The following is a 112786-nucleotide window of genomic DNA, read 5'->3' as shown; positions in this document are numbered from 1 at the left end:
TCGGAACCGCGGATGACGACGACCTTGCCGCCGGGGCTGCCTTCGTGGCCGTCCTCCTTGGAGAAGACGTTGCCGAGGGCGATCTCGTCGTAGCCGTCGCCGTCGATGTCGCCGAGGGCGATGGAAGTGCCGCCGTTCAGCGGGCGCGGCACGGACGTCTCCAGGCCGGAGGTGGTGCCGAGGTAGGCGACGCCCTTGGTCCAGTCGCCTGAGCCGTCGGAGTTGAGGGCAGTGCGGTAGGTGAGGACGAGGTCGGCCTTCTTGTCGCCGTTGGTGTCGCCTGCCGCCATGGCGTCGATGCCGTACTTCGCCTTGTCGGGCAGGCCGATCTTCTGGGTGGATCCGGTGGTGCCGGAGGTGGTGAAGCGGCCCCGGACGACGTACGCGTGCGAGGAGCTCGTGCCGACGGCCAGGTCGGCTTTGCCGTCCCCGTTGAAGTCGCCCGCCGCCAGCCCTCGGCCCCACTCGTCGTGCGACGAGGCCGCCGGGTCCTTGACCGTGGTCCCGTTCTTGAGGCCGCCCGACGAGCCCCACAACGCGGTGACGGAACCGCCGTCGTCGTCCGTGCCGACGTCCTCGCCGGGGGCGCCGACGGCGAGGTCGGTGTAGCCGTCGCCGTTGAGGTCGGCCACGGTGAGCGCCCTGCCGAAGTAGTCCTCGGTCTCCGCGGTGCCGGGCACGCCCGTGGTGTTCTGGCTGACCACGGTGCGCTTGGCGGGGTTCAGTCCGGTGGAGCTGCCGTAGACCACGGCCACGTAGCCGGCCATGCCCTTGCCGTCGACCGTCGCGTACGGGGCGGCGAACGCGACGTCGCCGTAGCCGTCGCCGTTGAAGTCCGCCTTGTACTGGCGGACGGAACCCACGGCCGTCGCCGTCGCGGCCGAGAAGGTGAGCAGACCGCCCGTCAGCGCGGCAGCGGTGGCCGTCGCGAGGGCGAGTCGCAGGTGGTGCGGGTGGCGCTTGTGCATGCGGGGTTCTCCTGGGCATGCGGGGATGCCCGGCGGGCATCCGCAGTCGGTGGGGTACGACCGTCCCCTGCGCCGGTGTTCGTCAACCAAGGCAGGGGCGTTCGGTGATCAGAAGACCTTCGCCGACAGGCAGCGGTTGTACGTGAGTTCGGTAAATCTTTGAGGTCTCTGTGGCGAGAGAGGCATTTTGGGGCCCTACCGCACCAGGAACTCGGAACTGGAGAACGTGACCGACGGCTCCGCCGCGACCAGCCCCTTCTCGGCCCCCGGATAGACGGCGACCGTGTCCCTGGTCTCGCCCCGGTACGTCTGCACCGCCAGGTCCGCCCGCCCGTCCCCGTCGAAGTCGCCCACCGTCAGCACGCGTGTGGTGCCCCGGGCCGGTGGCTCGACGGTCACCATGCCCTTCGCCGACAGTCCCGTCGCACGCCCCTGGAACACCCGCAACTCCGAGCCGCTGGAGACGAGTTCGCTCAGCCCGTCCCCGTCGAAGTCGGCGGCGTCGAGCATCGATCCGGGGGAGCCGAGGCTGCCGCGCGCGGCGCCGGGGAGGTCGTAGCGCAGTGACGTTCCGCCCATGGAGCCCACCGCGGCGTCCAGCGCCTTGCCCTTGCCGAAGCGGCCGAACGCCACGTCGATGCCGGCCGGCAGGACGACTCCCGTGCGGGCGGGGCCGTCCGGTCCGCCGAGGACCACGGCCGACGTGCCCGTGCCCTGCGCCGTACGGACGAGCAGGTCGTCGTATCCGTCGCGGTTCACGTCGGCGGCCGGACCCGTGGGGACCTCGCCCGGCGACGGGATCGGCGCACCGGCCTTGCGCGGGGCGCCCTTGCGGCTGAACGGGCCGCGCAGATAGCTGAGTCGGCCCGCCGAGGCGTGCACCACCAGGTCCTCGGCGCCGTCGCCGTCGAAGTCGCCGCACACGGGCTGGTCGGCCCAGTCGTTGCCGAAACGTGCCTGCGCGGGGACGTCGAGCTTGACCGCCCTGCCGGTGAGGCCCTTCGGGGAGCCGAAGAGGATCTGGAGGGGGACCGGCGGCTGCCCCTGTCCGTCGTACGGCGGGTCGGTCGACACGACCAGATCCGTGAAGCCGTCCTTGTCGAGGTCGCAGCTCGCCTCCGCGTCGAAGACGGCGGGGAGTCGGCCCTTGGTGGGGGCGGCCTGTTTCTTCGGGCTGAGCAACTGCCGGGCGCCGGGCGTGAGTCCGCGCGCGCCGCCGTAGACGATGCCGATGCCCGCGTCGTCCGCGTGGCTCTGTTCCTTGACGAGGTCGCCCAGGACCAGGTCGCGGTGCCCGTCACCGTTGAAGTCGTCGGCGACCTTGCCCCCCTTGCCCTGGGGGATGGGGAGTTGGGCCGGGGCGTCCGCGACATGTGCCGGGGTGCGCTTGGCCGCCCCTGCGTTCGTGCCGGGGCCGCAGGCAGCGAGAAGGCCGCCCCCGAGGGCGCATACCGCCAGGGCTGCCGCCACCCGCGTACCCGCTCTTCGCCCGCTCACCGCGCACCTCACCCGCCCCGAAGACAACAACGCGGGTCATCATGCACGTATTTCGACCGGCGGGTTAAGGGGTGCGGCGTGCGGGATGGGTCACGCGGGGGTCTGGACCCTGGCCTGCGCCCAGCCCTACTCGGAAGGCTCGGACGGCCGCTCGGCGACGAATGAGCCAAGGCCCGGCTCGGTGTAGATGAGCCCTTCAGCCCGCAGGCCCTTGTGCACCTTCTGTGCGGTCACGGCGGCGATGCCGAACTCCGCGGTGATCTCCACGACGGACGGGATGCGCGTGCGCGGCGGGTACGTGCCGTCCTCGATTCGGCGGCGGATCACCTCGGCCACCTGGCGCCAGCGGGGGATGTCGGCAACAAATTCCATCACCGCACCACCATGCGCAGGCGACAGCATTCTGTGCGATTCACAGTTTGCCGCTCATACGGCACTAGACCGCAGTAGGGTGCGCCCTTGGCCGATGCCACGGAGTCGATCCAGCTCGGCATGGGCGCGGAACTCCTCGCGCATGCCCACAGCATGCTCCCGGACAGCCCACCGGGCGAACTCCGCTTCCTCGCCGAGCGCCTGACAGAGGCCCTCCTGGTCGCACTTCGCGTCGCCGAGAGCCGCGGCCGAAGGCTGGACCACTTGAAATGACCGGGAACGGCGACGCCCCCCGCCGGTGGGGCAGGGGGCGTCGGTCGTACCGATCGGGCCGGTTACTTCACCGGCTCCGGCTCCGGCGCGCTCTCCGTCTCCGCCTCGCCGGCCGGGTCGACCGGCGTCTTGACGGAGTCGAGGAGCAGCTGGGCGACGTCGACGACCTGGACGGACTCCTTGGCCTTGCCGTCGTTCTTCTTGCCGTTGACCGAGTCGGTCAGCATGACCAGGCAGAACGGGCAGGCGGTGGAGACGATGTCCGGGTCGAGGCTGAGGGCCTCGTCCACCCGCTCGTTGTTGATGCGCTTGCCGATGCGCTCCTCCATCCACATCCGCGCACCACCGGCGCCACAGCAGAAGCCGCGCTCCTTGTGGCGGTGCATCTCCTGCTGACGCAGGCCCGGGACGGCGGACATGATCTCGCGCGGGGGCGTGTAGATCTTGTTGTGGCGGCCCAGGTAGCACGGGTCGTGGTAGGTGATCAGACCCTCGACCGGGGTGACCGGGAGCAGCTTGCCCTCGTCGATGAGGTGCTGGAGCAACTGGGTGTGGTGGATGACCTCGTAGTCGCCGCCGAGCTGCGGGTACTCGTTGCCGATGGTGTTGAGGCAGTGCGGGCAGGTGGCGACGATCTTCTTCGCCGACTTTGGCTTCTTGGTCGACTCGTCCTCGTCATCCTCACCGAACGCCATGTTCAGGGCCGCCACGTTCTCCATGGCCAGTTCCTGGAACAGGGGCTCGTTGCCGAGACGGCGCGGGGAGTCACCGGTGCACTTCTCGTCGCCGCCCATGATCGCGAACTTGACGCCCGCGATGTTCAGCAGCTCGGCGAAGGCCTTGGTGGTCTTCTTGGCCCGGTCCTCCAGGGCGCCGGCGCAGCCGACCCAGTACAGGTACTCGACCTCGGTGAGGTCCTCGATGTCCTTGCCGACGACCGGCACCTCGAAGTCGAGCTCCTTGAGCCACTCGAGGCGCTGCTTCTTGGCCAGGCCCCAGGGGTTGCCCTTCTTCTCCAGGTTCTTGAGCATCGTGCCCGCCTCGGACGGGAACGCGGACTCGATCATCACCTGGTAGCGGCGCATGTCGACGATGTGGTCGATGTGCTCGATGTCCACCGGGCACTGCTCGACGCAGGCGCCGCAGGTGGTGCAGGACCACAGGACGTCCGGGTCGATGACGCCGCCCGTGGCGAAGCCGCTGTCGGACACAGCCTCGGCGGTGCCGATCAGCGGGCGCTCGGCCTCGGCGAGGGCCGCGGCGGGCACGTCCTTCAGCTGCTCCTCGGACGCCTTCTCCTCGCCCTCCATGGTCTTGCCGCCGCCGGCCAGCAGGTAGGGGGCCTTGGCGTGCGCGTGGTCGCGCAGCGACATGATCAGCAGCTTCGGGGAGAGCGGCTTGCCGGTGTTCCAGGCCGGGCACTGCGACTGGCAGCGGCCGCACTCGGTGCAGGTGGAGAAGTCCAGCAGGCCCTTCCAGGAGAACTGCTCGACCTGGGAGACACCGAAGACGTCGTCCTCGCCCGGGTCGGTGAAGTCGATCGGCTTGCCGCCCGAGGTCATCGGCTGCAGGCCGCCCAGCGCCGTGCCGCCGGTCGCCTCACGCTTGAACCAGATGTTCGGGAAGGCCAGGAAGCGGTGCCAGGCCACACCCATGTTGGTGTTCAGCGAGACCACGATCATCCAGATGAACGACACGCTGATCTTGATCATCGCGACCAGGTAGACCAGGTTCTGGAGCGTGCTCACGCCCAGCCCCTTGAAGGCCACCACCAGCGGGTACGAGGCGAAGTACCCGGCCTCGTAGCCCTCGACGTGGTGCAGCGCGCCCTCGAGGCCGCGCAGCGTGTAGATCGCCAGACCGATGGTGAGGATGACGTACTCGACGAAGTAGGCCTGACCCGCCTTGGAACCCGCGAAGCGGGACTTGCGGCCCGGCCGCGAGGGCAGGCTCAGCAGCCGGATCACCATGAGGACGGCGATGCCCAGCACGGTCATCGCGCCGATGAACTCGGTGTACATCTCGAACGGGAGCCAGTCGCCGATGACCGGGAGCACCCAGTCGGCCCGGAAGAGCTGGCCGAACGCCTGGGCCAGGGTCGGCGGCAGCGTCAGGAAGCCGACGGCGACGAACCAGTGGGCGACGCCCACGATGCCCCAGCGGTTCATCCGCGTGTGACCGAGGAACTCGCGCACCAGGGTCACGCTGCGCTGGTAGGGGTTGTCGGTTCGGCTGCCGGCGGGCACCGGCTGACCCAGTTTGAAGTACCGGACGAACTGGCCGATGGCGCGTGCGAGCAGCGCAACGCCGACCACGGTCAGGACCAGCGACACGATGATCGCGGCGAGTTGCATTTGGGGGCTCCTCGGGCCTGCGAGGTGTTGCTCCGAGTGTGCACTCGAAGTGATTACTAAGCGGTAACTTATGCAGTCCGTCTGAGACTACCCACTTCTAGCGCCGCACTGTAGCCAGGAGTGCGGTGATCTGCGTCGCTGAGGGTTGCCTGAACAGGGCGGTGTCACCCTTCCTCGCTTCCGGGCCCGGTGTCGCGGGTGCGAGGCGCCTGCGCCCCTTCCTGTTTCAGGGGGCGATGGCACGGGCCGGTTCGCCCGTTCGCGGGAACACGTGACGCTCCGTCGTGTTAATCACACGATACTGTGACAGCCTGGCATAAATTTCTCGTCGTGTTGTACGGGATCGCCGCCGCCACCGCCGCCCTGCTCCTGACCGCCGCGCTCGCCGCGCTGCTGCGGACGATCGCCCTGCGCCTCGGGGTGGTCGACCGACGGCGTGCCCGGCCGGTCGCCCTGCTCGGCGGGGTGGCCGTCATGGCCGGCACCGCGCTGGTCGCCGCGGTCGGGGACTGGACGGACGTCGCCCCGCTGGGCCCGGAGGCCGTCCGGCTGCTGGTCGCCGCGCTGGGGCTCGCCGCGCTGGGACTGGCCGCCGACCTGTGGACCGTGCCGCTCGCCGTGCGGGTCTGCGCCGTGACCGCCGCCGCCGCGCTGACCGTGCCCTATGACGTCCTCGGGCTGCCCGCCGGCCTGCTGGCCGTCGCCTGGATCGTGTTCGTCACGCACGCCTTCGGCTCGCTCGACCACGTCGACGGTCTGATGGGGACCGTCGGCGTCGTCACCGCGTTCGCGCTCGCCGGGTGCGCGGCCGCCGAGGTCATGGACGGGCTCGCGGCGCTGCTCAGCGTGCTGGCCGCCGCCCTCACCGGGTTCCTGATGCACGGCTGGCACCCGGCGCGGATCGTGCCGGGTCGGTGCGGCTCGCTGTTCGCCGGGTTCGTGCTGGCCTCCGCGGCCGTGCTGGTGCATGCCGAGCGGGAGGCGGGCCCCGGGATCGCTGCCGGGTTCGCGCTCACGGCGCTGGCGACCGCCGACGCCGTCCTCGTCCTCGTCTCGCGGCGACGGGCCGGACGTCCGCTGCTGCGCCCCGGCCCCGACCACCTCGGCCATCGGCTGCGCCGGCTGGGGCTGACCCCGCAGGGGTGCCTGGTCGTCCTCGGCGCCGCGGCCTTCACGGCGGCGCTGGTGGGCCTGCTGATCGACCTGGGGTGGGCGGGCGCGGACGCCGCGTGGTGGGTGGCCGGGGCCGCCGCGGCCGTCGTCGCCGGGTTCGGCCTGCGGCCCGTGCGTGATCCGCGCGGCGCGCGGGAGAGGCGCGCGGCGCGCGCCGCGCGGGAGAGGTGCGGCTCGCGCGGCGCGCGGGAGACACGTATGGCACGGCAGACCCGCCGGATGCGGCCGGCCCGCCCGGACCGTGTTCCCCCGCGACCCTCGGTCCCCTCTCCCGGCGGCCCCGCGAGCGCCGGACGGGACGAGAATCCGTACGCCCGTGTCTGACGGAGACCATGCGGCCGGCCCGCTACCGTACGGAGAAACAGCAGTTCAGGGCTCTCCTGCGTGTAGGGAAGAGATAAGAGTTGAGTGTCCTCGACTCAGCTCTGTTGACCCAGGCGCGAGGGTCATGCACACTTGAGTCCGTTCCACTCAAGTCATTGCTGGAGGAATCGAAATGGCACGTGCGGTCGGCATCGACCTGGGCACGACTAACTCCGTCGTCAGCGTTCTGGAGGGCGGCGAGCCCACCGTCATCACCAACGCCGAGGGTGCCAGGACCACGCCGTCCGTCGTCGCCTTCGCGAAGAACGGTGAGGTGCTGGTCGGCGAGGTCGCCAAGCGCCAGGCGGTCACGAACGTGGACCGGACCATCCGCTCCGTGAAGCGTCACATGGGCACGGACTGGAAGATCAACCTGGACGGGAAGGACTTCAACCCCCAGCAGATCTCCGCCTTCATCCTGCAGAAGCTGAAGCGCGACGCGGAGGCCTACCTGGGCGAGAAGGTCACCGACGCGGTCATCACCGTCCCGGCGTACTTCAACGACTCCGAGCGTCAGGCCACCAAGGAGGCCGGCGAGATCGCGGGCCTGAACGTCCTGCGCATCGTCAACGAGCCCACGGCCGCCGCCCTGGCGTACGGCCTGGACAAGGACGACCAGACCATTCTCGTCTTCGACCTCGGTGGCGGCACCTTCGACGTGTCCCTCCTGGAGATCGGTGACGGCGTCGTCGAGGTGAAGGCCACCAACGGTGACAACCACCTCGGTGGTGACGACTGGGACCAGCGTGTCGTCGACTACCTGGTCAAGCAGTTCCAGTCCGGTCACGGCGTGGACCTGTCCAAGGACAAGATGGCCCTCCAGCGCCTCCGCGAGGCGGCCGAGAAGGCCAAGATCGAGCTGTCCTCGTCCACCGAGACCTCGATCAACCTGCCCTACATCACGGCGTCCGCCGAGGGCCCGCTGCACCTGGACGAGAAGCTCACGCGCGCCCAGTTCCAGCAGCTGACGGCCGACCTGCTGGAGCGCTGCAAGACGCCGTTCCACAACGTCATCAAGGACGCCGGCATCCAGCTGTCCGAGATCGACCACGTCGTTCTCGTCGGCGGCTCCACCCGTATGCCCGCCGTCGCCGAGCTCGTCAAGGAGCTGACCGGCGGCAACGAGGCCAACAAGGGTGTGAACCCGGACGAGGTCGTCGCGATCGGCGCCGCCCTCCAGGCCGGTGTCCTCAAGGGTGAGGTCAAGGACGTCCTGCTCCTCGACGTGACCCCGCTGTCCCTCGGTATCGAGACCAAGGGCGGCATCATGACCAAGCTCATCGAGCGCAACACCACGATCCCGACGAAGCGCTCCGAGATCTTCACGACGGCCGAGGACAACCAGCCGTCCGTGCAGATCCAGGTCTACCAGGGCGAGCGCGAGATCGCGGCGTACAACAAGAAGCTCGGGATGTTCGAGCTGACCGGCCTGCCGCCGGCGCCGCGTGGCGTCCCGCAGATCGAGGTCGCCTTCGACATCGACGCCAACGGCATCATGCACGTGACCGCGAAGGACCTCGGCACGGGCAAGGAGCAGAAGATGACCGTCACCGGCGGCTCCTCGCTGCCGAAGGACGAGGTCGACCGCATGCGCCAGGAGGCCGAGAAGTACGCGGAGGAGGACCACGCCCGCCGCGAGGCCGCCGAGACCCGCAACCAGGGCGAGCAGCTCGTCTACCAGACGGAGAAGTTCCTCAAGGACAACGAGGACAAGGTCCCCGGTGACGTCAAGACCGAGGTCGAGGCGTCCGTCGAGGAGCTGAAGGCCGCGCTCAAGGGCGAGGACACCGCCGAGATCCGCACGGCCACCGAGAAGGTCGCCGCCGTCTCGCAGAAGCTGGGCCAGGCCATGTACGCCGATGCCCAGGCCGCGCAGGCCGCCGGCGGAGCCGAGGGCGCCCCGGGTGCCGAGCAGGCCAAGGCCGACGACGACGTCGTCGACGCCGAGATCGTCGACGAGGACCGTAAGGACGGTGCCGCGTGACGGAGGAGACCCCGGGTTTCGACGAGAAGCCTGACGTCCCCTCCGGCGCCACCCCTGACGACGCCGAGCCGACGGCCGCCCCCGAAGAGGGGGCGGCCCCGGCCGGGGACGCGGCAACAGCCGACCGGACGGCGGGCCTGACGGCCCAGCTGGACCAGGTGCGCACGGCGCTCGGCGAGCGCACGGCGGACCTCCAGCGGCTGCAGGCCGAGTACCAGAACTACCGCCGCCGGGTCGAGCGCGACCGGATCGCGGTCAAGGAGATCGCCATCGCGAACCTCCTGACCGAGCTCCTGCCCGTGCTCGACGACATCGGCCGCGCGCGGGAACACGGCGAACTGGTCGGCGGCTTCAAGTCGGTGGCCGAGTCGCTGGAGACCGTCGCGGCGAAGATGGGGCTCCAGCAGTTCGGCAAGGAGGGCGAGCCCTTCGACCCGACGATCCACGAGGCCCTGATGCACTCGTACGCGCCGGACGTCACGGAGACGACGTGCGTGGCGATTCTGCAGCCTGGGTATCGCATCGGCGAACGCACCATCCGCCCCGCGCGGGTGGCCGTCGCCGAACCCCAGCCGGGGGCCCAGACGGTCAAGGCGGAATCGTCGGAATCCGCGGAGACCGCCGACGACAAGGAGAACGGTGGCCCGGACGAGGGCTGACGTTGAACGCATGAGGAAGGAGGGACGTCGAGGATGAGCACCAAGGACTTCATCGAGAAGGACTTCTACAAGGTCCTCGGCGTCCCCAAGGACGCCACCGAGGCCGAGATCAAGAAGGCGTACCGGAAGCTCGCCCGCGAGTTCCACCCGGACGCCAACAAGGGCAACGCCAAGGCCGAGGAGCGCTTCAAGGAGATCTCCGAGGCCAACGACGTGCTCGGCGACCCCAAGAAGCGCAAGGAGTACGACGAGGCACGCGCCCTCTTCGGCAACGGCGGCTTCCGGCCGGGTCCCGGCGCCGGTGGCGGCTCCTTCAACTTCGACCTGGGCGACCTCTTCGGAGGCGGCGCCCAGGGCGGAGGCGCAGGGGGCTTCGGCGGCGGCATCGGCGACGTCTTCGGGGGCCTGTTCAACCGCGGTGGCACCACCACCGGCACCCGTACGCAGCCCCGGCGCGGCCAGGACATCGACACCGAGGTCACGCTGAGCTTCACGGAAGCCGTGGACGGCGCGACCGTACCGCTGCGCATGACCTCGCAGTCGCCCTGCAAGGCGTGCTCGGGCACCGGCGACAAGAACGGCACGCCGCGCGTGTGCCCGACCTGTGTCGGCACCGGCCAGGTCGCGCGGGGTTCGGGCGGCGGGTTCTCGCTCACCGACCCCTGCCCGGACTGCAAGGGCCGCGGCCTGATCGCGGAGCACGCCTGCCTGGTCTGCAACGGATCGGGGCGCGCCAAGTCCTCCCGGACCATGCAGGTCCGTATCCCGGCCGGAGTCAGTGACAGCCAGCGGATCCGGCTGCGCGGCAAGGGCGCTCCCGGCGAACGGGGTGGCCCGGCGGGTGACCTGTACGTCACCGTCCACGTCGACGCCCACCCGGTTTTCGGCCGCAAGGACGACAACCTCACCGTCACCGTCCCCGTCACCTTCGCGGAGGCGGCGCTCGGCGGAGAGGTCCGCGTCCCGACACTGGGCGGACCGCCGGTCACCCTCAAGCTGCCCCCGGGCACGCTCAACGGCCGCACCATGCGCGCCCGCGGCAAGGGTGCGGTCCGCAAGGACGGCACCCGGGGCGACCTCCTGGTGACCGTCGAGGTGTCGGTCCCCACCGACCTCTCGGGCAAGGCGCGTGACGCCCTGGAGGCGTATCGCGAGGCGACCGCGGACGAGGACCCGCGGGCGGAGCTGTTCCAGGCCGCGAAGGGAGCATGAAAGAGATGGACGGTCGTCGACGCAACCCGTACGAAATGACCGAGGAGACTCCGGTCTACGTCATCTCGGTGGCGGCCCAGCTCTCCGGACTGCACCCGCAGACGCTTCGCCAGTACGACCGCCTGGGCCTGGTCTCGCCCGACCGCACCGCGGGGCGGGGCCGGCGCTACTCGGCACGCGACATCGAACTGCTGCGCACCGTCCAGCAGTTGTCGCAGGACGAGGGCATCAACCTGGCCGGCATCAAGCGCATCATCGAACTGGAGAACCAGGTCGCCGCGCTCCAGTCCCGTGTCGCCGAGCTCCAGTCGGCCCTGGACGGCGCGGCCGTGGCGATGCAGCAGCGTGAGGCGGCCGTCCACGCCTCCTACCGCCGTGACCTGGTCCCCTATCAGGAGGTCCAGCAGACGAGCGCACTGGTGGTGTGGCGCCCGAAGCGCCAGCCCGAGTAGGACAAGCACCGCGAAGGGGCCCGGAGGTCGAACCTCCGGGCCCCTTCGCGTCGTTCCCTCCGGAGCGCGGCGGCGGTGCGGTGCCCGGTCGTCCGTCTTCTTCCGTGTGCCCGCGAATGCCGTCTTCGCAGATGAATGCCACTTGTAGGCTGGATACGGCAATTGAACGCGAAGGCGGCGTTTGCGTCCGCAGAAGTGAACGGGCCGACCGGTGTGGCGGGAGCAGGGGCGAAGAGGCCGCAGACGCCGTCCCTCTGGCCGGTTCCACGTGTTCCTGCGGGCGGTTGCGGACCGTCGCGGACGGGTGGATTTCCGGCCGATCAGCGCCCCTGACCACGGAAGTTGGCCGTGCGGACGTGGACGTCAGAAGGTGAAGCCGAGGGGATCGGTGGAAGAGAGGGCGTACCCTCTTCCCATCGTGTTCACTTGGGGAACACAGAACGCCGTTGCCATCTCGTTAAGTGGTTACTCCTTGACGCTGAGGTGATCGCCGCGTTGGCTTTCAGCCACCTGGGTCGCAATGCTGCAACCTCGCCCGGAAGGCACCTGATGTGAACACTCGTAACACCCGTCTGCGTCGTACCGTCATATCCCTGGCCTCGTCCGCCATGGCCGTCTCAGTCGCCGGCTGCGGCGTCGTGGACGGAATCGGCGGCGACGGAACCAAGGCCAGCCCTTCGAAGGGCGACGACATCACGGTGGGCCTGCTCCTCCCCGAGAAGGAGAACAGCCGTTACGAGAGGTTCGACTACCCGATCATCAAGGAGACGGTGGAGAAGCTCACCAGCCACAAGGGCACGGTCACCTACGCCAACGCCCAGCAGGACGCGGCCAAGCAGAACGACCAGCTCCAGCAGATGGTCGACGACAAGGTCGACGTGATCCTCGTGGACGCGGTGGACTCCAAGGCCATCGCCGCCGGTGTGAAGAAGGCCAAGGACGCGGGCATCCCCGTCATCGCCTACGACCGGCTGGCGCAGGGCCCCATCGACGCGTACATCTCCTTCGACAACGAACTCGTCGGCGAGGTCCAGGGCAAGGCCCTGCTCCAGGCGGTCCAGGACGAGAGCGGCAGCGCAACCTCGAAGAAGATCATCATGATGAACGGGTCCCCCACCGACCCGAACGCCGCGCAGTTCAAGGCGGGCGCCCTGTCCGAGCTCAAGGACAAGGTTGTCATCGCCAAGACGTACGACACCACCGACTGGGACCCGGTCAACGCCAAGGCGAACATGGAGAGGGCCATCTCGGCGGTCGGCCTCGACAACATCGCGGGTGTCTACTCGGCCAACGACGGCCTCGCGGGCGCTGTCATCGACGTCCTGAAGACCGCCGGCGTCAGCAAGGTCCCCCCGGTCACCGGCCAGGACGCAGAGCTCAACGCGGTGCAGCGCATCGTCAAGGGCGACCAGTACATGAGCGTCTACAAGTCGTACCCGCAGGAGGCCAGCGCCGCCGCGGAGATGGCCGTGGCGAAGGTCCAGGGCCGGTCGATCGAGTTCGACGCGCTCACCCGCGACAAGGTCGACAGCCCCACGAACAAGGGCATCCCGGCCCAGCTCGTGCCCGTCGTCGACCTCACCAGGGAGAACATCGACGACACGGTGATCCAGGACGGCATCTACACCGTCAAGCAGATCTGCACGGCCGCGTACAAGGCGGCGTGCAACTCCGCCGGCCTCAAGTAGGGCGACGGCTGAACCGATCCGGGCCCGTGGGTGTCTCACAGGGGGACCGCACGCCGTGGTGCCGTCGTGGACCCGGCGCCGTGCGGTCGTCCCGCCGTCGTCCCGCTGGAGGCACCCCGTGGCCATGATCGGCCTGTTCTGGATCACCGAGGAGAGCGTGTACCTCGGCGCCGAGCCCGAGGGGCACGCACGCGGTGTGCGGCTCACGGCCGAGGGGATCCAGGCCGTGGGCACGGACCAGCAGGCCTTCTGGCCGTGGCCGCAGGTGCGCGGTGTCGCCGTGCACTACGCCCCGGTGCGGTCCAGCACGCGCTGGCTGGTGAACAGCGTGGCCGACACGGTCATCGACCTGGCGACGGGCGGCGTCGACACCCCGCCCGCCTTCGAGGTCCACGTCCGCACGGACACGGAGACGGCCGAGCTGACCGTGTACGGCTCGGCCGTCGGCGGCTACGTCCAGTCCGAGTACGAGCTCTCCGTCGACCTGCTGGAGCGGCTCGTGGACGGCACGGTGGACGTGGACCGGCTGCTGGAGTGGGGACGCACGGACGGCGCCGGAGCGACGCCCTGGCGCCCCGCCCGCGAGGCCCTGCTCAGGAGCTGGGCCTCCGGGTGACCGCGGCCCGCCGGGCGTCCCGGCCACCGGCACCGGGCGTGCGGCCGAAGGCCCGGCGGAAGCCCTCGATGAAGGCGCCCGCCGAGGACCGGTCGCAGCGGTGCGCCACGGTGGTGACCGGGACGCCGTCGGCCGGCAGCCGCAGGGCGTGACACGGCCGCGACCGCGTGCGCCACTGCGGGAAGGTCATGCCCAGCTCCGAGCGGAAGAGGCGGCTGAGCGTGCGTTCGCCGGCCCCGGTCGCGGCGCCGAGTCCGGCCAGGGTGCGCGGCTCCGCGGGGTTGTCGTGGACGAGAGCACGAGACGGGGGTCGGCCGGGGCGGGCAGCCGCAGCGGCTCCTGGGGCGAGGCCCTCAACCGGTCGCGCAGGGCGGCGGGAAGACGGCCCCGCTCGGCGCTCGTGTCGTCCGGCGTCCGGGGGTCGTCCTCGTCGCGGGGCCACTGCTCCATCTCTTCGTCGCCCTCGCCTCGGCCGGCCTGTACGTGCCGGCGCCGGGTGCGCCGGTGAACCCCGTGATCCGTGCGCGCAGCGGGAACTCCCATGCAAAGAGCGCGAATTCAGCCATGTGCGGACCGCCGCCGAAGTCCCCGTGCGTCCTGTGTGGCCGCGGGCTCCACCACCGACAGCTTGTTGCAAGGGCCGGTGGCTGAGGTGGGGATGTTCCGTCATCAAGGCGGGCGAAAAGGCGCGTGCGGAGGGTACAGCCGTGTTGCGATGCCGGTCCGCTCCGCGCATAGTTGCGCTGCGGAAGGCGCGAAGACGGCCTGCCGCAGAAGGGGCTGGAGCCAGGGGTGGGAGATGGCCGGGCACGGGACGGACATGCATCCGCACGGCGCTGACCGACTGTGCGAGGCCGGCGACCGGGTGTACTCCCGTGCTGTGCGGCGCGGACGTGTGCCCCGCGAGGACGCGCAGGCGGTGCCCTGCCTCCTGGAGCTCGCGCTGCTGCACCCCGACCCCGACGACATGGGCTGGCTGGTGCCGACCTCGCCGCAGGAGGTCATGACCCGGCTGCTGCGCGGGGTGTACGAGGAAGTCAGCGCGAGCCAGGCGCGCGTCGGCGACGCGGTGTCCGCCTTCGAGTGGTACGCGGGGCTCGGCGGACGCGTCCGGGACCCGGCCGAGGGCGTGGCGATCCGCGTCCTCGACGGCCTGCCGCGCATCCGGGCCGCCATGGACAAGGCGACCGAGGAGTGCACGAGCGAGGTCCTGACGGTGCAGCCGGGCGGCATCCGGCGCGAGGACGAGCTGTCGGAGGGCCTGCACCGGGCGCTGGAGATGCGCCGCCGGGGCGTGCGGATGCGCGACCTGTACACGCATGTCGCCCGGCACGGCCAGGGCCTGCTCAACTACATGGAGCTGATGGGTGATTCGGCGGAGGCCCGCACGCTCGACGAGGTCGTCGAGCGGCTGATCCTCTTCGACCGCAGGGTCGCCTTCATCCCGGCGAACCCGGACCGCACGATCGCGCTGGAGCTGCGTCATCCGGCGCTGGTGGACTACCTGGTGACCGTGTTCGAGCGGCTGTGGCGGCTGGCGATCCCGCTGGCCTCGCCGCTGCCCTCGACGGGCATCGAGGGCATCACCCACCGGGAACGCTCGATCGCGGCCCTGCTGGCGGAGGGCCACCAGGACGCGGTGGTCGCCGAGCGGCTGGGCATCAGCGTGCGGACCTGCCGGGCGCACATCGCCCGGCTCTCGGAGACCCTGGGCGCGGCCAGCCGCACCCAGCTCGGCGTTCGCATCGCCCAGGCGGGCCTGGACGGCCCGCCGCGCTCTGCGGAGCTCCAGACGGTCACCGCCCCTGGTCTTTCTGCTCCAGAATCCCCGACTGCCCGATGAGGTAGCCGAGTTGGGCCCGGCTCTCGCTGCCCAGGAAGGCCGCGAGCTTGGCGATGTGGACGCGGGCGGTGCGGACGTTCAGGCCGAGGCGGTCGGCGACGACGGCATCGGTGTGCCCTTCGACGAGCAGGCTCGCGATGGCACGTTGGCGGGGCGTGACGCCGTCCACGGAGGGCTGCGGGGCGGCTTTGGGGTACATGGGGGCGGCCAGGCGCCAGAAGCGGTCGAAGGTGGTGACGAAGTGCTGGACGAGGGCTGGATGCCGCACTTCCAGACCGAGCGTGTTGTCCTTGCTGGCCGGGATGAAGGCCACGGTCCGGTCGATGACGATCAGCAGATGGATGACCTCGTCGAGCGTGCGGGCCTCCACGTCCCCGGTCAGCCATTCGTACCGGGCAAGGACGGTGGGCGCGTGGCGCAGCGTGTGCTGGTAGAGCGTGCGGATGCGGCCGCCGCGGTCCAGGAGCGCCTGGTCGCGCCGTATCGCCCGGTCGTGGATCTGCGGGGGTGGGCCGACGTGCGAGACGTACGGCTGCACGGTGAGGAGTTCGGTGGCCTCGGACATGGCCTGCGTGATGGCCAGGTTGATCTGTTCCTTGCCGCTGAGGAGGCTGATCGGCGGCGTCTCGGACGCGGTACGGACCCCCTCGATGCGCATGAGCGGCTCGAACACCTCGGCCAGCCGCTCCTCGCGCCGCCGTTCGTCCGCGATGCGGTCCCCCACCACGCGTAGCTGCCGATGCAGGGCGACGGCGGGGGAGACCGGTTCCATCCAGCGTGGGTCCCCGACGTGCGGGTGCAGGAGGCCGAGGTCGACGAGGCAGGGCACGGCACGGGCGTCCGCCCCGGGCACGCGTCCTTCGCGCAGGGCCCGCGCGTACAGGGCCGTACCTGCCTCGCACAGGTCCTCCAGGCCGTGTGGCCGGTGCCCCGTCGTCGGTTCCTCCGCCGGCATTCAGTGATCCTGGTCCAGGATCCCCGACTGCGCTATCAGGAAGCCGAGTTGGGCGCGACTGCCACTGCCGAGGGCGGTGGCCAGCTTGGCTATGTGGGCGCGGCAGGTGCGGACGTTCATGCCCAGGCGGCGCGCGATGGCCTCGTCGACGTGGCCCTCCACCAGGAGTTTGGCGATGGAGTGCTGGATCTCCGTGATGCCGTCGGGGGCGGTTTCGTAGGGGGCGCCGGCGTTCAGCGGGACGGCGCGATCCCACATGAACTCGAAGACCTTGACCAGATAGCGGACGAGTCCCGGGTGGCGCAGTTCCAGGGCGACCTGTCGGTCGTCCCGGGTGGGGATGAAGGCCACGGTCTCGTCGCAGATGATCAGCCGCTCGACGAGCTCGTCGATAGTGCGGTACTCCACCTTGCCGTTGGAGAACTGATCGACGTAGGCCTGTGTCTCGGGGCTGTAGCGGGCCGTGTGCTGGTAGAGGGTCCGGATGCTGACTCCGCGGTCGGTCAAAGGCCTGTCGCGTTCCAGCCCTTGGACGAGTGTGTGCTCCAGGCGGCGGCCACTGGGCTGGACCGTGAGCATCTCGTTCTGACACTGTGCCGTGGCCAGATCGAGTGCCGCGTTGATCCGGTCGAAGCCTTCCAGCACGGTGATGGAGTGCGTGGTCGCCGTGGCCTGGGCGCTGAGCGTCATGAACGGCTCGAATGCATCGGCAAGTTCGATCGACAAGCGCCGGGCTTCGGTGATCTCGTGCTCTATGGGGTTGAGGCGTTGGGCCAGGGCGATGGACGGTGGTACGGGACGCAACCAGTTGGCGTCGTCGGGATCGGGGTGCAGCAGTGCGAACTCCATCAGGCAGGGAGCGGATTCCACGTCTGCGCGGGCGATCCGTCCCGTGCGCAGAGCATTCGCGTAGAGACGGCTTCCGTCCTCGCACAGCTGGGTCACCGCATGGGGATGTATCCCTCTAGTCCCATTTGTTGCCAAATCTCCACCCCCCAGGGTCCTGAACGTGCAGGAACATGATGCATCGATTGTGTGGCCATGACGTGCCCGAATGAGCCATCGTCGTAGACGACGGGGGAAGAGGAGACCTTCAAGTGAGGACGAAGCCGACTATGCGTAAGAGAATGCTTCGCTCGATGCTTGTCGCCGCCTTCTCCGCCGTCGTGGCCTTCGGAGCACTGAGTGGCCTTGCCGGTACGAAGGGTGACAGTAGGGCGGACAGTACCTGGGGCCCGTCGGTGGCATCCGCCGCCCGCGCGGGTGACAGCACCTGGGGTGTGGGTTCTCCCACCAGCGCAGATGACAGCACATGGGGCTGACTGATGACGACTCCTCCCGACGACCGCTCGTTCCGCCGCGAAATGGCCACGGCCTACCGCTCCGGCTGGCACTTCATCGACCTGGCCACCGCCATCCCCCACAGCGGTGACTCGCTGATGGTGACCGTGTTCGGAGAGCCCGTGGTGGTCACGCGGGACGAGGACGAGGACGTACGGGCGTACCGCTGTCTGCGACGACCTCGGGGGGCGCCGCAGCCGGTGCGGTGCGCCATCCGATACGGAATGATCTTTGTGAACCTCGACCAGCGTGACCACCGGCTGGCCGAACCGGATGAGCCGGACGTACAGACGATTGCAGCCACCCCCCGCAGTGCCTGACGCGATTCCCCCGTCGTAGTAGATCGCTCAGGTACTTCCCCCCGCAGCGGCGTCACCGTGACCTGAACACGGTGACGCCGCTGCAGTTTCACCCGAAATCTCCTGGTGTCGACGGATACCGACAGAGGCCGGAATCAGCCGCGCCCCATCGCCGAGGTGAGCGCGATCTCGATGACCACCCGTGACGGGTTGGGTGACGGGGTGCGCCCGTAGCGCTCCGCGTACCGGCGCTCCGCCTCCGCGATGCGCGCCGGCTCCACCGACACCGTGGCCCGGCCCTCCAGCGTGGCCCAGCGGCGGCCGTCCACCTGGCAGACCGCGACGCGCGCCCCGTCCGCCCCCGCCGCGAGCACGTGCCGCACCTTGGCGCTGGACTTGTTGGCGATCACCCGAGCGAGACCGGCGCCGGGGTCGTATGTCACTCCGACGGGCACCACGTGCGGTCCGCCGTCGGGCCGGAGCGTGGTGAGCGTGCACAGGTGCCGTTCGCGCCAGAAGCTGAGGTAGGCGGCGTCGGGCTGCCGCGGGTCCACCGGATACGAAGCCATGAGACCCGAATCTACTTCCTCGGCGGGGCCCGCTCCGCTTCCGCGGTCGCCCTTGAGTGGAATAGACTCAACTTTGTGTACGCTGGACGGGTCAGGTAGACGGTCGGTAAGACCAGGAGGAGAAAGCGAACGTGGACGCCGAGCTGACCAACAGGAGCCGGGACGCGATCAACGCGGCAACCAGCCGTGCCGTGTCCGAGGGGCACCCGGACCTCACCCCCGCCCACCTGCTGCTCGCTCTGCTGGAGGGGCAGGACAACGAGAACATCATCGATCTGCTGGTCGCCGTCGACGCGGACCAGCCCTCCGTCCGCTCCGGCACCGAACGCGTCCTCGCGGGCCTGCCCAGCGTGACCGGGTCCACCGTCGCTCCGCCGCAGCCCAACCGTGAGCTGCTCGCCGTCATCGCCGACGCCGCCGCGCGCGCGAAGGAGCTCGGAGACGAGTTCCTCTCCACCGAGCACCTGCTGATCGGCATCGCCGCGAAGGGTGGCCAGACCGGCGACGTACTCTCCCGGCAGGGCGCCAGTGCCAAGAAGCTCCTTGAGGCGTTCCAGAAGACCAGGGGAGGGCGCCGGGTGACGACTCCGGATCCCGAGGGCCAGTACAAGGCGCTCGAAAAGTTCGGTACCGACTTCACCGCCGCGGCGCGCGAAGGGAAGCTCGACCCGGTCATCGGCCGGGACCAGGAGATCCGCCGCGTCGTGCAGGTGCTGTCCCGCCGCACCAAGAACAACCCGGTCCTCATCGGTGAGCCCGGCGTCGGCAAGACCGCCGTCGTCGAGGGGCTCGCCCAGCGGATCGTCAAGGGCGACGTCCCCGAGTCGCTCAAGAACAAGCGGCTCGTCGCGCTCGACCTCGGCGCCATGGTTGCGGGCGCGAAGTACCGCGGCGAGTTCGAGGAGCGGCTGAAGACGGTCCTCGCCGAGATCAAGGACTCCGACGGGCAGATCATCACCTTCATCGACGAGCTGCACACCGTCGTCGGCGCGGGTGCCGGCGGAGACTCCGCCATGGACGCCGGCAACATGCTCAAGCCGATGCTCGCGCGCGGTGAGCTGCGCATGGTCGGCGCGACCACCCTCGACGAGTACCGCGAGCGGATCGAGAAGGACCCCGCGCTGGAGCGCAGGTTCCAGCAGGTACTGGTCGCCGAGCCGACCGTCGAGGACACCATCGCGATCCTGCGCGGCCTGAAGGGCCGGTACGAGGCCCATCACAAGGTCCAGATCGCCGACAGCGCGCTGGTCGCCGCCGCGACCCTCTCCGACCGGTACATCACCTCCCGCTTCCTGCCCGACAAGGCCATCGACCTCGTCGACGAGTCCGCCTCCCGGCTCCGCATGGAGATCGACTCGTCCCCCGTCGAGATCGACGAACTCCAGCGCGCCGTGGACCGGCTCCGCATGGAGGAGCTGGCGATCGGCAAGGAGACCGACGCCGCCAGCAAGGAGCGCCTGGAGAAGCTGCGCCGCGACCTCGCCGACAAGGAGGAGGAGCTGCGCGGTCTGACCGCACGCTGGGAGAAGGAGAAGCAGTCCCTCAACCGCGTCGGTGAGCTGAAGGAGAGGCTGGACGACCTGCGCGGCCGGGCCGAGCGCGCCCAGCGCGACGGCGACTTCGACACCGCGTCCAAGCTGCTCTACGGCGAGATCCCGGCCCTGGAGCGGGACCTGGAGGAGGCGTCCGAGGCCGAGGAGGAGGCCGCCAAGGACACCATGGTCAAGGAGGAGGTCGGCCCCGACGACATCGCCGACGTCGTGGGTTCCTGGACCGGCATCCCCGCCGGACGGCTCCTGGAGGGCGAGACGCAGAAGCTGCTGCGCATGGAGGAGGAGCTGGGCCGGCGGCTCATCGGCCAGACGGAGGCCGTGCGGGCCGTGTCGGACGCCGTGCGCCGCACCCGCGCGGGCATCGCCGACCCGGACCGCCCGACCGGTTCCTTCCTCTTCCTCGGCCCGACGGGCGTCGGCAAGACCGAACTGGCCAAGGCCCTGGCCGACTTCCTCTTCGACGACGAGCGGGCCATGGTCCGCATCGACATGAGCGAGTACGGCGAGAAGCACAGTGTCGCCAGGCTCGTCGGCGCCCCGCCCGGCTACGTGGGGTACGAGGAGGGCGGCCAGCTCACCGAGGCCGTGCGCCGGCGCCCGTACAGCGTCGTGCTGCTCGACGAGGTCGAGAAGGCGCACCCGGAGGTCTTCGACGTCCTCCTCCAGGTGCTGGACGACGGACGGCTGACGGACGGCCAGGGACGCACGGTCGACTTCCGCAACACCATCCTGATCCTCACCTCGAACCTGGGCAGCCAGTTCCTCGTGGAGCCGACGACCTCCGAAGAGGTGAAGAAGCAGCAGGTGCTGGAGACCGTGCGGGTCTCCTTCAAGCCGGAGTTCCTGAACCGGCTCGACGACCTGGTGGTGTTCTCCGCCCTCGACGAGGAGGAGCTCAAGCGCATCGCCGGGCTCCAGATCGACCGGCTCGCCAAGCGGATGGCCGACCGCCGGCTCGGCCTGGAGGTCACCGAGGCGGCGCTGGCCTGGCTGGCCGCCGAGGGCAACGACCCGGCGTACGGCGCGCGCCCGCTGCGCCGCCTCGTCCAGACCGCCATCGGGGACCGGCTCGCCCGGGAGATCCTCGCGGGCGAGGTCAAGGACGGGGACACGGTCCGCGTGGACCAGTTCGGCGACGGTCTGATCGTGGGACCGGCGACCGGCAAGACTCTGTGACCCTTCCGGGGGCCCACGACCAGTGGGCCCTCGTACGGGGGCGGTGTCCCCGCCCTCGTACGCGATGCCCGGGCGTCCCTGCCGCGCCCCGGTCCCCACGTTCATGACCGGAACATGCCGGCCTGGGGCGGGGCCGTGTCCGGATCTTGTCAGCCACCGGCGGAAGGACCGGCCAGGGGTTGCCACTCCCCGCCCCGGATGGGAGAGGATGACAGCATCCGTACGAAGGGAAATACACGGTGAGCATCGACCCGTCCTCGATTCCGAACTTCGGGGGCCAGCCCGAGCCGCAGCCCCAAGGGCCGGCGGGCCCCGTGGTCCCGGATCAGGACCTCGTGAAGCAGCTCCTGGACCAGATGGAGCTGAAGTATGTCGTCGACGAAGAGGGTGACCTCGCGGCGCCGTGGGAGCAGTTCCGTACGTACTTCATGTTCCGCGGCGAGGGTGACCAGCAGGTCTTCTCGGTGCGGACGTTCTACGACCGGCCGCACCAGATCGACGAGAAGCCCGCGCTGCTGGAGTCCATCGACGACTGGAACCGCCGCACGCTGTGGCCCAAGGTCTACAGCCACACCCACGACGACGGCACCGTCCGCCTGATCGGCGAGGCGCAGATGCTGATCGGCACCGGCGTCAGCCTGGAGCACTTCGTGTCCTCCACGGTCAGCTGGGTGCGGGCCGCCATCGAGTTCGACAAGTGGCTCGTCGAGCAGCTCGGCCTGGAGCAGGAGATCAACGAGGCGGACAAGCCCGAGGACGGCGAGGAGTAGTCCTCCGCCCCCTCCTTCGGCCCGTCCGCTCCGTCCGGCCCCTCCGGTCCGGGCCCGGGGCACGCTCCCCGCGCCCGGCCCCGCCGGGGCACACCTGACGTCGGCCCTACAGCGGTGTGTGCGCGATCACCACCAGATACGCGCCGTACGCGAAAGAGAGCCCGGCCAGGGCGCCGACCACCACGGTCGCGTGCCAGGGCCGGGCTCTCGCCGTGCGCACCAGCGCCCGGGCCAGCGGCAGCAGCAGCGGGAAGGCCGGGAGCAGGAAGCGCGGTTTCGACTCGAAGAAGCCGGAGCCGCCGAGGGCGATCAGCAGCAGGACGCCGCTGTACACGATCAGCGGCAGCGGTGCGCGGTCGGCGATCAGCAGCGCGTACAGCATCGTGGCCGCGGCCACGATGGCCAGCGTCACGGGGAACACGAGGCGGTCGCCGTCCAGCAGCAGGTGCTTGACGAAGCGGAGCGATCCCTCGCCGAAGTCGAAGCGCGAGCCCCACAGCCGCTGCACCTCGAAGTAGCCGCGCAGCGGATCGCCCCGGCGGCGCCCCACCCACAGCACGTAACCCACCCAGCCCAGCGGCGCGAGCGCCGCGCCTGTCCACAGCCTGTGGGGAACTTTCCGCGCGCGCAGCCGCCAGACCTCGTACGCCGCCGCCGCGAGGACGGACGCGGCCACCGCGAAGCCGTTCGGCCGGGACAGCCCCGCGAGCGCCGCCAGCACGCCCGCCCACACCCAGTGCCCGCCGAGCACCGCGTACAGCGACCAGGCGGCGAAGGCCGTCAGCACGGGCTCCGTGTACGCCATCGACAGCACCACCGAGTGCGGGAGCAGACCCCAGAGCAGGACGACGGCGGTGCCGACCGCGCGGCCGTACAGCCTGGCCCCGATCGCATACATCCCGCAGGCGGCGGCCCCGGCGGCGAGCCAGGACACCAGCAGGCCCGCCGTGGCCGCGTTGAGCGGGGTCACGGCGGTGACGCCGCGCACCAGCGCCGGGTACAGCGGGAAGAACGCCAGGTCGCTGTGGACGACGGTGGGACGGAAGTAGAGCGTGCGGCCGTACCCGTGCGCCGCGATCCCCAGGTACCAGATCGAGTCCCAGGACCGTGCGAGCAGGACGATCGGGTGCCTGCCGGTGGCCCAGGCTGTCGCGGCGAGCGCGAGGATGCCGGTGAGGCGCGCGGCGGCGAACAGCCCCAGCGCCGTCATCGCGGCGGCCGGCAGGCTGGGCGCGAGGCGGGACGGTCGGGCACGGTCCCCGGGCTCCGTCAGAGCCGGGCGAGCGAGGGTACTCGGGTGGGTCACACCGGAACTGTGCGTAACTTACGGGGTATTTGCGAGCTTTGCTCGGCTGTGCGGGTAGCGTTCGTGGGGCCCCGGCGCGCCGCCCGCACGGATGGCGCCCACGGTGCTAGAGCGGTTCCGGGCCCGCTGCGGCGCCCCTTTCCGCCGCCCCTTTCCGCCCCCTCGCGCGCGGCGGGCCGAGTGGGCGGCGCAGGGCTCACCACGCGGCCTTGAGCCGCCTCGCCGCCTCCTCCAGCACCTGCGTCCGCTTGCAGAACGCGAACCGCACGAAGGGCGCTCCCGCCTCCCGGTGGTCGTAGAAGACCGCGTTCGGGATCGCGACGACACCGGCGCGCTCCGGCAGCGCCCGGCAGAACGCGAAGCCGTCCGACTCGCCGAGGGGCCGGATGTCGGTCGTGATGAAGTACGTGCCCTGCGGGCGGAAGACCTCGAAGCCCGCCGCCGCGAGCCCCGCCGCCAGCACGTCCCGCTTGGCCAGCATGTCCGCGCGGAACGCGTCGAAGTACGCGTCCGGCAGCGCCAGCGCCTCGGCCACGGCGTACTGGAAGGGTCCCGACGCCACATAGGTCAGGAACTGCTTCGCCGACCGCACCGCGCTGACCAGGGCGGGCGGCGCCGTCACCCAGCCCACCTTCCAGCCGGTGAACGAGAACGTCTTCCCGCTCGAACCGATCGTGACCGTGCGCTCGCGCATGCCCGGGAAGGACGCCAGCGGTACGTGCTCGGCGCCGTCGAAGACGAGGTGTTCGTACACCTCGTCCGTCACCACCAGCAGATCCCGCTCCACGGCGAGCTTCGCGATCTCGGCGAGCTCCTCGCGGGTGAGCACCGTGCCGGTGGGGTTGTGCGGCGTGTTGACCAGCAGCAGGCGCGTCCGGTCGGTGACGGCGTCGCGCAGCTCGTCGAGATCGAGACGGAAACTGCCCTCGTGCGGGCGCAGCGTCACCGGCACCCGGGTCCCGCCCGCCATGGCGATGCACGCGGCGTACGAGTCGTAGTACGGCTCGAACGCGATCACCTCGTCGCCGGGCTCCAGGAGGGCGAGCAGCGCGGCGGCGATCGCCTCCGTGGCCCCGGCCGTCACCAGGACCTCCGTGTCGGGGTCGTACGACAGCGCGTAGCGGCGCTCCTGGTGCGCGGACACGGCCGCGCGCAGCTCGGGCACGCCGGGCCCCGGCGGGTACTGGTTGCCCCGCCCGTTCCGCAGCGCCCGCACGGCCGCCTCCCGGATCTCCTGCGGACCGTCCGTGTCGGGGAAGCCCTGACCGAGGTTGATCGAACCGGTACTCACCGCGAGCGCCGACATCTCGGCGAAGATCGTCGTCCCGAACTCGGCGAGCCGGCGGTTGAGGAAGGGGCGTTCGCTGGAGGTCATGCCGGTCATCCTGCGCCCAAGCTCTGGAGTTCCTCAACTCTGCTTTGGCCCGCCGAGCGCGGGGGCATCCCCCTCTCACGCACGACCGGCACCTGGAACGACGCGAAGCGACAAGAGAAGCGAACAGGACAACAGATCCGGGAAGCACGGCCCACGGGGGGCCTCTTCGGGGGAACGAAAGGAGGGCGACGCCATGGTCATCGGCATCATCCTGGCGGTCGTCTGCATCGTGGTCGTCGTGGCCTTCATGGCCACCGACCGCAGCCAGAACAAGGTGGGGCAGGTCAACCTCTCGAAGAGGGGCCGCCGTTCACGCCGCGGCTCCTCGGGCAGCGGCAGCAGCAGCTGGTGGGCCGGCGGGGCGGGCGGTGTCTCGTCCTGCGGCAGTGGTTCGTCCGGCGGGCACCACGGAGGTCACTCGTGCGGTGGCCACTCGTCGTGCGGCGGGGGCTCGTCCTGCGGAGGCGGGTCCTCGTGCGGCGGCGGGGGCGGATGCGGGGGAGGCAGCTGACACGGGGCAGCTGAGCTCCCTTCGGGGGAAGCGCATCCGCAGCACGCGAACGTGCCCGTCGGCCGGCAGCGCCGACGGGCACGTCCGCGTCGGGGGAGGGGCGGGTGTCCGTGCCTGCCGGGCAGCACCGCCGGCGGGCACGCCGGTGTCGTGAGAGATGCGCCATCGTGCGGGAGGGCACGGGCCGGGCGCGGTGGCACGCCGGGGGTACGCGCGCACGGCATATGCGACGGCGTGCCGAGAGGAGCGGATCCGGTGCCCGGGTCGCGTACCGGGGGGCGGCTTCCGGCAGACGCGGGCGCGCGCCGGGCGCGCGCCGTGGTTGAACAGTTGAGCTGTGGAGCCCTCGGGGGGATGGAAACCCCACGAAGTTGGGTAAAAACGCTGTGGTGGCGCCACAGTTCATGATTCCCTCTAAAACACCAACGCAGCCCTGGGCCTACAGACCCAGGACGCCCGTGGGACCGGTCCTTCTCCCCTTCAGGTCCGTCCTTCGGGCGTCCTCCTGACCGGGCTGGCCGGGCCGTTCCCCCGGTGCCGACCGGGTGCGCCGGAACCCCACCTCTCTTTGCGTGCTAGCGGAGCCGACCCATGCTCACGACCCTGAACACCTCGTACACCGACACGCGCGCGGCCGACCTCGCCTGGGCCCTCGGCCGCGAACCGCTGCCGGCCCTGGCCACGCTCGACCTCGAACTGGAAGGGGTGGAGCTTCAGTTGAGACTCCTCGGCGCGTCCCACCAGGTGCTCCTGGAGGAGGAGCGGGGCCGCTGTTCCGAGACCGTCGCCTGCATCCCGGGCAGCAGCACGCCCCTCCCGCTCGGCGTGGTGAAGCGGATCAACGACTGGGAGTACGAGTTCGCGGCCCGCGTCGAGGTGCTGTCGCCCGGCTCCTTCGCCGGCCGCGCCCAGGAGTTGCTGGCCCTCGTCTCCGACCACCCCCACGGCCTCGCGGGCGTCTTCCCCGGCAGCCCGCACGCCTTCACCGCCATGCTCGCCCAGCGCCACGAGGGGCAGATCCACTGGCGCACCTGGCACGCGTATCCGCAGGACGGCCAGTTGGTGGCGACCCGCACCAGGGTCGGGGCCCGGGTGGCGGCGGCGTTGTGACCGCGCCGGGCGGGAGCGGCGAGGGGCGGGAGCTGCGCCGGGCGGACAGGGTGCCACAAAGCGCCGCGGTTCCACACGTGTGGGTGACGAGGCGTAGCAGCGACGTGACGTAGCGTTCCCAGCGTGATCGATCCGCACGCGCCAGCTCCCCCCGGCACGCCGCCGTCCTGGGGCGTCCAGGGCCAGGCGCGGCTGCCGGTCCGCCCGGGCATCGGGAGGTTCCTCGTCCTCGCCGGTGTCTTCGTCTGTGCGGCGTGCGGACTCGTGTACGAGCTCGAACTCGTGGCCCTCGCCTCGTACTTGATCGGCGACTCGGTCACCCAGGCCTCCGTCGTGCTGTCCGTCATGGTCTTCGCGATGGGGATCGGCTCGCTCGCCGCGAAGCGCCTGCGCCCGCGCGCCGCGGCGGGCTTCGGCGCCGTCGAGGCGGCCCTCGCGCTGGTCGGCGGGTGCAGCGCGATGGCCCTGTACGCGGTGTTCGCGTGGACCGGCGGCTGGGGCGGTCTGTGGGCCGACGGATGCCGCTGTCTGCTGGTGGCCTTCTCCCTGACCATCGGGCTGCTCATCGGCGCCGAAGTCCCCCTCCTCATGGAGCTGATACAGCGCATCCGCCGCCAGGACCCGGGCGGAGCGGTGGCGGACCTGTTCGCGGCGGACTACGTGGGCGCCCTCGTCGGCGGCCTCGCCTTCCCCTTCCTGCTGCTCCCGATGTTCGGCCAGCTCACCGGCGCCCTGCTCACCGGCATGGTGAACGCCGTCGCGGGTGGCGCCCTCGTCCTCGGCCTGTTCCGCCGGGACCTGACCCGCCGCGCCCGCTGGACCCTGCTCGTCGTCAACGTCACCGTCCTCGGACTCCTCGCCTCGGCCGCCGCGCTGGTCGACGACTTCGAACGGGCCGCGCGGCACGCGGTGTACGGGGCGGACGTGCGCGTCGCGCTCCGCACCGGCGTCCAGGAGGTCGTCCTCACCGGCGGCACCCACGGCCGCCCCCTCCACCTCTTCCTCGACGGCCGCCTGCGGTTCAGCGGCAGCGACGAGAAGCGCTACCACGAAGCACTCGTGCACCCCGCGATGAACGGCCCGCACGCGCGCGTGCTCATCCTCGGCGGCGGCGACGGCCTCGCCGCGCGCGAAGTGCTGCGCCACCCCGGGGTGCGCAGCGTCGACGTCGTCGAACTCGACTCCCAGGTGGTGCGGTTGGCGCGCTCTGACCCCGCCCTGTCCGCCCTCAACCGGCACGCCTACGACGACCCGCGCGTGCACGTCGCCACCGCCGACGCCTTCTGCTGGCTGCGCTCGGCCTCCTCCACGTACGACGTGGTGATCTCCGACCTCCCCGACCCGGGCATCACCGCGAGCACCAAGCTGTACTCCCAGGAGTTCTACGGACTCGCCCGCCGCGTCCTGGCCCCCGACGGCCGCCTCGTGGTGCACGCGGGACCCGTCTCCGCCCGCCCCCGGGCCTTCTGGACCGTGGACGCGACGATGCGGGCGGCCGGCCTGCGCACCACCCCCTACCGCGTGAGCGGCCGCGACTCCGGCTTCGCGGCGGGCCCCGACCGCGCGCGGGGCGGCGAGTCCGGTGCACCCGGCGACTGGGGCTTCGTCCTGGCCGGCCGGACGGCCGTGCCCCTGCGGCTGCCGTCGGACGGCCCGCGGCCGCGCACCCTCACCCAGGCGGGTCTGGCGGCCGACGCCCGCGCGGTCCGGCGTACCTGGGTGGGCCGCGACCTGCCGCCGTCGGAGCTGGTGCGTCCGCGGTACGCCGACTGAGGAGCAGGCGGGGGAATCCGGTGATACCCGGGTGCGTTCCGCGCCGTGCTGGGTAGGCTCGGCAGACATGGAGCATGAGGTGTTCGTTCCGGTTCCGCCCGAGCGGCTGAGGGAGGCGCTGACCGACCCCGCCCGGGTGGCCCGCGCGGTTCCCGGTCTCCAGCAGGACGCGGGGACGCCGCCCGTCTCCGGCCGTCTGAAGGTCCGCGTCGGCGGCCACACCATCACCTATCGCGGCAGACTCGCCGTCACCCCGCAGGACAACGGCTCCTACGCCGTCGAGGGCGACGGGAGCGAGGTCCGCGGCGGCGGCTCCGTGAAACTCGCCCTCACCGCACGCCTCCTTCCCGCCGACGGCGGTACGACGCTCGCCTTCGGCGGCACGGCCACCGGCGACGGCCGCGTGGCGGAGCTGCCCGCGGACGCGGTTTCCTCGGCCGGCACCCGGCTGCTGAGCCGCTTCGCGGAGGGTCTGGCCGCGGGCCTGGCCCCGACGGCAGCCGCGGAACCGGAGCCGGAGCAGTCCACCGGGCCCGCCGCCGGGCCGGAGGCGGTCACGGACGCGCCGCCGGCCGCCGCGAACGGGCCGGTCGGCGGGCCCGAGCCCGGCTCCGCGACCGCGCCGGACGCCACGCCCGAGCCCACGCCCGAGCCCGAATCCGGACACGCGTCTGACGCCGCCGCCTCCGGCTCCACACCCGACTCCGCTCCCGATTCCCCCACCGCCTCCGGTTCGGTCTTCGAGGCGGAGGTGCCGCCCCCGTCCCTCGACCCGCTGGCCGACGACGACCTCATGGAAGGGGAGTTCGCGGGGGAGGAGTTCGGCGTGGAGGACGACGGCGAGGACGCGCTGGACGGCGAGGACGCCATGGCCGAGGCGGCACACGCCCGCCGGACGATGATCGGCCGCAGCGCCGAGGAGGTGGACCACGCTCCCCCGCGCGGCCGGTACGCGCCGGTCCCGCCCCCGGAGGCCACCGCCGCCCGCGCCACCCTCCGCTGGGCCGCCCCGGCGGCCGCCCTCGCCCTTGCCTCGGCCATCGCCCTGACCCGGGCCCTGCGCAAGCGCCGCTGACCACGAGGTGCCCGCACCCCAGTAGGGTCAACTCCGTGAGTAACGAAGACATCACGCTGACCGCGGGCGACGCGGAGGTGACCGTGGCGCCGGCCAACGGCGGACGGATCGGAAGTCTGCGGATCGGCGGCGTCGAACTGCTGAGGCAGGGCGCGAAGTTCGGGTGCTTCCCGATGGTCCCGTGGTGCGGACGCATCCGCGACGGCCGCTTTCTCGACGGCGCCACCGTACGGCAGATGCCGCTGAACTCCCCGCCGCACGCCATCCACGGCACGGCCCGCGACGGCGCCTGGCACACCGCCCGCGCCGGCAAGGACGAGGCCGTGATCACCTACGACCTCGTGGAGCCCTGGCCGCACCCCGCGCGCGTCACGCACGCCGTCACGCTGGCCGAGGACTCCCTCACGCTCACGATGTCCGTGGAGACCTACGGCTCCTCGTTCCCCGCCCAGATCGGCTGGCATCCCTGGTTCAACCGCAGCCTCGACGGCGGCGACGCCGTCCGCGTCGACTTCGCCCCCGCCTGGCAGGAGGAACGCGGCGACGACCACCTGCCCACCGGCCGGCGGACCGAGCCGAAGCCCGGCCCCTGGGACGACTGCTTCGGAATGCCGGACGGTGTCGACGTGACGCTCACCTGGCCGGGGCAGATCGAGCTGAAGGTCGCCAGCCGCGAGGAGTGGGTCGTCGTCTACGACGAGCAGGAGGCCGCCGTCTGCGTGGAGCCGCAGACCGGGCCGCCCAACGGCCTGAACACCCTCCCCCGCCTGGTCACCCCCATCGACCCCCTGGAGGCGACCACCACCTGGCGCTGGCGGCGCCTCTAAGCTGGCGGACATGAGCGACGTCAACGCAGTAATGCCGCCGGGCACACGCGGCGAGCTGCTGCAGCAGATCAAGGACAAGGCCGTGGTGCACGGCAAGGTGACCCTCTCCTCGGGTCTTGAGGCCGACTACTACGTGGATCTGCGCCGGATCACGCTGGACGGCGAGGCCGCCCCGCTGGTCGGGCAGGTGCTCCTCGACCTCACCGCCGACCTCGACTTCGACGCCGTGGGCGGGCTGACCATGGGGGCCGACCCGGTGGCCGCGGCCATGCTGCACGCCGCCGCCGCGCGCGGGCGCAGGCTCGACGCCTTCGTCGTGCGCAAGGCCGCCAAGGCGCACGGGCTGCAGCGCCGGGTCGAGGGGCCCGAGATCAAGGGGCGGCGCGTGCTCGTCGTCGAGGACACGTCGACCACCGGCGGTTCCCCGCTGACCGCGGTCGAGGCGGTCCGTGAGGCCGGCGCGGAGGTCGTCGGCGTCGCCACGATCGTCGACCGGGCGACCGGCGCGGCCGAGAAGATCGAGGCCGGCGCCGGGGTGCCGTACCTCTTCGCCTTCTCGAAGGACGAGCTGGGCCTCGACTGAGGCCCGGCACCGGCATACGCTCGCGGTCCCGCGCGACGGCCGGACGGACCCCGCCGGCGGCGGGGTCCCGCGGCTCGGTCCCGTATCCCGGACAGGGTGTCTCAAGCATCCGGCCAAGTCTGGAAAGATGGGGACGACGATGACGTCGCCCCCCTAGGTCAGGGCCGTAAGCACCAGTCCCTACGTACCGCATCAAGCGTACGCAGACCCGCACATACAAGGAGCGGACAGATGCCCATCGCAACCCCCGAGGTCTACAACGAGATGCTCGACCGGGCGAAGGCAGGCAAGTTCGCCTACCCGGCCATCAACGTGACCTCGTCCCAGACCCTGCACGCTGCGCTGCGCGGCTTCGCGGAGGCCGAGAGCGACGGCATCATCCAGATCTCCACCGGTGGTGCCGAGTTCCTGGGCGGCCAGTACAACAAGGACATGGTGACCGGCGCGGTCGCCCTCGCCGAGTACGCGCACATCGTGGCCGCCAAGTACGACATCACGGTCGCGCTGCACACGGACCACTGCCCCAAGGACAAGCTGGACGCCTACGTACGTCCGCTGCTCGACATCTCCGCCGAGCGTGTCGCCAAGGGCGCCAACCCGCTGTTCCAGTCGCACATGTGGGACGGCTCCGCCGAGACCCTCGCCGACAACCTGGCCATCGCCCAGGAGCTGCTCGCGAAGGCCGCCGCCGCGAAGATCATCCTCGAGGTCGAGATCACCCCGACCGGCGGCGAGGAGGACGGCGTCAGCCACGAGATCAACGACGAGCTGTACACCACCGTCGAGGACGCCCTGCGCACCGCCGAGGCCCTCGGCCTGGGCGAGAAGGGCCGCTACCTGCTCGCCGCGTCCTTCGGCAACGTGCACGGCGTGTACAAGCCCGGCAACGTCGTGCTGCGTCCCGAGCTCCTCAAGGACCTCCAGGAGGGCGTCGCCGCCAAGCACGGCAAGGCCGACCCGTTCGACTTCGTCTTCCACGGCGGCTCCGGCTCCACGGCCGAGGAGATCGCCACCGCGCTGGAGAACGGCGTCGTGAAGATGAACCTCGACACCGACACCCAGTACGCCTTCACGCGTCCCGTCGCGGACCACATGTTCAAGAACTACGACGGCGTCCTGAAGGTCGACGGCGAGGTCGGCTCCAAGAAGACCTACGACCCGCGCACCTGGGGCAAGCTCGCCGAGGCCGGCATGGCCAAGCGCGTCGGCGAGGCCTGCGTGGCGCTGCGTTCCGCGGGCACCAAGCTGAAGTAGCGGGCGTGCGGAAGCCCCACGGCGGCCGGACCTCGGCCGCCCGGGTCCTTTCGCGGCAGTATCGCGCGGCCGGGCCCGGCACCTCCCACGGTGCCGGGCCCTTCCGTATCCTCCGAGGTATGGCTGCGCCTTCGCAGAAGAGTGCACAGGAGACGCCGGGAGCGGGACCGGACGTACGGATCTCCTCCACCACGGGCAAGTGGATCCTGCTCACCACCGTCCTCGGCTCCGGCATGGCGTTGCTGGACTCGACGGTCGTGAACGTGGCGCTGCCGCGGATCGGCCGCGACCTGGACGCCGGACTCACGACCCTCCAGTGGACCGTGAACGCGTACCTGCTGACGCTGGCGGGTCTGATCCTGCTGGGCGGGTCGCTCGGCGACCGCTTCGGGCGGCGCCGGATCTTCGTGCTGGGCGTGGTGTGGTTCGCGACCGCGTCCCTGCTGTGCGGGCTGGCGCCGACCGACACCGTGCTGATCGCCGCGCGCGCCCTGCAAGGGGTCGGGGGAGCGCTGCTGACCCCAGGTTCCCTGGCGCTCATCCAGGCGTCCTTCCATCCCGACGACCGGGCCCGCGCCGTCGGGTTGTGGTCGGGCTTCGGCGGCGTCGGTGCCGCCGTGGGCCCGTTCCTGGGCGGCTGGCTGGTGGACGGTCCCGGCTGGCGCTGGGTCTTCCTGCTGAACGTCCCGGTGGCGCTGCTGTGCGCCCCGATCGCGCTGCGGCACGTCCCGGAGTCGTCCGACGAGCGCGCCCACCAAGGCTTCGACGTGCTCGGGGCGGCTCTCGGCGCTCTTTCGCTGGCACTGGTGACGTACGCCCTGATCGAGGCTCGCAGCGGGTCCGTGCTGGTCGCCGTGACGGCGGTCGCGGGCGTCGCGGCGGGCGTGGCCTTCGTGTTCGTGGAACGGCGGCGGCCCGACCCGATGATGCCGCCGGACATCTTCGCGTCGCGCCAGTTCACGGCGGTCAACCTGGTGACCCTGTGCGTGTACGCGGCCTTCGGCGGCTTCTTCTTCCTCACCGCGCTCCAGCTCCAGGTGGTGGCGGGATACTCGCCGCTCCAGGCCGGTACGGCGCTGCTGCCGACGACGGTCCTGATGCTGCTGTTCTCCGCCCGTTCGGGTGAACTGGCCCAGCACATCGGGCCGCGCATCCCGCTCACGGTGGGGCCACTGCTGTGCGCGGCGGGGATGCTGCTGATGCTGCGGGTGGGCCCCGACGCGTCGTACGCGACGGACGTGCTGCCCGCGCTGCTCGTGATGGGGGCGGGCATGGTCACCCTGGTCGCGCCGCTGACCGCCACCGTCCTCGGCTCCGTCGACACCGAGCGGGCGGGCCTGGCCAGCGGGATCAACAACGCGGCGGCCCGCGCGGCGGGGCTGATCGCCGTGGCCGCGCTGCCGCTGCTCGCCGGGATGGGCCCGGAGGCCTACCGCGAGGCGGACGCCTTCGACGCCGCGTTCCGGCGTGCGATGCCGTTGTGCGCGGCCGTCCTGGTGGTCGGGGCGGTGCTGGCCTTTGCGACCGTACGGCGTCCGGTGCCCGGCTGCCGGCGGCCCGAGTGCCTCACGCACGGCTGTGTCACGGCGCCCCCGCTGGAGCCCCGGCGGGCGGCCCCGGCCCCTCCCGCCCCGGGGACGCCTAGGAAGTCCGGCGCTGGTCCAGCTTCGTGACCGTGCCGGCCTCGTCGATCGTGTAGGCGAAGTACATCCGGCTCGCGCTCGCCGCCGCGTCGGCCTTGTCCAGGAAGGTACGGACGTCCATCGGCTTGTTGACGTCGGTGTCGTAGAACGGCTGGTTCACGGAGATCTTCGCCGTCCCGGAGAGCCGTATCTCGTGCTTCGGGCCGATCGCGTGCCAGACGGGCATGTCGGTGCTCGGGCAGGACCAGGTGCCTTCCTGGACCTTCAGACGGGCGCGTTCGCCCTCGGCCCGTACGCCGGGCAGCAGCATGAGGTCGATGCCCTTCCAGCCCTTGCAGGCGGGGTCCTTCGCGGTGGCGGACGCCGTCGGGGAGGGGGCGTCGGACGCGCCGGCGGAGGGGGAGGCCTCGGTGCCGGCCGAGGCGGTGGACGACGGGGACGCCGCTCCCTGCGCCTCGTCCTCCGGCTGGCAGGCGGTGGTGGCCAGCAGGACCGCGGCGGCGAGAGCGCCCAGGGCGCCGGTCCCGCGCAGCCGGGCAGCGGTCGTCGTACGCATGTGATCCCCCGTCGTCGTCACACGTCCCCGTGCGCGCGTTGTCGTGCGCACGATCAGTTCGTGCGTGATCGCAGTGTGCCCGTGGAACCCGTCGTTCCACGAGGGCCGCGGGCAACCGTTACCGATCACGGACAATGCGGCAGACCCGGCTGCCACCGCGGCCTGGACGTCCTGCGCCGCGACGGAAGGGCCGCGGCCCGGTGCCCTGGGAGAAGGGGCTACATGTGATCGTGCGTGTCGTGCCGCCGTCGCCTCCCGGTAACGGCGGCACGGTCGTCTTCGTCGTGGTGACTACCGCTTCAGCTCGGCGTACGCCTCGGCGCTGCTGTCCTTGAGGAACTGCCAGCAACGCTCCGTCTCGTCCTTCTCGTCGATCTCGCCGGCGGCGCGGGCGAGGGCGGCGAGGCAGCGCAGGAACCCGCGATTGGCCCGGTGGTCCCAGGGGATGGGCCCGTGGCCCTTCCAGCCGGCCCGACGCAGTGCGTCCAGACCGCGGTGATAGCCGGTGCGCGCGTACGCGTACGACTCGACCACTCGCCCGGCCTCGAAGGCGTCGTCGGCGAGCATGGCCCATGCGAGCGAGAACGTGGGGTACTTCGCCGCGACCTCGGCCGGAGGCTGGGACTCCTCGCCCAGGAGGCGGTACGCCTCTTCGTTCTCCGGGAGGTACGTCGGCTCCGGGCCGCCGAGCAGGTTCTTGTGAGTCGTCATGGACGCAGTCTGCCACTTGCGCCCTGGAGTTCGGGAAGCCGACGACGGGGAACGGATAGGGCGTGTGGGGGGCTGAGAACAGCGGTTGATGTGATCAATCCCGGTGTGCGAGCATCCGGCGCATGGCAGCACGTCGGGGGGCCTCCGGGGCCGTACAGGTGGGCATCTGCACCCGGATCGGCAAGGACGACGAGGCTGGGGGTCTCGGTGTCGCGCGGCAGGAGCAGGACTGTCGCCTGCACTGCGCCGCCAGAGGCTGGGAGGTTGCCAGCGTCTACGAGGACAGCGACCTGTCCGCGTACAAGCGCGGGGCCGTACGCCCGGAGTTCCGGCAGATGCTGGAGGACCTCAGGGCCGGGCGGATCGACGGAGTCGTCGTCTGGGACATCGACCGTTTCACGCGCCGGCCGCGCGAACTCGAGGCGTGGATCGACGAGTACGAGGAGGGCGAGCGTCGCGGGCGCCGCCTCGTCTTCGACTCCGTGTCGGCGTCGGACATCGACCTGTGGACGGAGAACGGGCGCCTCGTCGCGCGCATCAAGGTCGCCATCGCCGACAGGACCTCGGCGGACACGTCACGGCGTACGAAGCGCAAGCACCTGGAGCTGGCCGCGCAGGGGAAGCTGCCCGGCGGCCGGGCGCCGTACGGCTGGAACCGCGAGGACCGCAGGACGCTGGTTCCGGACGAGGCGGAGAACCTCCGCAAGGCGGTCAAGGACTTCCTCGGCGGGGTCCGCTGGGCGACGATCGCAAGGGAGTGGCGGGGCAAGGGAGTCAGGTCGCACAGCGGAGGCTTCTTCGACGACTCCAAGATCAAGCGGATGCTGATGAATCCGAGGATCTGCGGCTACCGCATGCACCAGGGGGAGTTGTTCCTGGACGAGCATGGCGAGCCCGTGGCTGGCGACTGGGAGCCGGTCATCACCCCGGACGAGTGGTACCTCCTCATGGAGAAGATCCGGCGGGAGTCGCAGGGGCGGACGGTACGGGACCACGCCACCAAGTACCTGCTCTCCGGCATCGCCCGGTGCGGACGGTGCGGCACCAGGATGCGGGCCTTCCCGTCGTATCGGAAGTCGAAGACGTCCTCGCAGTTCCGGTACGCGTGTCCCGGAAAGAACGACGGAGGATGCGGGGGAGTGGCCAGGGCGGGCGAACCAGTCGACCGCCTCATCAGGAACGCCGTGTTCCTCAGCTCGGACAAGGCACCGGCGAACGTGCAGGCGCGTGCACCGGAATGGACCGGGGCGGAGCAACTCGCCTCTCTGGAAAGGGATATGGCCGAGTTCGAGCAGGCGTGGCGGGACAGGCGCATGTCGGCCGCGCGCTACATCGCGCTCACCGAGGACCTGGAGAAGCAGATCGCGGAGCTGCACCGGGAGCGTGCCCTGCACCGGGCCGAGGCCGTGACCTTGGTGGCGGGCCCTGTCGACATACGGGAGCGGTGGGAGAAGCTGACGATCGAGCAGCAGCGCGCGGCGGTTCTCAAGGTATTCCGCGCGGTCGTCATCAAGCCCGCGTCCAACGGGCCGGTCTTCGACCCGGCGGACATCGAGCCAGTGCTCAGGTGACAGACGAAAGCCGGGCCGTGGGGACAGGGGTCCGGCTTCGAGAAGGGTCGGCCGCACCCACTCAGGGTGACTGACGCCGTGGCGATCACGTGGCTGTTCCGGGGCGACGCCGCGCGCCGGCCCTGCGGAGGTGGCTGGCGGCCACCGGTCGTTGTGTTCTTCGCGATGGATGTGACCTTCATTGCGGAATGGGGGCCTCGGGAGCGCGCGCGGTTTGTCCATCCGCTGACGACGGTGGCGGCGCATCTCCCGTAGAGGCAGGTCACAGAGCTGCGGGCGGAAGTGCACGACAGGAAAACCGCCCCCGCGGAGAGCAATATCTGTTCCCGTGGAATGAGAAATAGGTGCGGAGCGCGCGAGTATTTCTCGGCCGCCCGGCGGAGCGTAATTATCGACCACGCAAGGACGATCGCACCGTGCTACTGTCGATCTCAGTTGCGGGTGTGGTTGCCAGACGGTTTTTCCGACGGCTGATCATCACGGCGACACGGAATGCGCACAGGGCGTATTTCTGACACCGCCCTCCGAAGGAGAAACAAAATGGCTACTGGCACCGTGAAGTGGTTCAACGCGGAAAAGGGCTTCGGCTTCATCGAGCAGGACGGCGGCGGCGCCGACGTCTTCGCCCACTACTCGAACATCGCCACCCAGGGCTTCCGCGAGCTGCTGGAAGGCCAGAAGGTGTCGTTCGACATCGCGCAGGGCCAGAAGGGCCCGACGGCCGAGAACATCGTTCCCGCCTGACGCACCGGCGCTGACGCATACTTCGCAGCTGGGGCCCGCACCTTGGGGTGCGGGCCCCAGCTGGCTTCATTCCCAGGGTGATACGGCCCTGTTTTTCGGCCCGTTCTCGCGATTCTCTGCGCCGCTCATTCTGCTGCGGAAATTCCTTGTTACGTGCCCGCATCGAGGAAGGTTCCGCATGAACCGCACGCGCACCAATCGCACATACGACCGCTTCCAAGGAAGCGCCGCCGGGGGCCGCTCCGGCGCTCCGCGCCGCTCCAACGGTCACGGAAACCGACATCCGGCGCGGGGCGAGTTCGCCCTGCCGAAGACGGACACGCCCGCGTTGCCCGCCGTCGAGTCGTTCGCCGATCTCTCCATGCCGGCCCCGTTGCTGGCCACGCTCGGCCATGAAGGCGTGACCGTCCCGTTCCCGATCCAGGCGGCGACCCTGCCGAACTCCCTGGCCGGCCGTGACGTACTCGGTCGCGGCCGCACCGGCTCGGGCAAGACTCTCGCCTTCGGCCTCGCGGCACTGGCCCGTACGGCGGGCCGGCGCGCCGAGCCGCGCCGGCCACTGGCCCTGATCCTCGTCCCCACCCGTGAGCTGGCCCAGCAGGTCACCGACGCGCTCGCTCCCTATGCCCGCTCGGTGAGCCTGCGGCTCGCCACCGTCGTCGGTGGAATGTCCATCGGCAGGCAGGCCGGTGCGCTGCGTGCCGGCGCGGAGGTGGTCGTCGCGACGCCCGGTCGGCTCAAGGACCTCATCGACCGGGGCGACTGCCGGCTCGTCGACGTCGGCATCACGGTGCTCGACGAGGCCGACCAGATGACCGACATGGGCTTCATGCCCCAGGTCACCGCCCTGCTCGACCAGGTGCGCCCCGAGGGCCAGCGGATGTTGTTCTCGGCCACATTGGACCGCAACGTCGACCTGCTGGTACGCCGTTACCTGACCGACCCGGTGGTTCACTCCGTCGACCCGTCGGCCGGTGCCGTCACCACGATGGAGCACCACGTGCTCCACGTGCACGAGTCGGACAAGCACCGCACGACCACCGAGATCGCGGCCCGGGACGGCCGGGTCATCATGTTCCTGGACACCAAGCACGCCGTGGACCGGCTGACCAAGCACCTGCTGAACAGTGGTGTCCGCGCCGCGGCCCTGCACGGTGGCCGCTCCCAGCCGCAGCGCACCCGGACGCTGGCGCAGTTCAAGGACGGTCACGTCACCGTCCTGGTGGCCACCAACGTCGCGGCCCGCGGCATCCACGTCGACAGCCTCGACCTGGTCGTCAACGTGGATCCGCCCAGCGACCACAAGGACTATCTGCACCGTGGCGGCCGTACGGCCCGCGCCGGGGAGTCCGGCAGCGTGGTCACCTTGGTGACCCCCGGCCAGCGCCGCGGCATGAACCGGTTGATGGCCTCGGCCGGCATCACCCCGCACGTCACCCCGGTCCGCTCGGGCGAGGCGGAGCTGAGCCGCATCACAGGCGCCCAGGCGCCCTCCGGGTCCCCTGTGGTCATCACCGCGCCTGTCGTGGAACGCACCCGCCGCGCGCCTTCGCCGTCCCGGGACCGTCGAGGCCGCACCGGCCAGGGCCGACCCGTCGGCGCGAGGGTGCGCCGCAGCGCACAGCGGCGGCCCGGGAACGACTCGGCCGCTTAGGCCGGCGCAGTCCCCGGAGCTCTCTTGGCATCCCGGGGCCCTAAGGGCCACCAAGCCGACCATCCCTCACCGAAGGAGACACTCTTGACGCCAGCGCGGACGACGTACCGTATGCCGGACCCCGCTCCCGTGACCGCGGTCGAGGACATCGAACGGCACGGGCCTCGGATCTGTGACGACATGACCGTCGAGGTGGCTCTGGCCGTCATGGCGGGTGCCCGGGTCGAGTACCTGACCGTGTGCGACGGCGACGACCAGAGCACCGGTTTGATCACCCTGGTCCGGCTCGCCGTTCTCCGCGACAGCTCCGCGTACACGGACCGGATCCGGCTGCGGGACATCCTCGACGGACCACTGCCCTCGCCCGGCGTCCGCTCCGGCGGCGTGGGTGAGTACGGCCGGGTTCCGGGCGTACCCGCCCTCGCGTGCTGATCCGTCTCACCCGGGGCGGCCCGTTCTCCCTCCACCCGCGACTTCTCCCCTGTGAGGCATCATGCGCTGTGTCATCGCCCGGTACCCGTTCGACCTGACCAGGACCGGGGTGCTGGCCTCGATGAAGGGCGTCAGGCCCGAGCTCGTCACGGGTGTGTCCGTGACCATCGGCCGCCGCCGCTACCCCGTCAAGCAGGTGGGCCAGGTCATCACCCGCCAGGACCCGCGTGACTTCACCGCCGGTGAGGTCACGCGGGCGCTGACGCGCCTCGGCTTCACCTGCCACGACCGCCCCGAGGCCGCGCCCGTGGGTGTGGGTGGACCCACTCTCCTCCAAACCGCGTCCGCACTGCTCGGCGGCGCCGACCCTGTGGCCGTGTGAGGACGGGCGGAGAGACCGCCCTCATGATCCCCGGTGGGGGCCCTGTCGACTCGCGTCGGCAGGGCCCCCACCGCTGTGCCGCCGTCCGCTCGGAAACCGCCGGCGGCGGGCAACGGGGCGGAGACAGCGCCTCACCGGTCGAAGCGGATGAGATCTCCTACGGTCCATGCGCTGACGTCCTTGATCGCGACCCGGTACATGCCGCCCGTCTCCGGGATCCCGAGGCTGCCCTGCAGGATCCGGGCGAGATGGAAGTGCAGATGCGTGGGCGCCTCCCCGCCACCGGGCCGGTTCCCTCGCGGACCGCGGGCGAAGACGTCCGAGAACGGGCCGAGACGGTCCGAGTCCTTCAGGACCTCCGCCACCCGCTCCCTCCACACGGCCTCGGGAGCCAGCCGGCCGGTGATGACGGCACCGCCGACGACCACGGTCAGCGACATCTGATTGCTTCGCTCGGACTCCACAGCGGCGGAGATGGCGACGAGCAGCTCATCAGGGTTCGACATGACAGCAGAGTTTATTCGGCCCACCCGCCCCGGCACCGCCCGAGGGGCATGAAGCGGTCGCGCGGACGACGGGAAGCGACTCCCGACGGACCGGTGAGGGCCGGCCACGGCAGGGCTCTTCCTCCGCCGGAAGGATGAAATCTACTTTTGCCAGAGTAGACATTGCTCCCTGGCATGGATACGATTTATCTCGTAGACATGGTCGACGAGATCCGCCAGACACGAACTGGCGGGTGGCTGAACACGAAGTACGCAGGTCAGTGCGGCTCTCGAGCCTCGAAGCCACAGCGTTCCCAGAACGGTGACGGAGCTGAGAGCCGCACTGGGCGGCTCGTACGTGGAGGAGCTGCCGCAGCAGTACCAGTTCGTCCAGTGGTCGGTACACGAGAGGAACGGAGGAGTAGACGCCATCAGGATCGCCCGGCCCGAGAAGCGCTCGGCCCGGGTACCGCAAGACCCCGGATTGGATGGTGGTCCCCGGTCACGCAACTGCGATCCCCCGCTCCGCCCTGCCGGGGCCGGATAGCGGAAACAGAAGGTCGGCGCAGCAGTAGGGCCGACAGATGGTGTTGAATTTCCTTCGGGGCCCTGGTGCCGTACGGCACCAGGGCCCCTCGACGCGTTGCACAGCGAGGTGACATGACATCGGACAACCCACTGAATGATCGTCTGGACGACGACGACTACCCCGCATACAGCATGGGCCGGGCAGCCGAGATGCTCGGCACCACTCCGGCCTTCCTCCGAGCCATCGGTGAGGCTCGCCTGATCACTCCGCTCCGCTCGGAGGGGGGCCATCGCCGGTACTCCCGCTACCAACTGCGGATCGCGGCCCGCGCCCGCGAACTCGTCGACAAGGGGACTCCGATCGAGGCCGCGTGCCGCATCGTCATCCTCGAGGACCAGCTCGAGGAAGCGCAGCGCATCAACGCCGAGCACCGCCGTGCCGCCAGTGAGTCGGCGGGCAGTTCCGGCTCCGGCTGATCACCCGCGCGGCCGTGTCCGGAACGCCGGAGTACCGAGCGAGCGCGACAGCCGTTCGCGTGGCAGGGGCGCAGTCCGCCGGAAGGGCTGTGTACGTGCCAGGGCTCCCCGGGCCGGTCGGCAAAGACCGCGGCGGCCGAGCGCGGAGCCCGTCCCACAAGCACTTCGGCCGGCGTCCTCGGGCGGCGTGCCCACAGGAGCGGACAACCAGGGACACCGGCGGTCCCGGCGAGCCGAGCAACGGCGCAGGCGCACCCCGTCGTCATCGTCGGAGCACGAGCCGAACCGCGGCTTCCTGCGCGCCCTGCACGGTCTCGCCCGCACCGCCCAGGCGATCGGCGGGCAGCAGGAGTACGAGCGCTGCAGCCGGTTTCCTGGAGGACTCCTCGCCGACGGCGGCCCAGACTCCGGGCCGGCCCCGGAACCCGGCCCGCGGCCGGGCGGGTGCAGGTCCGACCGGCGTGACCAGGCGGACCTTGCGGTTTCGGGGCACGATTGTGGAGGATGCCCGGTGGGGACCGGGGCCCCCGTGTCGGTAACGGCAGGGGCGGACCGCTACCCGGAGCACATTGCAGGAGACAGCGATGTCCCATCAGGCCCAGCCCGTCGAGGCCACGGAGCCCGAGACCCCGCATCTCGACTTCCAGGGAACGACTCCGTACGAGGACTACGTCCAGGCGGACGTCCTGACCCATCTCCAGCACACCCTCTCCGACGACCCCGGAGAGATGGTCTTCCTGGTGACGACCCAGGTCATGGAGCTGTGGTTCACCGTCATCGTCCACGAGTGGGAGACCGCGGCGAACGCGCTGCGCGAGGACCGGGTGCCGGTCGCGGTCGCCGCGCTGAAGCGGTCCGTACGGGAGCTGGAGGCGCTGAACGCGTCCTGGCGCCCGCTCTCCCAGCTCACCCCCGCCCAGTTCAACGCGTACCGCTCCGCCCTCGGCGAGGGTTCCGGCTTCCAGTCCGCGATGTACCGCCGGATGGAGTTCCTGCTCGGCGAGAAGTCCGCGTCCATGCTGGTCCCGCACCGGGGTGCGCCGCGCGTCCACGCCGAGCTGGAGAAGGCCCTGCACGAGCCGAGCCTGTACGACGAGGTCCTGCGGCTGCTCGCCCGGCGCGGGCACGCCGTCCCGGCATCCGTGCTGCAGCGTGACGTCTCCCTCCGCTACGAGCCGTCCCGCGACGTCGAGGCCGTGTGGACGGCCCTGTACGCGGGCCCCGAGGACGACGAACTCGCCCGCCTCGGCGAGGCGCTGACCGACGTCGCCGAACTGGTCTGGCGCTGGCGCAACGACCATCTCGTCGCCACCCGCCGCGCGATGGGCGCGAAGGCCGGCACGGGCGGCTCCGCCGGCGTGGCCTGGCTGGAGAAGCGTGCCCAGAAGAACGTGTTCCCCGAGCTGTGGACGGCGAGGTCCCATGTCTGAGCCGCGCGGCAACGCCGTGCAGTGCGAGCCGAGCGCACGAGCCGCCCAGCTGGACGCGGCCGACGAACTCGCCGCACTGCGCAAGAGGTTCGTGCTCGACGACGCGGTCTACCTCGACGGGAACTCGCTCGGCGCGCTGCCGGCCGACGTCCCCGCCCGCATCGACGACGTCGTCCGCCGTCAGTGGGGCGAACTCCGCATCCGCTCCTGGGAGGAGAGCGGCTGGTGGACGGCGCCGGAACGCATCGGCGACCGCATCGCACCGCTCGTCGGGGCGGCCCCGGGCCAGATCGTGGTCGGGGACTCCACGAGCGTCAACGTCTTCAAGGCCCTGGTCGGAGCCGTCCGGCTGGCGGGCGACGGCCGCGACGAGATCGTCGTCGACGCGACCACCTTTCCCACCGACGGCTACATCGCCGCGTCGGCCGCCCGCCTGACGGGCTGCGAGCTGCGCCCCGTGGAACCGGCCGAGGTGCCCGGCGCGCTGGGCCCGCGCACGGCGGCCGTCCTCCTCAACCACGTCGACTACCGCACCGGCCGGCTGCACGACCTGCCCTCGCTCACCGCCGCGATCCACGACGCGGGGGCGCTCGCGGTCTGGGACCTGTGCCACAGTGCGGGCGCCCTGCCCGTCGGCCTGGACGCCCACGGGGTGGACCTGGCCGTCGGCTGCACGTACAAGTACCTGAACGGCGGGCCCGGTTCGCCGGCCTACCTGTACGTCGCCGCCGCCCATCAGGACCGCTTCGACTCGCCGCTGCCGGGCTGGAACTCCCACGCCGAACCCTTCGGCATGAGCCCGACGTACGCCCCCGCTCCGGGCGCGCTGCGCGGCCGGGTCGGCACCCCCGACATCCTGTCGATGCTCGCCCTGGAGGCCGCGCTCGACGTGTGGGACGGCGTCTCCGTAGACTCCGTCCGCGCCAAGTCGCTGGCCCTCACGGACTTCTTCCTCGACTGCGTCTCGGAGTACGTCCCCGAGGGCCGGGTCGAGTCCCTCACCCCGCCCGCCCACGCCGACCGCGGCAGCCAGGTCGCCCTGCGCTGCGCCGACGCCGGCACCGTGATGAGGTCCCTTGTCGAGCAGGGCGTGATCGGCGACTTCCGCCACCCCGACGTCCTCCGCTTCGGCTTCACCCCCCTGTACGTGGGCTTCGCCGACGTGGAGAGGGCGGCACGGGTACTGGGGCGGACGCTGGGGGCGTAGGCCGTCCGGGCCGGGGCACGTTTCAGCCCGTCGCCACAAGCGCCGGGCTCGTGCCTTGACGCCGTCCAGGCCGTTTTCCCTGGCCCGGGGTGCCGGGCTCGTGCCGTGAGGCCAGGGGGGCGGATTCCAGCCCGTCCGGCGTTTGAGGACGAGGCCGTCCAGGCCGACCGGCGGTCTGGGGGCGAAGCCCCCGGGGGTACGGGTCGGGCAGGGTCGGACGGGGCGAAAACCCCGCTCCGGCCCCCGCCCGACGACCCCGCCCCACCCCGACGGAAACCCACCCCGCGAAGGCCGCCCCCGGCGAGCCGCACAGGCCCCCGGACACCGGAGGAGTCCGGGCGTGGCCATCCTCGTCACCGTCCCTTTTGATGTCGTGCGCAGGGCCAATGAGATGGCCCGGCCCGCCCGCGCAACCCTCACCGAGCGTGACAACCGCGTGTCGACGCACGTCACCGGCCTGATACCGTCCCCGCCAACGGCCGAATACTCCCCTGGTCCGCCAAATCCGTTTCACCCTTGAGAGGTTGGAGCATGCAGGACGACGCCGGCGCAGAGCGCGAGTCAGCCGCCCAGCGCGACGCAGCGGAAGAGGCGTCAGCCTTCTCGCACCCGCCCGTGGACCCCGACATCACCGTCGCGTACGGCGACCACCCCGACCAGGTGATCGATTTCTACACTCCGCGCGAGCCCGACCCGTCGGTCCCCGCCCCCCTCGTGGTCGTCCTGCACGGCGGTGCCTGGCGAGCCCCGTACGACCGTCGCCACATCACTCCGTTCGCGGACTTCCTGGCCCGCCACGGCTTCGCCGTGGCGAACGTCGAGTACCGGCGGGGCGCCGCGTTCCCGGCGCAGGGCGGTCCCGCGGACGCGGGCCCCGACGGACCGGGTCCGGCGCAAGGCCCGGTGGCGGGCCGCTGGCCGGACACCTTCGACGACGTGGCGGCCGCACTCGACGCCCTGCCCGCCCTGGCCCGCGAGGCGCTCCCGCAGGCCGACCTGCGGCGCACGGTGGTCACGGGCCACTCGGCGGGCGGCCACCTGGCGCTGTGGGCCGCCGCCCGCCACGTCCTGCCGGCCGACGCGCCCTGGCGCACCGACGGGGCGGCCCCGCTGCGCGGTGTCGTCGCACTCGCGCCGATCGCGGACTTCCAGGTGGCGGAGAAGCTCGACGTCTGCGGCGGAGCCGCCCGTCAACTCCTCGGTGGAGAAGCCAAGTTCGCCGAACGACTCCCGTACGCCGACCCGGTGCGGCTGATGCCCACCGGCATCGCCACCACCCTCGTCCAGGGGCGTACCGACGTCGTCGTGCCGCAGGCGGTCGCCGAGTCGTACGCCGACGCGGCGGCCAGGGCGGGCGAGGTGGTGGGCCTGACGCTCCTGGAGGACGTCGGGCACTTCCCCCTGATCGACCCGGCCGCGGACGCCTGCGCGGTGGTGGTGGAGGAGATCGCCCAACTGGCCTGGTGACCATGCCGCGGACGGGCCGTCCCGGCGGCCCGCACGCAACAACGGGCACCATCCACCGATATGTGACGCAGCCTCATGCGGGCTTGGCGCCGCCCCGGTCATACCCGTAATACCTGAGAGCTACCTCCCAGGTGAGCTCCCCAGCGGGACGCCGACGACACGTCACGATCCGTAACTTCCCCTTCGAGGACGCCCGATGCGCGGGCACCCCGAAGGGAGGGACACCATGGGAGTCCGGGCCGGGCGGAGCAAGGCGGGACGATCACCGGACACGCGCCCTCAGCCTGCCCGACCGGGAGACCCGCGCTCACCGCTTGCCGTCCCCCCGGACGCGAAGCCGCCCTCTGGCATCCCTCCGGACGCGAAGCCGCCCTATGGCATCCCGCCCGACGCGAAGCTGCCGATCACAGGCCCGCCGGGCGTGAAGTCGCTGCTCGCCGTCCAGTCGGCTGCGAAGCTCCCGCTCGCCGTCCCGCCGGGCGCGCAGCCACCGCTCGCCCTCCCGTCGGCTGCGAAGCCATCGATCGCCGCACGGCCGGACGCGAAGCCACCGCTCGTCGCGCCACGGGCCGTGAGACCACCGATCCCGGCGCCGTCGGCCGCAAAACCACCCCGCACGCACCGACTCCGGCGACGCCTGCGCCGCAGCCTCCTCGCCGCACTGGTCATGGGCGCCGTCGTCGTCCCCGTGTCCGCCGCCTCCCGCCCGCAGATCCCCGCCCCGGAGCCCGCGGACGTAGCGCCTCTGACGCCGGCGACGCTGGACAGGGCGTACGAGGCGAACCGCGCCAACGCGGCGGAGGCGGCCCGCATGGCCGCGGGCCACGGCGATCGCAGCCGCGCCGCCGCGGACCGCGTCATGGCCGCACCCTCCCGCCACTTGCTCTCCTTCGACGGACGGGGATCCGGGCAGGCCGCCGAGGTCTTCGGCGACCTGGCCCGCGCCGACCGGGTGGCGGTCCTGGTCCCGGGCTCCGACACCACCCTGGAGACGTACGACCGCTTCCGTGCCGGGGCGCGCGCCCTGCACCGTGACGTCGGCCCGCGCACGGCCGTCGTGGCCTGGCTGGGTTACGAGACCCCGGGCACGGTGAGCACGACGGTGCTGACGACGGCCAGGGCCGGGGAGGCGGCCCCTCGCCTGCGCGGCTTCGTCCGCGAACTGCGGGGCATCGTCGGTGAGTCGGCGCAGGTGTCCCTGCTGTGCCACTCGTACGGCACGGTGGTCTGCGGCAGCGCGGCCAGGGGCCTGGACGTGGACGATCTGGTTTTCCTCGGCAGCCCGGGCACCGGCGTCGACTCGGCGGCCCGGCTGCGCACGTCCGCACGCGTATGGGCGGCCCGGGGCGCGGGCGACTGGGTCGCGCACGTCCCGCACACCCGGGCCCATTTCTTCGGCACGACCGTCGGCTTCGGCAGAGACCCGATGAACCCCGCCTTCGGCGCCCATGTCTTCGCCGCGGGCCGCGGCGGGCACAGCGACTACTTCAAACCGGGCTCGGTGTCCCTGGACAACCTGGCCCGCATCGTCCTCGGTGACACCTCGGAGGTGACCCGTGCGTGAGTCGACCCTGCGTGAGCCCCACGGCCGGAAGGGCACACGACCGGACGACCCCGGCGACCGCGGCACGGGGACGGAACCGCGTGGAGCTTCGCAAAGCCAGGAGACGACAGGCGCACCGGGGACGTCGGGGACACCGGGCGCGCGGGGCGGGGTCCGCCGGACACGCCGGGCGGCGGACGCCCTGCGGGGCGGCGTCCGCCGCATCGACGAGGCGACCCCGAGGGATCGGGACCGCGCCGTCGACGCCCTGCGCGCCCTGGCGATCCTCGGCGTCGTGCTCGGCCACTGGCTGGTGACGGCCCTCGTCGCGGACGGCGGGGCCCTGCACGCGGCGAGCCCGTTGCAGCACATGCCGTGGCTGGCCCCGATCTCCTGGGTCTTCCAGACACTCGCCGTGTTCTTCCTGGTGGGCGGGCATGTGGCGACGAAGAGTCATGCGTCGGCGCGGGCGCGGGGCATGGCGTACGGGCGGTGGCTGCGGGCCCGGCTGGGACGTCTGTTCAGGCCGGTGGCCGCGGTGCTGAGTCTCTGGGCTGTGGCCACGGCGTGCCTGCTCGCCGCGGGCACGGGCTACGGCACCGTCCACACCCTGGTGAAACTGGCTCTGTCGCCCCTGTGGTTTCTCGTGGTCTTCGCCGGACTGACGGCGGCGACACCCTTGTTGACGAGGATCAACCCGCTGTGGCCGCTGGCCGTCGTTCTCCACGTGGACCTCATTCGCTTCGGCCTGGGCGGCCCCTCGTGGCTCGGCTGGGTGAACGTGGCAGCGGGCTGGCTGGTGCCGTACACCTTGGGCGCGGCCTGGACGCGCGGTGAACTGGACCGGCGGCGGGCGGGCCTGCTGCTGTTCGCCGGTGGCGCCGCGGCGACGGTGGCGCTCGTGGTGTGGGCGGGTTATCCGGCGTCGATGGTCGGTGTGCCGGGGGCCGCGGTCTCGAACCTGAACCCGCCGACGCTCGCGGTGGTCACCTTCGGGCTGGCCCAGTGCGGCCTCGCGCTGCTGCTGCGTGAGCCGCTGCGCCGGGCGATGCGACGCCCCGCGGCCTGGGCGGTGACAGCCTTCGTCAACCTCTCCGCGATGACGATATTCCTCTGGCACCAGACGTCCATGATGGCGGTCACTGCTCTGGGGCTGCGGGCTGGGCGGCTGGCCGGCCTGCACACCGTGCCCGACGGGCCGGGCTGGGTCGCGGTCCGGCTGGCCTGGCTGCCCGTGTTCCTTCTCGCGCTGACCGTCTGCTGGTCCGCCTTCCGCATCCACGAGCAGGGGCCGCGCCGCCGGACCGGCCGACCGTCCCGGATCGTACGGGCCCACGGCATCGGTCAGGGGGGAGCGAAGGGGACGCCTCATGCCTAGGCTTGATCAGGTGACGAGCGAGGAGCACCGGGCCGTGGACGAGGACCCCCCTGCGCCCGCCCCACCCCGCCTTGCGGACCCGGCGAAGCCGTCCGGCACCGACACCGGTCCTCCGGGCGGGCGCACCCGGTCACGCGGCCTGCTCGGCACGGGAGTTGTGCTGCGTTCGGTCCTGGCCGACCTCGCCTCGCCGGCGGCTGCCCCGCTGCCCCCGCTGTCGAGACCGAGGCGGCTGCGCCTGCTGCCGCATGTCGTGGTGTGCTGGCTCGCCTTCGGGCTCGCGTTCGCGGCGTCGGCGGAGCTGAACGAAAGCTATGGACTGGGTCTCGCGCTGGGCGCGGTGACCGGTGCCGCGCAGGGTGCGGCGATGGCCCTCGCCCTGTGGCGGCCCGTACCGGCTCTGTGGCTGTCGCTGGGCGCCACCGCGCTGGCCGCCACGGCCGCCACGGCCGCCGGGGCGCACATGGTGACGAGTCTCCCGGGCCCGCGGCCGGACTGGCCGTGGAGCGCACCGGCGATCATCACGCACGCCTTCGTGCTCTTCCTCCTCGCCCTGCGGATGTCCGCGCGCGTCGCGGTCGGCGCGCTGTCCGTGACCGTTCTGGTGACCTACTTCCTGCAAGGGCTGGTCGGCGGCACGGTCTACCGGTCGACGGGGGTACTGGCGGTCGTCGTCTTCGCCGCGGTCGTCCTCCTCGGCACCGCGTTGCGGGGGCGCCGCGAGGCGCGTACCCAACTGGTCGAGCAGGCCTCGCTGACCGCGGAGGAACGGGCCCGGCGCACCCTCCTGGAGGAGCGCAACCGCATCGCACGCGAACTGCACGACGTGGTCGCCCACCACATGTCCGTGATCTCCATCCAGGCCCAGGTCGCCCCCCATCTCGTCGAGAACCCCACCGACGAGCTGAAGGAGAACCTGGAGGGCATCCGGCAGAACGCGCTGGAGGCCCTGACCGAACTGCGCCGTGTCCTAGGTGTGCTGCGTTCGGAGAATCCCGAGGACCCGTACGGCCTCGGCGCGGGCACGGGTGCGGCGCCCGACTCCCCGCAGCCGACGCTGGACCGTCTCGACGCCCTCGTGGAGAACACGCGCGCCGCGGGACTGGTCGTGACGACGGAGATCACCGGCGAGCAGCTTCCCCTCGCGCCGGGCGTGGAGCTGTCGGCGTACCGGATCGTCCAGGAGGCGCTGAGCAACGCCCTGCGGCACGCGCCCGGTTCCGCGGTCCATGTCGAGCTGTGGCACTTCCCGCGCGGCCTCCAGGTGCGTGTCGTCAACTCGCGTCCCGCACAACCCGCACCACCGTCCCCCGGTGCCGGGCACGGCCTGCTCGGCATGCGGGAGCGGGCCGCGATGCTCGGTGGCACCCTCGTGACCTCGGAGACGGCGTGCGGCGGCTTCGCGGTGGCGGCGTTCCTGCCGCGCAACGGCGTCGCCGCACCCCTCGACGACCCCAGCGTCCCTACGGGAGAAGAGACTTCATGACGACCGCGAGCGGCACCATTCGCGTACTGGTCGCCGACGACCAGCAGATGGTCCGGCAGGGCTTCACCGTGCTGCTCGACACCCAGCCGGACATCGAGGTGGTGGGCCAGGCGGTCGACGGCCTCGACGCGATCGCCAAGGTCGCCGAACTCGCCCCCGACGTCGTCCTGATGGACATCCGCATGCCCGAGCTGGGCGGCATCGACGCGACCCGCCGCATCACCGACGGCACGCCCCGGATCAAGGTGCTGGTGCTCACCACCTTCGACCTCGACGAGTACGTGTACGACGCCCTGCGGGCCGGCGCCTCCGGGTTCCTGCTCAAGGACGCCTCCGCCGACCAGCTGGCCGAGGCGGTACGCGTGGTAGCGGCGGGCGACGCGCTGCTCGCTCCGGGCATCACCCGCCGGCTCATCGCGGAGTTCTCCCGCCTGCACGCCGCACCGCGGTCCCCGCTCAATCAGCGCGTGGGCGAGCTGACCCAGCGCGAGACCGAGGTACTGGCCCACATCGCCCAGGGCCTGTCGAACGCGGAGATCGCCGACCGCCTGGTCGTAGCCGAACAGACCGTGAAGACCCACGTAGGCCGCATCCTCGTCAAACTGGGCCTGCGCGACCGCACCCAGGCAGCGGTCTTCGCCTACGAATCGGGCCTGGTCCGCCCCTCGGGCTACTGACCGCCCCGACCCCCCACCGACTACCCGTAGTACCTGAGACGGACTCACAAGGACCCTCCTCACAGGGGACGACCACGCACCCCCCGCCGTCCTACCGTTTTCGACGTGACCGAGACGACCCAGACGCAGATGACGCCGCCGGGCAGGGCCAAGCCCCGCAGCCCGGAGTTCAGGCTGGCCGCGGACGCCCTGCGCGGGCTGCGCCAGGACCTGTTCCACGACGCCTTCGCCTACCGCCCGCTCCCGCGCATGCGAGTGGACGGTCCCGTCACCCGCCGCCTGCCCCAGGGGATACGGCAGTACGCGGTCTGGACACCGCACGCGGCAGTGGCGGCGATCGGCCTGGTGGCGATGGCCGCGGCCACCGCCGAAGGCGACGGCCGCGGTGGAATCGGACTCCCGATCTGCGTCCTCCTCGCCCTGCTCCCGGTCCTGGCCACACTGATCCGCCCCGTGGGCGCCTTCTGGTTCTCCCTCGCGGCAACCCCCGTGGTCGCGGTGTTCAGCGACAGCTGGAGCGACTGGCCGTGGCTGCCGGGCGCCTTCGTCACCCACGTCTCGGTGCTGACGGTCGTGGCCCTGCGCTCACGTCCTCGCACCGCCGCGTGGATGTGGCTGCTCACCGCCGCGTACGGACTGACCGCGGAGACCCTTTTCGGCGCGGGCCACTTCAGCGACAACACCATGCCGCTGCTGTTCGTCTCGGCCCTGGCCCTTCTGGTCGTCACGGTCCTGCACATACGACGCACGGCGGAGCGGGAGGTGACCGCCCAGCAGTCCGAGACGGCACAGGAGCGTTCCAAGCGTGCGCTGCTGGAAGAGCGCACGACGATCGCCCGGGAGCTGCACGACGTCGTGGCCCACCACATGTCGGTGGTCGCCATCCAGGCGGAGGCCGCCCCGTACCGCGTGGAGAACGCCCCGCCGGAGCTGGAGCAGGCCTTCCGCACCATCCGGGAGAACGCGGTGGCGGCGCTCACCGAGCTGCGCCGCGTCCTTGGCGTGGTCCGCGCCGAGGACTACGAGGCTCCGGACGCCCCGCAGCCCACGCTCGCCGACCTGGACGCCCTCCTGGCGAATGTGCGGGAGGCGGGTCTGACGGTGGACAAGGTGGTCACGGGCGCGGTGCGCGAGCTCCCGCAGGGCGTCGAGCTGTCGGCGTACCGAATAGTCCAGGAGGCCCTGAGCAACGCGCTGCGGCACGCACCGGGCGCGGTCGCCCGAGTGGAGATCGGCTACGTCATCGGCGGGCTGGGACTGCGTATAGTCAACGGCCCCGCACCGGCCACGAGTCTGGAGAAGTCCACGCACGGCGCGGGGCACGGCATCACCGGCATGCGCGAGCGGGTCACGATGCTGGACGGTGAGATGACGACGGGCGGCACGGACGACGGGGGCTATGAGGTCACGGTGTTCCTGCCGGTGCCGGCCGCGGAGGAGGAGACCGGATGACGGACGGCCCCATCCGGGTCCTGATAGCGGACGACCAGGTGATGGTCCGCGAGGGCTTCTCCGTCCTGCTGGGCGCGATGCCGGACATCGAGGTGGTCGGCGAGGCGGTCAACGGCAGGGAGGCGGTGGAGCGGGTCCGCGACCTGGCGCCGGACGTGGTGCTGATGGACGTCCGCATGCCGGAGATGAACGGTCTGGAGGCGACACGAGAGATCGTCGCCGCGGACAGTTCCGCGAAGGTGCTGGTCCTGACGACGTTCGACCTCGACGAGTACGTCTACCAGGCGCTGCGCGCGGGGGCCTCCGGCTTTCTGCTGAAGGATGCCTCGGCACGCCAGCTCGCCGACGGTGTGAGGGTGGTGGCGTCGGGGGAGGCGTTGCTGGCTCCTTCCGTCACGAGGCGGCTGATCACCGAGTTCTCCAGGCTCGCGGACGCGCCCCGGTTCCCGGCCACGGCGCACGCCGCGTACGGGGATCTGACCGAGCGGGAGACGGAGGTGCTGGTCCTCATCGCCCAGGGCCTGTCGAACTCCGAGATCGCGGAGCGGCTCGTGGTCGCCGAGTCCACGATCAAGACCCATGTGAGCCGCATCCTGGTGAAGCTCGGGCTGCGCGACCGCACCCAGGCGGCGGTGTTCGCGTACGAGGCCAGGCTGGTCACCCCCAGGTGACCCGCCCGCGGAACTGCCCCGCCCCCGCCGAGCCGCGCTGCCGCCCACAAACCTGAGCGCCCCCGAAGCAGTCCTGCCCACCCCGAAGCTTCCGTGCCCCCCCGCCGTGCGGCCCTGCCCACCTCCGAAGCCGTCATGTCTCCCAAGGCCCTCCCCGACCAAGACCCCCCTGTTCAGAGCGCTCGTGCCGGGCTAGCGTCCGTTCATGGCAGCTTTGGAGATTCCGCAGTCCTTCGACCCGTGGGACCAGGCGTTCGTGGCGGACCCGTACCCGGCGTACGAGGAGTTGCGGGCGCGCGGCCGGGTGCACTACTACGAGCCCACCGACCAGTGGCTGGTGCCGCACCACGCGGACGTGTCGGCGTTGCTGCGGGACCGCCGGCTGGGCCGGACGTATCAGCACCGGTTCACGCACGAGGACTTCGGGCGGACGGCGCCGCCTCCGGAGCACGAGCCGTTCCACGTGCTGAACGACCACGGGATGCTGGACCTGGAGCCCCCGGACCACACACGTATCCGGCGGCTGGTGTCGAAGGCGTTCACGCCGCGCACCGTGGAGCGGCTGAAGCCGTATGTGGAGCAGCTGGCGGGTGAGCTGGTCGAGCGGCTGGTGGCGGCGGGCGGCGGCGATCTGCTGTCCGATGTCGCCGAGCCCCTGCCGGTGGCGGTGATCGCGGAGATGCTGGGCATCCCGGAGTCGGACCGGGCGCCGCTGCGGCCCTGGTCGGCGGACATCTGCGGGATGTACGAGCTGAACCCGTCCGAGGAGACGGCGGCGAAGGCGGTGCGCGCGTCGGTCGAGTTCACCGAGTATCTGACGGAGCTGATCGAGGCGCGGCGCAAGGAGCCGGGGGACGATCTGATCTCGGGTCTCATCGCGGCCCATGACGAGGGCGACCGGCTCACCGAGCAGGAGATGATCTCGACCTGCGTGCTGCTGCTGAACGCGGGGCACGAGGCGACGGTCAACGCCACGGTGAACGGCTGGTGGGCACTGTTCCGCAACCCGGGCCAGCTGGCGGCGCTGCGCGCGGACCACGCGTTGATCCCCCGGGCGGTGGAGGAGCTGATGCGTTACGACACTCCGCTTCAGCTCTTCGAGCGCTGGGTGCTCGACGAGATCGAGATCGACGGTACGACGATCCCCCGCGGGGCGGAGATCGCGATGCTCTTCGGCTCGGCGAACCACGACCCGGCGGTCTTCGCGGCACCGGGCGATCTGGACCTGACCCGTGCGGACAACCCGCACATCTCGTTCAGCGCCGGTATCCACTACTGCATCGGTGCGCCGCTGGCCCGTATCGAACTGGCGGCGTCGATGGGTGCGTTGCTGGCGAAGGCCCCGACGCTGGACCTCGCCGAGGAGCCGTCGCGTAAGCCGAATTTCGTGATCAGGGGGCTGGAGTCCTTGAGGGTGCGGGTCTGACCCCACCGCCCGCCGTCGCCCCGCACGCCTGCCCGGACACTCACCCGTGCGGGCGCTCAAGGGCCCGGGCACCCAGCGCCGACTCAGGTGCTCAGGTCGCGGCGGCGGAGACCGGCGAGGCCGGTCGCTGTGGCCGCGGCGGCGATCCCGGTGAGGACGAGCAGCGGTGTCCAGGCCATGTCGCCGCCGGGCAGCTTGGGGAGATGTCCGAAGGGGGAGAGGTCCATGACGCTCTGCGGGACGTTCAGGGCGGGGCCGATCCAGCCGAGCAGGAGCGCGAGCCCGGCGGCACCCCAGGCCCCGGGGGCCAGTAGGGGCGAGAGGCCGTACAGCAGGGCTGCGAGTCCGCCGAGGGTCCAGATCGCGGGGAGTTGGACGAGGCAGGCGCCGACGATGGGGCCGAGTTCGGCACCGTAGCCGAGGGCGAGTCCGAGGCCGCCCAGCGACATGATGAGGACGCTGCCGCCGAAGGCGATGGTGAGGTGACCGAGGGCCCAGCGCAGGCGGCCGACCGCGTTCGCCAGCACCGGTTCGGCGCGCTGCGAGGTCTCTTCGCCGTGCAGCCGCAGTACGGAGGAGACGATGTAGAGGGCGGCGACCATGCCCAGCATGTTGACCATCGTGGCGAGGAAGGCGTCCGTGATCCCGCTCTGTCCGCCCATCCGCTCGATGATCTCGCGGGTCTTGTCGTTGTCGCCGACGAGGTCGGAGGCCCCCTTGGTGATCCCGCCGAAGGCCGCTCCGGCGGCGAGGAATCCCAGACTCCAGCCGAGCAGGGCGCCGCGCTGCAGGCGCAGGGCGAGTGCTCCGGCCGTGCCAAGGCGTCCCGTGGCGGGGCCGGGCCGGGTGGGCAGGAAGCTCATGCCGATGTCGCGGCGGCCGGCGAGTTCGTAGGCGACGGCGCCCTGTGCGAGGGCCGCGGCGGCGAACAGCAGGAGCACCCACCAGCGTTCGTCGGCGAAGGAGCGCAGTTCCTCCAGCCAGCCGACGGGTGAGATCCAGGTGAGTACGGACGAGCCGTCGACGGTGGCGGAATCCCCGGCGGCCTTGAGGACGAAGGCGGCGCCGAGCAGTCCTCCGGTGAGCCCTTTCGCGAGCCGTGCGCTCTCGGTCAGCTGGGCGACGATCGCCGCCACGGTGGCGAAGACCATGCCGACACCGGCGACGGCGAGCCCGAGCGCCAGTGCTCCGGGAGCGCCCTGTCCGGCGAGGCCGCCGGCGATCAGCAGGGCGAGGGCGCCGTTGGCGACGAGAGCCGCGAGCAGCGCGGCGGTGAGCGGGGCGCGCCGTCCGACCATGGCGGACGAGATGAGTTCCTGGCGTCCGGTCTCCTCCTCGTCGCGGGTGTGCCGGACGACGATGAGCAGGCTCATGATCGCGGCGAGCACTCCGGCGTAGCCGCCGATGCGCCAGGCGGTGAGTCCGCCGAGGGTGTCGCTGAACACCGGTCCGTAGGTGGCGCGCAGGGAGCTGTTGGTGAGCATCTGCCGTGCCACGTCGGCGCGTTCGGCGGGGGTGCGGTAGATGGACTCGAGGGAGTTCGGCATGGAGACGACGAGCAGGCCGATCACGCCGATCCACAGCGGCATCGTCAGGCGGTCGCGGCGCAGCGCGAATCTCAGCAGGGTTGCGGTGCCCGCGAGTTGACGGGACCCGCCGGGACGGGTGGCGAAGCGCGCGGTGGCGGTGGTCATCGGGTGACCGCCTTCGCGGACGTCGACGTGGTTGTGGGGGCGGTCTCGGCCGCGTCGTCCTGGTAGTGCCTCAGGAAGAGTTCTTCCAGGGTGGGGGGTGTCGAGGTCAGCGACCGTACGCCCGAGGCGGTCAGGGACCGCAGTACGGCGTCGAGCTTGTCGGTGTCGACCTGGAGTCTGACGCGCAGGCCCTGGACGTCGATGTCGTGGACGCCGGGCAGGTGCGCGAGCCCGTCGGGCGGCCCGGCGAGTTCGGCGGTGACGCTGGTCCGGGTGAGGTGGCGCAGGTCGGCCAGGGAGCCGGTCTCGACGGTGACGCCCTTGCGGATGATGCTCACCCGGTCGCAGAGCTCCTCGACCTCGCTGAGGATGTGGGAGGACAGCAGGACGGTACGGCCGCGGGCGCGTTCCTCCTCGACGCAGCCCTGGAAGACCTCTTCCATCAGCGGGTCGAGGCCGGAGGTGGGCTCGTCGAGGATCAGCAGGTCGACGTCCGAGGCGAAGGCGGCGACGAGGGCGACCTTCTGGCGGTTTCCCTTGGAGTAGGTGCGCCCCTTCTTGGTCGGGTCGAGCTCGAAGCGCTCGATCAGGTCGGCGCGCCGGGCCGGGTCCAGGCCGCCGCGCAGCCGCCCGTACAGGTCGATGACCTCGCCGCCGGACAGATTGCGCCACAGCGTCACGTCACCGGGGACGTAGGCGACGTGCCGGTGGAGTTCCACCGCGTCGGCCCACGGGTCGCGGCCCAGCAGCTGTGCTGCGCCCGAGTCGGCGCGGAGCAGGCCGAGCAGGACGCGGATGGTGGTGGACTTCCCGGAGCCGTTCGGGCCGAGGAAGCCGTGCACCTCGCCGGCCTCGACTTCCAGGTCGAGGCCGGCCAGGGCGTGGGTGCTGCCGAACGACTTGTGCAGTCCGGAGACGGTGATTGCCTTCGTCATGTTTCAGAACGTACGCTTCTTTCAGAAATTTGTGAAGTTAAGGAAGTGTAGAAATGCCCGATACACTGAGTGATGGTGCGCGGCCGGCGGGGACGAGCAGGGGAGATGATCCGGGATGACCGAACCCATGGAGGGTCGGCGGGACGCGGGGGCGGTCTCCGGATTCGTCGAGAGCTTCGCGGCGCAGCTCGTCGAGGCCGGCATGCAGCGGATGCCGGCCCGTGTCTTCGCGGCCCTGCTCTCCTCCGACACCGGCGCTCTGACCTCCGCCGAACTCGGCGAACAGCTGCGGATCAGCCCGGCCGCGGTCTCCGGTGCCGTCCGCTATCTCGCCCAGCAGCACATGGTCTCGCGTGAGCGCGAGCCCGGCTCACGGCGCGAGCGCTACCGCGTGCACAGCGACCAGTGGTACGAGGCGATCACCAACCGGGAGGCGGTTCTCAAGCGCTGGCAGTACGCCCTGCGTGACGGCGTCGACCGGCTCGGCGCCGAGACACCGGCGGGCCGGCGGATCGCCGAGACCCTGGCGTTCTTCGACTTCATCGACGGCGAGATCTCCCAGATGATGGACCGCTGGCGCGTCCACCGGGAAGAACACTTCGGCAACGGCTGAGGTCCCACGAGCCCACCCGCGCGAAAGGGCCCGCCGACACCCGCCTCACCCGCAGGAGGCCGTGCCCCGGACACCTCCGCACCGCCCTCTCACGGAAGGGGCCGCGCCGGGGCGCCAAATGCCCGTTGCGGACGGCGCCACGCACCCACCGAGGTCCTACCGGCACCGCTCCGCACGACGGCTGCAACGGGCGGATCGCCGGCACGGGTCCGACCCACCACCGGACCGACGGCGACCCACCGGCAGGACGCGAACGGGCCGGACCCACCCACCGGACCGACGGCGACCCACCGGCAGACGCCCCGGCCTCTACGGGAACCCCAGCGGCAGGGTCAGCCCCCATGCCTCCTCCCGGACGGTCCACGTCCGCGTCCGCACGGGCCCGGACACCACCGCGTCCGCCCGGTAGCGGAAGTCCGCCCCCGACACGGTGACCCGCCGCCCGAACGCGCGCAGCGGGACGACGGCGGTCCCGTCCGTGGTGGGCAGCACCTCCACCTCCGCACCGCCGGGCCCCCCGGGCGTCACCGACACCGCCTCCACCGGCTGGTCCAGATCGACGACCGTCACCCCGTCGACCTCGACCCGGAGCCGGGTCGGCCCCGGTCCGGGCATCGCAGCCGTGCGGGCGGGCCTCGAGGCGAGCGTGCGGACCAGTGACTGGCAGGTGCGCAGCCAGGCGTGGGAGGCCGCCTCCGGGGCGACGCCCGGCGCCGTGGGAACCGGGGCGGGCGCGGACGGGATGCGGAGCGTGCCGAGGACGACGCCGTCGCTGTCGTCCACGAGCAGGTCGAGCCGCCGTTCGGACCCGTCCAGCACGGCCCGCGCCGCGGCCACCGCCCCGGTGGGCACGCCGAGGGACCGCGCGAGCGACAGCACACCGCCGATGGGCACCATCGACAGCGCGCACACCCCCAGCTCCCGCCGCCGGTGCAAAAGGGACACCGCGCGCATCAGGGCACGGTCGTCACCGACCACCACGGGTCGCCGCGTGCCCCTGCGAGCCAGTGCGCGGGCGAATTCCTCGGGCCCGTCCGGCAGGCACACCTTCGTCGCCGCACCCGCGCTGAGCACGTCTTTCGCGATCCGTACAGACTCGCCGTCCGTCCGACGGGCGACCGGGTCGATGACCACCAAGAGCTGGTCGGAAGCCGCCACCTCGGTCATGCCTCGCTTCCTCGGGTAGCATCTTTGTGCAAGAGCCCCTTGCGCTATTGCGCCAGGGGCTTCGTCTATTCCGGGGCATCCGGTCCGACGGTCGCGGCCAAAGGAGGTCGCCGGCGTACGCAGCCGTACCGAAAAACAGCAGCGTACGTCCCCGACCTTGGACATGCCCCGCCCGGAAGGGGTGTACGCCTGTGCCCGCACTTGTGCTGCTCGGTGCTCAGTGGGGTGACGAAGGCAAGGGAAAGGCCACCGACCTGCTCGGTGGATCTGTGGACTATGTGGTGCGCTACCAGGGCGGCAACAACGCCGGCCATACGGTGGTCGTGGGTGATCAGAAGTACGCCCTGCACCTCCTCCCTTCCGGGATCCTCACGCCGGAGTGCACGCCGGTGATCGGAAACGGAGTCGTCGTCGACCCGTCGGTCCTGTTCTCCGAGCTGAACGGACTGAACGAGCGCGGCGTCGACACGTCCAAGCTTCTGATCAGCGGAAACGCCCACATCATCACGCCGTACAACGTCACCGTGGACAAGGTGACGGAGCGCTTCCTCGGGAAGCGGAAGATCGGTACGACGGGGCGCGGCATCGGGCCGACGTACGCGGACAAGATCAACCGTGTCGGTATCCGCATCCAGGACCTGTACGACGAGTCGATCCTGACGCAGAAGGTCGAAGCGGCTCTCGAGGTCAAGAACCAGCTGCTCACCAAGCTGTACAACCGTCGCGCCATCGAGGCGGGCCAGGTCGTCGAGGAGCTGCTGGGCTACGCGGACCGGCTGAAGCCGTACGTCGCGGACACCGTCCTGATCCTCAACGAGGCTCTGGAGCAGGACAAGGTCGTGCTCTTCGAGGGCGGCCAGGGCACGCTGCTGGACATCGACCACGGCACGTATCCGTTCGTGACGTCGTCCAACCCGACCGCGGGCGGCGCCTGCACGGGCACGGGCGTGGGTCCGACCAAGATCAGCCGGGTCATCGGCATCCTCAAGGCGTACACCACCCGCGTCGGCTCGGGCCCGTTCCCGACCGAGCTGTTCGACGAGGACGGCGAGGCGCTTCGCCGCATCGGTGGCGAGCGTGGTGTGACGACCGGCCGTGACCGGCGCTGCGGCTGGTTCGACGCGGTCATCGCCCGCTACGCGACGCGCGTGAACGGCCTGACCGACTTCTTCCTCACCAAGCTGGACGTGCTGACCGGCTGGGAGGAGATCCCGGTCTGCGTGGCGTACGAGATCGACGGCAAGCGCGTCGAGGAACTGCCGTACTCCCAGACGGACTTCCACCACGCGAAGCCGGTCTACGAGACCCTTCCGGGCTGGTCCGAGGACATCACGAAGGCCAAGACGTTCGCGGATCTGCCGAAGAACGCGCAGGCGTACGTGAAGGCGCTCGAGGAGATGTCCGGTGCGCCGATCTCCGCGATCGGTGTCGGTCCGGGCCGTGACGAGACCATCGAGATCAACTCGTTCATCGGGTAAGGCCCCTGGGCCCTTCACGGGTCCGTACGGCGTTCGCACGCGCCCCCGGTCGGCTTCGGCCCGCCGGGGGCGCGTCGCGTTTCCGCCGAAAGACAGGGTCACCCGCCCCTGTCCCCCCGCTGCCGTCACCTCCCCGCCGCCGGCCGCACCCTGGCGTCCCCTTCCCTCAGCGACCGCACCCCGCCACCACCGCCCCCGGCGCGGCGTAATTGCGCCGACCTGCCCCAACTCCCGTACTTTTGCTTGCCTTTGGTGATCAAACTGTGGCTATGGTGATCGCCACGTGCCCGGTGCCCGCCCACCCGGCGGCCGGGCGCACGGTGACCGACGACCGGGGGGAACGGTGTCGTCCGGGGGGTCGCATCGGCATGCCGTGATGTCGGCGGTCGCGGACGCCTGCCCGGCCGCGCTCCTGTCCGCCACGTCGAACGCCGTCCGACCCCGAGACGGAACAGGAGCCCCCGTGGCCGACGAGATGGTGCGCAAGGCGCAGCAGTTCATCAACGGTGCCTACGAAGGCAAGCTGGGCATCGACCGGATCCCCGAGAACGGGGTGACCGGCTGGACGACGATGTTCGGCCTCACCCGTGCCCTCCAGTACGAACTGGGCATCACGAGCCTGTCGGACACCTTCGGCCCCACCACTTTGTCCACGCTCACGTCCAGGTACCCGACGCTCAACAGCGAGACGGTCCCGTCGGCGAACTTCGCCCGCATCATCCAGTCGGCCCTCTATTGCAAGGGATACGACGGCGGCGACATCGACGGAACGTACAACTCCCGCGTCTACGCCTCGATCACCCGGCTGAAGCAGAACATGGGCGTGGACTTCACCTACCCCGGCGGCAACCTGGTGCCCAAGGTGTTCAAGGGCCTGCTGAACATGGACGCCTATGTCACCGTCAACGGCGGCTCGGACAGCATCCAGGCCGTGCAGAGATGGCTGAACGGGCAGTACGTGACCCGCAAGGACTTCTTCATCATCCCCGCGGACGGCCACCACTCGCGCGACGTCGCCAAGTCCATGCTGTTCGCCGTCCAGTACGAGCTGGGCATGGCCGACGGCACGGCCAACGGAGTGTTCGGCCCCGGCACCCAGAGCGGTCTGAAGAGCCACACCGTGGCCACCGGGGACTCCGGGCCCTGGGTGCAGCTCTTCTCCGCCGGCATGGTCCTCAACCACCGGCCCGTGTCCTTCGGCGGGACCTTCACCAGCAGCCTGGCCTCGGCCGTCTCAGACTTCCAGTCGTTCGCGAAGCTGCCCGTCACCGGCAAGGGCGACTTCTCGACCTGGGCCTCCCTCCTCGTCTCCTACGGCGACCAGGCGCGCAAGGGCGAGGCCTGCGACGGCGTCACCCGGATCACCCCGGCCCGTGCCGCCGCGCTGAAGGCCGAGGGCATCAAGTACGTCGGGCGCTATCTCACCAACCCGACCGGCGGGAAGCCGTACGAGAAGGCGATCCAGGAGGGCGAGCTCCAGACCATCGCCGACGCCGGGCTGCGCTGTTTCCCGATCTACCAGACCTACGGCCGGGACGCCTCGGACTTCAACTACATCGCGGGCCGGACCGCCGGACAGGCCGCGGTCAACGCGGCCCTGGACCACGGCTTCAAGGCCGGCGCGAGGATCTTCTTCGCCGTCGACTTCGACGCCCTCGACGAGGACGTCACCTCCAGCGTCCTGCCCCACTTCAAGGGCATCGAGGACGCGATAGCCGACGACGGCAACCGGTACGCGGTCGGTGTGTACGGGCCGCGCAACGTGTGCACCCGCGTCTCCGAGGCCGGCCACGCGACCGCCGCGTTCGTCTCCGACATGTCCTCCGGTTTCTCCGGGAACTTCGGCTATCCGCTGCCCGAGAACTGGGCCTACGACCAGATCGTCACCCGCACGGTGGGCTCGGGCGACGGGGCGATCGAGATCGACAACAACATCGCCTCGGGCCGCGACACCGGCCAGGGCTCCTTCAACGCCCCGCGCACCCAGAAGCCCGACACCCGCCTCGACGACTCCGTCCTCACCGCCATGCAGACGGACGTCGGCAAGTACATGGAGTCCCTCGGCTACCCGCTCGACGGCGGTACGCGCAGCTACCAGCACTGGAAGTGCTTCCAGTCGACGGTGGTCGACCACGACGCGCTCATCACGAGTCTGTCGAACAGGTACAACCTGCGCAAGGCGCTCATCCAGACGTCGGCGTACTGGGAGATGCGGCACATCGAGCCCCTCGACGAGGCGGCCTGGGAGGCCACGATCCTCGCGTACAACACGACGGGCAAGTTCATCAAGGACTCGTCCACCGGCATCGCCAAGCAGCGGGCCCTCACCCTCGTCGGCGCGTGGAACCACTGCCTCACGAAGGGCTACGTGACCGGCCGGCCGATCCTCGACGCGTCCAGCGACGACGACAAGTACTCGATCTGGAAGAAAGCCCACGACGACGAGGAGTTCGCCCTCACCAGCGTCTTCATGATCGACATGTGGGACATCGACGGGAAGCCCGGCGGGGACGACGACTCCCCCGCGATGCGCTCCCCGCGCCTGGACTACAACGACTCGGAGATCTACGACGTCCTGCGCCGCTACCAGGGCCCCGCGGAGCCCGCGTTCAGCGAGGCGAAGAAGCGGCTGGGGCTCTACTACGTGATGGAGAAGTACAACGCGATCTCCCGGAACCTGTGACAGAGAGCGGAGCGCCCCATGTCCGGAGACCAGCCGTACGCCGGCCACGACGGCACCGTCGTCCTCCTGCTGACCCTGGCCGGACTGGTGGCCACCCCGTGGCTCCTGGTGCGCGGGGTGAGGCCGCTGGTCCGCGCCGGGGCCGCCCGGACGGCGACAGCGGCCCTCAGGTCCGCCGCGGCACTGGCGTGGGCCGCGGCGGCCGGCATGTACACCTGGGGCGTTCTGCACCTGGTCCTCCTCGACGACCAGGACCGGTCCCGGGCGTGCAACACGGCGGTCGGCGACCGGCGACTCACCGGATACGAACCCTCGTTCATCCCGCTTCACTTCGGCTGCCGTACCGGTGACGGGCACACGGTCGAAGCGGTCATCCCGTCGTACATCAACCCTGCAGTGACCGTGCTGGGGGTGTGCGCCCTGGCGCTCACCCTCGCCGGATTCGCGACCGCCCGACGCAAGGAGGAAATCTCATGACGGCGAACCTGCCGCGACGCACCGTGCTGCGCCGCGCCGTCCTCATGGCCGCAGGCGCCACGGCCGGATCACAACTGCTCGCCACCCCCGGATACGCGGCGGACCACGGGCCCGACCCCGCCGCGCTCCGCGAGGCGGTGCAGAAGGCCCGGCGCAGGGCCGAGGAGCGGAAGGCCCACGTGCTCAACGGCCTTCGTTCGAAGAACGGCTGGGAGATGGAGAAGGTCGTCGACGACCGCGGCAACATCTACACCAGACCCGTGACGGGCACCCCGGTGGACGTGCGGGTGCGCATGGGAGACGTCGAAACCGTCCTCGTGCACGTCGTCCGCCGCTTCCACTACGAGATCGACGCCCTGCGCAAGGGCGACGTCGTCGGCTGGCGCACCCCGGGCTCGGTGCGCAGGGGACTGGCCGAGTCCAACCAGGCCTCCGGCACGGCGGTGCAGATCCGGCCCGGCTCCTACCCCTTGGGGGTGCGCGGCGGGTTCTACCCCCTCCAGGAGCTGGTGATCCGCGACATCCTCGCGGACGCCGAGGGCGTGGTCCGCTGGGGCGGCGACGACCGCAAGCCGGACGAGTCGCTGTTCTCCATCGACGTGGGTCCGGACGATGCGCGCCTGACCGCGGTGGCGGAGAAGATCCGCCGCTGGGCCGAGACGCCCGGTCTTGGTTCGGGTGTTCTCGTCGATCCGCTTCAGCCGCAGCGCCGCAGGGCCGCGAAGCGGCTCGCCGCCCAGCAGGTCTGACCGGTGGCCCGCGGGCCCGGTCCGCACCCTCACGGGTGGGGCCGGGCCCGTGCCCGTGGCTGTAGCCCGGACCGGGCACCGCCGGCACCCCGCGGCCCGGTCCGGGCGACGGCCGCTAGCTGAAGATGATCATCGATCCCTGGGCGAGGCTGCGGGTCGCGGCGGCGTGCAGGCCGAGCCAGACGTGGCGCTCCCGGGCGAAGGGGCTGGCGTCGTAGGGCGCCGGCGCGGCCGGCTCCTCCAGCTCCGTGGGCGCCGCGGGCGGTTGCGGGGCGGCGGGCGGGTTGGCCGGGTCGATACCGATCGAGGGGGCCACGAACTCGAGTTCGCGCAGCAGCGCGTGGGAGGAGCCCAGAGGGCCGCCGCCCGCGAGGAGTTCGTCGTTGGCGAGGGGGTGGGGGAAGTCGACCGGGACGTAGGCGCCCGCGTGGTCGTAGTGCCAGACCAGGTGTGACTGCTGGGCGTTGGTCTCGAACATCTCCAGCAGCTGTTCGTAGTCGCCGCCGAGTTCGTCCACCGGGGTGACCGCCAGACCGCACATCTGGAGCAGGTAGGCGCGGCGCAGGAAGTGCAGCGCGTCGTAGTCGAAGCCGGCGACCGGGGCCACGTCGCCGGACAGCCCCGGCATGTACGCGTAGACCGGGACGGGTGGGAGTCCCGCCTCGGCCAGCGCCTTGTCGTAGAGCGCGAGTTCCTCGGCGAAGGGGTTGTCGGGGGTGTGGCACAACACGTCGACGAGCGGGACCAACCACAGGTCACAGGCCAACAGACGGCTCCTCTTCCTCGGGTGCACGGTGGTCAGGGCAGCGTAATGCGCGCGGCGGTCCTCGGAAGGCCTCGGTGCACAACTGGGTTTTCCGGTGGCCGGGGGCGCGCGGTGCCCCCCGGGTCACGTCCCCAACCCCCCGATCGCCCGCGGGGGCCCTCCTCAAACGCCGGACGGGCCGTCGTCTGCGGTCAGGTGCTGGATGAGGGCCAGCGAGTGTGCGTTGTAGGCCACGACGATCGCCTGGGCCGCGTCCGCGTCGCGGCGGGCCAGGGCGTCCACGAGCTCCGTGTGCCCGGCCCACAGGTGGCCCCTCAGGTCGGCGACCCGGCGCAGGTGCTGGACGGTGCACACCCAGGACTGGACGCGCAGCCGGTGCAGGAAGTCGGCGAGGTAGGGGTTGCCGAAGAGGCCGCTGAGTTCGCGCCAGAAGCGGAGGTCGTAGCCGATGAGGATGTTGAGCTCGCCGGCGGTCGCGGCGCGCTGGGCCTCCTCGCCGCGGCGGCGCACGGCGGCCAGGGCGACGACGGCCCGCTGGTCGTCGAGCTGGCGCAGACCACCTGCGACGAGGCTGCGGAACATGCCCTCGGTGACCAGGCTGCGGGCCTCGATCATGTCGCGGTAGTCGTCGGCGGAGTACTCCTGCACGCGGAAGCCGCGGTGCTGGTCCGCCTCCAGCAGACCCTGCGCCGACAGGTCGACCAGGGCCTCGCGGACGGGGGTGGCGGAGACGCCGTACTGGTCCGCGATCTCCTTCACCGTGAACGCCTGGCCCGGCTGGAGGCGGCCCGCGAGCACCTCGTCGCGGAGCGCGTCCGCGATCTGCTGCCGCAGGGTGCTGCGGGTCACGGCGCCATTGCCGCCGGTGCCGGGCATGGTGTCTGGCTCCCCCATCGCGTGGATGTGGTGGTGGGTCTACTCGCGTATCACTACGAGCAGGACACCTTACGCGGTGGAGGGGCCGCAGACCTCGAACCCCCGGCCGGGCTCAACCGCCCGGCCGGGGGTTCGGAAGGTGACCGGATCTCGCGCTACGCGGTGTGCTCGTCCGCCACGGACAGCGCCTCGTCCAGGGCCGCCAGACCCTCCTTGGCCTCGGCCTCGGAGATGTTGCAGGGCGGCACGACGTGGGTGCGGTTCATGTTGATGAAGGGCCACAGGCCGCGGGCCTTGGCCGCGGCACCGAACGCGGCCATCGGCGCGTTCGCCTCGCCCGCCGCGTTGTACGGAACCAGCGGCTCCCGCGTCTCCCGGTTCTTCACCAGCTCCAGCGCCCAGAAGACACCGGTGCCGCGTACTTCGCCGACGCTCGGGTGTCGCTCGGCGAGCTCGCGCAGCGCCGGCCCGAGGACGTTCTCGCCGATGGCCGCGGCCTGGTCGACGATGCCCTCCTCCTCCATGACGTTGATCGTCGCGACGGCGGCGGCACAGGCCAGCGGGTGCCCGGAGTAGGTGAGCCCGCCCGGGTAGGGCCGCCGGGCGAAGGTCTCCGCGATGGCTCCGGAGATCGCGACACCGCCGAGCGGCACGTATCCGGAGTTCACGCCCTTCGCGAAGGTCATCAGGTCGGGCGTCACACCGAAGTGGTCCGCGGCGAACCACTTGCCGGTCCGCCCGAAGCCGGCCATGACCTCGTCGAGGACGAAGACGATCCCGTACCGGTCGCATATCTCGCGCACACCGGCGAGGTAGCCGGCGGGCGGCGTCATGATGCCCGCCGTGCCCGGCACGGTCTCCAGGATCACCGCGGCGACGGTGGCCGGCCCCTCGAAGGCGATGGTGTCCTCGAGGTGCTGGAGTGCCCGCTCGCACTCCTGCTGCTCGTCGTCCGAGTAGAAGGGGCTGCGGTACAGGAACGGCGCCCAGAAGTGGACGACACCGGCGGCAGCGCTGTCACTGGGCCAGCGGCGCGGGTCACCGGTGAGGTTGATCGCGGTCGAGGTGGCGCCGTGGTACGAGCGGTAGGCGGAGAGCACCTTCGGACGGTCGGTGTGCAGCCGGGCCATCCGCGTGGCGTTCTCGACGGCCTCCGCGCCGCCGTTGGTGAAGAAGATCTTGTCCAGGTCGCCGGGGGTGCGCTCGGCGATCAGCCGGGCCGCCTCCGAACGCGCCTCGACGGCGAAGGCGGGCGCGAACGTGGACAGGGATGCGGCCTGCTCCTGGATCGCGGCGACGACCTTCGGGTGCTGGTATCCGATGTTGGTGAAGACGAGCCCACTGGTGAAGTCCAGATACCGCTTGCCTTCGTAGTCCCAGAAGTACGACCCCTCCGCGCCGGCGACGGCGAGCGGGTCGATGAGCTCCTGCGCGGACCAGGAGTGGAACACGTGCGCGCGGTCCGCGGCCTTCACGGCGGCACCGACCTGGGGGTTGGGCTGAGGGGTCATGCGCCGAAGCGTAAATGTCCACGGAGTGGACGCGATATCGGCGTCCTGTCTGCCGACGCGGGCATTCCGCGACAGTCTGTCGGGCCTGACCACGCCGGCGTCTTTGCTGCCGCCGGCCGTGACGTCCCCGGAGCCGCCGTGGATCGGCCTGGACGGCCTCGTCCTCGATCGCCGGACGGGCTGAAAGATGCTCTCTGGACCTCAAGACGGGGCGGGGCGAAGGCTGCCGGGCCGGCGGACACGGAGCGTCCCCGGGCACGCCGTCTTCGCCGACCGGCCCGCCGAGGCGCTCGGCGAAGACGGGCCGGCCGAAGCGGTACGCGCCCTGGAGCGCCTGTCGACGGTCCTCGACGAGCTCGCCGCGAACGTCACGGAATCACCACGGGCTGTTACGGAACCGTAGACACCGCCCCACCCACCTCCCCGTACGACCGGATTATCCTCGGTCTGTTGCACACACACGGGGGAAGGTGGGCGCGGGCATGGAGAAGCTGGGGGCGGGGGATCCGCAGCGGATCGGCGCGTATCGGCTGCTGGCTCGGCTCGGCGCGGGCGGGATGGGGCACGTGTACCTCGCCCGGTCCGACCGGGGCCGCACCGTCGCGGTCAAGCTGGTGCGCGAGGAACTCGCGGAGCAGGAGGAGTTCCGGGCCCGCTTCCGGCAGGAGGTGCAGGCCGCGCGGCGGGTCGGCGGGTACTGGACCGCCCCGGTGCTCGACGCGGACACCGAGGCCGTGATCCCGTGGGTCGCCACCGGCTACGTCGCCGGGCCGTCCCTGCAGACCGTCGTCGGCCACGACCACGGCGCGCTGCCCGAGCGCTCCGTCCGCATCCTCGCCGCCGGCCTCGCGCACGCACTCCAGGACATCCACGCCGCGGGTCTCATCCACCGCGACCTCAAACCGTCGAACGTCCTGGTCACCATCGACGGCCCTCGCGTGATCGACTTCGGGATCGCACGCGCCCTGGAGACGGTGACCGACGGCGGCCTCACCCGCACCGGCGCGCTCGTCGGCTCACCCGGCTTCATGGCCCCCGAGCAGGTCCGCGGCGACCGGGTCACACCCGCCTGCGACGTGTTCTGCCTCGGCTCGGTCCTCTCGTACGCCGCCACGGGCGCCCTGCCCTTCGGGGCGGCCAACAGCGGGGTGCACGCGATGATGTTCCGCATCGCGCAGGAGGAGCCCGACCTGGAAGGCGTTCCCGAGGGGCTCGCCGACCTCGTGCGCGACTGCCTGCGCAAGGACCCGTCCGCCCGGCCGAGCCTCGCCCAGGTGCTGGAGCGCACCGGCGCGGAGGACACCGTCTCGGACGGCCGCGCCCGCGATCCGTGGCTGCCGAGCGCGTTGGTGGCCCAGCTCGGCCGGCACGCGGTGCAGCTGCTGGACGCCGAGGACCCCGACGACGGGCAGCCGCGGATGCCCGCCCTGCCGGCCGGAGCGCCTCCCGTGCCGCCGGCGCTGCCCGCCGCGCCGCCGCCCGCCGCACCCCCGGCCCCCGACCTCTCGAAGGCGCCGCCCGCACTCCCGCCCGCACCGCCGGCCACCCCACCCGACGCCTCGCCCGAGACCCCGCCGGAGCACGCCCCGGCCGCGGCCGAGGAGGGCGGCACCCCGCCCGCACCCGGGCAGCCCGCCCCGCTCGACCATCTGCCCACGATGGTGGCGGGCGCGGGCCCGACGCCCCCTCCGACCGCCCCGCCGGCCACCGCGCACCCCGCGTACGGCTATCCCCAGCAGCACCCCCAGCCCACCGGCCCCGCCGCGCCCCACCCCGGGTACGGCTATCCGCAGCAGGGCGGCTGGGGCGCACAGCCGGCCCCGTACGGCTCGACGCCTCCGTACGGGCCGGGCGTCGCCTCGCCGTACGGCCCCGGTGGCGCGACGCCGCCGTACGGACCGGGCGGCGCCACACCCCCGTACGGACCGGGCGGCGCCCCGCTGTCGCCCGAACCCCCGCGCAGAAGCGGCCGGTCCACCGCCCTTCTGATCGTCGTGGCGCTGGTCGTCGCGCTCGGCGCGGGCGGCAGCGTCTACGCGCTGATGAAGGGCACCGGGGGCGACAAGGACCACGACGACGCCAAGGCGTCGGCGACCGCCTCCGGCGCGCCCACCACGCCGGGCCCGAGCACCACGGAGCCCTCCACGGCCTCCGAGTCGCCCAGTGCGCGGGAGTCGACGGACGGCACCATCCCGGACGAGTTCCTCGGCACCTGGAACACCAGCATCGACAACGCGACGGGACACAACACCCGCCGACTCACGATCCAGCAGGGCAAGGTCGGGGACACCGTGCTGTCCCTCGTCGCGGACGGCCCGGCCGGCAGCGGCACCTACCACTGCGTCTTCGAGGCCAGGCTCGCCGAGGAGCCCTCCGCGGGCGGCCCCCTGGAGATCAGCGCCTCCGACGTCACCGTCGGAGAGCCGGCCACGTCCTGCTCGCCGGGCGCGGCCTCCGAGGTCACCCTCCTCTCGGACGGCCGGCTGCGCCGCGTGAACAAGGACTCGGGCGAGGCCCTGACGTACACGAAGGGCGGCTGAAAGCACCCCGGGAGGGACCCCCGACTCGCTCGCTCTGAAACCCCGTTGAAGTTCACCTCGCGTATGCCGGGGTTCCCGGGCCAGCTCGTGCCGTGACCGGACGACAGGCCCGGGGGAGTGGCTTGAGTGGCCGAGCGCGGAGGACGTCGTGGCCGTGGCGACGGCCGTCGCCGGCATCGTGGCCACCACCGGCATGGTCCGGTACGAGCGCCGGGTGCCGCGGCGCAAGAGGATCGGCCACCGGGTGCGGATGGACGACCCGACAGGCGACGACGTGCGTTCGGGCCGCGCCGGGCTCGGCGGCCCAGCCGTGCCCGGAGGCCTAGCGGGGCTCCGGAGGCCGCTGCCGCGGCATGTTCGGGCGCGCGCCCGGAGGCAGCGGGGCGCGCCCCGGAGGCACCGCCTCGGTGCGCGGCGCGCCCGACAGCGACGACTGGATGCCCATGGGCGCCGACCCCGTCCGGAACTCGACCATCCAGTCCGCCGTCTCCGCCCGCACCAGTTCCGTGACGTCCTCGCAGAACCGCCGCAGCACGCCGAGACACCGCTCCGCGGCCTCTCCGGCCGTCCCCTCCGTCGGCCCGAGGACCTCCCGCACGCTCTCGGACGCCCAGTCGAACTGGAGGACCTGGAGCCGCCGGTGCACGGCCTGGGCCGTGGCCACGTCCCTTATCCACCCCGAGGTCACCCCGAAGAACCGGTCACCGGCCACGCACGCGACCCCGACGAGCAGCGCCAGATAGCCCCAGGGGGCCACCCCGCCCACCACCCCGGTGAGATCGAGCAGCGGAGCGGCTGCCCCGGACACCGCCCCGACAGCCGCCCCGCAGCGCAGCACCCGCGCCCCGCGCCGCTTCCACACGCGGTCGGACAGGTACCAGGAGGCCGTGTCGAGCGCGCCACGCTCCACCCAGCGGTACAGCTCGTGGAGCCGCTCCGCGGGTTCTCCCCAGTCGCCCAGCGGGAACGGCCGGCCGGTCAGATCGCCCGGCACCAGCTCGGCCGCCCCGTCGCCCCGCCCGTCCTGGGGCGGCCCCTCGGGCTGCATCTCCGGCTGACTCACCCGGCACTCCCTACTGACGACGGTGACGGCAGTGACGACGGCGTGTGACGTCGTGTGACGCCTGGTGCAAAAGCGCCGGACCCTTCCTACCGCCCAATGGGTGGCGATGAACCGGATTTCATCGCTTTTCCGCCCGGAAGTGGGTCTTGATCAGGTATAGGAGTCCCGACGCTCTCACTCGAAAGAGTGCTTGGGCGACGGGCCCGTCGAGCACGTAGGCTCAAGCTGGACAGGAAAAAGGGTCCACTCAGCCGTACTCGAAACCAGGAGCTGATCGTGATTCCCGGTGGTGGCCAGCCCAATATGCAGCAGCTGCTCCAGCAGGCCCAGAAAATGCAACAGGACCTCGCGAACGCGCAGGAGGAGCTGGCGCGGACGGAGGTCGACGGCCAGGCGGGCGGCGGCCTGGTGAAGGCGACCGTAACGGGCTCCGGCGAGCTCCGCGCCCTGGTGATCGACCCGAAGGCGGTCGACCCCGAGGACACGGAGACGCTCGCCGACCTGATCGTCGCGGCCGTCCAGGCGGCCAACGAGAACGCCCAGACGCTCCAGCAGCAGAAGCTCGGCCCGCTCACCCAGGGCCTCGGCGGCGGCAGCGGCATCCCCGGCCTGCCGTTCTGAGGCCGGGCGTGCCGTTCTGAGGCTCGGCCTGCCTTTCTAAGACGGGCGGCAGCCAACTACCGTACGCACAGGGACGAAGCAGGATTCAGGAACCAGGAAAGGCAGTCCGTTGTACGAAGGCGTGGTCCAGGACCTCATCGACGAACTGGGGCGGCTGCCCGGCGTCGGTCCCAAGAGCGCGCAGCGGATCGCCTTCCACATCCTGCAGGCCGAGCCGACGGACGTGCGGCGCCTCGCGCAGGCCCTCATGGAGGTCAAGGCCAAGGTCCGCTTCTGCGCGACCTGCGGCAACGTGGCGCAGGAAGAGCTGTGCAACATCTGCCGCGACCCGCGCCGGGACGTCTCGGTGATCTGTGTGGTCGAGGAGCCCAAGGACGTCGTCGCGGTCGAGCGGACACGCGAGTTCCGCGGCAAGTACCACGTGCTGGGCGGCGCCATCAGCCCCATCGAGGGCGTCGGCCCCGACGACCTGCGGATAAGAGAACTGCTGGCCCGTCTCGCCGACGGCACGGTCACGGAACTCATCCTCGCCACCGACCCGAACCTTGAGGGCGAGGCCACGGCCACGTATCTCGCCCGCATGATCAAGCCCATGGGCCTCAAGGTCACCCGCCTGGCCAGCGGCCTCCCGGTGGGTGGCGACCTGGAATACGCGGACGAGGTCACGCTCGGCCGCGCCTTCGAGGGGAGACGACTCCTAGATGTCTGACGCCACGCTGCACGCGACCAGTCAGGACCCCGACGACTTCGTGGTCCAGATCGCGGACCAGGTAGAGAGCTTCCTGGTCGCCGTCTCCGAGGTGGCCAAGGGCGACGAGCCGGACTCGGCCGTGCCCTTCCTCCTCCTGGAGGTCTCGCAGCTCCTCCTGGCCGGCGGCCGTCTCGGCGCACACGAGGACATCCTCCCCGAGGAGCGCTACGAGCCCGATCTGGGCCCCGAGCCGGACGTCGACGAGCTCCGCGAGCGCCTCGCGGTGATGCTGGACCCGATCGACGTGTACTCGGAGGTCTTCGACCCGTACGAGCCCCGCAAGGCGCCGGTCGCCTGCCGGATCTCCGACGACCTCGCCGACGTCATCACCGACCTCCGCCACGGCATGGCCCACTACCGCGCCGGCCGCACCACGGAGGCCCTGTGGTGGTGGCAGTTCTCGTACTTCTCCAACTGGGGTTCCACGGCCTCGGCCGCCCTGCGCGCCCTCCAGTCCGTGGTGGCGCACGTGCGCCTGAACCAGCCCCTGGACGACCTGAACGGCCTGGACACCGACCAGGACCTCGGCGACGACGCGCTCGCCGAGGAGGCCGGCAAGGTCATGGTGGAGGAGATCGCGGGCCCGCTGGGCCTGCGCCCGGTCAAGTAGCGGCAGCCGCCCGTGACGGCGGCCGTCGGCTGCGACCGCGGTGGGGCACGACGGCGGCCCGCCGCCGGCGTCGTCACCGCAGCTCCCACAGCCCCTTGCCCAGCGTGGTGACCCCGCCGGCCAGCGCGAGCCCCAGGACCAGGAGCCGGGCCCGTCTCTCGGGCAGCCATCGCGCGAGGGCCCGTCCGGCCAGGGACCCCGCGACCATCCCCGCGACCGCGAGCGCCCACACGGGCCCGCCGAGCCGCGGCACCCCGTTCGCGGCCACCGAGAACGCGTTCACCAGCACCCCGTAGAACTGCGCGTTCGGCACGAACTCCCGTACCGTCCAGCCCGCGTTGACGGCGTAGAGGGACACCGGAGGGCCGCCCACCCCGGCCGCCGCGTTCATGAAACCGCCCAGGGCCCCCGCGGCCACCGCGCCTTTGCCGCCGCGCAGGGCGGGCACCTGGGCGCCCCGCATCACGAGCGCCACCGCCGTCGTCACCAGCGCACCCATGCAAGCGAGCAGCGCGGGCTCGGGGAGCCGCCGGGCCAGCCAGGTCCCGGCCGGGACGGTGCACGCCGCCGCCGCGCACAGCGGCACCATCGCGCCGAGCCGCACCCGCCGCCAGCCGCCCGCGAGTCCGACCACGCTGATCACGCCCGCCGCGCAGTTCGCGAGGACGACGCCCTCGGCGGGCCCGAGCAGCAGCACCAGCGCGGGCACGGCCACCAGGGCGAAGCCCATGCCGGTGAGCCACTGCACGCCCGACCCCAGCAGCACGATCCCGCCCAGCAGGAGACTGTCCGCCCAACCACCACCCGTCACGCCCGACAGCGTCTTCCCGTGGGCACCGCGCGATCAACACCCGTGCAGGCCCGGACCGCGCCCGGCAGGCCCGGACCGCGCCCGGGAGGGGCGGACGGGTCGCCGCGGACGGCCGGATCGCCGCCCTCCCGTGTGACACGGGGCACTTTCCGGAGTGGCGCGGCTGACCTGCGGGCAGGTGCCGTCTCGGAGCGGCCGGAGCCGCCTCGCCCGAGGAGCCCTGACGACTCCGTCGGTCCGTTGGTCCGAGTGATCACGTCGTGAGCGGGACATCTCACGATGCGATATCTCGGAGGGGAAATCCGGCCGCTCGTTAAACTGAGCCGACCGCAGTTGTGCGGTGCAGAGACGGATTGAGCGAGGAGCGCACGTGGGCCTTGTCGTGCAGAAGTACGGAGGCTCCTCCGTAGCCGATGCCGAGGGCATCAAGCGCGTCGCCAAGCGGATCGTGGAAGCGAAGAAGAACGGCCACCAGGTGGTCGTCGTCGTTTCCGCGATGGGCGACACGACGGACGAGCTGATCGATCTCGCCGAGCAGGTATCTCCGATGCCCAGCGGGCGAGAGTTCGACATGCTGCTGACCGCCGGGGAGCGGATCTCCATGGCCCTGCTGGCGATGGCGATCAAAAACCTGGGCCACAGCGCCCAGAGCTTCACCGGCAGCCAGGCAGGTGTCATCACCGACTCGGTCCACAACAAAGCGCGGATCATCGACGTCACGCCCGGCCGTATCCGTACGGCCCTCGACGAGGGCAACATCGCCATCGTGGCCGGCTTCCAGGGCGTCTCGCAGGACAAGAAGGACATCACCACCCTCGGCCGCGGCGGGTCCGACACGACCGCCGTCGCGCTGGCGGCGGCCCTCGACGCCGAGGTCTGCGAGATCTACACCGACGTGGACGGCGTGTTCACCGCCGACCCGCGCGTGGTGCGGAAGGCCCGGAAGATCGACTGGATCGCCTTCGAGGACATGCTGGAGCTGGCGGCCTCCGGCTCCAAGGTGCTGCTCCACCGCTGTGTGGAGTACGCCCGCCGCTACAACATCCCGATCCACGTGCGCTCGTCCTTCTCCGGACTCCAGGGCACCTGGGTCAGCAACGAGCCGATTCAGCAAGGGGACCGCAAGGTGGAGCAGGCCATCATCTCCGGTGTCGCGCACGACACCTCCGAGGCCAAGATCACGGTGGTCGGTGTTCCGGACAAGCCGGGCGAGGCCGCCTCGATCTTCCGCGCCATCGCCGACGCCGAGATCAACATCGACATGGTCGTGCAGAACGTGTCCGCGGCCTCCACCGGTCTGACGGACATCTCCTTCACCCTCCCCAAGACCGAGGGCCGCAAGGCCATCGACGCCCTGGAGAAGGCGAAGACCACGATCGGCTTCGACTCCCTGCGCTACGACGACCAGATCGGCAAGATCTCCCTCGTCGGAGCCGGCATGAAGACGAACCCGGGTGTCACGGCCGGCTTCTTCGAGGCGCTGTCCGACGCGGGCGTGAACATCGAGCTGATCTCCACCTCCGAGATCCGCATCTCCGTCGTCACCCGTGCCGACGACGTCCCGGAGGCCGTCCGCGCCGTCCACACCGCCTTCGGACTCGACTCCGACAGCGACGAGGCCGTCGTCTACGGGGGCACCGGCCGCTGATGGCCGGGTCCGTGGGACCCAAGGGGTCCTTGGCGCCGACGCTCGCGGTCGTGGGAGCGACCGGAGCGGTCGGCACGGTCATGCTTCAGATCCTGTCCCAGCACGCGGACATCTGGGGCGAGATCCGCCTGATCGCCTCCTCGCGCTCGGCCGGCCGCAAGCTGGCCGTGCGCGGCGAGGAGGTCGAGGTCGTGGCCCTGTCGGAGGAGGCCTTCGACGGGGTCGACGTCGCGATGTTCGACGTACCGGACGAGGTGGCCGCCCAGTGGGCGCCGATCGCCGCCGCCAAGGGCGCGGTCGTCGTCGACAACTCCGGAGCCTTCCGGATGGACCCGGACGTGCCCCTCGTCGTCCCCGAGGTCAATCCGCACGCCGCGCGCGTGCGTCCGCGCGGGATCATCTCCAACCCGAACTGCACCACGCTCTCGATGATCGTGGCTCTGGGCGCGCTGCACGCCGAGTTCGGGCTGCGTGAACTGGTCGTCTCCAGCTACCAGGCGGTCAGCGGCGCCGGGCGGGCCGGCGTCGAGACCCTGCGCCAGCAGCTGTCGCTCGTCGCCGGTACGGAACTGGGCACCAGCCCCGGTGACGTGCGTCGGGCCGTGGGCGACAACACCGGGCCCTTCCCGGAGCCCGTCGCGCTGAACGTGGTGCCGTGGGCCGGGTCCCTCGCCGAGGACGGCTGGTCCTCGGAGGAGATGAAGGTCCGCAACGAGTCCCGGAAGATCCTCGGACTGCCGGCGTTGAAGGTGGCCGTCACCTGCGTCCGCGTACCCGTCGTCACCACGCATTCACTGACCGTCCACGCCCGCTTCCAGGGCGAGGTCACCGTCGCCAAGGCGCGGGAGATCCTCGCCACAGCGCCGGGGGTCGTGCTGTTCGACGACCCGGCGGCCGGCGAGTTCCCCACCCCCGCCGACGTGGTGGGCACGGACCCGACCTGGGTCGGCCGAGTCCGCAGGGCTCTGGACGATTCGACCGCACTCGAACTGTTTGTGTGCGGGGACAACCTGCGCAAGGGTGCCGCATTGAACACCGCTCAGATCGCTGAGCTGGTGGCGGCGGAGATCATCGGGGCGTAGGTTCTGCCTCCTGGGTGTGTGCGGGTTCCGCAAGGTTCTGCGTCCCGGGCGTCCGGCAGCCGGAATCTCGGTGGCCGTCGGGGGATTCATTTGTAGGATCTGTGTGAGTCCAGTGATCGAAATATGGTCCGGACCACTTGAATCCGCCCCCGTGGGCGTCCGAAGATTTCCCTCCCCGTTCTCCGCAACCGCGCGGAGGACGGGGAGCGTCTTTGCGGTCGCCATTCAGGGGTGCCCGGGGGCGGCACGGCACATGCGGCATAGGGGAAGAGCTGGTACGCATGAGGGCATTTAGTGCACTGTCAGGCGGGCTGAGAGGCGTCCCGGCCGGCGGTCCCGCAGGCGTACCAGGGGGCGCTCCGGAGGGTCCGCTTCCGGCCACTGTGCCGACCGACGCGAATGTGACGCCTGTCGCGTACAACCCTGCCGGGGGTACGCGTGTCAAACAGGCGTGGCAGAGGTACTCGACTTCACCGCGGTCCAGACGAGGGGCACAGCCCTGCGTCCACCCCGCCGACTCCGCAGCCCCGGGACGCCCGGCGGCATGCCGGTGATCGCGCCCATGCCCGCAGCGCGGCCCGCCCGCATACCGAATCAACGTGACGGCTCCGACGACAGCGTGGCCGCCGGTACCACCGTCGACCATCTGACCGAGACCTACCGCGCCCACTACCGGTCGCTCCTGGGCCTCGCGGCGCTCCTGCTCGACGACACCGCCTCCTGCGAGGACGTCGTCCAGGAGGCCTTCATCCGGGTGCACTCGGCACGCAAACGCGTCCGCGACCCGGAGAAGACGCTCGCCTATCTGCGGCAGACCGTCGTCAACCTGTCGCGTTCCGCGCTGCGCCGGCGCATCCTCGGCCTCAAGCTCCTGTCGAAGCCGATGCCCGACATGGCGAGCGCCGAGGAAGGCGCCTACGACCAGCTGGAGCGCGACGCGCTGATCAAGGCCATGAAGGGGCTCCAGCGCCGGCAGCGCGAGGTCCTGGTCCTGCGCTACTTCGCGGACATGACCGAGGCCCAGGTCGCCGACACGCTCGGTATCTCGCTGGGCTCGGTCAAGGCGTACGGCTCCCGGGGCATCGCCGCGCTCCGCATCGCCATGGAGGCCCCGGCATGAGTGGGCACGACGAGCGGTGGGGCCCCGACCGGGGCCGGCGCCACGAGCACGAGCACGAGCAATCGCACGCTGGGAACGGAACTGTGAACCACGGCCCCGACGGACAGTCCGACGAACAGACGGGCGGACAGGGACCAGACGGGCTCGGCTCCGACGAACTGGCACTGCGCCGGCTGCTCCACCAGGCCGTCCAGGAGATCGAGCCCACCGACGGCACCCTCGACCACCTGCGTCGCGCCGTTCCGGCCAGGCGGGCCCGCAAGCGGCAGGCCGTCGTCGGCATGGCCGCGGCCGCGCTCTTCATCGGCACGGCCATCCCCGCCTTCGTCCACGTCTCGAACTCCGCCGGATCGAAGCCCGACCCGTCCATGGCGGGCAGCGCCTCGCAGGCACAGGGCGGCACCGGCCAGGGCAAGGACGCCGACGGCCACGAGAAGGCGGCGGGCGGCTCCTCCGGCACCTCCAAGGACAAGGGCAAGACGGGCGGCAAGAGCACGCCCGGCACGGACAAGAGCACCGGCGGCGGTGCCACCACGGGCGGCGTCGACCCGACGGCCTCGGCCGCGACCACGCCCGCCTGCACGACCGAGCAGATCGGCGGTGCCACCAGCGCCGTCGGCGTCCCGGACTCCACCGGCGCGGTCTACGGCTCCTTCACCTTCTCGAACATCTCCGCCGCCAGCTGCACGGTCACCGGCGCGGGCACGGTGACCGCGTCCGCCGCGGGCGCCGCGGACCCCGCCAAGGTCGGCGTGTCGACCCATGTGGCGGGCGACGCGGCCACCGGGCTGCCGGACCCGTCCACGGAGGTCGCCTCCCTGGTGCTCCAGCCGGGCGCGTCGTACGTGGTGAAGTTCGCCTGGGTGCCCTCGGAGACCTGTCCCACCTCGGAGCCCTCACCGGACCCGACGCCCACCGAGGGCGCCGGCGACACCGGCAGCACCGGTACGACCGACGGCGGCGGCGCAGCGCCGCAGCTCGTCACGGAGGACGGCGTGGCCGACGGCAGTGTCGCCGTGTCCAACACGGCGGCGACGGGCGGGGCGAAGGCCTCGACGACCGTGTCCAACGCGTGTGCGGGCACCGTCTACCACACGGGCGTCCTGTCGTCCTGAGCGACGCGGACGGCGCCTCCGGCAGCCGTCTCGTGGTCTTGCCGCGAGCCGTCGCGTGCTGTGAGGCCCGGTCCCTGGGGCAGGGCCGTATCGAGGCCGCCGAGGCGCGGTCCAAGGGCTCGGACGGCAGTCCGAAGGACTCAGGCGGTCGTCGACGACGAGGCCGGCGCGCTGCCCCCGGCAGGGACCCCGCTCTCCCCGTCGATCCCGGACTCGGATCCGGCACTGGACTCCGACCCGCCGCCGGCCCCTTCGGGGACGATGCCCAGCTCGGCGTCCCGCGCGAACTCGACCTCGCGGCGCAGCAGCCGGAACCACATGAAGACGACGAAGCCCGCGAAGACGAACCACTCGCCGGTGTAGCCGAGGTTCTGGAACGCCTTCAGGTCCAGGCCGGTGTTCTGCGGAGCCGCCGCGGGCACCGCCTTCATCCCGCCGTCGGCCTTGCCGAGGGTGATCCACGCCTCGTAGACCTTCTTGTACGGCACCAGGTTCACCAGCGACGCGGAGCTGATCGCGCCGGTCTGCCCGGCGGGAAGACCGCCGGCCGAACTGACGCCGTTGGACCCGGGGCTCTCGGACGCCTGGAGCGCGCCCGTCACGGTGACCTCACCCGTCGGCGCGGCGGGCGCCTTCGCCGGATCCGCGTCACCGGGAAGCCAGCCCCGTACGACGGGTAGCGCACCGCCGTCGGTCCGCAGCATGGTCAGGACGTAGTACCCGCGCTCGCCGTCCAGCTCACGACCGGGCACGAGCAGTTGCCTGCCGTACCGCCCGGTCGCGGTGGCCTGCTTGCCGGACGTCGCCTTGTCCACGGGCAGCAGTTCGGCCAGTGGGCGGGGCGACGAGGTCCCGGCCTCCGCGGCCAGGTCGCTCGCCGTCCGATGGTCCGCGACCCGGTCCTCGAACCGTCCCAGCTGCCATGACCCCATGAAGACGCAGAAGGGGATGGCCAACAGCACGAAGACGTTGATCCCCCACCAGCGGGGCGTCAGCAGGAACCGGTACACGCCTTCCAAGGTACGGGGCCCGTGCGCACGGGCGGGCCGCGGGGTCACCGCCGCCGGCCCCGCCGGGCCCCGGTGAACGGGGTTTGTCCACAGGCTGGGGACCGCGTCGGCGAAGACCCCGCCCGGCCAGGCACTATGGGGCCATGACTGAGAGCAGCAGGTCCAACGAGCAGCAGCCCGCCATGCCCGACTGGGAGAAGCGCTTCAGGGCGCCGCGGGTGTCGCTGCCGGACTGGGCGGAGGACGCCCCGCACCGCTCCCTGTTCGTCTCGAACGCGACGGGGACGTACGAGCTGTACGCCTGGGACCGCGCCACGGGAGAGCAGCGCCAGGTCACCTCGCGGGCGAACGGCACGACGGACGGAGTGCTCTCGCCGGACGGCGAGTGGATCTGGTGGTTCGACGACAAGGACGGCGACGAGTTCGGCATCTGGCGCCGCCGCCCCTTCACCGCCGGAGCCCCCGAGAGCGCCGGCGGTGACCCGCAGGCGCGGCCCGACGAGCCGGCGGTGCCGGGTCTCGACCCCTCGTACCCGGCCGGACTGGCCATCGCCCGCGACGGGCGCACCGCCGTCGTGGGCCGCTCCACGGACGAGGAGGGCTCCACCATCCATGTGGCACGCACCGGCGAGACCCCTGTGGAGATCTACCGGCACCGGGAGTCGGCCGGCGTCGGCGACCTCTCGCACGACGGCTCGCTCGTCGCGATCGAGCACACCGAGCACGGCGACGCGATGCACTCGGCGCTGCGCGTCCTGCGCCCGGACGGATCGACGGTCGCGGAGCTCGACGACACCAAGGGCGGCACGGTCGAGCTGGGCCTGGAGGTGCTCGGCTTCGCCCCGGTCGACGGGGACGGCCGGCTCCTCATCGGGCACCAGCGGCGAGGCCGCTGGGAGCCGCTCGTGTGGGACGTGACCACCGGCGAGGAGACGGACCTCGGCCTCGACCTGCCCGGAGACGTGGCCGCCGAGTGGTATCCCGACGGTTCCGCCCTCCTCGTCGCCCACAGCTTCGAGGCACGCAGCGACCTGTGGCGGTACGACCTCACGTCCCGCGAGCTGACCAGGGTGCCCACCCCGCCCGGCACCGTGTCCGGCGCGACGGCCCGCCCGGACGGCACCGTGGAGTACCTGTGGTCGTCGGCCGCCGAGCCGTCCGTGGTCCGTTCCACGACCGGCGACGTCGTGCTGGACCCGCCCGGCCTCAAGTCCCCGGGATCGGTGCCTGTGGAGGACGTCTGGGTGGAGGGCCCCGGCGGACGCATCCACGCCCTGGTCCAGAAGCCGGCCGGCACCACCGGTCCGCTGCCCACGGTCTTCGACATCCACGGCGGCCCGACCTGGCACGACAGCGACTCCTTCGCGGCGGGCCCGGCAGCCTGGGTCGACCACGGGTACGCGGTCGTCCGGGTCAACTACCGAGGCTCCACGGGCTACGGCCGCGCGTGGACCGACGCCCTCAAGCACCGCGTCGGCCTCATCGAGCTGGAGGACATCGCCGCCGTCCGCGAATGGGCGGTCACCTCGGGCCTCGCGGACCCCGACCGCCTGATCCTCACCGGCGGTTCCTGGGGCGGCTATCTCACCCTCCTCGGCCTCGGCACCCAGCCCGATGCCTGGACCCTCGGCATCGCCGCCGTCCCCGTCGCCGACTACGTCACGGCGTACCACGACGAGATGGAAGCCCTGAAGGCCATGGACCGCACCCTCCTCGGCGGCACCCCGGAAGAGGTCCCCGAACGCTTCGAGGCGTCCTCCCCCCTCACCTACGTAGACGCGGTCAAGGCCCCCGTCTACATCTCCGCGGGCGTCAACGACCCCCGCTGCCCCATCCGCCAGATCGACAACTACGTCACCCGCCTCGCCGCCCGCGACGCAGTCCACGAGGTCTACCGCTACGACGCCGGCCACGGCTCCCTGGTCGTCGACGAACGCATCAAGCAGGTCCGCCTGGAACTGGACTTCGCCCAGCGCCACCTGACGGGCTGACGACACCGCCCCGGTCCCGGCGTCGGCCCGCGGCTCCCGGCCCGTCTCCATGAGGGCTGGGGGCACGTTCAGCCCGTCCGGCGCTCGAGGACGGGGCCGTCCAGGCCGATTCGCCCCTGGCTCCCGGTCCCGTCGCCTTCAGGGGCTGTCGGCTGGTCCCAGCCCGTCCGGCGCTTGAGGACGGGGCCGTCCACGCCGACGCGGGGGTCTGGGGGCGGCAGCCCTCAGGACAACGGGACGGGTAGGGGCGGAGGGGGCGAAAACCCCCAGGGCGGGCGGCGCCACCCACACGGCGTCAACCACACGACATCCCGGTAAGCCGGTGAGGGCCCGCGGCACCCGGCCCGAAGGGCCTACGTGGACGCCCGCTCCCGCCCCCGCCGCCCCAACAACTCGGCCAGCCCCCGCCGCGTAGCGGCAAGCACCACCCGGTCCGCACCCCGCAGCACGTAATCGGCAGGAAGATCCCACACGAGCCCGGACCCCACCCCGGCCCCCCGCCCGGACGAGGCCACCCCAGACCCCCCGGAGCCGGAGCCACCAGACCCCCCGGACGCCCCACCGCTTCCGGACCCCCCAGAGCTGCCGGCACCCCCGGACCCCGCACTCCCGGCGCCCCCGGCCCCCGCCTTCCGGTTTCTCACCCCCGTATCCAGCGCGAGCACCCGCCACGCCCCCGCCCGGAACGCCTCCCCCACGGTCCGCCCCTCCAACTGCGGATGCCCGCCCACATCCACGGCGGCGAAGAGCAGCACCCGCCGCTCGACGGGAATCGCCCCGAGAATCTGCCGCCCCATCATCGCCCCGGCGAACGCGGGCGCCGCCAGATGGGAGACGCTCCGGCTCCGGGTGAGGGCGCCGGGATGCGCGGCCCGCAGCGTGCGGTACACGGCGGTCGCGAAGTCGTCGTCGTACAGCCGCAGCACGACCCGCAGATCCGGCCGCACGGTCCGCGCGTACAACGCGGCCTCCAGGTTCATGGTGTCCACGCTGGTGAGCGCGAGCAGCGCATCGGCACGGTGGATCTTGGCGGCCTCCAGCACACCCTCCTGGGTGACGTCGCCGAGCACCACGGGCACCCGCAGCCGCCGTGCCAGAGCGAGCCCGCGCGCCTCGGGGTCGGCCTCGACGCACACCACGGGGATGTGCAGCTCCCGCAGTCGCGCCAGCACGCGTGTGCCGATCTTGCCGACGCCGAGCAGCACCACGTGCCCGGACAGCCCGCGCGGCGGCCGTCGCAACGCCGACCCGCTGCGGAACGTACCGAGCGCCTCGAGCACGGCGGCCAGCAGCACGGGCAGCAGCAGCAAACCGACGAGCCCGGAGAAGAGCTGGAGGATCTGCCGCCCCACCGGTTGCCCGACGGCGGGGTCGTTGATGGCGAAGAGGTCGAGCAGGGTCAGATAGGTGGCTTGCAGCGGGTGCTCGCCGGTGACCACCATCGACGCGACGGCGAGGCCGACGACACAGGCGACGAGTCCGGCGAACGACCATCGCAGCCGACGGGACAGCAGCGAGCCGAAGGGCACGACACTGCGCCCGGCGGGCAGCGGGGGACCGGAGTACGACACGTTCTCCAGTACGACGGTGGCGCGCCCGGTCGCGGCGGCCACCGCCCGCTCGTCGGGCAGGAGTTGAGGGCCGTGCGCACCGCTCCCCTCGGAACCGTCGGCGCCGGCCGGGTCGTTGGCGGTCGCGGACAGGAGGGCCAGCGTGCACAGCCCGGGGTCGGCGACCTGTCCGGGCCCCGGGGGCGGCCGTTCGACCGCGCGCAGCATCAACCCGTCGGTCTGGACGAACTTGCTGGTCCCGGCGAGAGCGGTCGCGGCCAGCGCGGGCGCGGCGGTGTCCGCGTCGGACAGCACGGTGACGGTGGTGGCCGCGTCCAGGGCCTCGCCCGCGCCGCCGGCCCCGGCGTCCGCGTCGGCTCCCGCGTTGGCCAGCGCCGACGCCTGGTCGAGGAGGGCCTCGATGTGCTGGCCGAGGCGCCGGTTGTAGAGGCGCAGCACCAGCCGGATGCGCGGGTTGAGCCGCCGGGCGGTGAGCGCGGCCCGGATGTTCGTCTCGTCGTCGTCATAGACGAGCGCGAGCGCGGCGGCCCGCTCGACGCCCGCTTCGGTGAGTACGGCCTCGGAGACCTCGGCGGCCTCCAACAGCCGCCCGGAGCCTGCCGGTTCGGCGCTCCGGGTCCCGTTCCCCTCCCCGTTGCCGGAGGCCCGGTTCACAGCGGCGGTCACCCGGTCGAGGAGAGCGGTGGCCCGCGCCCGCCCGACCACGGGCGGCCGCACACTGCGCTGGGTGCTCGGCACGACGAGCGTCACCGGCTCGCCGTACACCCCGCGCAACTCGGCGGCCAGCCGGTGGGCGAGAGCGTCGTCCCCGGCCACGACCATGGGCGCGACGCCGTCGACCGACGCACTCTGAGACGGAAGATTCACGAAGGAGAAGACTGCCGTACCGGGACAGCCGGTTCCACAGCACCGCCACGGGGCCGGTGCCCCGGACCGGGCCCGTGGGGGAGTGCTACAGCACGACGATCACGAAACCTCCGTGGTGGAAGAAGGAGCTGTGGTGATCGAAGCGGTGATCGAAGCGGTGATCGAAGCGGAACCCGTGGTGGTCGAAGCGGTGGTCGAAGCGGTGGTCGAAGCAGCCCCCGCCCCAGCCGCCCCAGCCGTCGCCGCACCAGTTGGTCACCTGGGTGTGGACGGCGGGGGTCGCCGCCATGGCCGTCCCCGTCGTGCCGACCGCGGCGCCGCCGACCGTCAGAAGGCCGACCGCGGCGACCGCAGCGAGACGCCTTGCGCGTTGTGCTCGCATGATGGATGCACCTTCCCTCCGTCGTCTCGCGCGGCTCTCGGCCGCACGAGATCGACAGCCGCAGCCGCAGGGCCCGATCGGCGTGGTGGCGGACGTCGCCCCGCACGGACGAGGAGCGTGTCCCACGGACAGGATCCCCGCCGTACGGGAACGGGTGGACCGGGACGTACCCCGGGGCTGCGGCTCTCCTTATGGGTACGACGAAGGCGCCACTTTGGATTGCCCCCGGCAAAAACCCGCGGGCCGGCGCGGAGAAGCGCCCGCCGGCGGTGGAGCCTTGATGCCGTGTAGCAGCGCAATCTCGTCGTACATGCGAACAGCTTCGGCGCCCCCGCCGGATGTCAGGGGCGGTCGCCCTTGTGGTCGACGACTCCCGTGGCCAGGACCGCGTGCTGGAAGATGATGTCGCCCGCCTTCCAGGGCCGGTCAGGGGTGTCGTCGGCGCCCGGGAACGTGTCCTTGTAGTCCTTGACGACGAGCCATCGGTCGCCGAGGTACTGGTACGTGTGCGGGTCGATCAGGATCTCGCGGCGGACCTTCTGCCCCTTCTCGTCGTGCCCGACGGCGAGGGCGTCCCGGCCCGCGAGGTCCCGTACGAGATGGTCGGTGATCTCGGCGCCGGGGACCGCGGCCAGCGCGCGGTACAGCTTGGCGAGCGCCTGCGGCGGGATGGGCTGGGACGCGAACAGCACAGTCAGCGCACGCATGTCGTGCTCCCCCTCGGGCTCGGGGTTGCCCTTCCCGGACGGGTAGTAGGAGCGGACCTTCTTCAGCACGGCGGCCGGGTCGTCCGGCAGCTCGTCGAGGAAGCGGAGCCGTTCGCGCATGGAGCGGTCGTCGCCCTCCTTGCCGTTCTCGAAGCGCGGGTCCGCGTACCGCTCCCAGTGCTCCTGGGGCTCCGGCTCCGGTTCGGGCTGGGCGGCCTTGCTCTTGGGCCAGATTCCGGGACTGGCCGAGAGCTTCTTCTCGTAGATCCACTGGCCCGCGTGCGGCGTGGGCGGCGGATCAGCCCGCTCCACCGTGGACGCGGCCCGCTCCAGCACCTCCTTCACCGAACCCTGCACCGTCCGTGTCCCGGCTGGCACCGTGGGCTCCACGTTGCTGTGGCCGCCCCCTCCGAGGCCGGAGGCCAGCACGGCCACCGCGGTGAGCGCGGCGGCGGCCCCGACCGCTGCGAGCCGCCAGTCGGCCCGCAGCCTGCGTCCCCGGCCACGCCCCGCGGCGCTGCTCAGCCGGTCCCGCCCCTCGGCGAGCCGTGCCCGGTCGGGCTTCGGCGCCCCCGCCCGGAACTCGCGTACGTCCTTCATCTCGTCCACGTTCACGGCCGGACCACCTCCGCCACTTCGAGCAGAATCGCCGGGTCGGCACCCAGCGCGGCCCGTACCTTGCGGCGGGCCCGGTTGAGCCGGGACCGCACGGTCCCGACGGGTATGCCGAGCGCCTCGGCGACCTCCTGGTAGGTCAGGTCGGCCCAGGCCACGAGCAGCAGCACATGCCGGTCGGCGGCGGACAGCGCGGCGAGCGCGTCCGCGAGCGGGGCGCGGTCGGCGACCAGGTCCGCGGTGTCCTCGACCCAGCCGGCCGTGACGGGGTCCTGGCCGGTCCTGGCCAGCGCCCGCAGACCGCGTACTTCCTTCCGGCGCTGCTTGCCGATGAGGTGCGCGGCGATCCCGTACAGCCAGGGCCGGGCACTGGCCCGCGAGGCGTCGTAGCGGGCACGCACCCGGAACGCGGTCAGGAACGTGTCGGCCGTGACGTCGTCCGCCGCGTGGTCGCCGAGGCGCCGGGCCGCGTACCGGTGGATGTCGGGTGCGTACCGGTCGTAGAGCCGGGCGAACAGCTCCGGATGTTCCAGGGACTGCGCGATGACATGGCCGTCGCGCTCGTCGCCGGGGTCGAGCGCCGGTGGTCCGGTCACGGGTCCTCCGTCAGCGGGTGGGGTCGAGCGTGTCACCCGTTGTTCCCCGCTGCCCCGCGAAGAGTTCACGGCCGCACGGGATTTTCTCAGGGAGTGGGCGCGACCCTACGGGATCAGCCGCGCCGGCATCTCCCGTGCGTACCCGATCTCGTACACCCCGCCCGTGAGCAGCACCGGCGGCGAGATCCCGTCCATGAGCGCGACCAGGGCCCGTGCCGTGACGGGATCGATGCGCTCGGCGAAGGCGTCGGACAGCTCCTGGCACCACTCCGACGCGGATCGCGGCGTCGATGATGCGCTGGCGCCGCTCGGGGTCGTAGCGCCGCGCCATCAGTGGGCCCCGCCGACGTCGAGCAGCACCACGCCGCCGATGACGAGGGCGGGACCGTCTCCACTCCTATGGCGCGCTCCAGGTGCCTCGTTCCGCCTGGCCGGTAGAACCGTCCGGCCTGCGACGCCCCACGCACAGGACCGGTCCGACCTACTCTGGGGTTAGGGGGAGACCTGGCTCGCGTCGGAGGCCCTCATGACTGCCTCGGTGTCATCCTCCTCGTCGCCGGCCTCTCCATCCTGGAGACCGTCGGGATCACCTGGTCGTCGTTGGTCTCATCCTGCGGATCCTGGGATCGGTGGGGTACGCCGTCGGCGGACGCCGCCACTACTGGTAGCGGCCTGTCGGGGCCGTCACCTACCACTCCTCGGCCGACGCGACACCGGGGAGAGTCACAGCGTGTCCCGCCGTACTCGAGAGGCCACGCATATCGCGCGCGGTTCCTTCCCAGGGAGGCATCCCGTCATGGTCCTCTTCCTGACCCTGCTCATCGCCGGAATCGCTCTGATCGCCATCGGCGCGGCCGTCGACGGCATGCTCTATCTATTGTCTGCCGGCGTACTACTCCTCATCGCCGATCTGCTCTACCTGGCGGCCCGCTCCATGTGGCGCTCCACTCGGCGCCCGGCCCGCTGAAAACGCCCGGCCACGGCGTCGGCGGACCCTTGGTGGTGCGGTGGTCGGCTCACTCCAGGATGGCGAGGTGTTCGGCGGCGCCGCCGCGCCGTTCGATCAGGAAGAGGGTCGCGTCGCCGGTGGTGCGGCCGCCCCGTTGCTGTTCCCGCACAGAGTGACGCGGCCGGTCACCCCGAACAGCCCATCACGCCGGAGAACGGCATGTCACACATGATCAGGTGGCTCTCCGTACCGCTGTGCACCACGTCTCTCCCGGAGCCGTCACAGGAGCAGAAGATCGGAGCCGGTGTCCGCGAGGAGCCGCGCGGTCTGCGGGGACGGGTGGTGCAGCCGCAGGGACGCGTGGATCCCGGCGGCGTGCCGCGACGCGTCGAGGAAGACGCGCAGACCGCTGTTGTCGCAGCGGCCGACGGTAGTCAGATCCACGTCGATGGTGGTGATGCCGTCATGCAGGCACCGCTCCAGAGCGGCGCGCACCTGGGGCGCGGTGGCCGGGTCGATCTCACCGGCCAGGGTGATCAGGGCGCGCCTGCCCCGGTCGTGCCGGTAGACGTTCAGCTGTGGAAGAGTCATGACGCCTCGGTTCATGGGTACCGGCCGCTCCTCGCGCGGTCCATGGCCCGGGTGCACGCGCTCGGGCACACACGACGCTACGAGTCGACGGTCCGTATGCCCGGCCGGTGGGGGAAACCGGCTGGTCACCTGCGGTGAGTGGTACGGCTGCGGCGGCGGCGCGGTGGGAAGCGGCCGCGGCCCCCGTCGCGGTGGTCCCGCCGTTCGCCGGTGGTCGGCGACTGGAACCGGTCCGGTTCCACCGGGGGCTGTGGCGTGCCGCGGCCGCGGTGGCCGGGCAGGCGGGCGCTGTACTGGTGCACGGCGATTCTTTCGGCGTGCTGGATGTTGAGCCGGTGGATCATGTACGCCGCCGCTGCGATGAGGACCACGAAGGCGGCGGCTGTCAGGACGGCGTTCATGGCGGCCACGTCACATACCGATGATCAGGCGGCTGGCCCGGCCGGGGGGACCGGTCTGTTGCGGAACGGCCGCTGACACTGGCACCGCGCAGGCGCCGCCCTCGCATTCCCATGCCTCGTCCGCGGCGATGAGCGCGCTCGCGGTCAGTGGCGGGCCGTCGTAGTCGGACGCGGCAGCCATCAGCCGGGCCGCCGACTCCGCCCCGGTTTCGGGCGGGATGATCAGCAGGTCCCAGCGGCCGGTGCCGTAGGAGAGCAGCAGCAGCTTGTGCGGGTCGATTTCCGGGGTGAACCAGCCGACCTTGACGATGTGGCCGTGCACGGGAACCTGGCGGGGGATGACCGGCCAGTGCTCCGGGTTGACGGCGATGCGGGTGATGCGGCCCCACAATGGGTCCAACACGTCGGTCAGTGCGGGCAGTTCGCTCAGCAGATCCCGGGAGCGGGGCCACCAGGCACCGTCCAGGAGTCCGCGGGAGGTGCCGTCGGTCTTCAATGCGAGGCGCGCGGCCGGGGCTGCGACGGGCTCGGGTTGCGGCAGGGTTGGGTGCAAGGTCGCCGACATGATGCGGACCCGTCTCCGGGCCGCCTCTGCGGCGGCCCGGGTTTCATCTTTCACCGAGAACGACCCGGCGTGGAAGCCGGTGTGCGAAATGCCCTCGGTAACGTCCACGGTACTCCGCGCTCCGCCGCAGCGGGGATTACGGGACAGCCCTTAGAGCTGGAGCAGCCGCTGGGTGATCTCCCGGTACTGCCTCAGCGCGTGCCGGAGTTCGTCGGACTGTGTTCCGGGTGCCTGGTCCTGCCACCCGGCGCGCAGGACACGCCGCCGTTCCGCGAGGACGTTCACGAGCTGGGCGGTGGCTTCGTCGTAGGCGCTCTCGGCCTCTTCCAGCGCCTCGCGCGGAGTGTCGGCGAAGGTGTTGAGGTCGTGCCGGAGGCGCAGGACGATCTTGTCCCTTTCGGTCGACGGGAGCAGCGGCTCCGGGCCCGGGGCACGGCGTTCGGCGGGGCCCCGGGTCTGGCCCGCGGGCTGCTGGGCGCGTGTCTGGTCGTACATCATCGGGTGCCGCTTCCGTTCCGCCCGAAGGCGTCCTTGGTCTTCTCGACGGCCTGTTCCAGGCTTACGGAGACCCGGTCGATCCTGCCTCGGCGTTGCAGTCGCCCATTGCGGGTGACCCGGCCGAGCTCTTCGGTGATCCTGCCCTTCATCGTCTGCGCCGTGTTCCTGATCGTCCGTGCAACGGTCATGGCCGGCCTCGCTGTTGTCCGGTAGGTGGGTTCCCGCGGGGTCTGGGCGAGGCGGGTGGTCGGAATGCTTCGCCGTGTGTTCGGGAGTGGCATGGACCTGCGCCGTGCCGCCAGTCAACGTCCGGCGACGGTCGGTGTCAACGCGGTGGCCACGCGATCCGGCCCGCCTCGTTTCGGAGCGTGCGGGAGTACGGTGGAGAAAGCGAGGTCTCTTCGTATGCCGGTGCCCGAACCGGCCCGTCCTTGCGACTCCCCATCACAGGGGCAGCCCATGTCCCCGGCCGCGTCAAACGCATCCAGGGCCGAGGAGCAACGTATGCCGCGCAGTCCGACCACGTCCACGACGGTCACACCGTCGCCCCCTGCCCCGCCGCCCCAGGGCTACGACGGGGCGTCCCCCTTCCCATCTGACGGCCCGGCGCCTCCGCGCGACGGCGGTGACCGGTTGTACGTCACGGTGACGGCGGTGATCGTCGTCCTGCCGTTCGTGGCAATCGGCCTGGCCGGCTGGCTGCTGTGGGGACGCCTCATCCATCCCGCCGACATCGTCCTCGCGCTCGTCCTTTACACGATCACCGGTCTGGGCGTCACGGTCGGCTTCCACCGCGGCCTCACCCACGGCGGCTACCGTGCCATCCGTCCCGTGCGGATCGCGCTCGCGGTGGCCGGTTCGATGAGCTTCCAGGGCGACGTCATCGGCTGGGTCGCCACCCACCGCCGCCATCACGCCTTCACCGACCGGCCCGGCGATCCGCACTCCCCGTACCGCTACGGCACGCATCTGCGCGGCCAGTTGCGTGGGCTGCTGCACGCGCACGTCGGCTGGCTGTTCCGCAACGACCGCACACCCGCCGACCGGTACGCTCCCGACCTGCTGGCCGACCGCGACATCCGTGCCGTCGCCCGCGCCTTCCCGGCGCTGTGCGTCCTCACGCTCGCCCTGCCGTTCGCGGTGGGCTGGGCCATCGGCGGTACGTGGCTGTACGGCGTAACCGCCCTGCTGTGGGCGGGACTTGTGCGTATCGCGCTGCTCCACCACGTCACCTGGAGCGTGAACTCTCTCTGTCACGTGATCGGTGAGCGCCCGTTCCGCACCCGGCGCCACGACCGGGCCACGAACCTGTGGCCCCTCGCCCTGCTGTCGTTCGGCGAGAGCTGGCACAACCTTCACCACGCCGACCCCACCAGCGCCCGCCACGGCGTCGACCGCGGCCAGCTCGACCCCTCCGCCGCCGTCATCCGCCTCCTGGAACGCCTCGGCTGGGTGCACGACGTGCGCTGGCCCACTCCGGACCGCGTGGCCGCCCGCCGCGCCTGACACCGGTCACTCACCTCCTCCGCCGCACGGCAGTTGACAGGAGCTTTCATGACCACCGCGCTGCAACCCCCTCCTCCCTCCCATCCCCTCCTCCGCCTGCGCCTGGCTCCCTACGGCGGTATGCCCCAGCCCATCGACGGAGCGTGGTGGCCCCGTTCGTACGACCTGCTCGCCGAACTCCCCCGGCTGCTCGCCGGATTGCCGCGCGCGTGGGGCGACATCACCAGCGTCACCGTCAACGGGGCGGCGTGGTCCGCGGTGCCCGGCCGGATGCTCGTCTTCAACCAAGTCGTACGACTGCGCAGGACGGCGGCGGCATCCGCCCCGCACAAGATCGTCCTGCTCGCCCCCGGCCGGGGGCGCTGGGACCTGCTGGTCGTGCCTCCGGATACGACCGAGGAGGCCGCGGAACCGTTCATGGCGGCCGCGGCACGTGGTCACGTCTGATCCGGCCCACCACGGACTGCCCGCCGAATCATCAGGCACCCACGGCCAGGGCGGCGACGACGACCGTCACACCCCCACGACCAGTCGGCCGGGCCGGCCGGTGGTGGTCTCGTACGACGAGGAAGTTTCGCCGGACTGTTCCGCCGTCACGAGGGCGGTTCGCGGTCATCGGCGGGCCGGTGTTCGCGCTCGCGGCGCCCATCAGCCGGGCGGCCGAGGGAGCGCTGGTCTTGGAGGTCCCAACGGCCCGCCGCATAGGGGCTCACCGGGAACTAAGCCGGCATCGGAGCCGGTGTGCGAAGTGCTCCCGATGAGTTCACGCTACTTCGCGAAGAGGCCGAACGGACCGCTCCTGGACGTCGGCTCACTCCCGTCGGCGATCGTCCTCCGAGGAGCGGCTCGTCTCCAGCCAGGACCGTGCCGGTTCTGGCGAGCGGGTGGTGTCCACGGTGAGCTGGAGGCGGGTCCCTCCCTGGCTGTCCGCGGGATAGCTGCGCTGCTCGGTGGCGGCGAAGCACTGGCGGAGAACCTCCGCGACGCGACGGGCGACCTCGGGGGAGGCCGCGACGATACGTACCTCGGCGTGCCCGTCCGGGGGTGTTTCCGTGGGCTGCATGGCGACCTCGTTGTTCGGGCACAGATGAGCGGACCGATCTTTCACTCTACTCCGGCATGCCCCGTGGCCCTCGGGTGCGACCGGCGAGCTTCCTGGCCGACGTGGGCCGCGGAGTACCGTGAAGCAAGGAAGTCACTCCGTTTTCCTCACAGGTAGACAGGCGAGTGCGATGTCCGACTCCGGCTCCCCGCGTGTGACCAGGCTCCTGCCGGACGCCGTCCACCAGGCCCTGAAACCCGGGACGGCTGTCGTGCGACTGGAGACGACGCACGACCGCCGGGGTGTTCTCGACGGAGCATGGTGGCCGCGGTCCCGGGACATCGCCGCGGAGCTCCCCGCCCTGATCGCCGCCCTGGCCGAGTACCTCGGGCCGATCACACGTGTCGGCCTGGACGCCGGTGCCTGGGAAGCACTGCCGACGAGGCTGGTCATCGATGACCGAGTCGTGCACATCGACTCCTTCCCGGTCGGCGACGACACCGTCCTCATCACTCGGGGCGAGCAGGATCTCTTCTCCCTGCTCGTGGTCCCGCCGCACGCGACGCCCGACGCTGCGCGCGCCGCGATGGCTGAGGCCGTCCGCGCCGGCAACGTCACGCAGGCCGTTCAGATCCTCATCGACACCGGCACCGACCGGGCAACGCCGGAGATGTGAGAGCGATCAGCCGCCGGGGTCCTCGGGCTGGTCCGCTGCGGTGGGGGTGCCGGGATGCTCTCGGTGAGGCGGATCCGATGACCGCCGTCCTGACGAGCTGTCACCCCCCCCATGGCAGGCAGGCGAGGACGGGAGGCGTGCGCGCGCTCCTTGCTCGCTTCGGCTCCGGCAAGCGATTACCCGAGCCGCCGCTCTCGTTGTTCCTCGTCCACATGCACATCGCCGACCGCGATGTTGACCTCGACAACTTCCAGACCGGTCATCCGCTCGATGGCAGCGATCACGTTCTCTCTGACGTCGTCCGCGACCTCGATGATGGAGACGCCGTACTCGACGACGATCTCCAGGTCGACCGCGGTCTGTACCTCGCCGACCTCGACCTTCACCCCGCTGGTGACGGACTTCCCGCCGGCACCGGGCATACGTTCACGCATGGCCCCCATGCCACGGGCGAACCCATCGCCCATCGAATGGACGCCCGGCACATCGCGGGCCGCCATCCCGGCGATCTTCGCCACCGTACCGTCGGCGATCGTCGTACGGCCACGCGATCCCGGATCGCTTCCGTGCGGCACCCCCGCACTCTTCCCGCCGCGCTCGCCCAATGATCCTGCGCGAGGGGCCTCGGGCCGGTTCGGCAGTCCGGTGTCCGTCATCTTCGGTCACCTCTTTACAAGGCGCAGGCGGCCTGTCGTTCTCTTCCTCCACGCTAACGTCGAGTGCCCGACGTCGCTCAGGCAAGGGCACGGGAGCGATGCTGGCCGCGGCGCCAGGAGTCGGCGGTGGTACCCCACACAGAAGGGCAGGTCGGGTGGCCGGTCGGACCGCCCTACCGGACACGGGGCCTGCGGCGGCCCCCCATCCGCGTTCTGAGAAGGACAAGGTCGGCGATGAGCACCATCACCCCGATGATCAGCAGGTAGAGCGTGTCCCTGCCGAGCGCCCCGATGACGCCGAGCGCAACGGCCACGATGAGCAGCAGAAGAAACAGCACCACGTCAGCCTCCCGGCGTCAGCGGCGGGCCAGTCCAGTCGCGTCAGTCGCGTCGTTGTCGGCCGTTTACGTAGACGGCGCGCTGATCACTCGGCCCTTCGGGTCAACGACGTCGCCGTTGCGTCACTGGCGGAGAGCGGCCGAGTGGAACACATCTTCTCCCTGTGGCAGGTGCCGGTGACGCAACGGCCCCGGCGTATACACACCGGGACCGCCCTTCCGGGTCGTCGCACGTGAGAGTGCTCCGACCCACTGACCAGGGTATGCCCGGTAAGCCATTTCGGTCATATGGGAGGACACAGCTGTCATGTGACCGGCCGGAGCCCTGAGGGCGGCCTTGGCCGTGTCAGTCACTGTCCTTCTCCTCGGTCTCCATGAGCTGGATCCCCTTGTGCGTCAGTGTGACCATCGCGGGTGTGTTTCCTCGCGCCCAGTCGACCTGGATCAGCCCTTCGGCCGCCAGGTACGTGCAGGCGGCGGCCAGGTCCTCGTCGGGCATGGCGAGGTCCTCGCGCAGCCACGCCCCCGGTGAGGCCGAGGAGGCGATTCCCTTCGATGGCCTCGTACAGGGTCTTCTCGATGGCCTCGTACAGGGTCTTCATGATCGCCTCGCGGTAGTGCTGCCGCTCGTGCAGTGTCGCCATGGTCGCCTGCTGCTCGTGCCGGCACGGACGGAAACCCGTACGTCTGGGGCGGTATCCCCCTTCCCCGCTGAGGGCCATCTCCTCAGATTTCGTCCAACTGTGTGTGATCGTCCCGGGAGGAACTGAAAGGGTCAACAGCCAGGAGCGCACCGGCTCCGCCATGCGCGTGGTGTCCACGTGAGTGGAGGCGTGCTCCTCCGTCAGCGCCTGCGGGGTAGCTGCGCGCTTCGGCGGCCGCGAAACAGCGGCGGAGGATCTCCGCGGCATGGCGAGCCGCCTCGGGTCCGCGGCGACGATACGAACCTCCGCGTGCCCGGCCGACGGCAGTTCCGGTGACTTCAGGGTGACCCCTTATTCATTCAGGACGACGTGGGGCGACGTGCCGGTGGGCGTGACGGCCGTCGCCCATACCCACCGCCGGCTGGAAGCGGTCTGAGTCATCAGCGGCTCCCGTCTCGACGCTCACGGCCGTGGCGGCGGCAGGAGGACCCTTCGGCGCGGTTGCACGTGGGCTCTTACGGTTCCGCCGGCCGATTCCCGGTAGTGGTGTCCGCTGATGTTCCGCCGGTGCCGTTAGGGTGCGCGACATGGCCCGTACTCGGCTGTACCGCGACGGCTCCCTGGTCGAGGAGGACTTCCCGGTCCGGGACATCTCCCAGCATCTGGCGGACCGGTCTTCGACCGTGTGGTTGGACCTGTACCGCCCGGACCGCGCCGAGTTCACGGCGGTCGGCGAGGAACTCGGCCTCCACGAGCTGGCTCTCGAGGACGCGCTGCACGAGGGACAGCGGGCGAAACTCGACAACTACCGCACCCATCACTTCCTCAGTGTCTACGCGGTCGCCTTCGACCCGGACGGCGCAGGACTGACGATGAGCGAGCTCGCGGTCATCCTCACACCACAGGCGCTGATCACCGTCCGCAAGGACGCCGCGTTCGCCCTCGACGAGCTGGTCGCCCGCTGGGACCGTGCCCCGGCTCTGGCAGCACACGGGGTCGCCTTTCTGCTCCACGGCCTGCTCGACTACGTCGTCGACGGGCACTTCGCCGCAGTACAGCAACTCGACGAACGTATCGAGGAACTTGACGATCTGCTCTTCGCCGAAGGCGGCCGGCAGATCCAGACCGTACAGCGCCAGTCCTACGCCCTGCGGAAATCACTGGTTCGGCTCCGTCGCGTGGTCCTGCCCATGCGGGAGGTCGTCAACGCCCTCATGCGCCCCGACCTCGACGTCGTCGACGGCCCCCTGCTGCCGTACTACCGCGATGTGTACGACCACGTGCTGCGTGCCGGCGAGTGGACGGAGTCGCTGCGCGACCTGGTGGCCTCGGTGATGGAGACCAACTTGTCGGTGCAGGCGAACCGGATGAACCTGATCATGAAGAAGGTGACGAGCTGGGCCGCGGTGATCGCCGTGCCCACGGCGATCACTGGATTCTACGGACAGAACCTTCCCTACCCCGGCTTCGGACAACAGTCGGGTTTCATCGTTTCCAGCGCCGTCATCGTCGTTGTCTCTCTGACGCTGTACTTCGCTTTCAGGCACTGGGACTGGCTCTGACCGCACACGCTCCTGCGTGCTCGCCGGCAGACGGGTCCTGAGACCCGGTTCCCGAAGTCGACTGCCAAGACGGGGCCGAACAACAATTCAGGCCCGGCGCTGATCTCTCAGCACCGGGCCTGACCTGGTGTTTCTCTGTCGGGGTGGCGGGATTTGAACCCACGACCTCTTCGTCCCGAACGAAGCGCGCTGCCAAGCTGCGCTACACCCCGATGTCACTGCTTGTCGCGGCGACGACGTTTACTTTAGCCCACCGGTGGCCTGAGACGAAATCCGGTTTTACGGGCGTCGTGCGCGGGGGCGGACCAGGTCGGGGCGCAGGTGGTCCACGACGATGGTGACGAGGGCCAGGGCGTAGAAGCCGAGGCCGAGGATGGCCGTGTTGCCGAGGATGCCGACGTAGCCGTGCCGGTCCACGTCGACGAAGGGGTAGAGGTAGCGGTCGGGCGTCCCGGGGGCCAGCATCGCGCCGCGGATCAGGGAAAAGACCAGGTAGAAGAGTGGGTAGAGCACCCAGGTGGCCGCGTGGCGCAGCGCCATGCGACCGGGGTGGGTCAGCAGCAGCCAATCGGCGATCACGACGACCGGTGTCACCGTGTGGAGGAGTTGGTCGGCCACCCAGGGCCATCCGGTGGAGTCGCCTGCCTCGCCGGTCATGGAGAAGCCGCCGGGCCGGTCCGCGAGCATCAGGTGGTACACCAGGCCCGTGATCACGATGTAGAGGAGTGTGGCGCCCGTCACCGCACCCGACAGGGGGCGGCGGGCCGCCCAGGCCCGCCGGGCCGAGACCGCGAAGATCACGGCCACCAGGATGTTGGCCTGGATCGTGAAGTACGCCAGGACGTGGAGTGCGCTGCCGGCGAGCAGGTCGATCGCCACGCCCGCCGCCGCGACAAGGGCCACGAAGATGCGGAAGGCGGTCGCCCGCGGGCGGCGGGTGGGTGCCACTACCGCCGTCGCGGGGACGAAGGACGAGGCGATCGGCGGAGCGATACCCGGTATCGCGGGGAGATCGGGTATGTCCCTGGGTATGGGGGCGGTCATGGCCCCACGCTAAGGAGCCCGGACGAATCGGGCGATACGGGTCGTCCGGGTGGGTTACATACGGGCGAGGAGGCGGGACCGGTCCCCGGCCCGCACCTCTTCGCCCGTGTCCGGCCCGTCGAGTCGAAGTCACCGCGAGACGTTAAGGCGCCCCGGTCCCGGGGCGCCCCGCGGCGACCGCTACCTGCGCTCCACCAGCGTCAGCAGCGACGCCTCCGGGGGGCATGCGAAACGTACCGGCGTGTAGCGGCTCGTGCCGCAGCCCGCCGAGACGTGCATGTACGACGTACGGCCGTCCGCCGTGTGCGTGGACAGGCCCTTCACGCGGTCCGTGTCCAGGTCGCAGTTGGTGACGAAGGCCCCGTAGAAGGGGAGGCAGAGCTGGCCACCGTGGGTGTGGCCGGCGAGTATCAGCGGGTAGCCGTCGGCGGTGAAGGCGTCGAGAGCGCGCAGGTACGGTGCGTGGACCACGCCCATCGAGAAGTCGGCCGACTCCGACGGTCCACCGGCCACGCGCGCGTAGCGGTCCCGCTTGATGTGCGGGTCGTCCAGGCCGGTCAGTTCGATCTCGGCGCCGTCGACCTTCAGCGACCCGCGGGTGTTCGTCAGGTTCAGCCAGCCCGCCGTGTCGAAGCCGTCGCGCAGGTCCTCCCACGGGTTGTGGACGGCGCCCACGACGGGCTTGTTGCCGTTCAGGCCGTGGCGGCCCTGGGTCTTCTCGATCAAGTAGCGGGCGGGGTTGCGGAGTGTGGGGCCGTAGTAGTCGTTCGAGCCGAAGACGTACGCCCCCGGGAACTCCATCAGGGGGCCTAGGGCGTCCAGAACCTCGGGAACGCCTTCGGGGTCGGACAGGTTGTCCCCGGTGTTGATGACGAAGTCGGGGCGCAGCCCGGCCAGGGACCGCAGCCAGCGCTGCTTCTTGCGCTGGCCGCTCACCATGTGGATGTCGGAGACCTGGAGGATGCGCAAGGGCCGCATCCCCGCCGGCAGGACCGGCACCGTCACCCGCCGAAGGCGGAAGGACCGGGCCTCGAAACCGGCCGAGTACAACAGACCGGCGGCGCCCACCGCCGTGATTGCCAGGGGTACTCCGTATCGCGCGCGCATACGTCCATCGTGTCAGACCCCCGCGGGCCTTCGTGCCCCCAGGGCTTGGGGCGCGTCCCCGCGGGCACGGGGCGCGCCGGGCGAATCCTCGGTCAGGACGCGAACTCCGCGCAAGGGCCAGGCGCGCGGTCGCGCGAGAGAGTGGGATGCGTTCGCGTGAGGGGGAGCGGGATGCGTCCGAGTGAGGACACAAGGCCCGTCCTCCTGAAGGAACAGGGCGCCCTCTTGAAGCCACAGGCCGCGCCCTCCTGAAGGAACAGGACGCGCCCTCCCGAAGCCACAGGACGCGCCCTCCTGAAGCCACAGAACGTCCGCTCCGAAATCAGCAGGCGACCCGCGCACCGCACCTGCGACAATCGACGGCATGACCACGCTCAAGTCGAAGCTGCAGGAAGACCTCAACGCCGCGATCAAGGAGCGCGACGAGCTCCGCTCCTCGACGCTCCGGCTGACCCTCGCCGCGATCACCAAGGAGGAGGTCGCGGGCAAGACCAAGCGCGAACTCTCCGACGACGAGGTGCAGAAGGTGATCACCCGCGAGGCGAAGAAGCGTCGTGAGGCCGCCGACGCCTTCGCTCAGGGCGGTCGCGCCGAGTCGGCCGAGCGGGAGAAGGCGGAGGGCGAGGTTCTCGCCGCGTACTTGCCCAAGCAGCTGTCCGACGACGAGCTCCAGCAGATCGTCGCCCAGGCGGTCGAGGAGGCCAGGGCCGCCGGTGCCGAGGGGCCGCGCGCCATGGGTCAGGTCATGAAGATCGTGAACCCGAAGGTGGCCGGTCAGGCCGAGGGCGGCCGTGTCGCCGCCGTCGTGAAGAAGCTTCTCGCGGGCTGAGGGCCCGCCAGGACGGGTGTGCGGGTGCCGAGTTCACCCGCTGCCTGCACTCCGGCAGAAGGCCGGAACGCCCTTGTGGGGCAACAGCGGAACGGGGGTGGTGGCCTCCGCGGTGCGGCGGTCACCACCCCTTCGGCTGGGCGCTGTCCCACGGGGCGAAGAGTTTCCCTGCGGGGCCTACGTGGACCGACGTCCCCGGTGTGGTGTCCCGCTCCGGCGTCGGCATGCGGCTCGGGCGTCGTCGCCCCTGCTGGACGTCATCGGTCCGGCCGGACGTCGTTGTCCCGGCCGGACGTCGTCACGTGGTTGTCCCGATCCGGCGTCGGCTGCGGTTCGTGACGCCGGTGGTCTGTTCCGGCGTCGGCTGCGGCTCGGACGTCATTGTCCCGGCCGGACGCCGTCGTCTCGCTCGGCGTTCTCTCCAGCGCACGCTCCCGTCGTGCGCGTCCGTGAATGACCCGGCGGTACTGCCCGTCGCGGGGTCAGCCGACCCCCGCGCGCAGGGCGCCGTCCGCCACCCGGGCGGTCAGGTCTCTCGGCCGTGGCGGCTGGCGGGACGCGCCCACCAGCAGGCCGAGTTCCTGCGCTCGAGCGCCCAGGGCCACGCGGCCATTTGCTTCGAGAAGTTCCATGAGTCGATGCACTTTGCGCTGTATCGTGCGGTGACCTACTCCTAAATGCCGGGCGATCGATGCGTCGTTCAGCCCCGCATACAGCAGGTTCAGAATCTTCTGGTCGTTGGCTTCTATTCTCGGTTTATTGACGTCAAGTTCTGGCGTAACGGTCAATTCGCCTTCCCCCCAAGTAGCAGCAGTGGATCACTGCATCTGGTAGGGCAAGTCTAGGAACCGCTTGTGAGCGCGAACAGCCGAATAAATCTCACCAAAGACTGTTAACGGGGCGAGCGGGATGACGTATTTGCGCCATCCCCGCTCGCTTTGGCTTCATCCGTACGTCGGACGGCCGGGCCGGCTCAGTACCACGGCGTGCACGACTCGTCGCCCGACGGGTCCTCCACGCAGGCCCGCATTTCGTAACCCGACGGGTTGTAGTACATCGGCGTGCGTGTGTAGTAGTAGTTCGTGCCCTCGGGGACCTTCGCGGTCCAGCCCGAAGCGCCGCCCTTCTTCTCGCCCAGGCGCCAGTAACAGGTGGAGTGGCTCTTCGTGCAGCGCTGCACGTACACGGTGTACTTCTGCTCGTCCGAGCCGCTGATGTACCAAAGGCGGCCCCAGCTGTACTGGTCGCCGTCCGTCTTCCCCCAGCGCAGCTCGTACATGAAGGACCCGCCGAGGTCGTACGGGCCGTAGGGGCTGACCGGACCGGTCTGCCAGGTCTGGACGTTCGGATCGTGACCGTCGCAGCCGAAGTTGTCGCAGGTGGCGGCCGCCGCCGAATTCGGTACGGCGAGGGCGAGGGTCAGGGCGCCGAGCAACGCGCTGAACGTGACACTGAGCCGCGATCTGAGTTTCATGTCCCCTCCGGACGGGCTGGAAAACAGCAAGGGCACCCTCGAGGCGGGGCCGGAGGTGAATATGTCACGGCCTCCGCCGAGAGGGTGCCCTTACCGGGAAGCTGACGTAATTACGCCGGACGCTTCAGCAGCAGGTCAGCCGGGGGACGCGGGGTGGATCGGCGAATATGGGACATCAGCGCTGACCGCCGTTTCCGTTACCCCTGTTGGTGGTGCCCTGAATCCATCCCTCGGGAATGGAGAAGGAAGGTGTGGGGAGCGTCCCGCCGTTGGTCAGGCCGCCGAGGGGGTCTCCATTCCCGCCGTTTCCGTTTCCGTTTCCGTGACCGTTGTCGTCGTCGTTCCCCTCGTGATCCCGGTCCTTGTCCTCGTCGGGAATGTCGACCAGGTTGAAGGACGGCGAGTCCTTGCCCACCAGGGCGCCGGTCATCAGGTCCCGCCAGATCGGGCCGGGAACCTGTCCGCCGTAGACCTTGTCGCGGTATACGCCGCCGATGCGGATGCCCCGCATCTGGACCTTCTGGGTGGCGCTGCCGACCCAGACCGCGCCGGACAGGTTCGGCGTGTAGCCGACGAACCAGGCGTTCTTGCGCTGGTCCGTCGTACCCGTCTTACCGGCGTTGGCCCGGTCGGTCAGACCCGCCTGCTGACCCGTACCGGAGTCGACCACGCCGCTCAGCAGGGTGTTGATGGTGTCCGCGGTCTTCTCCGACATCGCGCGCGAGCACGTCGACTTCGGCACCTCCAGGGACTTCTGCGTACCGCCGATCTTCTGCGTGATCGACTCGACGGCGATCGGCGTGCAGTACATGCCGCGGGAGGCGAAGGCCGCGTACGCCGTGGCCATCGTCAGCGGGGAGATGCCCTTGGCGCCGAGGGCGATGGAGGGGACCTCGGGGAGCTTGTCGCCGTTGCCCTGGACGACGCCGAGCTTGTCGATCTGCTTCATCACCGGGCACAGGCCGATGTCGGAGATCATCTGCACGAAGTAGGTGTTGACCGACTTGGCCATCGCCTCCTTCAGCCGGTAGGGACCGACCTCCGAGGCGTCCTCGTTCGGCACCTGCTCGTTCGCCTGGTTGGTCCACGGCTTGCTGCTGCACGTCTGCACGGGGCTGGGGTACGGCATCTTGTTCGGCGACGAGTACTCCTGCGTCGGCGGCCGGCCCTGCTCGATCGCGGCAGCGGCCACGAACGGCTTGAACGTCGAACCGGTCGGGAAGCCGTAGTTGGAGCCGCCCATGCTGTAGTCGACCGAGTAGTTGTACTCGGTCTCGTTCTTCCCGTAGCCGTACGGCTTCGACTGGCCCATGCCGACGATCTTCCCGGTGCCCGGCTCGACCAGGGTCGCCGCCGCGGCGACCTTGTCCGACTTGTAGACGTGGTCCTTCAGCGACGCCTGGACGGATTCCTGCGACTGCGGGTCGAGGGTCGTGCGGATCGTCAGACCGCCCTGGTTCCAGATCTTCGCCCGCTCCTCCTTCGTCTTGCCGAAGACCGGGTCGGTCAGGAAGACGTGCTCCACGTACTTGCAGAAGAAGCTGGCGCCCTTCGCCGCCGTGATGCAGCCGTTCTTCGGCTTGCTCACGTGCAGCTCGATCTTCTTCGCCTTGGCCGCGTCGGCCTCCTGCTGCGAGATGTCGTGCACCTCGGCCATGCGCTGGAGCACGGTGTTGCGGCGCTTGATGGCCTCCGCCTCGTCGTTGACCGGGTCGTACCGGCTGGGCGACTGGACGATGCCCGCGAGCATCGCCGACTCCTGGAGGTTCAGCTCCTTGGCGGGCTTGGAGAAGTAGCGCTGGGCGGCGGCCTCGATGCCGTAGGCCTGCTCCCCGAAGAACGTGATGTTCAGGTAGTTCTCGAGGATCTTCTTCTTGCCGAGCTTCTCCTCCAGCTGGATCGCGTACTTGAGCTCGCGGATCTTGCGGCCGAGGGTCTGCTGGGTGGCCTGGGCGACCTTCGTCGGGTCGTCGCCGGCCTCCTCCACGAAGTAGTTCTTCACCAGCTGCTGCGTGAGGGTGGAGGCGCCCTGGGCGACCCCGCCGTTCTGCGCGTTCTGGTTCACGGCGCGCAGGATGCCCTTCAGGTCCACCGCACCGTGCTGGTAGTAGCGGGAGTCCTCGATCGCGACGATCGCCTTCTGCATGTACGGCGAGATGTCCTTGAGGTCGACCACCGTGCGGTCGCGCGAGTAGACCGTCGCGATCTGGCCGCCCTGATTGTCCAGGATCGTGGTCCGCTGACTCAGCGCGGGACTCTTCAGGTTGTCGGGGATCTCGTCGAACCCTTTGACGGAGCCCTTGGCCGCAAGACCGAGTGCGCCCGCGGCGGGCAGTGCGATTCCGGCCATGACGGCGCCCGCGAGCACGCTGACACCGAGGAACTTGGCGGCCTGCTGCGTAGGGGACAGACCACCGCCCGAGCGCTTCTTTGGCATGAGGGCAGCCTACGTTCTCATTCGCCGGACACGCGTATATGCCTTGGCCTAAGCTGCTCTCAACTGTCACAGCAGTGCGGCCACGTATCAATACGTCCGGCGAACCCGAATCGTTCCGGAGGTTCCCCGATTTCTGTGGGGCGCGCGTCCGACTCCGCCTTGTGTGTCACCTGGTGTCCGTTGTGACTCAACTGAAGTGTCCCGGTTTGCTGGGATTGTCTCGTATGTCCCCAGCTCACTCCCCCGGGTGATCTGCCGCTTACGCATAGTCCGTTCGGGCCATTCAAGATTGGGCCCGAAGGGGGTGTTGCGCTGTGCCCACCTTCCGTAACGTCCTCAACTGGCGGCGGTGAATATGCCGCTGCCGCCGTGGGGGAGCCTCGATTCGGGAGAGGACGGCGCCGGTATGGGCTGGGTAACCGACTGGAGTGCGCAGGCGGCCTGCCGCACTACCGATCCAGATGAACTGTTCGTTCAAGGAGCAGCGCAGAACAGGGCCAAGGCAGTGTGCACCGGGTGTCCGGTACGCACGGAGTGCCTCGCCGATGCGCTCGACAACCGCGTCGAATTCGGCGTGTGGGGTGGCATGACGGAGCGGGAGCGCCGCGCGCTGCTGCGCCGCCGGCCGACCGTCACCTCGTGGCGTCGACTGCTGGAGACCGCGCGTACGGAGTACGAGCGCGGTGCGGGCCTGCTGCCCCTCGACGAGGAAGAGGTGTACGAGCGCTACGCCGCGGTGGGCTGAGGGGCCTTCCCCTCGGGTCGCCCCGGATACTCAGCTTTCGGGCAGCTCCGGCCGATTGGCCGCGAGCCGGTCCCCGATGTTCCGCAGCCCGGCGAGGTCGTGCACGTCGCCCGGAAGTGCCGCCACTTCGGCCACCGCCACCTCGGGGTGGAGCGCGGTGAACCGGTCACGCGTGCGCTGCTCGCGGGAGAGCAGCTGCATGCGCTCGGCGTGCAGCCTCAGCAGGCCTGCGGTGAGCTGGTCGACGGTTCGGGCCGTGCTCTCCGCGTCGGAGCGGGTCTCGCCCGCCGTGGTGGTCGGATCCTGCGCTTCGGCCGTGTCGGTCTCGTCCTGCGCGTGGGCCGTGCCGTGTGCGTCGGCCGTGTCGGGCGCGTCCGGTGTGTCATGTGCGTCCGTCCGGTCCCGGGCGGTGCTGTCCGTGGCGGCGGTCCGGCTCGGGTCGGGTTGGTCCGTGGCGGCGGGGGAGCCTTCCTCGGAAGCCGGTGCCGCGGAAGCGGGAGGTTCTGAACTGCCGTACGTGTCGGGAGAGTTACGAAGTCCAGCTTTCCCGTCCCCCTGATCCACAATGCGGGCGTCGTCAAGATTTTCTGCAGCCTCGGAATCAAGATCTTCCGCGGCGGCGAGCGCCCGCTCCGCGGACAGCCGGGTGGCGCCGCTGCCGTGCACCCGGTTGAGCACCAGACCCGCGAACGGCATGTCCTCCGCGGCCAGCCGTTCCACGAAGTACGCGGCCTCGCGCAGCGCGTCCCGCTCCGGGGCCGCCACCACCAGGAACGCCGTGCCGGGCGCCTGGAGCAGCTTGTACGTGGCGTCAGCCCGCGTACGGAACCCGCCGAACGTGGTGTCCATCGCGGCCACGAACGTCTGCACGTCCTTGAGGAGCTGCCCGCCGAGCAGCTTCCCCAGGGTGCCCGTCATCATCGACATCCCGACGTTCAGGAACTTCATGCCCGCCCGGCCGCCCAGCTTCGCCGGCGCCGTCAGCAGCCGGATCAGCCGCCCGTCGAGGAACGAGCCCAGTCGCTTCGGGGCGTCCAGAAAGTCCAGCGCCGAACGCGACGGCGGTGTGTCGACGACGATGAGGTCCCACTCGTCCCGCGCCCGCAGCTGACCCAGCTTCTCCATCGCCATGTATTCCTGCGTGCCCGCAAAGCCCGCGGAGAGCGACTGGTAGAAGGGGTTGTTCAGAATGACCGCGGCCCGCTCCGGGTCCGCGTGCGCCTCGACGATCTCGTCGAACGTGCGCTTCATGTCGAGCATCATGGCGTGCAGCTCGCCGTCGCCCTCGATGCCCTTCACCCGGCGTGGAGTGTTGTCCAGCGAGTCGATGCCCATCGACTGGGCGAGCCGGCGCGCCGGGTCGATGGTGAGCACGACGACCTTGCGGCCGCGCTCCGCGGCGCGCAGCCCCAGGGCAGCCGCCGTGGTCGTCTTGCCGACGCCGCCCGATCCGCAGCACACCACGATGCGGGTCTGCGGGTCGTCGAGCAGCGGATCGACGTCGAGGACGCGGGCGGGGTCCAGGCTCATGACATCCCTTGCTTCCGCAGCTGTGCGGCCAACTCGTACAGGCCCGCCAGATCCATTCCCTCGGCGAGCAGGGGCAGTTCGTGCAGCGGCAGGCCCAGCTCCGCCAGGACCCCGCGCTGCTCGTGCTCCAGGGCGTACCGCTCGGCGTACTCCTCGGCCTGCTCCAGCAGCGGGTCGACGAGCCGCTCGGCGTTCCCGCCGCGGCGTGCTCCGCCCAGACCGGCCGCGGACAGGGACCGGGCGATCGCCGTGTGCGGGGCCGCGCGGGTGAGTTCCAGGTCGGTCGGGTCGAGGACCTGGGGCCGCACCATGTTCACGATGATCCTGCCCACCGGCAGGTTCGCGGCGTGCAGCTCCGCGATGCCGTCCGCGGTCTCCTGGACGGGCATCTCCTCCAGGAGCGTCACCAAGTGGACGGCCGTCTCCGCGGACTTGAGGACGCGCATCACGGCCTGTGCCTGATTGTGTATCGGGCCGATCTTGGCTAGGCCCGCGACCTCGTCGTTCACGTTCAGGAAGCGGGTGATGCGGCCCGTGGGCGGCGCGTCCATGACCACGTAGTCGTAGATGAACCGTCCGCTCTTGTCCTTGCGCCGTACGGCCTCGCACGCCTTGCCGGTCAGGAGCACGTCGCGCAGACCCGGCGCGATGGTGGTCGCGAAGTCGATGGCGCCGAGCTTCTTCAGGGCGCGGCCCGCGCCGCCCAGTTTGTAGAACATCTGGAGGTAGTCCAGGAGCGCCAGTTCCGGGTCTATGGCGAGGGCGAACACCTCCCCGCCGCCGGGAGCGACGGCGATCTTCCGCTCCTCGTAGGGCAGCGCTTCTGTCTCGAAGAGCTGCGCGATGCCCTGTCTGCCCTCGACCTCGACGAGGAGGGTGCGCTTGCCCTCGGTCGCGAGGGCAAGCGCGAGGGCCGCGGCCACCGTGGTCTTGCCGGTACCGCCCTTGCCGCTGACGACCTGGAGCCTGCTCACGTATTCGAGCCTAACCAGTCCGCCGCCGGACTACGCAGGAGGCTGTGGACAAGGTGCGCGAGGGGCGGGGCGGCAGGGGCTGCGGTCGGCCGCATGACCAAGTGAGGAGACATAAAGTTACGTCACGCACGATGGCATGAACGGCGGGCTGTCTGACCAGCGGTGATGCATGCTCCGGGCAGGCTCGGCGAGGAGCCGTCACCGCGTCGGCGCCCCACCTGCCCACGGGCCCTGGGAGGCCGTCCCGTTGTGTGGCGGACGCGACAGCAGGATGCCCCGCCCGTGCGCCATCGGGAAGCGGCACGGGGAGGGGGCGGGCAACACGCTGAGGCCTCTCAGGGCCCGGGTGGTCCGGGTCATCCTCAGCGGTCGGCGCGGTGTGCCCCTCGGACCAGTCGTTGACCCACCCGCGGACACCACGCGCGTACCTGCCATTGAGACCACTCACCATGGCGCCGCATCGGCGGCACTCACCCGTCGTGATCTGTGAAACGGCGACCGGGCTGCTCGACGTCGGCGGCCGGCGGAAACGCAAGAGCCCTGCCCGAGCAGTGCCGCCCGTACGGCCGTCCGAGGGCATGAGAAAGCCCCCGCCTGGCCACGGGGGCCGGACGGGCCGGCAAGGCGCTCTCCGGAGCGCCCAGGGCCGCTCCGGTTGGGCACCCTCGCGGACGCTCGGGACAGCCCTTAGACCCACTCGATAGACACGCGCCCCTCAATGACGGCACGTGCCTTGTTCCCCCGACTCTTCTCGCTGGGAAGTGCCTTGCGCACCGTGATTCGCTTGCAGAACAGCGCGACGAACTCTCGGCGGTCAGCGAGGCTTGCCGACTCCCACCACGACCCCGGACCCATCGGATCGCCGTTGTCCGACCCGGTCCACCCGCTGATAGGAAGCACTAGCGAACCAGCCTGGCCGAGTTCCTCAAGTCGCCGATCAGCGGCGGCTGCACGCGCCTGCTGAGTCTTGATGTCTTCCTGCCAGCGTGCCCGGCCGATTTCATCACCCCGGTACAAGTCGGCGTCGTCGTAGAGCTGTCGCAGGGCGAGCAGCGCATCGGCGCGATCGTGCAGCACTGTCTGCCGTTCCTGCGCCGTCTCGGGAGTTTCGTTGACTTCGGCGTAGTGCGCTGACACCCGCTCAAGGATGCGGCGCGATTCCTCATCCCATTCGGCGGCATCGATCAGCGCGAAAATGCTCCGCACCACGTGATCGTCAAGGGTCGTGCGCGAGACGTAGGAGCGGCCCTCATGGTCCCCGGCGGCATCGCTCAGAGGCTTACCCGCTGCCCGGTTGCAGAAGTACGACGGCCGGGCCGAGTTGTTCGCGCTCATCGAGTAGCCGCACGCGCAGGCGAGTACGCCCATGGACGACAGTAGCGCCGTAGTCCGATGCTCATTCATGCGGACCGGCCGGGCGTCAAGCCATTCCTGAACGGCGAACCAGTCAGCCTCGCTGAGAATGGGCTCCCAGACACGCGCTGGCTTGCCCTCGGCGTCACGGCGGACACGGTGGCCGGTAACCCTGCCGGCAGCGCTGTAGATGGCCTCAGCGTCGAAGCCGGCGATATGCGGGTGGCGCAGCATGCGGATAACTGTCTTGGGGTGCCACGCGCTGTTCGCTGTCTTCTTACCGCGCGAGGCGCCCAGGGTCGGAACCCCTTCAGCGTTCAGTGTTACACAGATCGAATGCACAGAGTCCGTGCCGGCGAGCAGCGCCTTAACAATGCGCCGGATAACTTCGGCCTCATCCGGCTGAGTTACGAGCATCTGCACGGCAACGGGCTTTCCGCCGGGCGCCGTTCGGTTCTCTTGCTGAAGCCTGCGACCGTAGGGCGCTTTCCCGCCCACATATCCGCCCAGGGAGCGTGCCAGTGCAGCAGCGTCACGGACGGCGGCGGACTTGCTCTTGGATTCCTGGTGCGCGGCGTCCAGTCGGAAAATCAGGTGGATCAGGTCCATGGTGTCGCCGGGCCGGAATACGCCCTCCATGGTCGACACGATGGTTACGCCCAGCGAAAGCAGGTCGTTAACGATGGGGATTGCGTCGCGCGGCTCCAGCCGAGACAGGCGGCTGATGTTGTAGACGATCAGGACGTTGATCCGGCCCATGCGGCAGTCGCGGAGCAGACGCTCAAAGTCGGGCCACTCGGTTCCTGAGTAGGCGGATATGCCGACGTCCTCATAGTGACCGCACCAGGTGGCTTCACGGCCCTGCCTCGCAGCCTCAGCGGCGAACGACTCGTAGCGTGCCTGGTTGGCGTCGCGCTGGCTTGCGGGGCTGGCCTCGCTGCCGCTGACCCGGCCGTAGGACTGTCGTGTGTAGCCTGCGACGTGAAGGTTCATACCGCTTACCACCTGGGGTGTTGTCATGGCTGAAGCTAGCCGTCGTTCGTGGGAATACGCAACCGTGCCGCTGCTCGTCCATGCTACGAAGCAGATTCTGGACACCTGGGGCGAGGACGGCTGGGAGCTCGTCCAGGTCGTGCCCGGGCCTAACAACCCCGAGCAGCTGGTGGCCTACCTGAAGCGGGAGAAGTCGGCATGAGCGGGACCGTCGAGTCGAAGCTCGCGGAGCTCGGGCTGACCCTGCCGGACGTCGTCCCGCCGCTGGCCGCCTATCAGCCGGCCGTGCAGTCCGGTCTGTACGTGTACACCGCGGGGCAGCTGCCGATGGTGGACGGCAAGCTTCCCGTGACCGGGAAGGTGGGGGCCGAGGTCACGGCCGAGGAGGCCAAGGAACTGGCCCGTACGTGCGCGCTGAACGCGCTGGCGGCGGTCAAGTCGGTCGCCGGTGACCTGGACCGGATCGCGCGGGTCGTGAAGGTCGTGGGCTTCGTGGCGTCCGCTGCGGACTTCACCGGGCAGCCGGGTGTCCTGAACGGCGCGAGCGAGCTGCTGGGCGCCGTGCTGGGCGACAAGGGCGTGCACGCACGCAGCGCGGTCGGTGTGGCTGTTCTGCCGCTGGACGCTCCTGTGGAGGTCGAGATCCAGGTGGAGCTGACGGCGCCGTAGCCGGGGGGCGCCGGTCCGGTGGCCGTTTCGCCGTCTGCGCGGTGGGCGGGTCGGGGCCGTGCCGGTGATCCGCCCGTTGCAGCCCTTGTGTGGTCCGGTGTGTCAGTGCGGTGGGTTGGTGGCGTCGTCCGCAACGGGCATTTGATTCACCGGCACGGCCCCTTCCGTGGGGGAGGCGACTGCGGGTGTGAGTGGGGCCGGGGCCCGGGCGTTGGCCCGGCGGGCGGCGGCTCTCGCCCCATCCCGCCCCGCATTGAGGGCAGGGAGCCACCTTTCAGCCCGTCCGGCGATTGAGGACGAGGCCGTTCAGGCCGATTTCCCGCACCCCTGAGGTCGTCGTTGTCGCGGTCGGGGGCCGTGCCTCAGCCCGTCCGGCGTTTGAGGACGAGGCCGTTCCGGCCGATCGGGGGTCCGAGGGGCGGAGCCCCCGGGGGTTCGGTCCGGGCAGGGGCGGAGGGGGCGAAAGACCTGGTGGGCGCCCGCTGGGGCGAGAGGCACTCGAACATCCGCCCGGCTCGGGATAGCCTCCGGCCATGGCGAATGGGCAGTGGTATCCACCGGAGTGGCCAGAGCGGATCCGCGCGCTCGCGGAGGGCACCCTCACACCGGTGCCCCCCAGGCGCGCGGCCACGGTCATGCTGCTCAAGGACACCGACACCACCCCCGTCGTGCACATGCTCCGCAGACGCGCCTCCATGGCCTTCGCCGCCGGCGCGTACGCCTACCCCGGCGGCGGAGTGGACCCCCGGGACGACGAGCACCAGATCCGCTGGACGGGCCCCACGCGCGCGTGGTGGGCGAACAGGCTGGGCGTGGACGAGACCTCCGCCCAGGCCGTGGTCTGCGCGGCCGTGCGGGAGACGTACGAGGAGGCGGGCGTCCTGCTCGCCGGACCCAGCCCGGACACCGTGGTCGGCGACACGACGGGCGACGAGTGGGAGGCGGACCGCGCCGCCCTGGTCGCCCGCGACCTGTCCTTCGCCGAGTTCCTCGACCGCCGCGGTCTCGTGCTCCGCTCCGACCTGCTGGGTGCCTGGACCCGCTGGATCACCCCGGAGTTCGAGTCCCGCCGCTACGACACGTGGTTCTTCGTGGCCGCCCTCCCGGAGGGCCAGCGGACCCGGAACGCCTCCACGGAGGCCGACCGCACCGTGTGGATCCACCCGGCGGACGCTGCGGCCTCGTACGACGAGGGCGAGCTCACCATGATGCCGCCGACCATCGCGACCCTGCGCCAGCTCGTCCCGTACGGCACCGCCGCCGACGCCCTCGCCGCCGCACCCGAACGCGATCTGACGCCCGTCCTGGCCAAGGCCCGCCTGGAGAACGGCGAAGTGGTCCTCGCCTGGCCCGGCCATGACGAGTTCACCAAGCACATCCCGACCGGTGGAGCCTCCGCATGACCGACGCAACCGCCCTCCCCGGCCAGCCCCGCGGCGGGGTCGAGTCCGGTCCCGCCACCGCGCGCGCCGTCAACGTCCTGGCCCCGAACGCGTCCGCCATGACCTTGGACGGCACCAACACCTGGATCCTCTCCGAGCCCGGCTCCGCGTCGGCGGTCGTCGTCGATCCCGGCCCCCTGGACGACGTGCACCTGCGGAACGTCGTCGACACGGCGGAGAAGGCCGGCAAGCGGATCGCGCTCACCCTGCTCACCCACGGGCACCCGGACCACGCCGAGGGCGCATCGCGGTTCGCCGAGCTGACGGGCACTGAGGTGCGGGCGCTCGACCCCGCGCTGCGGCTCGGCGACGAGGGGCTGGGGCAGGGCGACGTCATCAGCGTCGGCGGTCTCGAACTGCGGGTCGTGTCGACGCCCGGCCACACCGCCGACTCGCTGTGCTTCCATATCCCCGCCGATCGGGCGGTGCTCACCGGCGACACCGTCCTCGGGCGCGGCACGACCGTCGTGGCCCACCCCGACGGCCGTCTGGGCGACTATCTCGACTCCCTGCGCCGGCTGCGCTCCCTGACGGTCGACGACGGCGTCCACATCGTCCTGCCGGGTCACGGGCCCGTCCTCGAAGACGCCCAGGGCGCCGTCGAGTTCTACCTCGCGCACCGTGCCCACCGGCTGGCCCAGGTGGAGACGGCCGTGGAGAACGGCTACCGGTCGCCCGCCGAGGTCGTCGCCCACGTGTACGTGGATGTCGACCGTTCCCTGTGGCCCGCGGCGGAGCTGTCGGTGCGCGCCCAGATGGACTATCTGCGCGAACACGGCCTGATCTGAGAGCTCCGGGTCCGGCTCCTCGGTCTTTCCCGGTCGGTCGCGGGACAGGCGCAGTGGCGAACGGAGCGTGCGGCCGCGTCGGGTGGCCGAAACGAGGAGGGGCCCCGCCGCACGGCGGGGCCCCTCCTCGTACGAAGTACGCGTCAGCGTGAGCGCTTCGCGAGGCGCTCCACGTCCAGCAGGATCACCGCGCGCGCCTCCAGGCGCAGCCAGCCGCGGCCGGCGAAGTCGGCGAGTGCCTTGTTGACGGTCTCACGCGACGCGCCCACCAGCTGGGCGAGTTCCTCCTGCGTGAGGTCGTGCACGACGTGGATGCCCTCCTCGGACTGCACGCCGAAGCGGCGCGACAGGTCCAGGAGCGCGCGGGCGACACGGCCCGGGACGTCGGAGAAGACCAGGTCGGACATCTGGTCGTTGGTCTTGCGCAGTCGACGGGCGACGGCGCGCAGCAGTGCGGCGGCCACCTCGGGCCGTGCGTTCAGCCAGGGCTGGAGGTCGCCGTGGCCGAGGCCGAGCAGCTTGACCTCGGTGAGCGCGGTGGCGGTCGCCGTACGCGGGCCCGGGTCGAACAGCGACAGTTCGCCGATCAGCTCGCCGGGGCCGAGGACCGCGAGCATGTTCTCGCGGCCGTCGGGGGAGGTGCGGTGGAGCTTCACCTTGCCCTCGGTCACCACATAGAGGCGGTCTCCGGGATCGCCCTCGTGGAAGAGAGCGTCACCTCGCGCGAGGGTCACCTCACTCATGGAGGCGCGGAGCTCCGCGGCCTGCTCGTCATCGAGCGCCGCGAAGAGCGGGGCGCGCCGCAGAACGTCGTCCACGAGTTCTCTCCTTGTCGACCTGCTCAGGGGATCTTGCTCCCCCTTGGTACCAGGGGACCGTGTTCCCCATCTTGCCGGACCGTCCAAACAGTGTGATCAGTCACAAGTCTGCCGCACTGGCGTCCCAGGGAGTGCGGCAGGGGGCCAATTGGGCGCCGATCTTCCGGGTCCAGGGCGGATGTCGGTGCCGGGCTTTAGGCTGGCCGGGTGTCCAAATCGCCGGTGAGAGCACAGGCCAAGGGGGCTGCGCGGGTGGTTGTACGTCGCGATTCCGCTATGGGCGAACAAGCTCTCGACGGATTCAAGAAACCGACAAAAGGGGCAAAGCACCTGCCGGTGGCGGGGGCGACTCTGCCGCCGGAAGGCGGGGAAGGGACGACGGCGTGACGCCGGCAGCGAAGAAGACCGCCAGTACGGCAGCCGAGAAGACGGCGGCCGACACAGCAGCAGCCGACACGAGGGCAGCGAAGAAGACCGCCAAGAAGACCGCCGGGACGGCAGTTGAGAAGTCCGCCGGGCAGGTGACCGCGGGGGCCCGGAAGAAGACCGCCGCCGTGCCCGCGAAGAGAGCCGGTGGCGATGCGGTCGAGAAGGTGACGCCGGCGAAGACGGCTCCGGCGAAGAAGACCGCCACGGCCGCGAAGAAGGCTGTCGCTGCGAAGGCCGCCGCTTCCGCGAAGAAGACCGCGGCGAACAGCGCCGCCGCTCCCGCGAAGAAGGCCGTCGCGGCCGCCGCGAAGCCCCCGAGGAACGAGTCGCGCACCGCCCTCGTGCGCCGCGCCCGGCGTATCGACCGCGAACTCGCCGAGGTCTACCCGTACGCCCACCCGGAGCTGGACTTCGAGAACCCCTTCCAGCTCATCGTCGCCACGGTGCTGTCCGCGCAGACCACCGATCTGCGGGTGAACCAGACGACCCCGGCGCTCTTCGCCAAGTACCCGACCCCGGAGGACCTGGCCGCGGCCGATCCGGAGGAGGTCGAGGAGATCCTGCGACCGACCGGGTTCTTCCGGGCCAAGACCAAGTCGGTGATAGGGCTGTCCAAGGCCCTGCGGGACGAGTTCGGCGGCGAGGTGCCGGGCCGGCTCGAAGACCTCGTCAAGCTGCCGGGCGTGGGGCGCAAGACGGCCTTCGTCGTCCTCGGCAATGCCTTCGGGCGGCCCGGGATCACCGTGGACACCCACTTCCAGCGGCTCGTGCGCCGGTGGCAGTGGACCGACGAGACCGACCCGGACAAGATCGAGGCGGCCGTCGG

The 112786-nt window shown here is 71.0% G+C and carries 107 protein-coding genes, 1 tRNA gene and 2 pseudogenes (2 of these 110 cut by a window edge); 65 read left to right on the top strand and 45 right to left on the bottom strand.

All coding sequences use genetic code 11. The annotated features are described in order from the left end of the window. The 3 genes from H305_RS0103780 to H305_RS0103770 all read right to left on the bottom strand — a co-directional run. Window positions 1-968 carry the 5' portion of an FG-GAP and VCBS repeat-containing protein gene (locus H305_RS0103780; protein WP_028799244.1) on the bottom strand. The gene continues 511 nt to the left of window position 1, outside the view, so only the first 968 of its 1479 coding nucleotides appear in the window; the start codon lies at window positions 966-968; its stop codon lies off the left edge, out of view. Between the two features lie 195 nt (window positions 969-1163). Beyond that, complete coding sequence (locus tag H305_RS0103775) at window positions 1164-2465, bottom strand: FG-GAP repeat domain-containing protein (RefSeq protein WP_107439950.1); 1302 nt, start codon at window positions 2463-2465, stop codon at window positions 1164-1166. A 126-nt stretch (window positions 2466-2591) separates the two neighbouring features. Further along, a complete protein-coding gene (locus H305_RS0103770) occupies window positions 2592-2837 on the bottom strand; it encodes a GntR family transcriptional regulator (RefSeq protein ID WP_107439949.1) in 246 nt (81 codons plus the stop codon). A gap of 87 nt (window positions 2838-2924) precedes the next feature. Between H305_RS0103770 and H305_RS44360 the strand changes: the two genes are divergently transcribed. Further along, a complete protein-coding gene (locus H305_RS44360; protein WP_420708012.1) occupies window positions 2925-3110 on the top strand; it encodes a hypothetical protein in 186 nt (61 codons plus the stop codon). Window positions 3111-3172: 62 nt separating this feature from the next. Here the strand turns inward: H305_RS44360 and H305_RS0103760 are convergent, their stop codons facing one another. After that, on the bottom strand, window positions 3173-5464 hold the full coding sequence (locus tag H305_RS0103760) for a (Fe-S)-binding protein (protein ID WP_028799241.1): 2292 nt from the start codon (window positions 5462-5464) through the stop codon (window positions 3173-3175). Between the two features lie 330 nt (window positions 5465-5794). Between H305_RS0103760 and H305_RS44355 the strand changes: the two genes are divergently transcribed. The 7 genes from H305_RS44355 (at window position 5795) to H305_RS0103725 (ending at window position 13611) form a co-directional block, all read left to right on the top strand. Next, window positions 5795-6961 (top strand): DUF7555 family protein, encoded by a 1167-nt coding sequence (locus H305_RS44355; RefSeq protein WP_063611246.1) that lies wholly within the window; start codon window positions 5795-5797, stop codon window positions 6959-6961. Between the two features lie 172 nt (window positions 6962-7133). Continuing rightward, window positions 7134-8984: a molecular chaperone DnaK gene (gene dnaK / locus H305_RS0103750; protein ID WP_028799240.1), complete on the top strand. Its 1851-nt coding sequence runs from the start codon at window positions 7134-7136 to the stop codon at window positions 8982-8984. Beyond that, complete coding sequence (gene grpE, locus H305_RS0103745) at window positions 8981-9643, top strand: nucleotide exchange factor GrpE (RefSeq protein ID WP_028799239.1); 663 nt, start codon at window positions 8981-8983, stop codon at window positions 9641-9643. The genes dnaK and grpE overlap by 4 nt, the downstream gene beginning before the upstream one ends. Window positions 9644-9676: 33 nt before the next feature. After that, the gene (gene dnaJ, locus H305_RS0103740) at window positions 9677-10855 is read left to right on the top strand and encodes a molecular chaperone DnaJ (protein WP_028799238.1); all 1179 of its coding nucleotides are present in this window, start codon (window positions 9677-9679) and stop codon (window positions 10853-10855) included. Between the two features lie 5 nt (window positions 10856-10860). Then, window positions 10861-11307, top strand: a complete 447-nt coding sequence (locus H305_RS0103735; RefSeq protein ID WP_028799237.1) for a heat shock protein transcriptional repressor HspR — start codon at window positions 10861-10863, stop codon at window positions 11305-11307. Between the two features lie 551 nt (window positions 11308-11858). After that, entirely contained in the window at window positions 11859-12995 is a 1137-nt protein-coding gene (locus H305_RS0103730) for a sugar ABC transporter substrate-binding protein (protein WP_037762256.1), read from the top strand. 124 nt (window positions 12996-13119) lie between these two features. Continuing rightward, window positions 13120-13611, top strand: coding sequence for a hypothetical protein (locus H305_RS0103725; RefSeq protein ID WP_234020619.1), 492 nt, complete (start codon window positions 13120-13122; stop codon window positions 13609-13611). On the opposite strand, the pseudogene H305_RS44350 reads toward H305_RS0103725, so the two are convergent. Continuing rightward, a pseudogene (locus tag H305_RS44350) lies at window positions 13589-14025 on the bottom strand (helix-turn-helix domain-containing protein); the annotation flags it as partial. The gene H305_RS0103725 and the pseudogene H305_RS44350 sit on opposite strands and share 23 nt — an antisense overlap. A gap of 385 nt (window positions 14026-14410) precedes the next feature. Here H305_RS44350 and H305_RS0103715 point away from each other — a divergent pair. After that, window positions 14411-15454, top strand: coding sequence for a helix-turn-helix transcriptional regulator (locus H305_RS0103715; protein ID WP_028799233.1), 1044 nt, complete (start codon window positions 14411-14413; stop codon window positions 15452-15454). Here H305_RS0103715 and H305_RS0103710 read toward each other — a convergent pair. Both H305_RS0103710 and H305_RS0103705 read right to left on the bottom strand, forming a co-directional pair. Further along, window positions 15408-16409 carry a helix-turn-helix transcriptional regulator gene (locus H305_RS0103710; RefSeq protein ID WP_028799232.1) on the bottom strand — a complete coding sequence of 334 codons (1002 nt, stop codon included), beginning with the start codon at window positions 16407-16409 and terminating at the stop codon, window positions 15408-15410. The two genes, H305_RS0103715 and H305_RS0103710, sit on opposite strands and share 47 nt — an antisense overlap. Continuing rightward, complete coding sequence (locus H305_RS0103705) at window positions 16410-17354, bottom strand: hypothetical protein (RefSeq protein ID WP_037762251.1); 945 nt, start codon at window positions 17352-17354, stop codon at window positions 16410-16412. A 380-nt stretch (window positions 17355-17734) separates the two neighbouring features. On the opposite strand from H305_RS0103705, the gene H305_RS0103700 reads away from it, so the two are divergent. Further along, window positions 17735-18070 (top strand): hypothetical protein, encoded by a 336-nt coding sequence (locus H305_RS0103700; protein WP_028799230.1) that lies wholly within the window; start codon window positions 17735-17737, stop codon window positions 18068-18070. Window positions 18071-18204: 134 nt separating this feature from the next. On the opposite strand, the gene H305_RS0103695 is transcribed toward H305_RS0103700, so the two are convergent. Beyond that, window positions 18205-18618, bottom strand: a complete 414-nt coding sequence (locus H305_RS0103695) for a pyridoxamine 5'-phosphate oxidase family protein (protein WP_028799229.1) — start codon at window positions 18616-18618, stop codon at window positions 18205-18207. Window positions 18619-18749: 131 nt separating this feature from the next. Between H305_RS0103695 and clpB the strand changes: the two genes are divergently transcribed. After that, the gene (gene clpB / locus H305_RS0103690; RefSeq protein ID WP_028799228.1) at window positions 18750-21347 is read left to right on the top strand and encodes an ATP-dependent chaperone ClpB; all 2598 of its coding nucleotides are present in this window, start codon (window positions 18750-18752) and stop codon (window positions 21345-21347) included. Window positions 21348-21586: 239 nt separating this feature from the next. Beyond that, entirely contained in the window at window positions 21587-22117 is a 531-nt protein-coding gene (locus H305_RS0103685; RefSeq protein ID WP_028799227.1) for a YbjN domain-containing protein, read from the top strand. Window positions 22118-22223: 106 nt separating this feature from the next. Here the strand turns inward: H305_RS0103685 and H305_RS0103680 are convergent, their stop codons facing one another. Together H305_RS0103680 and H305_RS0103675 are read right to left on the bottom strand one after the other, a co-directional pair. After that, a complete protein-coding gene (locus tag H305_RS0103680) occupies window positions 22224-23423 on the bottom strand; it encodes a membrane protein (protein WP_028799226.1) in 1200 nt (399 codons plus the stop codon). A 196-nt stretch (window positions 23424-23619) separates the two neighbouring features. Then, window positions 23620-24807 carry a pyridoxal phosphate-dependent aminotransferase gene (locus H305_RS0103675; protein ID WP_028799225.1) on the bottom strand — a complete coding sequence of 396 codons (1188 nt, stop codon included), beginning with the start codon at window positions 24805-24807 and terminating at the stop codon, window positions 23620-23622. 184 nt (window positions 24808-24991) lie between these two features. Between H305_RS0103675 and H305_RS0103670 the strand changes: the two genes are divergently transcribed. The 8 genes from H305_RS0103670 (at window position 24992) to H305_RS44345 (ending at window position 33604) form a co-directional block, all read left to right on the top strand. Beyond that, window positions 24992-25309 (top strand): hypothetical protein, encoded by a 318-nt coding sequence (locus H305_RS0103670; protein WP_028799224.1) that lies wholly within the window; start codon window positions 24992-24994, stop codon window positions 25307-25309. A 591-nt stretch (window positions 25310-25900) separates the two neighbouring features. Then, the gene (locus H305_RS0103665) at window positions 25901-26419 is read left to right on the top strand and encodes a DUF2617 family protein (RefSeq protein WP_028799223.1); all 519 of its coding nucleotides are present in this window, start codon (window positions 25901-25903) and stop codon (window positions 26417-26419) included. A gap of 123 nt (window positions 26420-26542) precedes the next feature. Next, window positions 26543-28192: a polyamine aminopropyltransferase gene (locus H305_RS0103660; RefSeq protein ID WP_028799222.1), complete on the top strand. Its 1650-nt coding sequence runs from the start codon at window positions 26543-26545 to the stop codon at window positions 28190-28192. 67 nt (window positions 28193-28259) lie between these two features. Further along, window positions 28260-29267, top strand: coding sequence for an SRPBCC family protein (locus H305_RS0103655; RefSeq protein WP_028799221.1), 1008 nt, complete (start codon window positions 28260-28262; stop codon window positions 29265-29267). Between the two features lie 35 nt (window positions 29268-29302). Continuing rightward, on the top strand, window positions 29303-30094 hold the full coding sequence (locus H305_RS0103650) for an aldose epimerase (protein ID WP_028799220.1): 792 nt from the start codon (window positions 29303-29305) through the stop codon (window positions 30092-30094). A gap of 31 nt (window positions 30095-30125) precedes the next feature. Next, a complete protein-coding gene (gene pyrE, locus H305_RS0103645; protein ID WP_028799219.1) occupies window positions 30126-30677 on the top strand; it encodes an orotate phosphoribosyltransferase in 552 nt (183 codons plus the stop codon). 231 nt (window positions 30678-30908) lie between these two features. Continuing rightward, a complete protein-coding gene (fbaA, locus tag H305_RS0103640) occupies window positions 30909-31931 on the top strand; it encodes a class II fructose-bisphosphate aldolase (protein WP_028799218.1) in 1023 nt (340 codons plus the stop codon). A gap of 119 nt (window positions 31932-32050) precedes the next feature. After that, on the top strand, window positions 32051-33604 hold the full coding sequence (locus H305_RS44345) for an MFS transporter (protein WP_051370346.1): 1554 nt from the start codon (window positions 32051-32053) through the stop codon (window positions 33602-33604). Here H305_RS44345 and H305_RS53205 read toward each other — a convergent pair. Together H305_RS53205 and H305_RS0103625 are read right to left on the bottom strand one after the other, a co-directional pair. Further along, window positions 33573-34130 carry a hypothetical protein gene (locus tag H305_RS53205; protein WP_028799217.1) on the bottom strand — a complete coding sequence of 186 codons (558 nt, stop codon included), beginning with the start codon at window positions 34128-34130 and terminating at the stop codon, window positions 33573-33575. The genes H305_RS44345 and H305_RS53205 overlap by 32 nt on opposite strands. Before the next feature lie 291 nt (window positions 34131-34421). Beyond that, window positions 34422-34841 carry a DUF3151 domain-containing protein gene (locus H305_RS0103625; RefSeq protein WP_028799216.1) on the bottom strand — a complete coding sequence of 140 codons (420 nt, stop codon included), beginning with the start codon at window positions 34839-34841 and terminating at the stop codon, window positions 34422-34424. A gap of 122 nt (window positions 34842-34963) precedes the next feature. Here H305_RS0103625 and H305_RS0103620 point away from each other — a divergent pair, with 122 nt between their 5' ends. The 5 genes from H305_RS0103620 to H305_RS0103600 all read left to right on the top strand — a co-directional run bounded on the left by H305_RS0103620 (window position 34964) and on the right by H305_RS0103600 (window position 39624). After that, window positions 34964-36412: a recombinase family protein gene (locus H305_RS0103620; RefSeq protein WP_037762245.1), complete on the top strand. Its 1449-nt coding sequence runs from the start codon at window positions 34964-34966 to the stop codon at window positions 36410-36412. Window positions 36413-36952: 540 nt separating this feature from the next. Next, a complete protein-coding gene (locus H305_RS0103615) occupies window positions 36953-37156 on the top strand; it encodes a cold-shock protein (protein ID WP_028799214.1) in 204 nt (67 codons plus the stop codon). 178 nt (window positions 37157-37334) lie between these two features. Continuing rightward, a complete protein-coding gene (locus H305_RS0103610; protein ID WP_028799213.1) occupies window positions 37335-38810 on the top strand; it encodes a DEAD/DEAH box helicase in 1476 nt (491 codons plus the stop codon). A 111-nt stretch (window positions 38811-38921) separates the two neighbouring features. Continuing rightward, window positions 38922-39242 carry a hypothetical protein gene (locus H305_RS0103605; protein ID WP_028799212.1) on the top strand — a complete coding sequence of 107 codons (321 nt, stop codon included), beginning with the start codon at window positions 38922-38924 and terminating at the stop codon, window positions 39240-39242. A 61-nt stretch (window positions 39243-39303) separates the two neighbouring features. Further along, the gene (locus H305_RS0103600) at window positions 39304-39624 is read left to right on the top strand and encodes an SCO5918 family protein (RefSeq protein ID WP_028799211.1); all 321 of its coding nucleotides are present in this window, start codon (window positions 39304-39306) and stop codon (window positions 39622-39624) included. Window positions 39625-39755: 131 nt separating this feature from the next. Here H305_RS0103600 and H305_RS0103595 read toward each other — a convergent pair whose 3' ends face one another. Next, window positions 39756-40130, bottom strand: a complete 375-nt coding sequence (locus tag H305_RS0103595; RefSeq protein ID WP_028799210.1) for a hypothetical protein — start codon at window positions 40128-40130, stop codon at window positions 39756-39758. A 639-nt stretch (window positions 40131-40769) separates the two neighbouring features. Between H305_RS0103595 and H305_RS0103590 the strand changes: the two genes are divergently transcribed. From H305_RS0103590 to H305_RS0103535, 13 genes and pseudogenes are all read left to right on the top strand, one after another. Continuing rightward, window positions 40770-41114, top strand: a complete 345-nt coding sequence (locus tag H305_RS0103590; protein WP_028799209.1) for a MerR family transcriptional regulator — start codon at window positions 40770-40772, stop codon at window positions 41112-41114. Further along, window positions 41074-41439 (top strand): annotated as a pseudogene (locus H305_RS55950) (hypothetical protein); the annotation flags it as partial. The gene H305_RS0103590 and the pseudogene H305_RS55950, both read left to right, overlap by 41 nt. A 259-nt stretch (window positions 41440-41698) precedes the next feature. Next, window positions 41699-42544, top strand: coding sequence for a tryptophan 2,3-dioxygenase family protein (locus H305_RS0103585; protein WP_028799208.1), 846 nt, complete (start codon window positions 41699-41701; stop codon window positions 42542-42544). After that, the gene (gene kynU / locus H305_RS0103580; protein WP_037762243.1) at window positions 42537-43751 is read left to right on the top strand and encodes a kynureninase; all 1215 of its coding nucleotides are present in this window, start codon (window positions 42537-42539) and stop codon (window positions 43749-43751) included. The genes H305_RS0103585 and kynU overlap by 8 nt, the downstream gene beginning before the upstream one ends. Before the next feature lie 340 nt (window positions 43752-44091). Next, a complete protein-coding gene (locus H305_RS53200) occupies window positions 44092-44271 on the top strand; it encodes a hypothetical protein (protein WP_158690471.1) in 180 nt (59 codons plus the stop codon). An 11-nt stretch (window positions 44272-44282) separates the two neighbouring features. Then, window positions 44283-45218 (top strand): alpha/beta hydrolase, encoded by a 936-nt coding sequence (locus H305_RS0103575; protein ID WP_028799206.1) that lies wholly within the window; start codon window positions 44283-44285, stop codon window positions 45216-45218. A gap of 667 nt (window positions 45219-45885) precedes the next feature. After that, window positions 45886-46782, top strand: coding sequence for an alpha/beta hydrolase (locus tag H305_RS50055; RefSeq protein WP_420708011.1), 897 nt, complete (start codon window positions 45886-45888; stop codon window positions 46780-46782). Between the two features lie 181 nt (window positions 46783-46963). Further along, a complete protein-coding gene (locus H305_RS0103560; RefSeq protein ID WP_028799203.1) occupies window positions 46964-48139 on the top strand; it encodes an acyltransferase family protein in 1176 nt (391 codons plus the stop codon). Further along, window positions 48132-49625, top strand: a complete 1494-nt coding sequence (locus H305_RS44340) for a sensor histidine kinase (RefSeq protein ID WP_078628856.1) — start codon at window positions 48132-48134, stop codon at window positions 49623-49625. Before H305_RS0103560 ends, H305_RS44340 begins: the two co-directional genes overlap by 8 nt. Then, a complete protein-coding gene (locus H305_RS0103550; protein ID WP_028799202.1) occupies window positions 49622-50302 on the top strand; it encodes a response regulator in 681 nt (226 codons plus the stop codon). The genes H305_RS44340 and H305_RS0103550 overlap by 4 nt, the downstream gene beginning before the upstream one ends. Before the next feature lie 105 nt (window positions 50303-50407). Beyond that, window positions 50408-51754, top strand: coding sequence for a sensor histidine kinase (locus H305_RS0103545; RefSeq protein ID WP_028799201.1), 1347 nt, complete (start codon window positions 50408-50410; stop codon window positions 51752-51754). Next, a complete protein-coding gene (locus H305_RS0103540) occupies window positions 51751-52425 on the top strand; it encodes a response regulator (RefSeq protein WP_028799200.1) in 675 nt (224 codons plus the stop codon). Before H305_RS0103545 ends, H305_RS0103540 begins: the two co-directional genes overlap by 4 nt. A gap of 205 nt (window positions 52426-52630) precedes the next feature. Then, window positions 52631-53851, top strand: a complete 1221-nt coding sequence (locus tag H305_RS0103535; RefSeq protein WP_028799199.1) for a cytochrome P450 — start codon at window positions 52631-52633, stop codon at window positions 53849-53851. Between the two features lie 83 nt (window positions 53852-53934). Here the strand turns inward: H305_RS0103535 and H305_RS0103530 are convergent, their stop codons facing one another. Then, entirely contained in the window at window positions 53935-55545 is a 1611-nt protein-coding gene (locus H305_RS0103530) for an ABC transporter permease (protein WP_028799198.1), read from the bottom strand. Next, entirely contained in the window at window positions 55542-56480 is a 939-nt protein-coding gene (locus H305_RS44335) for an ABC transporter ATP-binding protein (protein ID WP_051370345.1), read from the bottom strand. The genes H305_RS0103530 and H305_RS44335 overlap by 4 nt, the downstream gene beginning before the upstream one ends. 115 nt (window positions 56481-56595) lie before the next feature. On the opposite strand from H305_RS44335, the gene H305_RS0103520 reads away from it, so the two are divergent. Then, window positions 56596-57093 (top strand): GbsR/MarR family transcriptional regulator, encoded by a 498-nt coding sequence (locus H305_RS0103520; protein ID WP_028799197.1) that lies wholly within the window; start codon window positions 56596-56598, stop codon window positions 57091-57093. Between the two features lie 309 nt (window positions 57094-57402). On the opposite strand, the gene H305_RS0103515 is transcribed toward H305_RS0103520, so the two are convergent. After that, on the bottom strand, window positions 57403-58260 hold the full coding sequence (locus H305_RS0103515) for a diacylglycerol kinase family protein (RefSeq protein ID WP_028799196.1): 858 nt from the start codon (window positions 58258-58260) through the stop codon (window positions 57403-57405). Between the two features lie 191 nt (window positions 58261-58451). Between H305_RS0103515 and H305_RS0103510 the strand changes: the two genes are divergently transcribed. The 4 genes from H305_RS0103510 (at window position 58452) to H305_RS0103495 (ending at window position 63647) form a co-directional block, all read left to right on the top strand. Further along, the gene (locus H305_RS0103510; protein WP_028799195.1) at window positions 58452-59738 is read left to right on the top strand and encodes an adenylosuccinate synthase; all 1287 of its coding nucleotides are present in this window, start codon (window positions 58452-58454) and stop codon (window positions 59736-59738) included. Between the two features lie 463 nt (window positions 59739-60201). Further along, window positions 60202-62421, top strand: a complete 2220-nt coding sequence (locus tag H305_RS0103505; protein ID WP_028799194.1) for a glycoside hydrolase domain-containing protein — start codon at window positions 60202-60204, stop codon at window positions 62419-62421. An 18-nt stretch (window positions 62422-62439) separates the two neighbouring features. Continuing rightward, complete coding sequence (locus tag H305_RS0103500) at window positions 62440-62898, top strand: hypothetical protein (protein WP_028799193.1); 459 nt, start codon at window positions 62440-62442, stop codon at window positions 62896-62898. Further along, the gene (locus H305_RS0103495) at window positions 62895-63647 is read left to right on the top strand and encodes a hypothetical protein (protein WP_028799192.1); all 753 of its coding nucleotides are present in this window, start codon (window positions 62895-62897) and stop codon (window positions 63645-63647) included. The genes H305_RS0103500 and H305_RS0103495 overlap by 4 nt, the downstream gene beginning before the upstream one ends. Window positions 63648-63762: 115 nt before the next feature. Here the strand turns inward: H305_RS0103495 and H305_RS0103490 are convergent, their stop codons facing one another. The 3 genes from H305_RS0103490 to H305_RS0103480 form a co-directional block, all read right to left on the bottom strand. Then, window positions 63763-64413 (bottom strand): hypothetical protein, encoded by a 651-nt coding sequence (locus tag H305_RS0103490; protein WP_028799191.1) that lies wholly within the window; start codon window positions 64411-64413, stop codon window positions 63763-63765. A gap of 162 nt (window positions 64414-64575) precedes the next feature. After that, window positions 64576-65289, bottom strand: coding sequence for a GntR family transcriptional regulator (locus H305_RS0103485; RefSeq protein ID WP_028799190.1), 714 nt, complete (start codon window positions 65287-65289; stop codon window positions 64576-64578). Between the two features lie 155 nt (window positions 65290-65444). After that, the gene (locus tag H305_RS0103480; protein ID WP_028799189.1) at window positions 65445-66800 is read right to left on the bottom strand and encodes an aspartate aminotransferase family protein; all 1356 of its coding nucleotides are present in this window, start codon (window positions 66798-66800) and stop codon (window positions 65445-65447) included. A gap of 482 nt (window positions 66801-67282) precedes the next feature. Here H305_RS0103480 and H305_RS0103475 point away from each other — a divergent pair, with 482 nt between their 5' ends. Beyond that, entirely contained in the window at window positions 67283-69340 is a 2058-nt protein-coding gene (locus tag H305_RS0103475; protein ID WP_028799188.1) for a protein kinase domain-containing protein, read from the top strand. Between the two features lie 322 nt (window positions 69341-69662). On the opposite strand, the gene H305_RS0103470 is transcribed toward H305_RS0103475, so the two are convergent. After that, entirely contained in the window at window positions 69663-70403 is a 741-nt protein-coding gene (locus tag H305_RS0103470) for an SLATT domain-containing protein (RefSeq protein ID WP_028799187.1), read from the bottom strand. 276 nt (window positions 70404-70679) lie between these two features. Between H305_RS0103470 and H305_RS0103465 the strand changes: the two genes are divergently transcribed. The 3 genes from H305_RS0103465 (at window position 70680) to H305_RS0103455 (ending at window position 72385) form a co-directional block, all read left to right on the top strand. Further along, complete coding sequence (locus tag H305_RS0103465) at window positions 70680-71024, top strand: YbaB/EbfC family nucleoid-associated protein (RefSeq protein ID WP_028799186.1); 345 nt, start codon at window positions 70680-70682, stop codon at window positions 71022-71024. 109 nt (window positions 71025-71133) lie between these two features. Beyond that, window positions 71134-71733, top strand: a complete 600-nt coding sequence (gene recR / locus H305_RS0103460; RefSeq protein WP_028799185.1) for a recombination mediator RecR — start codon at window positions 71134-71136, stop codon at window positions 71731-71733. Further along, window positions 71726-72385 (top strand): DUF5063 domain-containing protein, encoded by a 660-nt coding sequence (locus H305_RS0103455; RefSeq protein WP_028799184.1) that lies wholly within the window; start codon window positions 71726-71728, stop codon window positions 72383-72385. Before recR ends, H305_RS0103455 begins: the two co-directional genes overlap by 8 nt. Window positions 72386-72458: 73 nt before the next feature. Here H305_RS0103455 and H305_RS0103450 read toward each other — a convergent pair whose 3' ends face one another. Further along, the gene (locus H305_RS0103450; protein ID WP_234020617.1) at window positions 72459-73115 is read right to left on the bottom strand and encodes a sulfite exporter TauE/SafE family protein; all 657 of its coding nucleotides are present in this window, start codon (window positions 73113-73115) and stop codon (window positions 72459-72461) included. Window positions 73116-73566: 451 nt separating this feature from the next. Between H305_RS0103450 and H305_RS0103445 the strand changes: the two genes are divergently transcribed. The 4 genes from H305_RS0103445 to H305_RS0103430 all read left to right on the top strand — a co-directional run bounded on the left by H305_RS0103445 (window position 73567) and on the right by H305_RS0103430 (window position 78161). Further along, entirely contained in the window at window positions 73567-74844 is a 1278-nt protein-coding gene (locus tag H305_RS0103445; RefSeq protein WP_028799182.1) for an aspartate kinase, read from the top strand. After that, complete coding sequence (locus H305_RS0103440; RefSeq protein ID WP_037762236.1) at window positions 74844-75926, top strand: aspartate-semialdehyde dehydrogenase; 1083 nt, start codon at window positions 74844-74846, stop codon at window positions 75924-75926. The genes H305_RS0103445 and H305_RS0103440 overlap by 1 nt, the downstream gene beginning before the upstream one ends. A gap of 544 nt (window positions 75927-76470) precedes the next feature. Next, window positions 76471-77046 carry a SigE family RNA polymerase sigma factor gene (locus H305_RS0103435; RefSeq protein ID WP_028799180.1) on the top strand — a complete coding sequence of 192 codons (576 nt, stop codon included), beginning with the start codon at window positions 76471-76473 and terminating at the stop codon, window positions 77044-77046. Then, the gene (locus H305_RS0103430; RefSeq protein WP_078628855.1) at window positions 77043-78161 is read left to right on the top strand and encodes a hypothetical protein; all 1119 of its coding nucleotides are present in this window, start codon (window positions 77043-77045) and stop codon (window positions 78159-78161) included. Before H305_RS0103435 ends, H305_RS0103430 begins: the two co-directional genes overlap by 4 nt. A gap of 140 nt (window positions 78162-78301) precedes the next feature. On the opposite strand, the gene H305_RS44330 is transcribed toward H305_RS0103430, so the two are convergent. Beyond that, complete coding sequence (locus H305_RS44330; protein WP_078628854.1) at window positions 78302-79171, bottom strand: SURF1 family protein; 870 nt, start codon at window positions 79169-79171, stop codon at window positions 78302-78304. Window positions 79172-79314: 143 nt separating this feature from the next. Here H305_RS44330 and H305_RS0103420 point away from each other — a divergent pair, with 143 nt between their 5' ends. Then, on the top strand, window positions 79315-81162 hold the full coding sequence (locus H305_RS0103420; protein WP_028799178.1) for a prolyl oligopeptidase family serine peptidase: 1848 nt from the start codon (window positions 79315-79317) through the stop codon (window positions 81160-81162). A 353-nt stretch (window positions 81163-81515) separates the two neighbouring features. Here H305_RS0103420 and H305_RS0103415 read toward each other — a convergent pair whose 3' ends face one another. From H305_RS0103415 to H305_RS0103400, 4 genes are all read right to left on the bottom strand, one after another. Further along, window positions 81516-83555 carry an NAD-binding protein gene (locus H305_RS0103415; protein ID WP_028799177.1) on the bottom strand — a complete coding sequence of 680 codons (2040 nt, stop codon included), beginning with the start codon at window positions 83553-83555 and terminating at the stop codon, window positions 81516-81518. Between the two features lie 130 nt (window positions 83556-83685). Next, window positions 83686-83982, bottom strand: a complete 297-nt coding sequence (locus H305_RS0103410; RefSeq protein WP_037762230.1) for a hypothetical protein — start codon at window positions 83980-83982, stop codon at window positions 83686-83688. A 341-nt stretch (window positions 83983-84323) separates the two neighbouring features. Beyond that, window positions 84324-85304, bottom strand: coding sequence for a CU044_5270 family protein (locus H305_RS0103405; RefSeq protein WP_051370344.1), 981 nt, complete (start codon window positions 85302-85304; stop codon window positions 84324-84326). Continuing rightward, on the bottom strand, window positions 85301-85900 hold the full coding sequence (locus H305_RS0103400; RefSeq protein WP_028799174.1) for an RNA polymerase sigma factor: 600 nt from the start codon (window positions 85898-85900) through the stop codon (window positions 85301-85303). The genes H305_RS0103405 and H305_RS0103400 overlap by 4 nt, the downstream gene beginning before the upstream one ends. Window positions 85901-86430: 530 nt before the next feature. Between H305_RS0103400 and H305_RS54375 the strand changes: the two genes are divergently transcribed. Both H305_RS54375 and H305_RS53895 read left to right on the top strand, forming a co-directional pair. Then, window positions 86431-86568 carry a DUF6131 family protein gene (locus H305_RS54375; protein ID WP_420708018.1) on the top strand — a complete coding sequence of 46 codons (138 nt, stop codon included), beginning with the start codon at window positions 86431-86433 and terminating at the stop codon, window positions 86566-86568. A 128-nt stretch (window positions 86569-86696) separates the two neighbouring features. Further along, a complete protein-coding gene (locus H305_RS53895; protein WP_199791329.1) occupies window positions 86697-86867 on the top strand; it encodes a hypothetical protein in 171 nt (56 codons plus the stop codon). A 261-nt stretch (window positions 86868-87128) separates the two neighbouring features. On the opposite strand, the gene H305_RS44325 is transcribed toward H305_RS53895, so the two are convergent. The 5 genes from H305_RS44325 to H305_RS0103355 form a co-directional block, all read right to left on the bottom strand. After that, entirely contained in the window at window positions 87129-87440 is a 312-nt protein-coding gene (locus tag H305_RS44325) for an STAS domain-containing protein (RefSeq protein ID WP_037762356.1), read from the bottom strand. A 125-nt stretch (window positions 87441-87565) separates the two neighbouring features. Further along, window positions 87566-87841, bottom strand: a complete 276-nt coding sequence (locus H305_RS44320; RefSeq protein WP_037762354.1) for a hypothetical protein — start codon at window positions 87839-87841, stop codon at window positions 87566-87568. A gap of 10 nt (window positions 87842-87851) precedes the next feature. Beyond that, entirely contained in the window at window positions 87852-88514 is a 663-nt protein-coding gene (locus H305_RS0103365; protein ID WP_028799173.1) for a DUF5994 family protein, read from the bottom strand. Window positions 88515-88556: 42 nt separating this feature from the next. Further along, window positions 88557-88904, bottom strand: coding sequence for a hypothetical protein (locus H305_RS0103360; RefSeq protein ID WP_028799172.1), 348 nt, complete (start codon window positions 88902-88904; stop codon window positions 88557-88559). Beyond that, the gene (locus tag H305_RS0103355) at window positions 88901-89092 is read right to left on the bottom strand and encodes a CsbD family protein (protein WP_028799171.1); all 192 of its coding nucleotides are present in this window, start codon (window positions 89090-89092) and stop codon (window positions 88901-88903) included. The genes H305_RS0103360 and H305_RS0103355 overlap by 4 nt, the downstream gene beginning before the upstream one ends. Window positions 89093-89408: 316 nt before the next feature. Here H305_RS0103355 and H305_RS0103350 point away from each other — a divergent pair, with 316 nt between their 5' ends. Together H305_RS0103350 and H305_RS0103345 are read left to right on the top strand one after the other, a co-directional pair. Next, window positions 89409-90410: an acyl-CoA desaturase gene (locus H305_RS0103350; RefSeq protein WP_028799170.1), complete on the top strand. Its 1002-nt coding sequence runs from the start codon at window positions 89409-89411 to the stop codon at window positions 90408-90410. A 48-nt stretch (window positions 90411-90458) separates the two neighbouring features. Next, window positions 90459-90857: a DUF5994 family protein gene (locus H305_RS0103345; RefSeq protein ID WP_028799169.1), complete on the top strand. Its 399-nt coding sequence runs from the start codon at window positions 90459-90461 to the stop codon at window positions 90855-90857. Between the two features lie 364 nt (window positions 90858-91221). Here the strand turns inward: H305_RS0103345 and H305_RS0103340 are convergent, their stop codons facing one another. Then, window positions 91222-91473, bottom strand: coding sequence for a hypothetical protein (locus H305_RS0103340; protein ID WP_028799168.1), 252 nt, complete (start codon window positions 91471-91473; stop codon window positions 91222-91224). Window positions 91474-91642: 169 nt separating this feature from the next. Here H305_RS0103340 and H305_RS0103335 point away from each other — a divergent pair, with 169 nt between their 5' ends. Continuing rightward, window positions 91643-92128: a DUF5994 family protein gene (locus H305_RS0103335; RefSeq protein WP_028799167.1), complete on the top strand. Its 486-nt coding sequence runs from the start codon at window positions 91643-91645 to the stop codon at window positions 92126-92128. 176 nt (window positions 92129-92304) lie between these two features. Here H305_RS0103335 and H305_RS0103330 read toward each other — a convergent pair whose 3' ends face one another. From H305_RS0103330 to H305_RS55945, 3 genes are all read right to left on the bottom strand, one after another. Next, window positions 92305-92784 carry an Asp23/Gls24 family envelope stress response protein gene (locus tag H305_RS0103330; protein WP_028799166.1) on the bottom strand — a complete coding sequence of 160 codons (480 nt, stop codon included), beginning with the start codon at window positions 92782-92784 and terminating at the stop codon, window positions 92305-92307. Window positions 92785-92957: 173 nt separating this feature from the next. Continuing rightward, window positions 92958-93125, bottom strand: a complete 168-nt coding sequence (locus H305_RS53890; RefSeq protein WP_199791328.1) for a hypothetical protein — start codon at window positions 93123-93125, stop codon at window positions 92958-92960. Between the two features lie 343 nt (window positions 93126-93468). Then, window positions 93469-93621: a hypothetical protein gene (locus H305_RS55945; RefSeq protein WP_324608085.1), complete on the bottom strand. Its 153-nt coding sequence runs from the start codon at window positions 93619-93621 to the stop codon at window positions 93469-93471. A 732-nt stretch (window positions 93622-94353) separates the two neighbouring features. On the opposite strand from H305_RS55945, the gene H305_RS0103310 reads away from it, so the two are divergent. Further along, a complete protein-coding gene (locus H305_RS0103310; RefSeq protein ID WP_028799165.1) occupies window positions 94354-95328 on the top strand; it encodes a magnesium transporter CorA family protein in 975 nt (324 codons plus the stop codon). A 138-nt stretch (window positions 95329-95466) separates the two neighbouring features. Here H305_RS0103310 and H305_RS0103305 read toward each other — a convergent pair. From H305_RS0103305 to H305_RS0103295, 3 genes are all read right to left on the bottom strand, one after another. Then, window positions 95467-95540: transfer RNA gene (locus H305_RS0103305), tRNA-Pro, on the bottom strand. A gap of 67 nt (window positions 95541-95607) precedes the next feature. Next, entirely contained in the window at window positions 95608-96372 is a 765-nt protein-coding gene (locus tag H305_RS44310) for a Pr6Pr family membrane protein (protein ID WP_107439947.1), read from the bottom strand. 180 nt (window positions 96373-96552) lie between these two features. Next, the gene (locus tag H305_RS0103295; RefSeq protein ID WP_028799164.1) at window positions 96553-97479 is read right to left on the bottom strand and encodes a metallophosphoesterase; all 927 of its coding nucleotides are present in this window, start codon (window positions 97477-97479) and stop codon (window positions 96553-96555) included. A gap of 364 nt (window positions 97480-97843) precedes the next feature. On the opposite strand from H305_RS0103295, the gene H305_RS0103290 reads away from it, so the two are divergent. After that, a complete protein-coding gene (locus tag H305_RS0103290) occupies window positions 97844-98308 on the top strand; it encodes a GatB/YqeY domain-containing protein (protein WP_028799163.1) in 465 nt (154 codons plus the stop codon). Window positions 98309-98790: 482 nt separating this feature from the next. On the opposite strand, the gene H305_RS50040 is transcribed toward H305_RS0103290, so the two are convergent. The 3 genes from H305_RS50040 to H305_RS0103275 form a co-directional block, all read right to left on the bottom strand. After that, entirely contained in the window at window positions 98791-99096 is a 306-nt protein-coding gene (locus H305_RS50040; protein ID WP_234020607.1) for a LuxR C-terminal-related transcriptional regulator, read from the bottom strand. 185 nt (window positions 99097-99281) lie between these two features. Beyond that, window positions 99282-99782, bottom strand: a complete 501-nt coding sequence (locus tag H305_RS0103280) for a hypothetical protein (RefSeq protein ID WP_028799161.1) — start codon at window positions 99780-99782, stop codon at window positions 99282-99284. Window positions 99783-99957: 175 nt separating this feature from the next. Then, complete coding sequence (locus H305_RS0103275; protein WP_028799160.1) at window positions 99958-102219, bottom strand: transglycosylase domain-containing protein; 2262 nt, start codon at window positions 102217-102219, stop codon at window positions 99958-99960. Between the two features lie 406 nt (window positions 102220-102625). Between H305_RS0103275 and wblA the strand changes: the two genes are divergently transcribed. Continuing rightward, on the top strand, window positions 102626-102964 hold the full coding sequence (gene wblA / locus H305_RS0103270) for a transcriptional regulator WblA (protein WP_028799159.1): 339 nt from the start codon (window positions 102626-102628) through the stop codon (window positions 102962-102964). A gap of 30 nt (window positions 102965-102994) precedes the next feature. On the opposite strand, the gene H305_RS44305 is transcribed toward wblA, so the two are convergent. The 3 genes from H305_RS44305 to H305_RS44300 all read right to left on the bottom strand — a co-directional run bounded on the left by H305_RS44305 (window position 102995) and on the right by H305_RS44300 (window position 107814). Next, complete coding sequence (locus H305_RS44305) at window positions 102995-104494, bottom strand: ArsA-related P-loop ATPase (protein ID WP_037762226.1); 1500 nt, start codon at window positions 104492-104494, stop codon at window positions 102995-102997. After that, window positions 104491-105468 (bottom strand): ArsA family ATPase, encoded by a 978-nt coding sequence (locus H305_RS0103260; protein ID WP_028799158.1) that lies wholly within the window; start codon window positions 105466-105468, stop codon window positions 104491-104493. The genes H305_RS44305 and H305_RS0103260 overlap by 4 nt, the downstream gene beginning before the upstream one ends. A 687-nt stretch (window positions 105469-106155) precedes the next feature. Next, window positions 106156-107814, bottom strand: coding sequence for a recombinase family protein (locus tag H305_RS44300; RefSeq protein WP_051370343.1), 1659 nt, complete (start codon window positions 107812-107814; stop codon window positions 106156-106158). Window positions 107815-107839: 25 nt separating this feature from the next. Between H305_RS44300 and H305_RS52045 the strand changes: the two genes are divergently transcribed. From H305_RS52045 to H305_RS0103235, 4 genes are all read left to right on the top strand, one after another. Further along, window positions 107840-108016: a DUF4177 domain-containing protein gene (locus H305_RS52045; RefSeq protein WP_107439946.1), complete on the top strand. Its 177-nt coding sequence runs from the start codon at window positions 107840-107842 to the stop codon at window positions 108014-108016. Continuing rightward, on the top strand, window positions 108013-108483 hold the full coding sequence (locus tag H305_RS0103245) for a RidA family protein (protein WP_028799157.1): 471 nt from the start codon (window positions 108013-108015) through the stop codon (window positions 108481-108483). Before H305_RS52045 ends, H305_RS0103245 begins: the two co-directional genes overlap by 4 nt. Window positions 108484-109016: 533 nt before the next feature. Next, the gene (locus H305_RS0103240; RefSeq protein WP_028799156.1) at window positions 109017-109886 is read left to right on the top strand and encodes an NUDIX hydrolase; all 870 of its coding nucleotides are present in this window, start codon (window positions 109017-109019) and stop codon (window positions 109884-109886) included. After that, on the top strand, window positions 109883-110713 hold the full coding sequence (locus H305_RS0103235; RefSeq protein WP_028799155.1) for an MBL fold metallo-hydrolase: 831 nt from the start codon (window positions 109883-109885) through the stop codon (window positions 110711-110713). Before H305_RS0103240 ends, H305_RS0103235 begins: the two co-directional genes overlap by 4 nt. Window positions 110714-110856: 143 nt before the next feature. On the opposite strand, the gene H305_RS0103230 is transcribed toward H305_RS0103235, so the two are convergent. Next, entirely contained in the window at window positions 110857-111531 is a 675-nt protein-coding gene (locus H305_RS0103230; RefSeq protein ID WP_006382668.1) for a Crp/Fnr family transcriptional regulator, read from the bottom strand. Between the two features lie 383 nt (window positions 111532-111914). Here H305_RS0103230 and nth point away from each other — a divergent pair, with 383 nt between their 5' ends. Beyond that, a protein-coding gene (gene nth / locus H305_RS0103225) for an endonuclease III (protein WP_028799154.1) crosses the window boundary here: on the top strand, window positions 111915-112786 show its 5' portion. The gene runs 268 nt beyond the window's last position; only the first 872 of its 1140 coding nucleotides appear in the window; it begins with the start codon at window positions 111915-111917; its stop codon lies off the right edge, out of view.

This window comes from Streptomyces sp. 142MFCol3.1, assembly GCF_000424945.1.
Taxonomy (GTDB): Bacteria; Actinomycetota; Actinomycetes; order Streptomycetales; family Streptomycetaceae; genus Streptomyces; species Streptomyces siamensis.
Note: the sequence above shows the minus strand (reverse complement) of the source record. Positions and strands in the feature narration are given on the sequence as shown.

Bases quoted from the DNA above. Each gene is read 5' to 3' on its own strand.
- H305_RS0103770 (WP_107439949.1), bottom strand. From the start codon at position 2,837: ATGGAATTTGTTGCCGACATCCCCCGCTGGCGCCAGGTGGCCGAGGTG.
- H305_RS0103760 (WP_028799241.1), bottom strand. From the start codon at position 5,464: ATGCAACTCGCCGCGATCATCGTGTCGCTGGTCCTGACCGTGGTCGGC.
- dnaK (WP_028799240.1), top strand. From the start codon at position 7,134: ATGGCACGTGCGGTCGGCATCGACCTGGGCACGACTAACTCCGTCGTC.
- dnaJ (WP_028799238.1), top strand. From the start codon at position 9,677: ATGAGCACCAAGGACTTCATCGAGAAGGACTTCTACAAGGTCCTCGGC.
- H305_RS0103735 (WP_028799237.1), top strand. From the start codon at position 10,861: ATGGACGGTCGTCGACGCAACCCGTACGAAATGACCGAGGAGACTCCG.
- H305_RS0103725 (WP_234020619.1), top strand. From the start codon at position 13,120: ATGATCGGCCTGTTCTGGATCACCGAGGAGAGCGTGTACCTCGGCGCC.
- H305_RS0103715 (WP_028799233.1), top strand. From the start codon at position 14,411: ATGGCCGGGCACGGGACGGACATGCATCCGCACGGCGCTGACCGACTG.
- H305_RS0103710 (WP_028799232.1), bottom strand. From the start codon at position 16,409: ATGCCGGCGGAGGAACCGACGACGGGGCACCGGCCACACGGCCTGGAG.
- H305_RS0103700 (WP_028799230.1), top strand. From the start codon at position 17,735: ATGACGACTCCTCCCGACGACCGCTCGTTCCGCCGCGAAATGGCCACG.
- H305_RS0103695 (WP_028799229.1), bottom strand. From the start codon at position 18,618: ATGGCTTCGTATCCGGTGGACCCGCGGCAGCCCGACGCCGCCTACCTC.
- H305_RS0103675 (WP_028799225.1), bottom strand. From the start codon at position 24,807: ATGACCGGCATGACCTCCAGCGAACGCCCCTTCCTCAACCGCCGGCTC.
- H305_RS0103670 (WP_028799224.1), top strand. From the start codon at position 24,992: ATGGTCATCGGCATCATCCTGGCGGTCGTCTGCATCGTGGTCGTCGTG.
- H305_RS0103665 (WP_028799223.1), top strand. From the start codon at position 25,901: ATGCTCACGACCCTGAACACCTCGTACACCGACACGCGCGCGGCCGAC.
- H305_RS0103655 (WP_028799221.1), top strand. From the start codon at position 28,260: ATGGAGCATGAGGTGTTCGTTCCGGTTCCGCCCGAGCGGCTGAGGGAG.
- pyrE (WP_028799219.1), top strand. From the start codon at position 30,126: ATGCCGCCGGGCACACGCGGCGAGCTGCTGCAGCAGATCAAGGACAAG.
- fbaA (WP_028799218.1), top strand. From the start codon at position 30,909: ATGCCCATCGCAACCCCCGAGGTCTACAACGAGATGCTCGACCGGGCG.
- H305_RS44345 (WP_051370346.1), top strand. From the start codon at position 32,051: ATGGCTGCGCCTTCGCAGAAGAGTGCACAGGAGACGCCGGGAGCGGGA.
- H305_RS53205 (WP_028799217.1), bottom strand. From the start codon at position 34,130: ATGCGTACGACGACCGCTGCCCGGCTGCGCGGGACCGGCGCCCTGGGC.
- H305_RS0103625 (WP_028799216.1), bottom strand. From the start codon at position 34,841: ATGACGACTCACAAGAACCTGCTCGGCGGCCCGGAGCCGACGTACCTC.
- H305_RS0103620 (WP_037762245.1), top strand. From the start codon at position 34,964: ATGGCAGCACGTCGGGGGGCCTCCGGGGCCGTACAGGTGGGCATCTGC.
- H305_RS0103615 (WP_028799214.1), top strand. From the start codon at position 36,953: ATGGCTACTGGCACCGTGAAGTGGTTCAACGCGGAAAAGGGCTTCGGC.
- H305_RS0103610 (WP_028799213.1), top strand. From the start codon at position 37,335: ATGAACCGCACGCGCACCAATCGCACATACGACCGCTTCCAAGGAAGC.
- H305_RS0103605 (WP_028799212.1), top strand. From the start codon at position 38,922: ATGCCGGACCCCGCTCCCGTGACCGCGGTCGAGGACATCGAACGGCAC.
- H305_RS0103600 (WP_028799211.1), top strand. From the start codon at position 39,304: ATGCGCTGTGTCATCGCCCGGTACCCGTTCGACCTGACCAGGACCGGG.
- H305_RS0103595 (WP_028799210.1), bottom strand. From the start codon at position 40,130: ATGTCGAACCCTGATGAGCTGCTCGTCGCCATCTCCGCCGCTGTGGAG.
- H305_RS0103590 (WP_028799209.1), top strand. From the start codon at position 40,770: ATGACATCGGACAACCCACTGAATGATCGTCTGGACGACGACGACTAC.
- H305_RS0103585 (WP_028799208.1), top strand. From the start codon at position 41,699: ATGTCCCATCAGGCCCAGCCCGTCGAGGCCACGGAGCCCGAGACCCCG.
- kynU (WP_037762243.1), top strand. From the start codon at position 42,537: ATGTCTGAGCCGCGCGGCAACGCCGTGCAGTGCGAGCCGAGCGCACGA.
- H305_RS0103575 (WP_028799206.1), top strand. From the start codon at position 44,283: ATGCAGGACGACGCCGGCGCAGAGCGCGAGTCAGCCGCCCAGCGCGAC.
- H305_RS50055 (WP_420708011.1), top strand. From the start codon at position 45,886: ATGGGCGCCGTCGTCGTCCCCGTGTCCGCCGCCTCCCGCCCGCAGATC.
- H305_RS44340 (WP_078628856.1), top strand. From the start codon at position 48,132: ATGCCTAGGCTTGATCAGGTGACGAGCGAGGAGCACCGGGCCGTGGAC.
- H305_RS0103550 (WP_028799202.1), top strand. From the start codon at position 49,622: ATGACGACCGCGAGCGGCACCATTCGCGTACTGGTCGCCGACGACCAG.
- H305_RS0103540 (WP_028799200.1), top strand. From the start codon at position 51,751: ATGACGGACGGCCCCATCCGGGTCCTGATAGCGGACGACCAGGTGATG.
- H305_RS0103535 (WP_028799199.1), top strand. From the start codon at position 52,631: ATGGCAGCTTTGGAGATTCCGCAGTCCTTCGACCCGTGGGACCAGGCG.
- H305_RS0103530 (WP_028799198.1), bottom strand. From the start codon at position 55,545: ATGACCACCGCCACCGCGCGCTTCGCCACCCGTCCCGGCGGGTCCCGT.
- H305_RS44335 (WP_051370345.1), bottom strand. From the start codon at position 56,480: ATGACGAAGGCAATCACCGTCTCCGGACTGCACAAGTCGTTCGGCAGC.
- H305_RS0103520 (WP_028799197.1), top strand. From the start codon at position 56,596: ATGACCGAACCCATGGAGGGTCGGCGGGACGCGGGGGCGGTCTCCGGA.
- H305_RS0103515 (WP_028799196.1), bottom strand. From the start codon at position 58,260: ATGACCGAGGTGGCGGCTTCCGACCAGCTCTTGGTGGTCATCGACCCG.
- H305_RS0103500 (WP_028799193.1), top strand. From the start codon at position 62,440: ATGTCCGGAGACCAGCCGTACGCCGGCCACGACGGCACCGTCGTCCTC.
- H305_RS0103495 (WP_028799192.1), top strand. From the start codon at position 62,895: ATGACGGCGAACCTGCCGCGACGCACCGTGCTGCGCCGCGCCGTCCTC.
- H305_RS0103485 (WP_028799190.1), bottom strand. From the start codon at position 65,289: ATGCCCGGCACCGGCGGCAATGGCGCCGTGACCCGCAGCACCCTGCGG.
- H305_RS0103480 (WP_028799189.1), bottom strand. From the start codon at position 66,800: ATGACCCCTCAGCCCAACCCCCAGGTCGGTGCCGCCGTGAAGGCCGCG.
- H305_RS0103475 (WP_028799188.1), top strand. From the start codon at position 67,283: ATGGAGAAGCTGGGGGCGGGGGATCCGCAGCGGATCGGCGCGTATCGG.
- H305_RS0103455 (WP_028799184.1), top strand. From the start codon at position 71,726: ATGTCTGACGCCACGCTGCACGCGACCAGTCAGGACCCCGACGACTTC.
- H305_RS0103450 (WP_234020617.1), bottom strand. From the start codon at position 73,115: ATGGGCTTCGCCCTGGTGGCCGTGCCCGCGCTGGTGCTGCTGCTCGGG.
- H305_RS0103440 (WP_037762236.1), top strand. From the start codon at position 74,844: ATGGCCGGGTCCGTGGGACCCAAGGGGTCCTTGGCGCCGACGCTCGCG.
- H305_RS0103435 (WP_028799180.1), top strand. From the start codon at position 76,471: ATGCCGGTGATCGCGCCCATGCCCGCAGCGCGGCCCGCCCGCATACCG.
- H305_RS0103430 (WP_078628855.1), top strand. From the start codon at position 77,043: ATGAGTGGGCACGACGAGCGGTGGGGCCCCGACCGGGGCCGGCGCCAC.
- H305_RS0103420 (WP_028799178.1), top strand. From the start codon at position 79,315: ATGACTGAGAGCAGCAGGTCCAACGAGCAGCAGCCCGCCATGCCCGAC.
- H305_RS0103415 (WP_028799177.1), bottom strand. From the start codon at position 83,555: ATGGTCGTGGCCGGGGACGACGCTCTCGCCCACCGGCTGGCCGCCGAG.
- H305_RS0103410 (WP_037762230.1), bottom strand. From the start codon at position 83,982: ATGCGAGCACAACGCGCAAGGCGTCTCGCTGCGGTCGCCGCGGTCGGC.
- H305_RS53895 (WP_199791329.1), top strand. From the start codon at position 86,697: ATGGTCCTCTTCCTGACCCTGCTCATCGCCGGAATCGCTCTGATCGCC.
- H305_RS44325 (WP_037762356.1), bottom strand. From the start codon at position 87,440: ATGACTCTTCCACAGCTGAACGTCTACCGGCACGACCGGGGCAGGCGC.
- H305_RS44320 (WP_037762354.1), bottom strand. From the start codon at position 87,841: ATGAACGCCGTCCTGACAGCCGCCGCCTTCGTGGTCCTCATCGCAGCG.
- H305_RS0103360 (WP_028799172.1), bottom strand. From the start codon at position 88,904: ATGATGTACGACCAGACACGCGCCCAGCAGCCCGCGGGCCAGACCCGG.
- H305_RS0103355 (WP_028799171.1), bottom strand. From the start codon at position 89,092: ATGACCGTTGCACGGACGATCAGGAACACGGCGCAGACGATGAAGGGC.
- H305_RS0103350 (WP_028799170.1), top strand. From the start codon at position 89,409: ATGCCGCGCAGTCCGACCACGTCCACGACGGTCACACCGTCGCCCCCT.
- H305_RS0103345 (WP_028799169.1), top strand. From the start codon at position 90,459: ATGACCACCGCGCTGCAACCCCCTCCTCCCTCCCATCCCCTCCTCCGC.
- H305_RS0103340 (WP_028799168.1), bottom strand. From the start codon at position 91,473: ATGCAGCCCACGGAAACACCCCCGGACGGGCACGCCGAGGTACGTATC.
- H305_RS0103335 (WP_028799167.1), top strand. From the start codon at position 91,643: ATGTCCGACTCCGGCTCCCCGCGTGTGACCAGGCTCCTGCCGGACGCC.
- H305_RS0103330 (WP_028799166.1), bottom strand. From the start codon at position 92,784: ATGACGGACACCGGACTGCCGAACCGGCCCGAGGCCCCTCGCGCAGGA.
- H305_RS55945 (WP_324608085.1), bottom strand. From the start codon at position 93,621: ATGCCCGACGAGGACCTGGCCGCCGCCTGCACGTACCTGGCGGCCGAA.
- H305_RS0103310 (WP_028799165.1), top strand. From the start codon at position 94,354: ATGGCCCGTACTCGGCTGTACCGCGACGGCTCCCTGGTCGAGGAGGAC.
- H305_RS44310 (WP_107439947.1), bottom strand. From the start codon at position 96,372: ATGACCGCCCCCATACCCAGGGACATACCCGATCTCCCCGCGATACCG.
- H305_RS0103295 (WP_028799164.1), bottom strand. From the start codon at position 97,479: ATGCGCGCGCGATACGGAGTACCCCTGGCAATCACGGCGGTGGGCGCC.
- H305_RS0103290 (WP_028799163.1), top strand. From the start codon at position 97,844: ATGACCACGCTCAAGTCGAAGCTGCAGGAAGACCTCAACGCCGCGATC.
- H305_RS0103280 (WP_028799161.1), bottom strand. From the start codon at position 99,782: ATGAAACTCAGATCGCGGCTCAGTGTCACGTTCAGCGCGTTGCTCGGC.
- H305_RS0103275 (WP_028799160.1), bottom strand. From the start codon at position 102,219: ATGCCAAAGAAGCGCTCGGGCGGTGGTCTGTCCCCTACGCAGCAGGCC.
- wblA (WP_028799159.1), top strand. From the start codon at position 102,626: ATGGGCTGGGTAACCGACTGGAGTGCGCAGGCGGCCTGCCGCACTACC.
- H305_RS44305 (WP_037762226.1), bottom strand. From the start codon at position 104,494: ATGAGCCTGGACCCCGCCCGCGTCCTCGACGTCGATCCGCTGCTCGAC.
- H305_RS44300 (WP_051370343.1), bottom strand. From the start codon at position 107,814: ATGAACCTTCACGTCGCAGGCTACACACGACAGTCCTACGGCCGGGTC.
- H305_RS52045 (WP_107439946.1), top strand. From the start codon at position 107,840: ATGGCTGAAGCTAGCCGTCGTTCGTGGGAATACGCAACCGTGCCGCTG.
- H305_RS0103245 (WP_028799157.1), top strand. From the start codon at position 108,013: ATGAGCGGGACCGTCGAGTCGAAGCTCGCGGAGCTCGGGCTGACCCTG.
- H305_RS0103240 (WP_028799156.1), top strand. From the start codon at position 109,017: ATGGCGAATGGGCAGTGGTATCCACCGGAGTGGCCAGAGCGGATCCGC.
- H305_RS0103235 (WP_028799155.1), top strand. From the start codon at position 109,883: ATGACCGACGCAACCGCCCTCCCCGGCCAGCCCCGCGGCGGGGTCGAG.